The organism is Cryomorphaceae bacterium 1068, from assembly GCA_027214385.1.
Taxonomy (GTDB): Bacteria; Bacteroidota; Bacteroidia; order Flavobacteriales_D; family Cryomorphaceae; genus JAKVAV01.
Window position 1 is genome coordinate 1 of sequence record JAPVXR010000010.1, and the last position, 115,343, is coordinate 115,343.

Sequence of the window (115,343 nt, forward strand, 5' to 3'; positions counted from 1 at the left end):
ATTACTCAGCTATTTCTGTTGCTAATTCGTTTCTACTATCTTAGCAACATGCTGATATACAGTAAGTTAAATTAGTATCAAATATTTTGTATCGGGAAGTAGGTTCATTAGTTTTAGAAGCAGATTTGTAAACCCTACGGAAATAAACAGACTCTGTATCTTGTAGTCAGTCCATCAAGACATCAAACGCCTCTTCATGGCTCAACTAAATCTTCGAACCAAAAGCTGAACGGTTGTACCCGTACCCGCCGTGCTATCCACTGTCATCTCACCTTTCAATTGTTTAGTAAGTGATGCAACCAGTTTTTGCCCAAAAGCATTTTCCCGAACCGCAGACTTATCAAATCCTACCCCATCGTCAATTACTTTGAGGAGGAGTTCGCTATTCTCGTGAATGAGCGCCACTATTAGTTTTCCCGAACGGTCCTCAGGGAAGGCATACTTGAGAGAATTGGTAACTAATTCATTGATAATTAAACCAAGAGGCACCAAGGTGTCTACGTCTAACTCCTGAATCTCAATTTGATGAGTCAATTGTACACGGTCTTCTTCTACGTCGTAGGTGCGAAAGAGCTCGGAAGTAAGCTTCTCGACGTACTCCTTTACATTTACACCTGTAAGGTTTTCTCGCTGGTAGAGGCTCTGATGAATAAGCGCCATGGAACGAACACGGCTCTTACCTGCATTGATCGCTTCGAGGGCTGATTCATCATTGAGACTTCTACCCTGCAATGAAAGAAGGCTTGAAACGATTTGCAGATTATTTTTTACGCGGTGATGAATTTCTCGAAGCAGGAGCTCTTTTGCAGACAACGCTTTGGACAGTTCCTCTTTCTGCTCGCGGTAACTGCGGAATAAGAAGAAGAGAACAACAGCCAAAACGGTGATAAGTGTGAGTCCTATTCCACCAATGAGGATGGTGCGATCTTTTTGAGAAATCATGTCCTGAGAAGCTTTGTCTTTAAGGTCTAAAAGAGCAATTTGCTGTTCTCTTCGGTCTGTCTCGTACCTCACTTCTAGCTCATTGAGCTTTTCTCGACTATCAGCTCCGATTAGGCTGTCATTGAGGGATTTAAAAACCATATAATCATTTAGCGCAGACTCAAAGTCACCATTTAGCCGATGCGCCTCAGCGCGCATTTCGATTATCTCCATCTCGTCTTTTAGTCCCAGCTCATGGTTAAGCATTCCCGATAAGGAATCCATCATTTGTACAACTTGTGCATAATCCCCTTCTACCATCAAAATATCTCCAAAAAGTTGTCGACTTGCTACCCTAAGTGAAGGAATATTGATCCCATCGGCTAGCGACATGCATCCCGAAACGAGGGGCTTCGCTTCGGAGTATCGTTTCAATTTTATGAGCACTGTCGCCAAGTTGTAGCGATTGATCACTTTATTGTAGTCGCTGTTCATGCTTTCTCCCATATCATAAGCCTTTTTGTAGTACACATAGGCTGAATCCAACTGGTTCTGCTTTTCATAAGTCAGCCCCATATTGGTGTAGGTAATTTCCTCTTGCGGTAAGTCGGCAATAGCACGAGCCAGCAAATTGGAGCGATAATGATACTCCATCGCCTCCTCATACCGCTCTGCTTCGGTAAGCATATAACCGATTTTGCTACTCGCTATGATTACTAAGTGCGTATCACCTATAGCCTCAGCATAACTCATTGTTTCAGAAGCTGCTCCTGTGCTCTCTGCAAATTTCCCTTGGTCAGAATAGAGATTTGCTTTGGCCATTAACCCTGCAGAAATCCGAAACGTATCTTGTCTCTGCTTTTGAAAAGCTATATACGTATCAAACCATTTCTCACTTTCATCAAAATTGCTGAGATTTTTGTGAGCAATTCCTTGGTAATAGTAAAGCACTCCCACTTTATGTGCCTTGTCCTGCTTTGTGTGCAGTTCCTTTACATCTTCAAGGATTTCAAGCATTTTTTCGGGTTGTGTGCGCGATACAGCCCACGCTTCATTGTAAAGCGAATCTATTTGTGCATTAATTAGGTTACCAGAGCCTTGAGCGGAGACCTCATGGCTAACTAGGGCGTTGAGCAGTACTATGCAAAACATCGCAATTAGCTGTATTCGATTTAGATTAGGATTCATAGTGTAGTAATATTGATGAGAAGATATGTATTCCGCCGGTTTGGATAAGTGCAATCCGATGGGTTCAATTTACTTCCATTTTCTATTTCGAGTCGATGATAAAGCGGCATGGGTTTCAGAAGAAAGAAAATCTGTGACTTTGCCATCAAGGTGCCAAATGTGTGTAGCAGCATATCCATCAGCGCAAAAATGCGAAAGATGCTCAAAGTGAGGCTCACCTGTATGGATGATTTTTGGATGGATGTCCGAATGAAGGTTTCCTGATCAAGATGATATTTTGGAAGCATTCGACAGAATGGTTAACCATTGGCTGGCTGCTTATTAGCCCGATCAAATAAGCCGGTATCATCCAAAATAAATTCCAAAATAGGCCTACACTTATTCTTACAAGCCGTTTAAAATGATTTGTGTTCTCAATTTGCGGTTTTTTAGAGAATTACCTCATCAAAATTCGGCGAGGGCCAAAGGCTTGAGTCTCTTCTCAACCTATCTCTGATTGGAAAAAGGCGTCACAAGTGACTTTCTCGCGTTCGATATCCGCCGAGCTCTTCACCACCTCGGCGAGATCACGACAGATGATTTGCTGGGAATATCTTTTCGAAGTTTTGTATCGGGAAGTGATACAAAGAAAAAAGCCAAGGTTTGATAGTCATGGACTAACAAACCTTGGCAGTTATCAATGTCAGCTAGGAATCCTAACCAAAAGTATAATTGGTTTAAAGCTTAACAAGCTTCTTTGTAGCCTTTTGTAGGTTCCCTCTTGTTTGATCAGATTTCAACACTTCGATAATATAGGTTCCTGAATCTAAAAATCCCAGATTCATTGATATTTGATTATCGCCTATATTTCCCTGGTATCTTCTTTCTGCGATCATTTTTCCTTGCAAAGTGAATATTCTGACATTCAACTCACTCGGTTCTTCCAGCATGCAATTTAAGCTGATTATATCCGAAAATGGGTTAGGATAAACGGACAACTTATTGCTTAATTCCCCATAATCATCGATACCCAATGTGGAGGAATCTATTTGATCTAAATGGTTGTAAAATAGAGAATCAGGGCCATAAGGCTCTACTTGTGAAACTCTTGAAACACTCATAAATTCAAGATCCGTAGTTTGATTGCTGAACTGATCCCTTGTCGGTAATACTCCTGCAAATAAAGTGTTATCAGCATATATAGGTTCTCCCCAAGTAACACCGTAATCCTCACTCACATACAATAACGCGGTGTCAGAGTTTAAAGGGTTGACAATCAAATCCAAAAACCCATAGTCCAAATAATGAAGTTTGATAGACTGAATCGTATCTACTAAACTTAAATCTATATCCATTTCAATGGGATCTTCCAATCCAATGGAAAGTGAAATCTGAGGGGTAGGATCATTGCTGAAATATGCTAACCAAGACCCACCATCCGTATCAGTGGTCATACTCCATGACACATAGTGATGCAAATCTCCTGTGATAGAATTAGGTTCTGACCAATTCTCTCCATCGTAGTGAATGGACAATAATTCAGGGTTTTGAATATTGTAGCTGTACCTGCAAAAGATTATATCCCTGGTTCCATTGATATTCAATACACTGTACGAAAGAAATGTAAAATGATTGTCACTTGCTTCGCTGAATTCGTGAATAATGTTCAAATCAGACCATACTCCCTCGCTTCGTGTGAGCTCGTAAATGGCACCACCATATGTCCACCATCCAAAACGATTTCCAATCAACACCAAATCACCATTCTGATCCATGTAAAGTTCGCTGACTTCCATACCGTAGTTGCTCGCATTGCTTGTATAAACATTTTCAACTACCCAGTCTCCCTCATCCTTAAATAGGAAGTGCACATCAAATCTAAATTCCTCGCTGTAATCGATATTGGTAGGGTTTCCATAATTGAAATGCGGATTAACCGTCGCAGCGATATACGGATTCCCTTCAGCATCGGCATAAATCACAGCTAGTTTGTACGTACCATCTAAGTCAGTGCTGATTTCATCAGTGCTCCATGTGCTACCATAGTCAGATGAAAAACAATAAATCAATTTATAGTTTGATATAAACACCATGTGCAAACCGTCGTTTTCGTCCTTAAAAAAACTTCGATTCGTGTAGACCGAATAGTTTGTGTAGTAGTCGGTGTACCAACTTTCTCCCAGAGTTATGTAGGTACTGGTCAGGTTTAAAGAATCTATTCCCTGCGCTTCAATTTTGTGGAGCGTAAAGGAGAGTAAAACGAAAATTAGTAGTGCTATTCTTTTCATGATTTAGGTTAAGATTGAAAATTCAGAAATGATAAATAATTACTGACTTCGAAAAAAATCACATTAAAGTTCAGTGCTTCCACGACCATATATTTTTTCCACTACGAAATTATCGTTTCAACCATTGCTTTTCAGGTACCCCGGTCACTGCAAAATCCAAGTTTTGTGCGTACCTTAAGTGTCCTAAAAGCATCTGCTGATTTCAGCTCGGAACAAGGAGTTCCAAAACATTCAGATAAGAAAATAAGGGTGAAATTGAAATGACTCGAGCCTATCCCCAAACCACGTCAGAAATATCGGGTTTTGGGTAACTGTGAATATTCTAGTATCCTCTCGTTCAAGCGCACCCACAATACAGCCGCACTTCTCTCATTTAAAAACGATAATTAAGGTGTACTCAAACAGGAGTTCGCATTACGGGACACTCAAGAATAACCCCAATAAAAAAGCCCCTAAATCGGGGCTTTTCTGAATGAGTCAATGATCGTTCTATTGAATCGTAATCTTTTTGGTGCGTTTTCCTTCGGGAGATTGAATTTCCATAAGGTACATTCCGGGTGAAGCGCCTTCTATTTGAACCTCCATCAAAGTAGAAGTCCGAATCCGTTCTTGATGGATGATTCGGCCGCTGAGGTCATAGATGCCCATAAAAGCACCTGGATCAATGTCTGACACATCTATCTGGAAGCGACCATTGCTTGGGTTGGGATAAATCTTGAAATCAGGCAAGGTATTTTCTGCCAAACCGATTACATCAGTGAAGTAGGCATTTAGGAAAATACTTGACGGTATTGGTGCTTTCATGCATGTAAACCACACCTTGCGTTGTTCACTAAGAACTAAGATATCTTTCGTAATTTACCCTCACCAATCTTAAAACCATGATCAAACAAAAAAGAGCTTTTTTAGGTGTCATCCTCGTCTTTATAGGAGCCGTGATCCTTCTCAACAAAATGGATATCATTCCCGGCAACCTTTGGTGGCTGTTGAAGTGGTACAGCATTGTGATCGTTGTCGGCATCTACAATCTACTTACTGGTAGAGTCAATACGGGAATAATACTTTGTGCCATTGGAGGTGTCTTCCTGTTTGAGAACCTTGGATTCTACGAGTTGAATTGGTCCTACATTTGGCCAATAGCTCTGATTGGGCTTGGTTTGCTCTTTATATTCAGGAATTCATTAGGGAAATCTGGTGAAGAAATAACGGGAGATACCCATTTTGACTCTACTAATATCTTGGGTGGTGGAAAACTTCGAGTGACTAGCTCACCTCTAAAGGGTGGAAAAGTGACCAGCATTATGGGTGGTTCTGAAATCAACCTGTCGAAAACGGAAATTCAAGGCGAAGCCGTAATCGATGTTTTCAGCTTGATGGGTGGAGCCGAAATTCGGACACCTGAAAATTGGAACGTCATTAATGAAGTTACTTCCATTATGGGCGGCTTCGAAGACAGTCGGTCTATTCAGCCTACCGAAGGTGCCCCTACCCTTCGCATCAAAGGGTTGACGATTATGGGTGGAGTAGAACTAAAGAGCTAACTCTATGTCAAAGACTATCTCCGGCTCTTTCGAAGTCAAGCTACAACCATTGGAATCTTCAGCTCAAGACCCACTGATGGGGAGAATGAGCATTGACAAATCTTTCACCGGACCTCTTGAAGGATCGAGTAAAGGCGAAATGCTTACCGCCAGAACCGCTGTAGATTCTACGGCGGGCTATGTCGCGATCGAGAAGTTTTCAGGAATACTCGAGGGAAAGAAAGGTGGCTTTGTCCTCCAACACTTCGGGATTATGAGTGGTGGCAATAACCGCCTTATCTTAGAAGTATTGCCCGACTCGGGCACGGATGAGCTCATGGGAATATCAGGAAAGATGGAAATCAAACGTGATAGAGGTCACCATTACGATTTCCATTACGATTTGATTTAAGCGGTCTTCTTACATTCGTAGGAAATGCAGCATCTATGAAAATATTGGGCTTAATCGGGGGCACCTCTTGGCACGCCACTCAAGAATATTATCGATTGATCAATGAAGGATTTTGCGACGCCAACGGTAGCTTGGAAAGCCCAAAACTTATTTTGTACAGCATCAACATCGCGGTGATGCGCGCTCACGACAAGGACAAAATCATAGATACTTACACAGATGTTTCGAAAAAACTCGAGCAAGCGGGTGCGGAAGCCATCGTGATTTGCGCCAATACTCCACACTTGGTTTGCGATACTGTGCAAAAGGAAATAGGCATTCCCTTTCTCCATATCGCTGATGCGACAGGAAATGAAGCGAAGCGGCTGAGGCTGAACAAACTCGGATTACTGGGAACCAAACCCACTATGAAAGGTAGGTTCATCTCGGGGGTGCTTAAGGAAAATTTTGGCATGGAAGTCATCACACCCGAAGGCGATCGATTTGACACCACCCACGATTACATTTCCAACGAGCTCACTCAAGGCATCTTTTCCGACGAAGCAAAAAGCTTTTATTTGCAGGAAATAAAAAGGATGAAGGAAAGAGGAGCCGATGGAATTATTTTGGGCTGTACAGAATTACCGATTCTGTTGAAAGACACAAAGGCGGATTTGCCCCTGCTGGCCACCACCGATCTCCACGCGCAAATGGCGGTAGACTTCATTCTCAGTTAGTCATATGGAAGCAAGCAAACACAGTAAGCGCTGGCTGACCTTCGCCCCAATCGGGTTGATTTTGATCGGATCGGGATTGTCCATGGCCATTGATGCAGGTTTTTACCGAATGAACGGAGCGGCAACAATCAAGTGGGTTTTATACGGAACGTGCGCTCTGATCGTTTTTAATGCGGGCTTGTCCTTTTTTGGTCAGGCCATAATTGAAAAAATAAAACACGACCAATCAAAACCATAAAACCACCGCGATGAAACGGAACCTTACTCTCTTGCTGCTCAATTTTTTGTTTTTGACGGGCTACACCCAAAATGAAACACCACCGATTTATGTTGGTCTGCAGGTCAGCCCGAATTTTTCTTATCGGGTATTGTCTAACAATTCGGGAGAATCGAGCGTCGACGATGATATCGATTACCTCAACAACCGCGAAGAAGCAGCCTTGGGTTATCGGTTAGCTGCAGTGATGGGAATCAAAGTTACTGAGCACTGGACTTTAGAAGCAGGTATCGCTTATTTAAGAAACTGTACCCGATTGAACGTCACATTTGGAGATGATATTGAACCGAGAAGAGGTTTCGTTAACGATAATGAATATACCGAAGGAGAGCTGGAGACATGCTTGTCTTATGTGGGTATTCCATTGAGAATCATATGGAGCTTGGGCACTGAGAAAACGAAGGTATTGGCGTCTTTCGGCCTGTCACCTCAAATACTTTTGGCACAAAATACCACAGCAAAACTTTCGAATGGAGACAATACAGAAGAAATGGATATTGATTCCTTTGAAGATGCCACTGGTTTTAATCTCAGTCCATCTCTAGGATTAGGAGCAGAGTTCAAGTTGAGTGAAAACTTCTTCCTCAGAGCAGAAGGCATTGCACGATTTGGAGTGGTAAATATAAATGAAGACTCTCCGATTAACTCATACACCTATAGCTCGGAACTAAATGTGGGAATCCATTACCTCCTTGTCAAAACACCACAAGGAGATTCTTAAATTTTGAGGACTTCTTGCTCAGCTTCATATTTTGGTAATTTGTGGCATATGATTTGAAAAAGACGAAACCCTAAAAGAATTCGAGTCGTAATAAGCAAGTAAGTTTGTGGTCGTTTATACTTACTGTGAAGTTGTTAGCGCAATGGTTGAATTTTATTAAATATTTCAATTCTTGCTTTGTCTATTGAATTTCATGGTAAAACGTTTGAGATTTTAGCTTAACATTCGCTAAACTTTCAAAAAGAGTCGACCTGAACTAGTTTTGATCCGACAAAAAAAAGGTCTATTTTTGAGCTTGAAGTGCCAAAATGAAATTCAACCGCTCATTTGGCTTGAGTTGGAGGTAATTTGTGAATTCTAAAACAACCGAACTCGTGAATACAGTATTCAGCATCGACGTAGAAGAATGGTTCCATATTTTGGAAACAGATTCTGTGTCCAAAACTATCTCTGACTGGGATAGATACCCTAGTAGAATAAATGAGTCCATGAACATGCTTTTTGATGTTCTGGATAAGCACAACGTTAAAGCTACTCTATTCTTCTTGGGCTGGGTTGGTGAAAAATACCCCCACATCGTCAAGGAAGCTTGCAAGCGAGGACATGAAATTGCTTCTCACGGTTATTACCACGACTTGGTATATGAGTTGGGTTATAAGAAATTCAGAGAAGACATACGGCGTTCAAAAGCTCTTCTGGAAGATCTTTGCGGTCAGGAAGTAAGAGGATACAGAGCACCGGGATTCTCACTTACTCCAGAAGCCTCTTGGGCATACCCGGCCTTGATAGAAGAAGGATTTACTTACAGTTCCTCTATTTATCCCGCTAAGCGCGCTCACGGTTTTTTCACTGATTTTGGCGATGAGCCACGTGAAATCATTTATCAAGGAAACTCAATTGTTGAATTTCCAATGACCGTTTTGGAAGCTCCGTTTACTTCATTGTCCTGCTTTGGAGGTGGTTATTTCAGACTGTTCCCTGTTAGCTGGTACAAGGCTGCAGCCGAAATGTTGAAGAAAAAAGACAAGAATTTGATCTTTTATATCCACCCCAGAGATATTGATATCGAGCAACCTAAACTGGACCTACCGATGAAGAGAAAGATCAAATCATACATCAATGTAGGAACTACCTTATCGAAGATTGATAAGATTTTGGAAGGTGAAAACTATACCAACTTTGAAAAAGTAATCGAGAGAACTCAGATTAGCTCTTTGCCAAAGGCTATTGTCCACACAGAGAAAGGAATTGAACGGACCTTCTTAAATTTTGAAAAAAGAACAGGATCCGTCAAGGAAAAAAGAAACCCTCGTCGTGTGATTCCTATTGCCACTACTGAGTAAAAAATTGCATTCAATATATCAGACACTCTCTAAGCGCAAGCCCTTCGAAAAATCGTTGGGCTTTTTTTTTGGATTAATTAAAGCCTATATAATTGTAATGTCAGATAGAATATGCCTACCATAGCTACTCAGTGATACGTATTCTAAACACTCGGTGGTAGCTCTTTCTGAATCATATCCATTAACACAACCAGGTCTTCATCTTTAGCAAAGTTGCTTCCGTTTAGAAGCCTGAACTGTTTGAAAAACTCTTCTCCTGAAAGCTTTATTTCCCTGTACTCAGCCGCCAACATTAAGGCCCTGATGTGTGGGTTGAACTTGCCTGAGGTCTCGCGTTCCGCTAATTTCCAACTACGGTTGATCTTCACCATCTGCTCTGTGTTTCCAATTTTCAGCTGAGCGTAGAAGTAGTTCCGAAAAAAGTAGTGCCATTTAAATTGGAATATTTTGCTGCCGAGCTCGTTGAAAAATCGTGTCGCAAACCCCACGCACTTTGCGTATTGTTGTTTCCGGTTCAAACACCTGCAATAATTAGAGGCAAAAACAACTCGTCTGCTCTGATCCAATGTGGCCTTGTACATCGGGAAAGTTTCCTGCATCTTCTTCATGGCTTCATCCGGCCGGTCGAGATGCAATAAAACGCTCACGTAATTATTAAGGTAGTACAAGTAATCCTCTGTATGGTGCTTTACAGATTGAAATCCGAAATATGCAGCTCTTTCGTAATCGCCCTTAGAATTGCAAATAATGAGCTTATTTGCGTAAATATTAGCCAGAATACGTCGGGAATAAAAATCACCTTCAAACAATTCTTTCTCTAATTCTTCAAAAGGCTCAAAAAGTGAATCCCATTTTTTCTGACCGATGTGATACATGAAATAAGCCAATAAAGCATGAAACCGATTTTTCTTAGACAATTCCTTATCTCTGAAAGCGGATAGGAGCCACTCAATTTGAGTTTTTTCTAATTCTTTTTGTTCCGCGAAGGCGTTAATACGAGTGAGTTCGTTGACCTCTTCTTCTACGTTTCTATTCCTACTTACCGCAGCGCGAAAACGGTCTAAAAAAGCTTGAACCATGGCATAATCTGAGTGACGGAAACGCCTTAGAAGGTAGCCACCATAATTCTCTACTAAGCGATAGAAGCTGTCCATATGAAACCATCCGATTTCAAATACCTTCATCTCCTTCAAAATCCTGCTTTGTTCCTTTGGAGAGATAGAGTCTACCGTAATCTGATAATTGGTCATGCTAATCCACTCAAAATAGGCATCGACATCCCGTTCTTTGAGCTTCTTGGAAATGCTCGCCATGAGCTTCGAATACTTTCGTAAATCGATGGACGGATCAAACTCGATGCCTTTCCATGGTTCGCCTACCCTCAGCTCGATTCTCTCCAAGATTTGAATAATCTCCCTATCCTCGTACGAATTATTCTTTTGTACATACTCTATTTCAGATGGAAACAGAGTATCCACAAAAGCCGTGAATTTCTTGAGCTTAGGCATTGCCGTCTAAGGTAACTCTAGTTCAGGAAATTCACGATCAACTGATTCACTTCGTCAGCTTTCTCGAACATTACAAAATGGCCCGCCTTTTTGATGACCTCTACCTGTGAGTTCGGAATGAGCTCGCCTCCATGTTCGGCAATTTTTGCTGAGCTTCCTCCGTGCAAGTATCGATTGGGAATAAGCTGATCAGCAGCTCCCATGACAATTAAAGTAGGCTGTTTGATTTTTGATAAATCTCGGATGACGGGTTGATTGACCATTCCCTGAATGGACTTGGTAATGCCATAGCAATACCACAAAAAGTCCTCTCCTGCTCCTGTCATGGCATATCGATCTTCTACCATGAAAAAGGCGTCATCGGGCATCTTGTAAAAGTTGTGACCCAAGTTGGACTCTATGGCATCCAGAGGAGTAAGCATAACTCCCTTTGCGGTAATGGCATCCCTAAACCACTCTTTCTCTCCTTCGCTAAAGGTTTCAATTCCAGCCGGGGCTACAAGGACGAGTTTACTGACACGATCGGGATGACTCAATGCCGTTACGATGGAGATTTGTCCACCCATCGAATGCCCCGCCAAAACCACTTTGTTCAAACCGATCGAATCCATAAAGGCAATTACTGATTTGGAGAAAAAGGTCATCGAGCCTTCGTACTCTCCTTTGGAAGAGCGGCCATATCCGGGCAGATCAATAGCAATGCAACGGTAACTGTTTTTCAACTCTTCGATGTTCTTCTTCCAAGCGGGCGCATAACTCCCCAGTCCATGAATGAAGAGAATGGTCTCGCTTCCTGAGCCTTCGTCCATGTAGGCGATCTCCATCCCATTAAATATGGCCTGTTTGGAAACAGAATAGGGATATTCAATCTTATCAAAGCTATCAACTCGCTCTAGATCTTTGTAAAAAGTTTGAGCTGTGATAGAAGCCGTAAAAAACAGACTTACGAGTATAAAGAGGTAGTTTTTCATGATCAAAACATTAACCATTTAAAAGCCAAATATGCAGTCCATGGATCAACGGGCCTAGTGCCTAATCGATCCTCGGCATCTACAAATTGATCTCCATTAGCATAAGGAGCATCGTAAAAATCGCCAAGCCATACATGGGCAGCACGAACTTCAATTTCCATCAAGGTTTTGATTTTCCAACGTATGCCGAAGTTGGCTTCCAAACCTATTTGGGTTCCTCCACGACTGAGGGCTGCATTGGACATGGCGTAGGCTCCATTTGCTGATAATATCCACTTATTCGGCACAACTGCTTTGCTTACCTGTACATTGACAGCGTTGAGCCCGGCACCCAAATTAGAAATATCACTGATCAGCGGCATGTATCGGTTGACTACATTCCCGGAAGGGAAAAGCACACTCGTACCTATACCAATTGGTAAGTTACCCGGTGCACCCCATGTATTCCCTGTTATTACCCCTGTATACTCTCCATCACTTATTCCATCTTCATCACCGGTAGTGTAGAGATAATCAGCAGTGATCTGATCGTCGGGAGTATTCCCGAATCGGTAGCCGTAGCGAAGGTTTAAACCGAAACCATTGATATCAGCTACCCGACCATTTTCTCCTTCGATGTTTCCAAGGTTGTAGTTGAAGAACCCGGATAACTTGTGATTGTGGTAGGTATACTCTCTGTTGTAATCAAAAAAGGTTCCCAGCCAAGTCACGTTGGTTTCGTAATCTGTATCGGGAAAGACAAACCTATATGCACCTGTATATTCAGTAAGTAAGCTCTTGGGGCCTTGACCCAGAATAGAGGCTCCTCCCCTCCCATTTGATTTGTCATTAACATGATACACCGATCCGCCGATGTTGAAGGCAGACATGGCTTTGTAGACTCCCATTGCTTTGTAAAGCCAAACATCATCGCGCAACTCGATGCGATTTTCCCAAAGGTTAAAGATGCCCGCAGACACACTACCTCTCGCAAAATCGTGTCGGAAACTAATTCCGGCAGCATCTCCCGCCCAGTACATCAGCCTGTAACCGGTATCGAGGAGTTTATCCACAGTAGTACGATATGGATGATATGGAGTATCAAAGGTTCGCATCAAACCAAAATTGATGGCATAACCATAAGCAGGAATGATCTCGACCTCGATGTTTTGGGTTTGTAAATTGACGAAGTCAGCATTGAAACCTGCACCTTGATTTCCTCCCGAACCGTAAGCCGCATCACCCCATGTCCAGTCTATTTCGAATGATGCACGAAGAGTAACTTTTCCGTCCATCAATTTTGGCGTATACAGGAAAAAAGGTAAAAAACGCTGTTCCACAAAGGAAGTGTAGGTGGTATCTGATGATCGAGCGGTACTTCTGCCAAACATACGTCCTATGACCTGACCTTGAAAAAAATCGTTTCGTGGAAAGTAGTTTGCAGTTACACCTTGGGTAAAAAAATAGGCGACAAAAGTCAATTCCTTATTTGCCTTTATTGGAATTTCCCGATTGAAATAGTACTCAGTATTTGTAGCATTGGTGTCGGGCAATTCTGCATCCTGACCCAAAGCGAGAATTGTACACAGTATAAAGGCGAAGAAAAGTCTGATGTGCAGCATGATGCAGAAAATAAAAGGAGGAGCTTCTTTAAATTAAAGCTCCTCCGTTGGTGAATTATTCTACTCGTAGATATTTTTGTACTAGGTTATTTCCAAAAAACCCACCTGAAGTTGAACCAAATCCTCCTGATACTGTGGGAGGAGTAACCCCTGTCAGAGCAGGATCAGTCTGAACAACCTCGTACCACATTGAATCAGGAGACGCAGAATAAACTTGAACAATTCCCATAGCAGTGCGAGAATCCGGTGTGGTCTGAGACAAAGTTATTTCGTAAATACCCGCTACGTCATTGCCTGTGACCGTATAACTTCCGCTAAATTCAGTCACAGCTCCATCCTGCGTTGAAAAAACTTCATATTGTTGATTACTCATGAAAGTGGCGTTGATTTCCGTTACACCTGCACCCGATAGAGTACCACCTACATCATAAGCTTCCCATTCTCCAACAATGGGATTATCCGTAGCGGAACTCAACGGACCTGCATACGAACTGCTGCCATCAGCGCAATTATTACGAACATAGAAGTCATAATCGGTATCGCCCATCAATCCATCTACTGTAAACGGATTGCTGTCAGCCGTAACTTCTGTTCCGCTTCCCTGGGCAAATCCGGTTTCACCATATTCAATAGTCCAAGCTGAACCTGTTGAAGTCCAAGATAATGTCACAGAGTTTGCTTCGGTGTCATCGACTAATAAGTCTGTAGGAGTCGCACAAGCACCCGGTGTGTTATCGTCATCGTCGTCATCATCGTTACATCCTGTAAAAACTAGACCAAGGCTCAATAGCCCCAAGAAAAAATACTTACTCATTTTCATGATTTTGTTGGTTTTTGAAGTTTAATTGATTTTGAAAGTTTCTGCTTGTCAATTTTCCCTGTAGCGTTTACGGGAAGTTCATTTTCAAAGAAGAAATATTTTGGAATTTTAAATTTTGCCAGATTCTTCAGACAGTACGCTTTTAGCTCATCTTGAGTGAGGGATTCATTCTGTTTGAGTACGATAAAACTCGCTCCAGATTCACCCCATTTTTCGTCGGGAACGCCTACCACTGCAACATCTGCAACGGCAGAATGGGATTGCAGTACCTTCTCCACTTCACGAGGGTAAACGTTTTCTCCACCGCTGATGTACATTTCTTTTTTCCGCCCCGCTACGTAAATATAGCCTTCGCTATCTTTCCTGACCAAGTCGCCCGTTTTGAACCAGCCTTCAGAGAAAGACTTTTGATTGGCCTCTTCGTTGTTCCAATAGCCCGGGGTCACATTGGGGCCAGCCAGCCATAATTCACCCACCTCATTGGGGCCACATTCAGCGCCCGAATCGTTCACGATTTTTCCATTGACGTAGAAATTGTAAAACCCGATCGAGCCTCTCTTGCGAATGGTATCGCTCTGATGAAGGGAGGTAACATTTGGGCCGACTTCTGTCAAACCATAGCCCTGACGAATCGGAATATTCTTTTCAGACCAAAGTTCGATCATGGGGATGGGCAAGGCCTCACCACCAACGATGAAATAGCGGATGTTGGACAAGTCGGCTGTTTTGAACGCTTCGGTGTCCACCATCATTTTAAGCATCGTCGGCACAGCCATAAAGAGCGTAGAGCCGCTGCTTTCGAGCTTTTCCATAACTTCTTCGGCCACGAAATCGTTCTGCAACCAAATGGTTCCACCGCGATGCAGCAGCGGAGTGATCAGCACATTCCAGCCACCCGTATGGAAAGCAGGCATGCAGTTCAGTGTGACGTCATCAGAACTCAAATCCAGCCGAAGCGCCGTATTGACACTGTTCCAAAACAGCATCTTGTGGGTGTAAATCGCTCCTTTGGGAAAACCCGTTGTGCCCGAAGTGTAGAGGATGAAAATCGGATCATTTTCCTCGAGTGAGTTCAAATAAGGCTCAGCCTTTTTTCTCAGGTCGGCAAAACCGATCTGCGAGTTTTTGTTCTCGACCAACTTTTCTTGGAAGGCAGGTTCCGACAAAACCAGTTTCGCTTTTGAATCTTCAATTTGGTACTCCACCTCGCGTGGGGTCAATCGGGTATTGATGGGCACTAAAATGTATCCAGCCTTTTGGGCGGCACCGAAGAGGGCGATCAGTTCAATCGAAAAAGAGGAAAGTATCGCTATTCGATCTCCTTTCTCCAAGCCATAGTCGCGGTGCAATACCCCCGAAATATCAGATGCTTTATCATTTAGCTGCGCATATGTTATTTCTTTTTCGTCCTCTACCACAGCTACCTTTCCGGGAGAGAACTCAGACCATTTTACAAACCAATCAAACTCGTTCATAGTGGTTTTGTTTGAGGTTGAACAGAACTGACCTTTTGAGCAGAAAGTAAAATCAACAAGCCAATAGCCGAGGAAATCAGTATGGCATAAGTAGCGGCAATGGCAGGGTTGTTTATTGCGCCTTTCATGTAGGGGCCGATGTTTCCATAGTATACAGAAAAATGGACGAGAATGGCAGTGACGGAACTCACAATAGCGGCAATAGGAGAAGTCTTCTTGGAAAACATTCCCATGACCAGTGGGAAGAAAGCTGCACTGAAAAATGCATAGACTCCATTTTGGGCAAAAATGGCAACGCTTAAATCGGGATCAGCGATTTGCCGTGCCGATAAAATCACGGTAAGTACGGCCAGTCCAACGATGACGCCTCGGTTGAGTAATATTTTCGAGCGATTCGACCACTCCGATAATTTGGTGGAATTAGAAAGAAAAAGATCATTCGTGAACGTAACCGAAAGACTCTGAATTAACCCTTCCAGAGTAGATATTCCCGCGGCGATTAATCCCAGAGTCACCAAGAGTCCTGTGCCCACTCGGAAATTCTCAACGATATAAGCCGGCACGAGTTGATCGGGTGGCAAAGGATTGCCATTTAAAGTCATATCGGGAAAACTGATTCTCGCATAAAGCCCTACAATCACTACGGAAAAGAAAATGACCATGGTGAGAATCGCCGTCAACAAATATTGATTGACTTGGGATTCATCTTTGAGAATTAAAGATTTAGTAATGATGTGAGGTTGACAAACCACCGCCACGCCGATTACAATTTGACAAAAGACAATTTCGAAATAATCACGGAATAGAAAACTATCAGGGTTGGTGTATTCGGTTAAGCGTGGATCGATGGTTTCCAAGGTGCTCATAAAACCTGACCAGCCCTCGGCGAAGTATTCGTGGCCGGACAAAATCAAAATCACGGCAACAATGAGCATTAGCAGTGCTTGGATGGTATTGGTGTAAACCAAGCTATTAGCTCCTCCAAACATCATGTATCCAAAGACGAAAATGACGATACCGACCATCACTACCGTCGGGTCGGCGCCAAGCGGAGCTGCAAGCAGCTGGGCTAAGCCCACTACGATCAATACGATGAAGGTGACCAGTAAAATGGACAAAAGCGCGAAGCCCGTTCCATAGGCCTTGCTTCCGAATCGATTGGCCATCCATTGTGCCATGGTCAACGCCTTTACTTTAGTGCCGTGCGCTCTGAATCGTTTGGTCAGAAGGACCAATGATATAAATGCAGCCGCGGGCAGAACCAATACATAGGCGATCAATCCTGAAACGCCGTAGAGGCCGATCAAACCCGGATTAATAATAAAAGTAGCTGCGGAAGTCATGCTGGCCGCCAATGCCAGACCAACCGCTGCGGGCGAGAAGGCAACGCTTCCGAGCGCGTAGTCTTCAATATTGCCCGTGTTCTTGGCTCCCCGAAATACCACAACAAGAATGACGCCCATCAGAACGGCGAGCATCAAAAGAGTGGGCCATATTTCGGTAAGACTACCCACGCAAAAATGGATTTAGAATTTTCATAAAACCGTCCAAGTCTTCGATGTAAGGTGAATGGCCGCACTCCTCCATCACCTCTTCACGGTAATTGAAACCCGCTTTCTCAAGTGCGTTACGGGTTTGCGAAACCATCGGTTGAGGGGCGCATTGATCAGCTCCGGGATAGTTTGGAATCAAACCGAGCTTACCCAGCACTGCCGTGTCAAAAAGAGATTCATCAGAAACGATCTTATCCTTTCCTCCTCGAATCCAAAGCGTTTCGGGCTTCTGAGTCACCTCCGATAATTGGTTGAGTATTCCTGTTTTGGAAAGCGGCGATGCACAGTTGATCTGCCCTTTATCTCCGGGCTTCGAAAAAGGAAAGCTTTCGGAAGGTGAGTGATCTCCCGGATAGAACTCCTCTCCCACTCTCATTCGAAGCAAACCCTCGAGCAAATCATTCACCCTTTCGGGAACGAATGGTGGCTCCCAATAAAAGGAGTTCATCACATTAAGCGGAGCGGATGGATTTCCCGTTCCCCTCTCTTTCTTTTGTAAAAGCTCAACGAAATCGGGATTGATGACACCCGCGCCACTTCCAGCTCCATCGGGATAGGTAAGGCCTCCTTCCACGTTTGATGTTGCGCCAAATCCAAAAGGAGACGCGGGATTGACCAAGACCATTTTTTGGATTCTTTGGCTGTCGCGAAGCACCATTTCCCAAGAAATTCCCCCACCGAGGGAATGGCTGATGATGGTGTACTTTTCAATTTTTTCGCGATCAATCAAAGCGAGCAGATCATCTACAAAATCTCCGAAGCTTTTTTCCGCTTTGGCCGGCACTGCTTCCGTCAATCCGAAGCCCCTCAGATCAGGGGCAATGCAGGTATAGCGATCGGGCATGGCGTCCATCAGCTCTTCCCAGAATACGCTGTCGGATCCATTTCCATGGATAAACAGAATCACTTCATCTCCCCCATTTCGGCGGCGAAGATGCTGCTTGATTCCATTGGCTGATATGTAAACCTGCTCGATCATTTTCAATATTTGTATAAGGCTCCCGCAAAAGCCAATCCGCCTCCCGATCCGATAAACATGAGGTAATCTCCTCGCTTGATTCGTCCCGCTTTATTGGCTTGATCAAGCGCCATCGGGATACAAGCAGAACCGGTATAGCCATAGTGGTGCATCACGTACTCCGCTCGTTCGTGTTCGATATTCAAATTATCGAGCGTCTCGTGGATTGCGTTTATGTTAATCTGAGTAATGAAAAAGCGATTCACATCTTGTGGGCTGATGTGGGCTCGCTTGCACAATTCCTGAATCATGCTCGTCCACATTTGTGGATTGAGCTCTTTGGGGAATTTGTGAACGAATTGAAGTAGCTGGGTTTTCTCTTCCAGAACCTTTTCGCTGACGGGTGTTTTTGCGCCACCCGCATAAATCCCCATCCAATCGGCGTATTCGCCTTTGGTCTCCAACATGGAAGCCAACAAACCTTCTTCACCTTCATGGGACGATAAAATGACTGCACCGGCTCCGTCGGCAAAAAGCGTCACGGTTTTCTTGTCGTGAAGATTGAGGTATTTCGACATGTTGTAAGTGCCTACCACCAATACTTTTTGGTATTGATCATCGGCGGAGATGTACTTCGCAGCCATATCAAGGGCCGTAACGAAGCCCGCGCAAGCGGTGTTGATATCGAATGTACCTGCTTTGGTGGCCCCCAATCTGTGCTGCACCACTGAGGCAGTGGAGGGAGAAACATATTCCGGAGTATCCGTGCTGATGATGATCAAATCGAGTTCTTCAGCTTTCACACCTGCAGCAGATAATGCAGCCAAGGCGGCATTCTCGGCCAAATCAGCTGTAGATTCATCGGCCTCAGTCCAGCGACGCTCAAAAATCTGCACGTTCTGACGTAACCAAGTATCGACGTCTTGGCCCAAAATTTCATTGAAATAAGAGTTGGGCACTACCTTTTCGGGGACGTACATTCCCGTGCCCAAAATCTTTGCGTTTCTCATGCTCAAAGTTTTAATCCTCCATCAACATTAAGCACAGCACCAGTGATGAAAGAAGCTTTGTCAGATGCGAGAAAAACATAGGCATTCGCAATGTCTTCAGGCTGCCCGAGTCTTCCCAGCGGTGTTTGAACCCGCAACCCATCGAGTACTTTTTCAGGGACGGACTTGATCATATCGGTATTGATAAATCCCGGAGCTACCGCATTAGCCGTAATACCATATCGACCCAGCTCTTTTGCCCAAACTTTTGCCAAGCCAATCACACCTGTTTTGGTGGCAACGTAATTGCTTTGACCAAAATTTCCATTGTGAGCAACGACGGAAGAAGTATTGATTATTCGACCACCTCCCGTTTCCATCATGTGAATAGCCACTGCTTTACCACAATTGAATACACCAGTGAGGTTGACGTCAATTACTTTCTGCCATTGATCAGGCGTCATCTTTTTAAGCGTGCTATCGGCAGTTACACCGGCGTTATTAATTAGAATATCTACTTTACCGATGGTTTCAACCGTTTTGGCGACGGCTTCTTCGACAGCCTCGTAAGATCGAATGTCCACCGACATAAAACCGATCATCGAAGACTGATCGCCAGCTAATTTTATGGTTTCAGCTGCCTGCTCTGAATTGATGTCCCAAATCATTACACGACATCCTTCAGAAACAAATTTTAGGGTAGTTTCACGACCGATACCATTTGCGCCACCAGTGATTATTGCTGTTTTATTTTCGAGTTGCATTGTTTTTGTATTATGTGGGATGAAGGTAGTTTTGACGTGTAAAAATACCACATATCAAATTATTTATTAATATATGATTATTTACACAAATAGAACTTATTACTCTACTAATCACTTCTTTAATACTAATATTTTTGATGTGATATAATGGTGTATGATTGACAATTTTGAGAATGAATGAGATATGGTTTTTTTTTAATATTCAATGAGTTTTAAACCTGAGTTGCTCGTGGAATGTGTGAATATGAAAATGCCTTTCGGTAAGTACGAAGGGCGATATTTATGCGACCTACCGATTTCGTACCTGGAATGGTTCAAGCGAAAAGGTGGCTTCCCTAAAGGAAAAATCGGAGTTTTACTCGAAACGGTCTATGAAATAAAACTAAATGGATTAGACGAAATCCTTTTTGAACTTAAGCGAAGATTCAAATAAAACTTCAACAAATTTTATTTTGATTTCTGATCTCCTTTTTATCTACTTTCGCACAAAATTGAAACGGCTGAAATGATTGTTAGCAAGGTGCTTCCAACGTTTCAGTACAAAACAAATATTAGTACACCTCACCTCACTTAAAACGTACGAACACCCACTGGATTGAAAACGAAATACTTCGATCTTATTGATCAATCATTCTTCTTTCCCCAAGAAGAATTTACCCTAAACGGGGCAGAACTAAAGTTTCATGATATTGACCTGATGAAACTGGCTGAAGAATACGGCACCCCACTCAAGTTTACTTATCTACCCAAGATTAGCGATAATATCAATCGCGCGAAAGGCTGGTTTAAGGATGCGATGGTAAAAAGCAATTACAAGGGAACTTATAATTATTGCTATTGCACCAAAAGTTCTCACTTCAAACACGTCTTGGATGAAGCGCTGAAAAACGATATTCACATCGAGACGTCCTCGGCATTTGACATCAATATCGTTCAGAACCTAAAGAAATCAGGTGCTATTAAAAATGATACCTATGTAATTTGCAATGGTTTCAAGCGTGATCAATATGTGCACAACATAGCGGAATTGATAAACGGAGGACACAAAAAGTGTATCCCTATAATTGACAATTACGAGGAGCTCAACTTGCTCTCAGAACAGATCAATGAAAACTTTGAGGTTGGGATTCGCATTGCCTCAGAAGAAGAACCGAAGTTTGAGTTTTACACTTCAAGACTGGGTATCGGTTACAAAAACATCGTTCCGTTTTACAACCGAGAAATAAAAGATCGGCCTGATGTAAAACTGAAAATGCTGCACTTTTTCATCAATACTGGTATCAGAGATACAGCCTACTATTGGAATGAACTGCAAAAATGCTTGAAGGTTTATATAGACTTGAAGCGCGTTTGTCCTAACCTCACGGGGCTAAACATTGGGGGTGGCTTCCCCATTAAAAATTCACTGGCCTTTGATTACGATTACGCATACATCATCGATGAAATCGTAAATCAAATTAAGATGGCCTGTGATGAGGCCGGAGTGGATACCCCCGATATTTTTACCGAATTCGGAAGTTTCACTGTAGGCGAAAGTGGTGGGGCCATTTACAAAGTACTTTACCAAAAGCAGCAAAACGACAAGGAAAAGTGGAATATGATCAACTCATCTTTCATCACTACTCTACCCGACACTTGGGCGATCAACAAACGCTTTGTGATGCTTCCCATCAATCGCTGGAATGACGAATATGAGCGAGTGCTCCTCGGCGGCCTCACTTGCGATAGCGACGACTATTACAATTCAGAGCAGCACATCAACGCCATCTATCTTCCAAAGTATAGAAAGGACAAGCCACTTTACATCGGGTTTTTCAATACGGGTGCTTATCAAGATACTATTGGTGGTTACGGCGGATTGCAGCACTGCTTGATTCCTCAGCCAAAACAATTATTGATTAGCAAAGACGAAAGTGGAGAAATGAAGACAGAGGTCTTCGCACCACAACAATCTCAAGAAGCAATGCTCGATATTTTGGGTTACCAAAACGCCCTTGAGAAGGCTCCTGTGGTACCTACTAAAGTAGAACAAGTCAACTAAAATGGAATCAAAAAGAACTTACGCGGGAATCGATAAAGAATTCGCATCTCCTGAAAAGTCAAAAATCGTTTTAATTCCCGTTCCTTACGATGGGACGAGTACTTGGCTAAAAGGCGCTGACAAAGGACCCGAAGCCTTTCTGAAAGCTTCTGAAAACATGGAGCTCTATGACATCGAAACGGAGACTGAAGTCTACAAACAAGGTATTTACTTGCATGACCCCGTTACCGAAAAATCGAGTCCAAAAGCGATGGTCGAGGCAGTGCATGCTACGACGAAAAAAGAGATTACCAAAAACAAATTCGTAACCCTTTTCGGTGGTGAACACTCGGTTTCAATCGGAGCAATAAGAGCATTCAATGAGTGCTTTGACAAGCTAACGGTTTTGCAAATCGACGCACATGCCGACCTCCGAAAAGAGTATGAAGGCACCCCTTACAATCATGCTTGTGCGGTTTACGAAGCGAGTCAAAACACCAACTTGATTCAGGTCGGAATCCGTAGCATGGACATTTCGGAAACCAGAGTGATGGATAAAGAAAAAGTCTTCTTTGCGCATGACATGGCTACCGACGAATACTGGCCCGATAAGGTAATGGAATTGCTAACCGATAATGTCTACATCACTTTTGACCTAGACGCTTTCGACCCCGGTATTTTGGCTTCGACAGGCACCCCTGAACCGGGAGGACTTTTCTGGTATGAAACACTCGATTTCTTGCGCAATGTTTTTACGAGTAAGAATGTAGTCGGATTTGACATTATGGAGCTCTGCCCGAATGAAGTTGATAAATCTTCCGATTTCGTTGCAGCAAAACTGTACTACAAAATGCTCTCTTACAAATTCATGAATACGAATTTGGGAGATGATTTCGAGAGCGGTACTGAGACTGAAAAAAGTTCTTCAGACAAAAGAACAATGACAAAAAACTTTGACTACGATGAGTAAGCCAATTACCGATTTTATCGAAAAATACTACCTGCACTTCAATGCAGCCACGGTTATAGATGCCTCAAAAGCCTACACTGCCCAGCTGGACCGAGGGGCCAAAATGTTGGTAACACTTGCGGGTGCGATGAGCACAGCTGAGTTAGGGAAAATCTTTGCGGAGATGATTCGCCAAGACAAGGTTCAAATCATTTCCTGCACCGGTGCAAATCTTGAAGAGGACATCATGAACTTGGTGGCCCATAGCCATTACGAGCGCGTCCCCAACTACAGAGATCTCACTCCTCAGGAAGAATGGGCTTTACTCGAAAGAGGGCTGAACCGAGTAACGGACACCTGCATTCCTGAAGAGGAAGCTTTCAGACGACTCCAAAAACACGTCTTCAAAATTTGGAAAGATGCCGAGGAAAAAGGGGAACGCTACTTCCCTCATGAGTTTATGTACAAATTGCTCCTGTCAGGAGTTTTGGAAGAGTACTACGAAATCGACGTTGCAGACTCATGGATGTTTGCAGCGGCAGAAAAGAATCTGCCCATCGTTGTACCGGGCTGGGAAGACAGCACAATGGGAAACATCTTTGCCAGTTATGTCATGAAAGGTGAGTTAAAAGCCTCTACCATGAAATCGGGAATCGAGTACATGGGATTCTTAGCTGATTGGTACACGGCCAATTCTGAAAATGGAATCGGGTTTTTCCAAATCGGCGGAGGAATTGCAGGCGATTTTCCGATCTGCGTTGTTCCCATGCTCTATCAAGATATGGAGCGCACGGACACACCATTTTGGAGCTATTTCTGCCAAATTTCAGATTCTACTACGAGCTACGGTAGTTACTCAGGTGCAGTACCTAACGAGAAGATAACGTGGGGAAAGCTGGATTTGGATACACCAAAATTCATCATCGAATCTGATGCGACCATCGTGGCACCGCTTATGTTTGCGCACATACTGGGCATGTAAGGGTGAAAAAAAATCAAATAATTGAAAGGAAATTAAATACCTTCAATATCGCCATCAAATTGGATACTTAAATGAATACGCCATTTCACCTCTCCCTGCCGTGTCGTAGTGTGAGCACTACAAAGTCATTTTATGTAAAAAAAATAGGTGCTGAAGCGGGACGCGAAGCTTCTACTTGGGTAGATATTGATCTCTATGGAAATCAAATCACCTTTATAAAAGACGAAAGTTTTCACTTTGACTACCACAACTATCGTTTTGGTGATTCAATTATTCCTGCATTTCACTTCGGAGTATTATTGGAAAAAGATACTTGGGACGGCTTGTTTAAGCGATTGAATGAGGCGAAAATCACCCTCACCGAACAACGAAAGTATTTGGAAGGAGCCCCGGGAGAACATCAGTCCTACTTTTTGGAAGACCCCAACGGATACACCGTCGAGTTCAAATGCTTCTCTAAGGAAGGAGACACTTTTAATAAATAACACACATAAGATATGCCTTCAACGAAGGAAATCCAGAACGTAGAACTACAGCTTCTGGACTTGAACGATTACGCGGAGTTGAAAGATGCTATGATCGCGGCCTACAAATCAATGCCCGACAGCTATTGGAAGGAACATCACATAAAAACTCTTGTAGATAAATTTCCTGATGGTCAAGCTGTAATTAAAGTAGATGGAAAAATAGCGGGCTGCGCACTTAGTATAATAGTAGACTGGGACAAAACGCTCAATCACCACACTTACAAAGACATCACCAAAGATTATACATTCGATTCGCATACCGGAAAGGGCGATATGCTCTACGGTATCGATGTGTTTATAAAACCAGAATATCGCGGCCTTCGATTGGGGAGAAGACTCTACGATTATCGCAAGGAGCTTTGTGAAACCCTAAACTTAAAAGGTATAGCCTTTGGCGGTCGCATTCCAGGGTATCACAACTACGCTGACAAACTCTCTCCCAAAGAGTACATTGCAAAAGTACGTCTGAAAGAGATCATGGATCCCGTGTTGAACTTTCAAATTTCCAACGACTTTCACCCCGTTCGAATTCTGAAAAACTATTTGGAAGGTGACAAAGCCTCTAACGAGTTTGCAGTACTGATGGAATGGGACAACATCTACTACGAGAAGCCGAATAACGATGTTAGCGTAACGAAGACTGTCGTAAGACTGGGTTTGATTCAATGGCAGATGCGTCCATACAAAGACTTGGAAGAGTTGATCACTCAAGTGGAGTATTTCGTTGATGCTGTATCAGGATACCGCTGTGACTTTGCCCTTTTCCCTGAGTTTTTTAATGCGCCCTTAATGGCTAAGGACAATCACTTAAAAGAGTCTGACGCGATCAGAGAATTGGCTGGCTACACTGAAGCTATCATCAAAAAAATGCGGGAGTTTGCAGTCTCTTACAACATCAATATTATTACAGGAAGCATGCCGCTTCTGGAAAATGATCATCTCTACAACGTCGGTTACATATGTCATCGCGATAGTACTGTCGAGCGGTATGAAAAACTGCATGTAACTCCGGATGAAGCCAAAGTATGGGGTATGCAAGGTGGTTCAAAACTACAGACGTTTGATACGGATGCCGGTCGGGTTGGTGTTTTGATTTGTTACGACTCTGAATTCCCCGAACTAAGCCGCCTTTTGGCAGATGAAGGAATGGACATCCTCTTCGTCCCATTTTTAACCGATACCCAAAACGGGTACTCAAGAGTGCGTCATTGTGCCCAGGCCAGAGCCATCGAAAACGAATGCTATGTAGCCATAGCGGGAAGTGTCGGTAACTTGCCAAACGTTCACAACATGGACATACAATTCGCACAATCAATGGTATTTACTCCTTGCGATTTTGCATTCCCAACGAATGGTGTGAAAGCCGAAGCCACTCCAAATACCGAAATGATTCTCATCGCAGATGTAGACCTAAGTTTACTTCGAGAATTGCATCAAAAAGGAGCGGTGCGGAACCTGATCGATCGCAGGAAAGATATTTTTGAGTTGAAGAAGAAAGTCTGATCCTGTTTTTATTGAGCACAGAAATTTCATAATTTGCTCAAAATTATAGGCGATGCTGGGATTAATACTGATCTATTTTGTTGGAAAGGCATTTTATAATCTTGCCGAAAAACATGGTAAGCAAAAATGGCTTTTTGCCATATTAGGAGTTCTGTCCTACTACTTCGGTCTTTTTAGTACAGGTATGGCATTAGGTGCCGTAGAAGTTCTGAATCCCAATCTCATCCTACCCGACAATGAATTGGTTCTCTCTCTTATGACATTGCCTGTAGGAGTCCTTTTTTGTTGGGGATTCTACAGGATTTTAAAGTACAATTGGGAAAAATCAAAACACAATATTTCTGAAGATTTGCTCGACCTCTAATCTTCTTTTCTCAATTGACATCTTTCAATGTATCTTTGAGCCTTGATGGAATTTTTGTACCCGAGTTTTCTCTACGCGCTAGCCTTTTTGGCTATTCCGATCATCGTCCATCTTTTCAATTTTCGGCGTTTTAAAAAGGTTCCGTTTACCAATGTTCGCTTTTTACGCGAGATTAAGGTACAGACGCAGTCTCAAAACAAGCTCCGTCACCTTCTGGTACTACTCATGCGCTTGCTCGCTCTGGCATTTTTGGTCTTTGCCTTCGCTCAGCCTTATATTCCGGAGGACAATTCGGCCGATAAAGACCGTGGTCAGGCAGTCTCGATTTTTGTGGATAACTCCTTTAGCATGCAAGGCGAAAGTGAAGCAGGCCCTTTACTGGAAGTGGCTAAAAACCGCGCCATCGACATTGCCATGGCCTATGATGCTACAGATCGTTTTCAACTTCTATCTCAAGATTTTTTAGGCGAGAACCAGCGATTCGTAAGTCGCACGGAATTCATTCAGAACGTAGAAGACTTAAAACTCAGCTCTAAATCGCGGTCGCTCGAAAGTATCGCAGAGCGACAGCAAGACCTTATGAGCAGCGCTCCTGACGACTTAGCAAAAGAAGCATACCTCATCAGCGACTTCCAAAAAAGCCAGTTTCCGATGGGGTCATTCGCACCGGATACCTCTTTCAGTTATGGCCTTGTCCACTTGGAAAGAAGCTCTCCTTCGAACCTGTACATCGATTCGGTTTGGTTTCCAACTCCCGTCAGGCGAGCAGGCGAAAGTGAAAATCTGAGTGTGAGAATCGTGAATACGGGAAGCCAAGATTTGGAAAATATTCCGCTAAACCTCTCGATCAACGGAATTCAGAAGTCTATTGGAAGTTTCGCGGTAAATGCTCAGGCTTCCGTTGACACGGCCATCACCTTTGTGCACGACACACCCGGACTGAAATCGGTAGTTGTAGAAATAGAAGATTATCCCATCGACTACGACGATGCCTATTACCTCGGCTATCGTGTGCACGATAAGCTAAAGATATTGTCCATTTCACCTTCTAATGGTGCTCTGACAAAAGACTTTATTGGCTCAGTTTACCGAGTAGACAGTGCCTATGACTTTCGTTCGACCAGCCTGAGCAGTTTGAATTATGCTGATCTTCAAAGCAACGACTTACTGATCCTGAACGAAATGTCTTCCATTCCCGGTGGACTGCGTCAGGAAGTGGTCGCTTTTGCGGCGAATGGTGGCTCTGTTTGGGTCATTCCTTCTTCGGAAATCGATCTCGCATCGTACAATGAGCTTTTGACCGAATTAAAAGCGGGGGCCTACCTTCCCTTGAAAGAAGAGGATGTGAAAGTACGATCGCTCAATGCTGAGAGCCCCTTATACAGAGATATATTCGAGTCGGTTCCAAAAAACATTGATCTACCAAGTGCTAAGGCATTTTATCCGATCACCAGCTCATTGCGCTCCACGGAAGAATCACTTCTACAACTTCCCGGAGGGAATTCTTTTTTTAGCGCCTATCGCGAATCAGGTGGAAATATTTATGTCCAAGCCGTTCCTTTAAATTCAGAAAAGAACAATTTCTCCCGCCATGCTATTTTTGTGGCTACTGCCTTGAGGGTTGCAGAGTTGAGCCGCTCCACGGAAACTTATGCTGTAGAAATTGGTAATGAATCATCCTTCTCCATTCCTTTTATAAGGACTCAAAATGAAGATGTATTCCACTTAATTCAATCGGAAACCGAGCTGGATATTATACCCGCGTTCCAAGTATCAGAAGGAAGAATAGCTCTCTTCGCAGGTCAAGAGCTCAATCAGGCAGGAACGTATACTTTGGCCTTGGGCGATTCGGCTATAGCAGCCGTAGGATTTAATTTCGAAAGGATGGAGAGTGACTTAGCTTCCTATTCCGTGGAAGAATTGAAAGCAACCATCACTGCGATTACTGCAAGTAATATTACACTCTTTTCAGGCGAATCAGAAAATTTGGCTCGAGAAGTTCAACAGAAGGTTTCGGGCACAGAACTCTGGAAAATCTGTCTAATTTTGGCTTTAACTTTCCTTCTATTGGAAAGCCTACTATTGCGTTTCGGTAAAAGAAAAATGGCATGAAAACCCTGATTTCGCAGGCAAAAATCATCGACAAAAGACACGGCCAAAATGGCGAGATCGTAGATATTCTAATCGAAGATGGCGTCATTCAGAAAATAGGCGCTTCAATCAGTGAAGCTGCTGATGAGAAAATTGAAGGTGACGGTCTTTGTGTTTCCATCGGCTGGATGGACATGCGGGCAAACTTTCGGGATCCCGGCGAGGAGTACAAAGAGGGAATTTCAAACGGATTGAAGGTGGCCGCCAAAAGTGGTTTCACCGCCGTTTCATTATCTCCTGATACCACCCCAGCAGTTGATAACAAAGGTGCAGTGGAGTATATGAAAAATCGAGCCAAAAGCAGCGGAGTTGACATCCACCCTATTGGTGCCGTATCAGTAGGATTAAAAGGCGAGAGCATGTCTGAAATGTACGATATGCATCAGGCAGGTGCGGTAGGTTTTGGCGATGACAAACATCCGCTCAACGAATCAGGACTACTGCATAGAGCCCTGCTTTACACATCAAATTTTGATGCGCCCGTTCTCCATTTCCCCTACGATTCTAAGCTTATCCCAAACGGACAAATCAACGAAGGTACCCTTTCAACGAGCCTGGGACTGAAAGGCATTCCCGCCATCAGCGAAGAAATGATGGTGAGACGAGACCTGACCCTTTTGGAGTACACGGAAGGCCGATTGCACCTCGGTCCGATTTCATCGGCCATATCAGCCGAGCTTGCCGATGAATCCAGACAAAAAGGATTAAGAGTTACAACTGAGGTCACTGCAGCTCACTTGGCTTTTTCAGAAGAGAAGCTAAATGACTTTGACAGCAACTTTAAGTTGATGCCACCGCTTCGAACGGAAGAAAACAGAAAAGCACTTATCGCGGCTTTGAAGTCGGGAAAGATCGATGTGATCTCATCCGATCATTCTCCCGAAGACGAGGAGCACAAGAAGCTCGAATTCGACTTGGCCAATTTCGGTATGGCAGGTATGGAACTGTTTTTCCCAATGGTGCTTAGTGCCGTAGGCAATGAAATTCCATTGGATGAATTGGTGGAAAAATTTTCCATCTCGCCGAGAGAAATATTGGGAATTGATGTTCCCTTAATTGCTGAAGGCGAGAAAGCGAATTTGACTGTTTTTAGCATAGATGAGAGTGCAGATCCCATCAAGCTGCAGACAAAAGGCTACAACGTACCTCAAGCAGATCAAAATTTCAAAGGAAGAGTTATTCGAACCTTTCACTCCAATTAAACCCATTCAGTAAACGGTTTCTTCTCAGCAGAGATTTGTTGTACCGTTCGTATTCGAACTTATCCCTTTGATGAAATTGGAACTGGTTTTACGGTTTCTCTTTTCTAGATTCAATCATTCATCTAAAAATAAGAGCCATGAAAAAACTATCCGTTTGTTTCGTGCTCTGCTCAATCCTTTGGACTGCAACTTGCTCAGCAGCCCAAGCCGATACCATCGAAGTAGAATCAAGCATTTCAGCAGTTAACGTCTTTTTTCAAGGGGCGAGGATAACACGGGCGGTGTCCTTAAACCTCAGTACGGGTAGACATGTACTACTGGTCCGAGGACTTCCTTTGGATCTTGATCCAAATCTTATAAAAGTCAATACCCCAAGTCGATTGAAGATATTGGCCGTGAGTCATAAAGTCAGAATACCCTCTCAAAAATCAATGGGTACCGAGCTGGCCATCCTCGAAGAGAAAAAAACGACTCTCGAAGACGAGATTGAATGGTTAAAAGCGAAAAAGCAAATCTTTGACGAAGAGGAAGCCTTGCTCACACAGAACACCGAATTGAAAAAAGCCGATGGAGAAAAGCATACCCTAGGTGTAAGAGAGGCGGCAGACTTCTACCGAGAAAGACTGACCGAAATTGCCAAATTGAAGTTTGACAATACAATGGACATTCGCAAAGCCCAAAAACAAATCAAACAAATCAATGCGAAGGTCAATTCCTTGCTGGCAGGGACAAAGGTTCCTCAAACAGAGCTACTCCTTTTTGTGGAAGCATCTTCCATCGTTTCGGAAAAACTCGACGTAGAGTATTTCACCAAAGCAGCTGGCTGGGAGCCGCTTTACGACTTCAGATTTGACGCTGTAAACAAGCCACTTGAATTGGTTTACAATGCCAATGTTTATCAGTTCACCGGTGAGGACTGGAACGAAGTGGACCTTTCGCTCACCGAAGGTTTGCCCAAGCAGAAAGCCGAGCTCCCTGAATTTGATCGCTGGTACATCACGCGGAAACCCAGCCCTAAACCCAAGGCCTCAATTAGTAACGAAAATCAAACGGGAAGTGGAACATTAAAAGGAACCTTAACTGACGCTGAAACGGGAGAACCGCTGCCATTTGTGAACATCATACTTCAACAAGGAAACAAACAGGTGACCGGTTCTGCGACGGATTTCGATGGAAATTATACCATAAAACCTATCCCATCGGGAGTTTATGATGTGCTCGTTTCTTATGTGGGCTACAATGCCAAAAAAGTGGAGGGAGTGAGAATCAGCTCGAACAAAATCACGTTTACGAATATCGAGCTGTATTCAGGAGTTCAGCTTGAAACTTTTGAAGTGGTTGAGTATACTGTGCCATTGATCCAAAAAGACGGCGGATCATCAGGCGGATCGGTTAGCGTAAATGGTCTTCGTCGTATGCCGGGAAGAAACTTATCATCCTATGCTCAAATTGCTGGTGGAACAAAAAGTTCTAGTTACTTCAAACTCTTCATCGACGAGTCCCCGTCTATTTCTTCACCTAGAATATCTTACTCTGTCGACTACAAGTACAGCGTACCCTCGAGTGGAGAAGACCGCTTGCTGACTATCAAAACGGAAAAGGTTCCCGTTGCTTTTCTCTACAGAGCCATTCCAAAGGTAGATACCGATGTGTACCTCTTAGCGCGGATTACCGACTGGGGAAACTTGCAGCTCCTTTCTGGAAAATCAACCATCTATTTTCAGGGAGCCTATTCGGGCGAATCGACTCTGGATGCTGAAAGCGTGAAAGACACACTTGAGATTGCACTTGGCAGGGATGAGAATATCTTACTGGAAAGAAGATTGAATCAGGACCTTTCCAAAGAACAAAGCTTTGGAAGTAAAGTGAAAAGAGAACTTCATTGGGAAATTGAAGTCCGAAGCAATAAATCACACCCGGTCATGCTGGAACTCATTGACCAAGTGCCCCTTTCGGATAACCGAAATGTGAATGTCGAAATCATAGACATTGGTGATGCAAAGAGCGAAAATGACAGTGGCAAACTGACTTGGGAACTGAGGCTTGAACCGAACTCTTCACAACAACTCGATTTCAGCTACGAGCTGAAATACCCCGAATCGGCTTTGGTGTATAATTAGGTGGTTAGTTAAAAAAGGTCGAGTGCTGCCTAGAAGGCAGTGCTCGGCTTTTTTTCTTTTAAGGAATGAGTTTCCATTCAAAATTCTCGATCTCTTATATTGCGGGAAATTTAAACCGAACAATGTTCTCGCTATGGTCGACAGATTTCTAAAAGCCAAACACTGGCAAATTTTTCTTTTTGGAGTTGGGATACCTTTCGTGCTTCAAATGATTCTATTTGGACTTATTGTTGGTCAAATTGCTAATCTTCAAAACGCAGAAAATCCTGCCTCAGCGTTTCTTTCCAGCGGTATAATCGGCAGCTATCTAGGCATCTTTGCCATTTCATTTCTTTCCTTTTTTATTCTTTACGGATGGATGTACTCAATTGGTGTAGGCCTCAAGAAGTACCTTCCGGCAGACGTTCATTCCCGTACGAAATTTTTCGTGTTTTGCCTTGTATTTCCCATAGCTTACATTTTTCTCTTTTTATTTCTCTATTTCCAAGCTTTCACTTCCATGATTGGGTGGGAATCGAGTACTCCTGAGGCAGCTTTCGGAGGCATGATGGGTATGTTCTTTCTCATTATTCCACTGCATCTTTTCGCTATGTTCTGTGGAATCTATGTTCTGAGGTTTGTCGCCAAAATCATCAAGAGTGTAGAACTTCAACGGCGTGCCAGATTCAGCGACTACATAGGGTATTTCTTCTTGGTTTGGTTTTACCCCATTGGAATTTGGATACTCCAGCCTGAAATCAATAAAATCGTATCAGGCGAAAACGCTGATCCCGTGAGCGAAGACGGCGTCTTGGACGCTTAATCGAAGAGCACTAGATAGCGTCAACCGCAACTTTGTAAGTCGGATCTTCCATCACATTCACATCAATGATCGCTTCAGCATTTTGCAAAAGCTGACGGCAGTCAGGGCTAAGGTGACGCAAATGAACTTTTTTCCCCACTTTGCGGTAGCGCTCGGTGACTTTGTTGAGAGCTTCGATTGCCGACATGTCTACCACCCTGCACTCGGCAAAGTCAATGATCACCTCTTCTGGATCGTTGAGCACGTCGAACTTATCGTGAAAAGCAGCTACTGATCCGAAGAAAAGCGGGCCGTACATTTCGTAATGCTTGATTCCTTCTGCGTCAACACTTTTACGCGCTCGAATCCTTTTGGCATTGTCCCAAGCAAATACAAGTGCCGATATCACCACTCCAATCAAGACCGCCAAAGCTAAGTTGTGGAGGAAAATCGTTACCAGGGTCACGAGCACCATCACCAGAATATCCGATTTTGGCATTCGCCTGATGGTGCGCAAACTGGCCCATTCGAAAGTACCGATAGCCACCATGATCATTAGTCCGGTAAGCGCTGCCATAGGTACTCTTTCTATTAATGACGAGCCGAACATGATAAAAACCAAGAGCATTAAGGCGGCGACAATTCCTGAAAGTCGGGCTCTGGCTCCATTGGAAACGTTGATCAAGCTCTGACCGATCATGGCGCAACCACCCATTCCTGAAAAAAGCCCCGATAGCAAGTTGGCACCGCCTTGGGCAATGGCTTCCTTGTTTCCACGTCCGCGGGTTTCGGTTATTTCATCTACGATATTCAATGTAAGCAAGCTCTCGATAAGGCCCACTCCTGCGACTATAGCTGCGTATGGAAAAACAATGGTAAGTGTCTCCAATGTAAACGGTACTTCAGGAATGTGAAATGGAGGGAAGGATCCCTTGATCGATGCCATGTCTCCTACTGTTTTGGTATCAATATCCAAAAAGAAGACCAGAGCGAATACCGTCAGAATAGCGACCAAAGAAGCGGGAATGACTTTGCTCAACTTAGGTAGGCCCCAAATAATAAACATGGTAAGCAGTACCAATCCGAGCAGAATATAAAGAGAAGTTCCCGTCAACCAATCACCACTTGGATCTTTGAACTGATCGAGTTGTGACATAAAAATGATGATGGCTAAACCATTCACAAATCCAAAGATGGCGGGATGCGGAACGAGTCGCATCAGCTTCCCCAGCTTCAAGAATCCCGCTGCCATCTGAAGGATTCCGGCCAGGATAACCGCTGCGAAAACGTATTCAACACCGTGTGAAGCAGCCAACGTAACGATAACCACCGCTACAGCACCTGTCGCTCCGGAGATCATTCCGGGACGGCCACCGAAAACAGAAGTGACCAAGCCCATCACAAAAGCTGCGTAAAGCCCCGTTAATGGGGAAAGACCTGCAATAATGGCAAATGCCACTGCTTCGGGAACCAAGGCTAAAGCCACCGTAAGTCCAGAAAGCACCTCTGTTTTGTAGTTGACTTTTTGTGATAGATCGAAGAGGTTGAAAAACTTAGTCATAACCAAAAAAATAGGGTGAGCCTGAAGGGATCACCCGCAAATAAGTTTGTATACAATAAATTAAGGCGGCAAAGGTAAGTTCTTTTTAAAGAAGAGAACCTGATGTGAATGCTATTCTATCAGGTACATCAGGAGTTTGTCTTCAAGAGTCATGGCTACCATACCTTTGTTCTCTTGATAATAAGCGTAGGCTTTCGATCCTCCCGAAATAGACTCCACTACGATGCAATTTTCAAAAGTTCCCTCAGGAGTTTCAATGCTGCCCTTGGTAGATGTGATTCTAGACAAGCCCGAAAGGCCTGTCCAGCTGAAACCAACTTCGGGTTTTCCCGGGAAAAAGAGAAACTCTTCATCTGAAATGGCAAGGTTTATTCCGTAAAGGTTTCCTTTCTTTCCCTTGCGAAGTAGCACTGATGGAACTGACTCTTGTCCTGCACTATCCCCAACGGTCAGTGTACGCATTTGTCGGTATGACTCACCATTCCAATCTACCGGTTCCTGACCGATATACATCGTCATATTTGGAGTGGAAGGATGGGCATTTCCATAAGTCCATTCGGTACCGGGGTCGATCGGGAAATAGTCCTGACACATAAGGTTTCCGACTGTACTAAGCCAAAATAAAAGGACAACTAAAGCTGTTTTTTGATTCATTTCAAAATCTAATTGGTGCTTCCCTTTAGCGAATCTCGTGCCGTTCCTATAGAAACATCCACAGGGAGTGCATCCTTAAAAAATTCAACATCCGCTACCATCAGCGTATCTATACCTTCATCTGCTTGATCAAGTAGATAATACAGTTTTAGCTCATGCATTCCTCGAGAATATTCAGACAGATCGAGATAAGTCAACAATCCGCTTCTTTCTAAAATTCGATCTTCAGTGTAAAAATAATCGGGGTGAATATACTGTCCGTCCAATTCGAGCAAAATAAAACTCTTTAAACATGCCATCATCAGCGAATCGTAGGCTACCTCCTCCATCTCCATGGCCGCTTCATAATTGCATTGTTTAAGAATGTATTCTTCTTCATACTCGGAGCTATGGACAATCATGACTTTCGCGACATTTCTTTCAATGATATCTGATTCAAAGATGAGCCGTTTGGATGGCTTGCCCTCGGCAAGATTGGCATAGTTCAAAGCTGCAACATAATCTTCTCCATAGTTGATAGTAAGTTCTGTTGTGCTCAATAAATCAGCCTTCTCACGAATGGCCCAAACCATTACGAGGGTTCCGAAACAGAAAATCAGCATTGCTATGGTCACTTTCCACCACTTATGATTTGTAACAAATCCGTAGTAGATACTTCGGTACAACGGCGAAAGCGAGAGGAATGACATGACTCGATAGAACGGAAAGTAAATTTTATTGATCAGTGGTATTCTCTTGACGATGCCTAAACCTATAAAGTCGATCAAATAAACGATTCCCAAAACTTGTAGAAAGGGGTCAGCATACTTATCAATCATATTAAGTTCGCCTCCCAGCTCCAGGTATGCGAAGGCAGCGACACCAATCCAACCAATGAAGACAAACACCCCCACTACGCACATAAACACCAAAAAGCTAGCCGCGAAAACTGTGCTACAAAACTTCTCTAGCTTGATAATGAGATTTTTATAATTGGAAGATTTGGCTATGACACGCTTGAAGTTCTCGGGATATTTTAAACGATCTACACGAACTCCATCGATATATACATAACTGAGACCTACGAAGGCTGCCCAAATACTTCTGCCAATGAGGTGAATCGAAAAACCAATAATGAGCCAATAATTTGCAGCCAGTAAGATTGCCGCAAGCGTTTCATCCACATTTCCGCCACTAAATAGTTGTCCCGAGTTTACGTTGAGATAAGCATTGGCTTGTTCAATGTATGGCGGAATCTGAAACAGGGCAAAAAGCACAATACCCGAAATCAGGATCTCCGGCTCCCAGCTTTGCTCTTGTACGCGCTGAAGCCAATTCCTATGATTTTCCGCTTTTTTATCCTCAGACATGTTTCAAAGAAAGAAAAATCAATTGCAAGTCGAGAATTTCTTGCAGATTTGTGAGCAGTGAAGTACGCATTGTCCTGTTTTTATTTGGTGGTTTCTTTTTGTGCTTTCGCACAAGAACGCATTGATCTCTTGACCCTTTCCACGCGATGGGGCCAGCCTTCGGCATATGATGACTTCGATGGAGAAGCTCAGGAATCGGGACTTTTTATCAATGCAAAAATGCCCGTAGTCCTTTCGGGAAAAACGATTTGGTTCAACAATGTGACCTACACAAGGAGCACGGTTAAGAATGAATTTGATTCGCCTGAACTATCAGCGCCCGACCTTAACCTCCACGCCTTTATTCTTCAGACGGGCTTGGTTCAAAAACTGGATAATGACCGCGCCTTCCAGCTTCTGTTCGTTCCCAGATTCATGAGCGACCTAAAAAATCCCGGTAGTGGTGCATGGCAATTTGGTGCCATTGGTCTCTACGAAAAGCGTTACCACGAGAAGCTTCGCTTGCGCTACGGATTTCTTTTCAACCAAGAATTGGCAGGGCCACTACTCGTTCCACTGGTCGATGTTCTTTGGCAATTCCGACCCAAATGGAGTCTGTCGGGGCTCTTCCCGATTTACGGAAAGCTGAACTACTACGCAAACGAAAAGCTCACCGTTGGAATCTCGCACTTCGGGTTGATCACATCTTTTGATCTGGGTGAAGAAAACAGCGGAACCTACATGGAACGCACCAGCATTGATCTCAGCCTCTTTGCACGGTACAACTTATTCGGGAATTTTTTCGCCGAAGGGCGAATTGGCTATGCTCTCGATCGCAATTACGAGCAATATGAAGAAGACGAGAATATTGACTTTCGCATTAGCATCTTCCGGATCGGAGACAATCGAGGCGACCCGCTCAACGCGACTTTTGCAGACGGTTTGATTGCTTCTCTTAGAATGGTTTATAGTTTACCCATTCCTGAATAACCAATGGAGTGAGTCCGTTTTTCCTTTTAGAAAAGAGGGTTCTTGACATGTAATCTTTCAAAGAATTTAGCTTGGTCCCCTCCACCCCTCTGCTCTATTTTTATAACATGAAATGGATTTGCTCTATATTGATTCTATTGACTGTTTCGGTCTCTGCGCAGGAAATTACTGCCGGTAAGCAGTACTTCATTCTAGAGGGAGATACCATCGAAGGATTCTACTCAGATTTCGAAATTGAAAATGGAAAGTTTGTACAGTACAAGGTGATTGAATGCCCGAAAGATCGATATTTAGTTGGTTTCGCTACTGCTGCTCATGAAAGAGAACTGTCGTGGTCCCAAGTCTTACGAGGAGAATACAAAAACTTCAAGCCTTCAGGTGAATGGTTTCAATGGCTCAGCTCCTCTAATTGTGAGTGCGGCGGAGGGTTTGCCTGGAAAAAAACAACTTACTTGCAGTGCGATTCAATCCAACTGAATTACTGGAACTATCAGATTGTAATGACCTCAGACAGCTCCTACATCAAAGGTGAAACTTTTGAAGGCTACCATTCAAGTAAGGAATGGGAATGCATCCAAGACGACTGCAAGATTTGGCTCCAATCAGGAAGCGACACGCTTGAATATTCCTTTATTGAGATTCTGATGCGCCTGGATACTTACTGGCTTAACCCTATGCCTTTTCAGCAAAAAGAAGATTAAAATCCAACGAAGGCTACTCAAGTTATCACTATGTGACTTTCATCTCTTTCAAAACAGTTTCAACAGTTTATTTTTAGGGGTTCAAAAAGAAAATATGAATAAGAAGGCCATCATTATTCTATCAGCATTTGGAATGCTGACAATAGCGCATAGCTGTGGTACGAGCAACGAAAACCACCGGCAAACTGAAGCACCCGTCTCCATGATTCAAACGGACTTGAACAATGGATTCAACCTTTTGGACAAAAACTGCTTTTCCTGCCATTCTCCAAAAGGAGCGCACGACGCCAGAATAGCACCTCCCATGGTGGCGATAAAGAAGCATTACATTGATGATCAAACCACGCTGGATATCTTTTCAGATGATTTGATTGCCTTCGTTCAAAACCCAACAAAAGAAAACTCGAAGATGCCGGGAGCCATCGAAAAGTTTGGAGTAATGCCGAAAATGGAATTCTCTGAAAAAGACCTTCGCGACATTGCCGCTTACATTTTCGAAACGGATCTGGAAGAGCCCGCGTGGTTTGAAGAGCACTATCAGCAAGAGCGAAAGCGCTACCGTCAAGGGCAGCAAAAAGGAGAGGTAAACTATTTGGATAAAGGAAAGGAGATGGCCATGCAAACCAAGTCCCAACTTGGAAGTAATTTGATGGCGGCCGTAAAAGAAAAAGGCCCTGAAGGTGCCGTGGAGTTTTGCAATACCAGAGCTTATCCGCTCACTGATAGCATGGCAGTAGCGCTGGGAGCAAAAATCAAACGAGTAAGTGATCAACCTCGAAATCCGGCAAACAAGGCTAATGAAGCTGAGTTGAACTATATTCTGAATGCCAAAGCTCAATTGGCACAAGGAGAAACGGCAAGCCCGCAAATGACTGATATGGGAGAAACAATGGTGGGCTATTATCCGATCACTACAAATGCGATGTGCTTAAAATGCCACGGCGAACCGGATACACAAATCAATCAAGCAACTCATGATGTGTTGAATGCGCTCTATCCCGAAGACGAAGCTACCGGTTACGGTGAAAACGAATTACGCGGTATCTGGGTAGTTGAAATGAATAAAATTTCCCCTAAAAAGGGAAAAGGAAAAAAAGCTCAATAGTAAGTGGTGTTGTGTCTTTCAGGTCTTATTTCACCATCATCTCTGCCTGTAGAGGCTCGACGAATGCAATTTATTTACCGCGAAGCCAAAAGATAAATAGCTTGATGGTAGCCATGAATTTCCACTTATCAATTTTACCATCATAAATGGTGATGGCGGGTTTATCTGCAATCTCAATAGAAACACGCTGATCGAGATTCTTGGACAGTCCTAGTAATCGCTTCGGATTAGAAAACGATCCCTTCACACTTTCAAAAAAAGCGGATACAGTATTCCAATCTTCAAAATGAACGGTCAATACCTTATTCTTCGTAAGGATTTTGATGCTTCCCTGTTCAGATTGGAGCACTATATCGCTTTCAATGTGCAGTTTTTTCAAGGTGCCGATTAGTTTGCTTAAGCATTTCCTGCGCCTTCAGTGGTAGAGACGGTTACTTTGCCGTTTACCTTCCACTTGGCGTGTTGATTCTCTTTAGTTCCGCTGGGAACATCGATTTCCATGTGATCAAAATCATAGGAAATCTTCGCGTTTCTACCCGTTAACTTGTCGTAAAGGCCAATCGCTAAATCGGGCCATGTTTGTGTTTCGTTGCTTGCCATAATTATTATTTTTAGATTCAATAACCTAACAAGACAGAAATCAAATTGTTATAAATCCAGATAAAGGACAGGAGAGATCTTAAAAGCTCCCTAGTCAGATTCGACCACTAATCCATCAAAAGCCAAATGAATATGATCGGGCAGCTCTAGGCCCACATCAGCATGTTTTCCCAAAAGGTGTGAAATGTGCGTGAAGTATGCACGCTTGGGCTTAAGCTCGTTCACAATAGCAATAGCCTCTTCCAAGTTGAAGTGAGAAATATGCTCTTTCTTTCGAAGTGCATTCAATACCAAAACATCCAGATTTTTCAATTTCTCTTTCTCTTCGGGAGCGATATAGTTGGCATCGGTAATGTAAGCGACGTCTTTTATTCTAAAACCCAGGACGGACATTTTGTAGTGCAACAGTTGAATCGGAGTTACCTCTGTACCGTCAATCGCAAAATTCTCTTTTCCGGAAATGGTATGTAAGTTGACTTTGGGTACTCCAGGATATTTCTGAGCCGCAAAAACATAGTGATACTCTCGCTTCAACGCCTCTTGCACGGCATTGGTGGCATAGATTTCTATTGGCTTTCGGTATTTAAAATTGAATGCACGGATGTCGTCCAATCCCGCAATGTGGTCTTTGTGCTCATGGGTAAAAATCACCTTCGGCATGTCTGTCGGAGTATTTCTGAGCATCTGCTGCCTGAAATCGGGGCCTGTATCAATGACGAAGGTATTCCCATCTGCTTCAATCATTGCCGACGTTCGAAGTCGATTATCCTTTTCATCCGCAGACATGCAGACTTCACAATTGCAACCAATCACCGGTACCCCCTGTGAGGTACCTGTTCCTAAAAAGGTAATTCGCATTCTTGCGAAATTAGAATAATACACCGAACAATTCGTTGTGAAAATAAGGTGGAGATAGTTGGTTAAGTTCTATTAAAGACCTTAATTTTGAGCCACTCTATAAAAGAAGGAAAACACATTGGAAAGGGTAATTCTTACCTCCAAGCAAAAAGCACTTAGGATCAATCTTGATCCGGACATCTACGGAACCTTTTCGGAAATCGGAGCGGGACAGGAAGTGGTGAGACACTTTTTTCGTGCAGGTGGTGCTTCCGGTACAATTGCGAAGGCTATGTCGGCTTATGACAAAGACTTCAGCGATGCCATATACGGTACGGAAACGAACAATCGATATGTCTGTGAACCGCGACTGCGCAAGATGGTCGAGCATGAATATGGCTTGATTGAGGAGCGCTTGAGCCGCGAGAAACACCCTTCCAAAAAATTCTTCTCTTACGCGAATACAATTGCGACCATCGATTTTAAAAAGCGGTATCCGGGCCATGGTTGGATGGGAATAAAATTCCAAACCAGCCCTGAGAAAGAGCCAAACGAGGTAGTGTTGCACGTAAAGCTTCACGAAAATGAAGCTTCTTTTCAACAAGAAACCATCGGTGTTTTAGGTGTAAATATTCTCTACGGATGCTACTTCTATTACCAAAACCCAAGAGAATACCTAAAGTCGCTTTACGATAACTTGACGCGAGATCAGATTGAAATCGACATGATTTCGATGGAAGGTCCGGACTTTGAGGGTGTAGACAATCGACTACTCAGCTTGCAGCTAGTAAAGAATGGTTTTACAGATGCGGTAATTTTTAGCCCTGACGGAAAAAACCTTCAGCCTTCTGATCTACTCTACAAAAAGAATATCCTAACCATTCGTGGAAGTTTCCGCCCCGTAACGAAGGTGAACATTGATATGATCATCAATGGCTACAACGCCTTTGTGAAAGAAAAGCGTGTAGACTCTGATGATCTTCAGGTTTTGTTTGAGATTACCCTCAGCAATTTGAAATCAGGCGGTGATATCGATGAACAAGACTTTATCGACAGAGCCGATATTTTATGTTCCCTCGGTCAAACGGTACTGATATCGAATTACCAAGAGTATTATAAGTTGATTCGCTACTTCTCTACCATGACGAAGAAGCGCATGGGACTCATCATGGGTACCAACAACCTGGATGCTCTATTCGATGAAAAATACTACCGCGATTTAGATGGTGGAATTCTTGAAGCATTCGGAGTGTTGTTCACGCGTGATTTGAAAGTCTACGTTTACCCATCAAAACTAGAAGACAAAGACGAGATGATCACCTGTGGGAACATGGATGTTCATCCAAGGCTGCGACCACTTTACAACTACCTACTCAGCAACGGTAGAATTGTAGATTTGGAAGAGCACGACCCTGATGTGCTTTGGATTCAGAGCAGAAAAGCCCTGCAAATGATCAGAAATGGCGAGCCGGGTTGGGAAAAAATGGTTCCGAATTATGTCGATGTAATGATCAAAAAGAATCGCCTTTTCGGTTACGACCCCGAGCTTTTCGAAGAAGAAACCACGGAGTCGAAATAAGCTAAGAAGCTACTTCTGAGGTTATCGTTACCAAGTGCTTACTCAATTGGCTCACCACATAGTCCACCTCTTCTTTTGTGCTGTATCGGCTAAAGCTAAAGCGAATACTCGGCACAGATGTATCAGCATTGATAGCTCGCAGTACATGGCTTCCTTGGTTGCTACCGCTGGAACAAGCGCTACCTCCCGAGCAGGCTATTCCGTCAATATCCAACAAGAATAGAAGCATCTCAGCCTTATCCGTCTTAGGCAGCCTCACATTGAGAACAGTGTAAAGACTCCGCTCCAAACATCCGTTAAAATTCGATCCATGGATTTCTTCCCGCAACTTTTGACACATGTAATCCTTGATAGATTGAATATGCTCGCGGTGTTCATCCACATGCTCTAAAGCCATCTCCAAAGCTTTTGCCATCCCTACAATGCCGTAGATATTTTCCGTTCCGGCACGCATATTTCTCTCTTGTGAGCCACCTCGAATTAATGAGTTCACATGGACATCCTTATTAATGTAGAGAAAGCCTACGCCTTTTGGTCCGTGAAACTTATGTGCAGCACCGGTAATAAAATGAACTTTGGTTTTTGACAAGTCCATGGGGAAATGCCCCATTGTTTGAACGGTATCAGAATGAAAAAGGGCACCGTACTCCTCGCAAATCTGACCGATCTCATCAATATCGATCATGGTACCGATCTCATTATTGGCGTGCATTAAAGAGACTAAAGTCTTTTTATCACTACTTGCTAAAAGCTCTTTGAGATGGTCTACATCAACATGACCAAGATCAGTTAACCTGACCATTTCGAGCTCAACATTGCAATTGGATTGGCAATGCTCCACGGTATGGAGCACCGCGTGGTGTTCTGCCAGTGATGAAATAATTCGCGTAACTCCAAGCTCTTCAATCGCTCCGTGGATGGCCATATTGTCGGCCTCTGTTCCACCTGAAGTAAAGCAGATTTCCATAGGGGAACAGTGAAGCAACTTAGCAATGGTTTTTCTGGCCATTTCAATAGCTGACTTCGTCTTTCTTCCGAATTGATGTGTACTGGATGGATTCCCAAAATCGTCGCGAAGTAATGGCAACATTACGTCAAGCACCTCGGGTGCCAATGGAGTAGTTGCGGCATTGTCGAAATAAACTCTCATTTGCTTAAAAATTTTTCGCAGCTACTCATTCTGCAGAATACTTTCTGCGCAAATGGAACCGCTTCGCTCTGGCAAAATTACGAAATCATTGATTTGATTTCATCTATGATTCGCTCAGCCAATTGCTGCGCAGCTTCAGGGCTTTTACTTTCGGTGTAAACACGGATAATGGGTTCGGTATTTGACTTACGCAAATGGACCCATTCCTCCGCAAAATCAATCTTCACTCCGTCAATTGTATTTATATTCTCGTCCTTGTGATTTTCAGCCATTCTCTTGAGTATGTCGTCGACATCAATAGCAGGCGTGAGCTGAATCTTATTTTTAGACATATAATAAGACGGGTATGACGCACGAAGCTCGGTCATGCTCATTCCGCTTTTTGCTAAATGTGTCAAGAACAAGCCCACTCCAATCAGCGCATCTCGTCCATAGTGCAGTTCGGGATCGATAATCCCTCCATTCCCTTCACCGCCGATTACTGCCCCTACTTGACGCATCTTCTCCACTACATTCACCTCACCTACTGACGAAGCGTGGTAAGTACCTCCATGCCTTTCAGTAACATCACGCAGAGCTCGAGTAGAAGAGAGATTCGATACCGTATTGCCTTTTTTCTGTGAAAGGACATAATCAGCCACTGCCACTAAAGTGTACTCTTCACCGAATACATCACCGTTTTCACTGACAAAGGCCAGGCGGTCCACGTCGGGATCGACAGTAATTCCCAGGTCGCATTCTTTTTCTCGAACAATATTCGAAAGTTCAACCAAGTGCTCCGGAAGAGGCTCAGGATTGTGCGGAAATTCCCCATTTGGTGTACAAAAGAGCTGCTCAACTCGCTTCACACCAAGCTCTTCCAACAGAGCAGGAATAAAAATTCCTCCACTAGAATTCACGGCATCCACGGCCACGTGAAAATCGGCTGCAGCAATCGCCTCTTTATCTACTAAAGGATGATTGAGCACCAATTCTATATGTCTCAACAAGTATGACTCATCGACACGGTACGATCCCATTCCGTCGACCTCGGCGAAATCAATATCGAGAGTTTCAGCTAATTCGATAACCTGCTGACCGGCGTCAGCAGAGATGAACTCACCCGATGAGTTGAGCAATTTCAGCGCATTCCATTGTCCTGGGTTATGGCTGGCCGTAATGATAATGCCACCGTTGGCTTTCTCTTCGGGCACGGCAATCTCTACTGTGGGCGTTGTGCTTAAACCCAGGTCGATCACCTCTATTCCCATTCCCGTGAGAGTGGTTGAAACGAAGTTCCTCACCATCGGCCCACTCTTTCTGGCATCGCGGCCTATGACCACCTTTACAGAATCGCCTACCGCAGAATTCTTCAAAATCTGGCCATAAGCGGCAGTAAATTTCACAATGTCGATTGGTGTGAGGTTTTCTCCGGCTTTTCCGCCAATGGTACCTCGAATACCGGAAATAGATTTAATCAGTGTCAAAGCTTACTTTTTTCGCAAAGTTATTATTCACAGCGATTTTGACGGCCTCCCCGCGAATGAGTTTTCAACTCAAAGTACTTTTATTCCGACTGAGAAAGGCGTAACTTTGTAGGCTGTTTAAAAAAGGAGGAAAAGCGAATAAGGATTTTTCCATGGTAACGTTGTTAACAACAAAACAGCCCCTCCAAGATTAAACGGTGAGTGGTTTTCTAAATTTGAGAATACTCATTTACCAATAAAGGCTTATGACGGAATATTCGCACAACCTTTACCCGCAGTCTGACTCAGGTCTCGTCGAGAAATTTGAAAAGATGCTCAAGTTGAGGCAAGCTTATTTCTTCGATGTAGAGGAATTAGAGTCTTTAGCTGACTTCTATCTTGAAAAGAGTAATCACCGAAAGGCTAAGCTCGCTGTGAATCATGGATTGTCCATCTTTCCTAGCTCTTCCACTCTACTCTTGAAAAAGGCACAAATCTTTGCGGCTTCAAAAGAGTCGACAAAAGCCTTGGAGATTTTGGAATTTTTGGAAGCTGCAGAGCCTACTAATACGGATATGCTTTTGTTTAAGGCCGTGGTACATCGAAACCTCAGTGATCACGAGGGTACAAAGTCCTGCCTTCTAAAGGCATTGGAGATTGCCCCGGAAAACAGAGAAGAGATTTTCATGGATTTGGCTTACGAGCAACAGATTGCCAATGATTATACCGGGGCAATTGACAGTTTGAAAGAGTCCCTGAAAATAAATCCGAACCACGAAGCGAGTCTATTTGAATTGAGCTACTGCTACGAGATGGCCAATCAGATTGAAGTAGGAGTTGAGTTTTTCCAAAGATATTTGAACAAATTCCCTTACAATTTTGTGGGCTGGTATAACCTGGCTCTTTGTTTTGATAAGATTGGTCTGTACGAGAAAGGCATTGAGGCGGCAGATTTCTGCATAGCCATCAGAGAGGACTTTGTAGCGGCCTACATCTTAAAAGGCAATCTGCTCACCTCTATGGATATGGACTTAGCTGCCGCTGAGTCGTATAAAGATTCTTTGGAGTTCGATAACGAAAACCCATTGGTGTATACCGCCATTGGCGAGTGTCAAGAGAGAATGGAGCTCTGGAATGCAGCCGAACTGAATTACAAAAAAGCGTTGGCTATCGATCCTGAATATGTCGAGGCATTAATGGGTATAGGAGCCATCCGCGAGAACGAAGGAGATTTATTGAATGCCACCACTTACTACGAAGAGGCAGTGAGAAAAGATGACTTTCATCTCGATAACAGACATATCCTGGTAGAGACTTACATCAAGGCTGATAAACTAGCTGAGGCCAAACGTCATTTAGAGGAAATGATCAAAATATTTCCTGATGATGCGGAATCTTGGATTTCCTTAGCAGATTTATCTGCAGCTGAAGGATATAATATTTCATTGGAAATAATCAATCAGGCCATTGAGAGAATGCCCGACGTATACGACCTTAAATGGCATAAAATCAAGCATTTAATTAAGAATAAGAAACAACAACAAGCCACGGAGTTGTTCTTGACTTGTTCTTCCGATAATCCTGAGGGTTTAAAATACTTCCTAACAATTTTCCCTGAAGCATTACAATTTCCGAATATTGCAGGCTTAATCGAAATTCAAGATAAAGCGCAGAAGGAAAATGAACTTTAATTTACCCTTTATTCCCGAACGCACCGAAAGACCGCGTGACAATGGTCTTACTATGGTGATGGACAAAGGATTGAGCCTCAGAAGTGCGGCCAATTTTCTTGATGCAAACGGAACACTCACGGATATTATCAAATTGGGTTTCGGTACCTCATACCTAACCAAAGACCTGAAAGAGAAGATCAAGCTCTACCACGATGCTGATATGAAGGTTTACCTTGGAGGTACGCTTTTCGAAGCATTTATCGTGAGAGGCATGTTTGATGAGTATCGAAAGCTGCTCCTTGATCTGAAACTCGAAACGGTTGAAGTGTCCGACGGATCAATTGACCTTCCCCACGATGAAAAACTCGAGTTTATCTCGAAGCTGGCAAAAGACTTTACGGTTTTATCAGAAGTGGGCTCCAAAGAAGAAGGAATCCTCATAGCCCCTGGAAAGTGGGTGAAAATGATGGATACGGAACTCAGAGCAGGGTCGTGGAAAGTAATTGCAGAAGCTCGTGAAAGCGGAAACGTTGGTATTTATCGCCCCAATGGAACAGCACACGTCGTTTTGGTAAACAAGATATTGGCGAGAGTTAAATCAGAAGACATACTCTGGGAGGCTCCTCAAAAAGCTCAACAGGTCTGGTTTATCAAATTAATCGGGCACAATGTCAATTTGGGAAACATCGCTCCAAACGATGTGATTCCACTCGAAACTTTGAGAATAGGTTTGAGAGGTGACACTTTTTTCGAATTTTTGCCCGAAGAAATTGCCGCGAATATGCGGCCATAACTATTATCATGTCGCACATCAGCGTTCAAGAACTAAAAGCCCTCTTGGATAAAGGGGAAGACGTTCAAATCATTGATATCAGAGAAATTCACGAGGTAGACTCCGGATCAATCGGTGGTATCCATATCCCAATGGCCAACCTACTCGAGCGTTCTGCCGAACTCAGAAAAGACATACCAGTCGTTATTCACTGCAAGAGTGGATCGAGGGCATCTGCCATGGTTCATATGCTGCGCACTGAAAAGGCATTTGATAATGTTGTTTTACTCGAGGGTGGCATTGAGGCTTGGGCGCGTGAAATTGATCCTACCGTAATCGTTTACTGATGAGAACTCCAAAAGATTATGTTTACCTGGTCCTAAAAGGCATGGGAATGGGAGCGGCCGATGTGGTTCCGGGAGTATCAGGTGGTACAATAGCTTTTATCACAGGGATCTACGAAGAGCTGATTGACACCATCAATCGTGTCAACTTTGTTACTCTTCAGATACTTTTCAAAGAAGGTATTAAACCCTTTTGGAAGGCATTGAACGGAAACTTCTTGGTGGGATTATTCGCGGGAATCTTCATTAGTCTTATTTCTTTTGCCAAGCTTATCACTTATCTGCTCGATGCACATCCTATTGCGATTTGGTCGTTCTTTTTCGGTTTGGTATTGGCAAGTATCCCCTTGGTAGCAAAGTCGGTTCGCAATTGGTCGGGCTCGAGGTACTTTGGTTTTGCAGCAGGTACTATCATTGCTTATCTCATTACCGACTTGCCGCCAGTGGAAGATCCAGGCGCCACCTGGTACCTTTTTGTAAGCGGAATGATCGCCATTTGCGCGATGATCCTTCCGGGAATATCGGGAAGCTTTATTCTATTATTATTGGGCTCCTATTCCACCGTTCTTCAAGCGTTGAACGATCGTGATTTTCTCTCCATCGGAATTTTCGGAGGTGGATGCATTGTCGGGATTTTAGCATTCAGCCGATTCTTAAAATGGATGTTCACTCGGTATCATGATGTAACGATCGCTGTTCTAAGTGGATTTCTCTTAGGATCACTTAATAGGATTTGGCCCTGGAAAGAGACCGTTGAGGTTTTTGTAAAGCACAAAGGCGAAGAGAATGAGGAAATTGTTCCGCTTGTTCAAGAGAACATTCTTCCTTCGACTTATGAAACAATCACTGGACTCGACTCTGAGCTAATGTTAGGTATTACTCTAGCCGTTGTGGGGATACTTATCATTTTCGTGATGGATCGGTTTGCGCCAAAAAAGATCTAAAATGAGACGTTTTGGCTTGATTGGAGAGACACTCGCCTATTCTTTCTCCAAAGATTATTTCCAAAAAAAATTCACTGATCTTCAAATACGGGCGACATACGAAAACTTCGAACTCGCAGAGATAGAGGAAGTCGCAAAACTCCTTTCGATTGAGCAATTAAGTGGACTCAATGTCACCATTCCCTATAAGGAGGCAGTTATTCCTTTTTTGGATGAAATCGATCCGACCGCCAAAGAAGTAGGTTCGGTCAACACGATAAAATTTAAAAATGGTAAGACCATCGGTTACAATACTGATGTGATCGGATTTGAAAACAGCCTAAAACCTTTTCTGGAACATGGAATGGACAGAGCGCTCATTTTGGGTACAGGTGGTGCTTCAAAGGCAGTGGCTTATGTACTGAAGAAAATCGGACTGGACTTGCTATTCGTTAGCCGAAATCCGTCTGGCTCTAATGAAATTTCATACCAAGAGTGCAATTCAAATGCGGTAAAGTGGCATCGCCTTATCGTAAATACGACTCCTGTTGGTACCTCACCAAATATTACTGATGCACCACCCATTGCCTACAAAGGCATTACAAAGAGCCATCTCTTGTATGATTTGATTTATAATCCCCCAAAGACCCTATTCTTAAAAGAAGGAGAAGCACGAGGAGCTTCGATTCAAAATGGCTTGAGCATGCTCAAAATTCAAGCAGAGAAGAGTTGGGATATCTGGAATTCAGAGACCTAGTTCGGCCTTGATATCAATGGATCCTGCGTAATTCTCAGCGACTTTATCAATGTCGGCGACTTCAATCCAACAAACCTGATCCAAATCGGGCCTCATCCATACTTCGGTGTAGAATCCTTCCACCTCATAAAGGTGGACGCGGTAAGTACCAAAGAACCGCGAGTCGATGTATCGCCCGCATTCTCTCAGATGTCGAAATCGGCCACCGAGATTTAGCTTTTTAAATTGACGAAGTTTTTGCTCCACAATACATAAATACTTGAAAAGGGCGGATTGTTCTACTCCTCCAAAATTTCTATCCGAATGATATCGTTTTCACGAATACCCAGAAGATCTGTTGCTCCACCTCCACTTCCTTCCACGCCGCGATTGATGGCAATTTCTAGGTATCCCTCGGAAGTGAACAGTGCTACTTTCTCACCTTGAGGCACCTCGTTGTAGGTTCTGGAAATACGGTTCAGATCAGTATCGCCTCGGCGTATCACGATATTAAACTCTTTGGATCCAACTTCTTTTTCGAAAAGTTCTCTGGTGATGTTTGTAATCACATTGCCATAAGAATCGACGTAGATCGCCATACCGCGGATGTTGTCGTATTCAACTACAGGAATCGGTAGTGGTCGGCGGCGATAGCTTTCTACTTCAGTACTGAAATCATCTAATTCTTCAGCAGCGGCTATTTTCGCAGCAATGCTCACAAAAATCGACTTAGCAGGAAAACTTAGATCTTCATCACCCTGTAGCTTGATGGTGCGAATCCAGTCGGGTACTGCAGTTTCATCAAAGAGCAAGGAAAAGAAACCATTGTCGGTACCGATGAAATACTGCCCTTGCATTTTTACGATGGCATAAGGTGTTTTCTTAGTCCACTCTGAAGCTACTCCAACGATGTGAATAGTGCCTTCGGGAAATTCTTTCCAAACATTCTTGAGGACAAAAGCAGCCTTAGCCATGTCAAATGGCGGAATATGATTGGAAACATCGATCCACTTCACATCAGAAATCAGCCTGTAAGCTGTGGCTTTCACAGCCGCCAGGTAATAGTCTTTCGTACTTAAATCAGAAGTGAGGGTGATGATTGGCATGGGAAAAAAGCGCTGTAGTCTACGCCGAAATATTCTTTATTTTTGGAATTCAAAAGTAAGAAAAAACCCACGGGCGATTCTCTTCGAAACAAAGTAAAAACAGCATATCCAAAAGCTATTGAGCGAAAGAATAATTCCAATCGAAAACGTTGACCCAGTCGAGATCCTCGGGGTGAACAACTCCAAGTTTCAATTCATTACGCGTCACTTCCCCAAACTCAAAGTCATAGCTCGTGGAAACATGATCAAAGCTATAGGCGAGCCTGAAGAAATTGATCACTTCGAGCAAAAGATGAATTTGTTCATGCAGCACATGGATAAGTACAACCGGCTGACCGAAAGCAATATCGAGCGCTTGATGTCTGAAGATGCACCGAGTTTGATGATTAATGCAGGGGGCGACGGAATTTTAGTCCATGGAAATAATGGCTTAAAAGTTAAAGCCAAAACAGCCAATCAAAGGCGAATTGTTGAAGCAGTAGATGAGAGCGATCTCGTTTTTGCGATTGGTCCTGCAGGAACGGGAAAAACCTACACGGCTGTTGCCCTTGCGGTAAGAGCCTTGAAAGACAAACAAGTTCGTAAAATCATATTGACGCGTCCAGCGGTTGAAGCCGGTGAAAACCTGGGATTTCTTCCAGGCGATTTGAAGGATAAACTCGATCCCTATTTGCAACCGCTGTACGATGCGCTGCGAGACATGATACCACCTGAGCGCCTCCGCGACTACATGGAAATGGGAACCATCCAAATAGCCCCTCTCGCCTACATGCGCGGAAGAACTTTAGATAAGGCATTTGTCATTTTAGATGAAGCTCAAAACGCCACTATTTCCCAATTGAAGATGTTCTTAACCAGGATGGGAGAAACAGCCAAATTTGTGATCACGGGTGATATGACTCAGGTGGATTTGCCCAAGAAACAAACGAGCGGATTAAAATATAGTATCGAAAAACTATCAGACGTGGAAGGTGTGAAATTGATCTTTCTAAACGAAAAAGATGTCATGCGTCATCCCTTGGTTAAGCGAATCATCACCGCATTTGAAAGCAATAAAACTGATAAATAATGGAAGCTCCAGCTCAAATAGACTACTCCTTTCCCAACCAAAGCTCTGTTTATCATGGAAAGGTGAGAGACGTTTATGGAATCGGCAATGACTTGTTGGTGATGGTTGCCAGCGATCGCATCTCGGCATTCGACGTCATTTTACCGAAAGGCATACCCGGAAAAGGAGCGATGCTCAACCTCATCGCCGCGAAGTTCTTGAACGCCACGGCAGATATTTGCCCGAATTGGCTGATGGCTACTCCCGCGCCCAACGTTGCCGTAGGACACAAATGCGAGCCCTTCCGCGTGGAGATGGTCATTCGCGCTTACCTCACAGGGCACGCTTGGCGAGAGTACAAGTCGGGCAAAAGAGTACTCTGCGGTGTTTCGATGCCCGATGGCATGAAGGAACACGACCGCTTCCCCACTCCCATTATTACTCCCGCGACCAAGGCCGAAGAAGGACACGATGAAGACATTTCGAGAGAAGACATTCTCGCGAAAGGAATTGTGCCACAAGATCATTACCTGAAAATGGAGGAGTATACTCATGCTCTTTTCCAAAGAGGAACGGAGATGGCAGCCGAGAAAGGATTGATCCTGGTTGACACGAAATACGAATTCGGACTGAAAGACGGTGTGGTGATGCTGATGGACGAAATCCACACGCCTGACTCGTCGCGGTACTTTTACGCCGACGGTTACGAAGAAAGACAATCCAACGGCGAAGCACAGAAGCAGCTCTCGAAAGAGTTCGTGCGCGAATGGCTGATCGAAAACGGCTTTCAAGGCAAGGAAGGACAGTCTGTGCCCGAAATGACTCCCGACCGTGTGGAGATGATCGCTGCGCGTTACCGCGAACTGTACGAAAAGATCACCGGTGAGGCATTCAATAGAAATGCAGAAAAACTGACTAAAAAAGAGGTGGAGAACCGAACGACCGAATATTTAAAGACCCTTTAAGAGACGGATATGAGCAAAGCCAACTGGATTAAAGTCAAAGACTACGAAGATATAACCTATGCCAAGTCGGGTAGTGTAGCTCGAATAGCATTCAATCGCCCCGAGGTAAGGAATGCGTTCAGACCAAAAACTGTGAAGGAGCTTTACAGCGCCTTTTTAGACGCTCGTGAAGATACTTCCATTGGTGTAGTCCTGTTTTCAGGAGAAGGACCATCTGCGAAAGACGGCGGCTGGGCTTTCTGCAGCGGTGGAGATCAGAACGCTCGCGGTCAACAAGGCTATGTCGATGAGGACGGAATGCCTCGACTCAATATTTTGGAAGTGCAGCGACTGATTCGGTTTATGCCCAAAGTGGTGATTGCCGTGGTGCCCGGATGGGCCGTTGGTGGTGGACACAGCCTGCACGTGGTTTGCGATATGACCCTTGCCAGTAAGGAACACGCCATCTTCAAACAAACCGATGCCGATGTGAGCAGCTTCGACGGTGGATACGGTTCGGCCTATCTGGCAAAGATGGTAGGACAAAAACGCGCCAGAGAGATTTTCTTTCTCGGCAGAAACTACTCCGCACAGGAAGCTTACGAGATGGGTATGGTGAATGCGGTTATCCCTCACGCCGACTTGGAAGCCACCGCTTACGAATGGGCTCAAGAGATCTTGGAGAAATCGCCAACGAGTATCAAGATGCTCAAGTTTGCATTTAACCTCACCGACGATGGAATGGTAGGTCAGCAAGTCTTTGCAGGAGAAGCCACACGACTGGCCTACATGACTGACGAAGCCAAAGAAGGAAGAGATGCCTTTTTAGAAAAGCGAAAGCCGGATTTCAAGGATATTAAGTGGATACCTTAATTAGAGAGGTCAGAGATCAGATTAGAGAGTTCAGATTAGAGTTATCAGTTTTTCAGTGGGGAGTGTAGAATGAAGGACGAGAGTCAGATTACTTAAAAATCGGGGGATTAAAACCTAGATTGGGCTTAATTACCATGTCATCGACTTTTGATCTAAAATGAACACTTTAGGTCGTAAGTCACTTTTGAAGAACTACTGGTTACACTCGTTTTGATTTTGTAGATTTTGATTCTTAACAGACTCTTAACTCTCGATTACCTCTGGATTTCTATCTTGTGTAAACTCTAAAGCCATGAGACGGTTCAAATACATAGTTCTATTTCTCATCTTTCAGATCATTCTGTTTTCATGTAAAAAGGATGGTTGGAATCCTCCAAAAACCGGTGATTACTTTACTTGTTTGGTGAATGGGGAGCGTTTCGAAACGAAATACAGCTTTTACTGCAGCGGCAGATCATTTTATTATTACAGCGCAGGCACTGCTGGATTGGATGACAGCTACCTTCTTGCTAAAGGCGTTAATTGTGATACCGGGGAAGGAGTTACATTAAGAATGAAAGGCTTGGAACCTCAGGCAGGCTATTACAACGTTCTTGATACCCTTCTTGCTGATTCAGTTTTTCCAGCTTACAACCGAGGCACTATTTTTTACGATCAACTCCAATCGGGCTATATTCAAATTGATGAATTCTCTCCACGCGATGGTGGTCAGGGCGAATTTGGAAACTTCGCGGGCAGTTTTGAATTTGCTATTATGAATGATACCTTGGATACAGTTATTCACATTACTGAAGGACAATTTCGTTTTGCTGTCCCGAACATATGGTAAAAAAACCCCCACCTCGGAGAGCAGGAGTTTTTTTTATAAATGTTGCTTTGTGTCTCAATTAATGATGCGACTTCAATTTATCTTTCTCCTTAGCGAGAATGACTTTTAAACGGTCAAAGTTTTTCTGAGCTGCAGTTTTGAATGTATCCGCCTCATATTCTACGAAGACATCCTTGCCGGGAAGAAAAACCCGCACTTCAACCTTTTTTGCTCGCTCAGGAGTTTCACGTAGTGACTTTAAGTAAATATCTGCTTTAACGATCTGATCGTTGTAACGCACCAATTTGTCAAACATCTGTCCGACATTGTCAATTAATTCTTGGCTGGCGTTGAAGTTTACAGGTTCTATGGTTTTGTCCATGGTTATTGAGTTTACTTATTCGTTACTAATTTAGTCATTCAAGGTAGTTGCAAACATGATATGCGTCACCAACTTTTTAAAATCTGTTAATGCACATAAGGGATTACCTCTATAATCTAACATCAGAACAGGCAAGGATTGTTCAATGCTTGCATGAACTCATTATGGAAACACCGGCGATAGAAGTCAAGCGTCGGTGGAATCTTCCTTTCTATTACCGAAAGTCGTGGATCTGCTATTTCAATATCCTTAAGAACGGAAATATGGAATGGGCTTTCACGCGGGGGAATGAACTCAGCAATGAAGACAATTGGCTGGAGGCACGGGGTCGCAAGCAAATCTTCAGTGTCAATTTTGCCACCGTTGATGATATCGATATGCAGTTAGCTAAAGTAACCTTACAAGAGGCGTTACTGCTCGATGAGCATGTTCCCTATTCCGCAGGGAAAAAGCCATCTCACTGATTTTCAAATAGGTCTTTACTGCAAATCCCAGCGATTCACATGCAGAGAAACTAATTTCCTACAGGAATTGCATTGGGTCAATCGCAAAAATATTTCTTGAAATTGAATTTTTTCTTGAACTAAATGAAACCTTAATTCGAGCAAGGGCGTAAACGAGTGCAACAACTGCCTATAGAATTATGCTAAAAGTGAAAATCGGACTACGAGGATTAAATCCCTCGGAAAAAGTAGAAAAAGCCCAACGTGTGGTGTCCGGGATGAGCAAAAGCCAAATCTATAGCAAGAATAAAAAGTTGATAGAGGAATTGACATCGGCCCAAAACGCACTTAATAAGGCAATTGAAATGGCCGAATACGGAGACCGAAGAGCGATCGCAGCGAGAAATCTATGCGTGAAGAATTTGGATGCCAAATTGAGGCAAGCTGCCTCCTATGTCGAAGCCTTGAGCAACGGTGACAAAAAAGAGATTGAATTGACTGGTTTTGAATTGCGAAAGCGCAACAATCAAGCCGCCGAGTTAATCCATCCGGAGAACTTTCGCATTAAGCGAACGGACAATACGGGAGAACTTCAATTGATTTGGTCGCCCGTAAAGAATAGCAAAAATTACCTGGTTCAAAGTTGCCTTAAAAAGGAGGCAAAAAACACAGATTGGACAACCATTAGCTACAGCACGAAAAGTCGATGCTTAGTGGACAATCTGGAGCCCGGAAAAACATATTACTTCAGAGTCCTGGCCATAGGTGCCGGGGGAATCGGCCCCCCTAGCAACATTGAATCTATTATGGCCGCCTGACATTACTACCCCCTTAAGCTGTATGTCGGTAAGGACAAGACGCCCGAGTTAACGCTCGGGCGTTTTTTTATGAAAACAGAAAAGCCCCGATAAACGGGGCTTCTCAACGATATATTTGTTTAATCCAAACCCTCTAACGACTAATAACCAGCAAGATATCAATCGTAAGCAAGAAAAATTCGGAAAGGCAAATGTACGTAAACTTTACGGTTAAGAAGCTTCACTTCGTGCTTCTAAATCCGAAATAGGAATGATCAACTCAGTTGTTCCCGTTGAATACGGAGCCACTTCATATGGGTTGTAGATGAGAATCAGTCCTTTGGAAGAATAGCCGATATTATCCGGAAGGATAAACCCTTCTTCAGGAAAAATAAAGCCTGCATCATTAAGCGGTTCATTGATTGAGATACTGTGATGTGCTCTGAATTTTCGTTCGGCTACTTCCTTAAGATGGACTCCGTAACGCTCCACAAAATCAATTGGCATACCGTCTTTTAAACTGTAAGACTGAATAAGAGTTGCCGAGTTTCCATGAGCTCCTCCCATAAACTCGCTGTCATTCACCATTACCGTGAAGACAGTATCGCCAACAATTGAAGACTCCCTTCCTTCCAGATAGAGATACCAAGACGTCGGATCATCCGGAAATTCCATCTTGAACAACTCATATCCCTCGATAAAACTTGCTGCAAGTGATTCCCAAGATCCCGTGGATCGCGGCTCAGGCAATCTGGACCTGATCAGCTGCCGGTATTGGTCTTCAATATCTGTATTGACTTCAGCTGTAATCACTGTGTCACCGCCTTTCAAAAATGGTAAAACTATTTTTACCTCTGTACATTGTTCGCTGGCACAGTCAGCCTCACGTTCAGAAAATTCTTTAAAATCCACTGCATAAGTCGGTGCATTATCTGAGCTTTCTTCAGACGTATTTTCAACGGTGCTCCCACAAGAAGCAAGGAATAAAGTGAGAATAAGGGGAAGGAAATTTTTCATCTATAAATTGTATTGACCTTTTAAAACTGTTTTCAATTGCTCCAATACTGAAGCGTGGGGTGCATCGGGATACTCGTCCAGGAACTCATCAATATCGAGCATATACTGCTGAATCAAATCGGGATCTGTGAAGACATCCGAATTCTCCACGACAGTCACCACTTCCACGGCCACCATAAAATCTCCCTTGATGGCACTGGAAATGAGAACATCCAATTCATCCGTCGGATAAATACCCGCATGCCAAAACACGGAAATGATCATGGCCCGCAGTTCTTCAAACTCTTCATCTTGCAAAGCACTGATCAGTTCGGGAATCGCCTCTTGGGTTTTTAATTCTCCCAAGATCTTTTCAATCCTTGATCGAATATCTGTTTCGTCGGGCCAAGCCAAGTAAGCTCTGAGCAACGGCTTGATCAACGAAGCATTCCCCTGTTCGGGAATCTTTTGCAAGGCACCGATTACCTCAGTGGTTTTAGTCGAATGTAGAAGGCTCATTAAGGCCTCTACCCTTTTATTCTTTACTGTTGACATTTATTCTAACTTTTATGACATTCGTTTATGCCTGATCTAGAGGGTTCATTAGCAAGGCGCACGCAGTTTTAAAATTAAGGAGTTGACAAATGTCAATGACTGATTTTAAAACAAGTGGAACGAAGATAATGAGCCATATGGACAGGCACTAATTAAAGACCGCAGAACCGATTCTTACCATCGTCGAATCGCATTCCACCGCAATTTTATAATCATTACTCATCCCCATACTGAGGGTTTTCATCTCCACATTTGAGGGGGTTTCGGCTTCCGCCAAACGGTCAAAAATCGATTTCAAACTTTCAAATTCACTTCTGATTACGGCTTCTTTATCCGTATTGGTGGCCATTCCCATGAGTCCTTCTACTCGAACATTCTCCAGCTCAGCCAATTCGGCCGAGTGAATCAACTCCGTCAACTCGCTTTCGTCCAATCCGAACTTCGACTCTTCTTTTGCAATGTGCATTTGCAATAAAACGGGAATCACTCGATCGAACTTCTTTGCTTGTTTGTTGATTTCCTTTAAGAGCTTGAGGCTATCAACCGCATGAATAAGGTGAATGTAAGGGGCGATATACTTCACCTTATTTCTTTGAAGGTGGCCAATAAAATGCCAGCAAACGTCGTCGGGAAAACGCTCTTTTCGCGCCGTTACATCTTGGGCTTTGTTCTCGCCAAAATCGCGATGCCCCGCCTTATAGGCTTCGAGAACGGCCTCGTCAGGGCTGTATTTTGAAACAGCGATAAGTTCTGTATTCTCGCCCAATTCACTATTTATTCGCGCTATGTTTTCCGCTATTCCCATCCTTCCATTTTCACTAATGCACCGTCACGGTAAACAGGTATCACACGGGTTTGGTTTGGCGTCAAGCAGTATTTAATATCCTCATTCAAATTGAGGTTTCTCAGTCTTCTTCTATGAGAAGAAGCTTTTAAAAATGCGAAGTAGTTATTTTTGGCTTGGCGGTAAAGAAACAAGGAAGCAATGGTGGAGTCTTCGTCGCTGATATAATCTCCAGTTTCCAACAAAGACTCCGTGATAGCTCCTGCACAAATACTGTCCTCCAAGTTGAACTTCCCTTGCCAACCTGAGGCCAACAACAAGACATCTCTGGGAGATTGACTGAGGTAGTCAATCACAGACTGAAGGTTTACCAGTGCACCAACAAGAACTTCGTGTGTCTTCGCTGCCTTATTGATGGCTTTCGTTCCATTCGTAGTAGTAAGCACGAGCGTTTGACCTTTTACAAAATCCTTCATATAACTATACGGCGAGTTTCCGAAATCAAAGCCCTCAACGATTTTCCCATTGCGCTCCGCTCCTACCAAGTATCCTTCATCCTTAAAAGCTTGAGCCTCTTCTACGGAGCTAACCGGAATCATTTTGGCAGCCCCATTGTCAAAAGCTGCACAAATTGCAGTAGTAGCACGCAACACATCAATCGCCACCACCGTGGTGTACTCTTGTTTATACAAATCAAACTCCTCAGGGGAGAAACAAACTTCTACTCTACTCTTGCTAGGCATTCTTGAAAAAGGGGAGTTTGACCACTTTGGCCTTCAGGTTCTTATTTCTTACTTGAATGAAAATCTCCGAATCGGGCGATTTATAGTCATTGGCTACATATCCCAATCCGATGGCCGTTCCGAGCGATGGACTCATCGTTCCCGATGTCACCACGCCAATTTTCTCACCTTCGGAATTTACGATTTCGTAGTCCTTTCGGGGAATACCTCGGTCGATCATTTCGAAAGCGACTAATCTTCTAGAGGTACCATTCTCTTTGTGACCTTTCAACACGTCCGCATCGACAAAGTCTTTGGCGAATTTGGTGATCCATCCCAACCCCGCCTCAATCGGCGAGGTGGTATCGTCAATGTCATTGCCGTAAAGGCAAAAGCCCATTTCCAAACGAAGGGTATCGCGAGCAGCCAATCCGGCAGGCTTCATTCCGACCGCTTCTCCCGCTTTCAAAACTGCATCCCAGATTTCTTCGGCGTGCTCGTTCGGAACGTAAAGTTCGAAACCACCTGCACCGGTATACCCCGTTGCCGAAATGATAACGTCGTCCACTCCGCCGAGTTGATCAGCCGTGAAAGTATAGTAACCCATTTCAGACAAATCCACCTCAGTGAGCGTCTGCAGCGCCTCCGTTGCTTTAGGCCCTTGAACGGCCAGCAGCGAATAGTGATCGCTGGCATCTTCGAGTTCCGCTCCGAACTTATTTTGGCTTTGAATCCACTTCCAATCTTTCTCAATATTGGACGCATTTACCACCAGAAGGTATTCCGTTTCGGAAATGCAGTAAACAAGCAGGTCATCTACGATTCCACCTTTGCCGTTTGGGAGGCAGGTGTATTGCACCTTGCCGGGAAATAGCTTTGAAACGTCATTGCTGGTTACCCACTGCAAAAATTCGAGGGCATTCTCTCCGCTCACAAAGAACTCACCCATGTGGGAAACATCAAAGAGGCCCGCGGCTTCTCTAACGTTGCGGTGCTCGTCATTTACTCCCGTGTATTGCACGGGCATTTCGTAGCCAGCGAAAGGAACCATCTTGGCCCCGAGAGCAATGTGCTTATCGTATAATGCAGTTTTTTTCATGTGTTGATTTTACGCGGGCAAAGGTAACATTTCATCTTGTCACCCTAAGCGTTGAATTCTCTTATATTTGGCTGGTTTATCAGCCTAAAATCAATGCAGTTCCCCAGAAGAAACGTACCCAGATGGATCATTTTTTTGATCGACACCTTTCTGGTGATGGTTTCGCTGTGGCTGGCCTACATGCTGCGGTTTGAATTCAAACTACCCGCGGTTGAAGTGGGCCCTCTGATTTTTGCATTCCCGATTTACATGATCATCCGCATCCTTTCCTTTATGACCGGAAGGACTTATGCGGGAATCATCCGATACACGGGCACCGAAGACTCCGTTCGCATTCTCAAAGTCATCATTGGCGGAAGCCTGCTCATGACTCTCTTCAACCCGATCAAGTATTTCTTTTGGGATGCGGCTTACTTCCTCCCCTTTTCGATCATCATCATCGACGCCATTTTGAGCTCGATTTTGATGATTGTTTTTCGCATTGCGGTAAAAATGGCCTACGTGGAAATCAAGAATCCACGAAGTGAGCGAAAGCAGGTGATTATCTACGGTGCGGGCGAAGCGGGTATCATCACCAAGCGAACCCTCGACCGCGATGGGGAAACGCGGTACCGCGTGGTAGCCTTTGTGGATGACGATGCCAAGAAACAGGGAAAGCGGATGGACGGCGTTCCGATTTTTCACACCGATAAGCTGGACGAATTGCTCCGATCCAACAGAATTGAGAACCTGATCATTTCCATTCAAAATCCTCGTATCAGCAATCGGAGGCGAGTGATTGAAGCCGCCTTAAAACACCAGACACAAGTGCTCAATGTACCTCCCGTAAATCAATGGATCAACGGAGAGCTGAGTTTCAATCAGATCAAGGACGTCAAGATTGACGACCTTTTGGGAAGGGAAGTCATCAAGTTGGAAGACGGCAAAGTCGAAGCCGCGATTAAGGGTAAAACCGTTTTGGTGACCGGCGCTGCGGGTTCGATCGGCAGCGGGTTGGTTCGGCAAATTGCGACTTATAGCCCCAAGAAAGTAATCGCCTTCGACCAAGCGGAATCGCCGATTTACGATTTGGAAAATGAACTGAGGTCAAACTTTCCTGACCTAGAACTGGAAGTGGTGATTGGCGACATCTGCAGAACCAAACGCGTGCACAACGTTTTCAAGACCTTCCGACCGGAAATGGTCTTTCACGCCGCGGCATACAAGCATGTTCCGTTGATGGAACTCAACCCCAGTGAGGCCGTTTTGACCAATGTCTTTGGATCCAGACTTTTGGTGGATAAGGCCATCGAGTTTGAAACCGAAACTTTCGTTTTGATCAGCACCGACAAGGCGGTGAATCCAACGAATGTAATGGGCGGATCGAAGCGGATCGCAGAGATTTACGCGCAGAGTAGCAACAAGCGGGGAAAGACAAAATTTGTGACAACGCGATTTGGTAATGTTCTCGGTTCAAACGGTTCGGTCATTCCCCTATTCAAAAAACAGATCGAAGCCGGTGGACCGGTAACGGTGACTCATCCCGAGGTCACACGGTATTTCATGACCATTCCCGAAGCTTGTCAATTGGTATTGGAGGCGGGGGCGCTTGGGCATGGTGGAGAAATCTTCGTTTTCGACATGGGCGAAAGCGTCAAAATAATTGACTTGGCGAAGCAGATGATTCGCTTGAGCGGATTGGAGTTGGATCGAGATATAGCGATCAAGATTACAGGATTACGACCTGGTGAGAAGCTTTACGAAGAATTGCTCAACAACGAAGAGAATACCTTAGCCACGCATCACCCGCAAATTAAAATTGCGCAGGTAAGGGAGTATCCGTTTGAGGTGGTAAACGAGAAGATAACCCATTTGGTGGAGCTCTTTGACCAACAAAACAACGACCTACTCGTTCAAGAGATGAAGGAGATTGTTCCAGAATTTAAAAGCAACAACTCCGAATTCAGTAAATTTGACGCGTAATTCAGCACAATGACAGACAAGAACATCGAAATCGCTAATACCCAACGCGAAATCGAACAGTACATCGGATTAGGCCCGAACAGTTTAATTTTCAATTTTTCCGAGACCAACGGCAAGACTTTATTGCACTTGGTCACTTTGAACCCACGTCACAATCAGTCCTTTCTCTTTCACGACGAAGAAGGCTACGACAAGGTGGACGTGATGAAGAAGATGCTGAAATACGTCAAAAATTACAAGGACAAAGAAAGTTCGTACACCATTCAGTGGAGACGAACGGATGAGGACGTATTGAACACGTCTTACTTTAGTGCGAAGAATGTTCAATCGGCATTGGACAAGTTGTTTTATGATCGTGATCCGAATAGTATTATGGTATTCAGTGTCATCATGAACCCTACAACTTGATGCATAAAACATTTCCACTGCACATCCGATTCAATGATCTAGATGCGTTCGGACACGTGAATAACGCCGTGTACATCACCTATTTTGAGGAAGGACGATCTCGTTGGTTTCAAGATCAAATCGGGAAAAATTGGGATTGGGCAACAAGCGGTTACCTTCTAGCAACCAATGAAGTGGAATACAAGCTACCGCTTCTTTTCACTGATGAGGCGTTTATCGAATTATGGATTTCACAGATCGGAACGAAGAGCTTTGAAGTGTCTTACCGCATTTACAAGAAAGTAAAGGACGAAAATATACTTTGTACCACAGGAAAGTCCAAGGGTGTCTGTTTCAACAATCGGACGCAAAAATCCATCGAGATCCCCGAAGAGTGGAGAAGAGTATTTGAAGCAGATTTAGACAAGGCTACGGCCTAACCATGAATCGTTTCCTTCTTCCCGTACTTTTCCATTAAGGTACTTTCGAATTCCAAGTACTCATTCCAACGTGCATCCACGTCAATGCCTTCGCCATATTTGCGTGCGAAGCGAAGGAAAAGGGTGTAGTGGCGGGCTTCACTGGCCATTAAGCCTCGGTAGAATTTGCGCAGGTCTTCATCGTTGATTTGCTCGGAAAGCAATCGAAATCGCTCACAGCTGCGGGCCTCGATCATAGCAGATACCAAGAGTGCTTCTACCAACTGATTCTGACGGCTACCTCCTTTTTTACTATAGGCTCGCAGATCATTCACATAAGCATCCTTTTTTTCAAATTCCAATTTGAATCCTCTCTCCGTCAGCTTTTCATGTACCATGGCAAAATGCTCCATCTCCTCCTTTGCCAACGCCGTAAATTCCTTGACCATATCAGGGTATTCAGGAAATCGAGTAATCAGCGTGATGGCCATCGTTGCAGCCTTCTGCTCGCACCATGCATGATCTATAAGGATTTGGTCGATGTTCTTCTCCACGATATTCACCCACCTTGGATCAGTGGGAAGTTTTAAGCCTAGCATTCCTTGAGTTTTGTGGGTACAAAAATCTCCATTTCGCATCAATCGACCAAGCGGTGTTCATTCTTTGATTGCCAAATGGTGGGGAAACGACTTGCAAATCTGTATTTTGGTCAAGTGCAGTTCGACTGCAACGCTCAAATCCACCACCTATGAAAACGACCCTCGGAGGCATTTTTCTCTATTCTGAAAACCCGAAGTACCTGGCAGACTGGTATAACAAGAACTTTGAAATAGAGTACGAGTACGCCGAAGATTACAAAGCCTATTACGTTTCGTTTCCCTACACGACGAAAGACGGAAAAGAGGAAAGCTACACCGTGTTTTCGATCCTCTACAACAAACACCGCCCTTTCGTAGATGGAAAATTCTTCACGATAAACCTAAGGGTGCAAAACCTGGATGAGACCCTAGAAAAGCTGAAGGGAAACAAAGTCGAGGTCCGCGGCCCTGAAACCCACGACGAAGGAAAATTTGCCTGGACGAATGATCCTGAAGGGAACTTTATTGAGATTTGGGAAGACGCGAAAAGTTAGTGAGCAGTTAAGAAGTGTTCAGTGAAAAGCGCTGTCATTTCGAGTGTCACGCGGAGGAACGGAGCGGGATGTATCGAGAAAGCAGGGCTGTCATTTAGAGCAACCATTGTCAATACCCAATACTCCATACCCTATACCACTTCAAAAACCGATTGCCTTTTCGCGTGTTTCAATATCATGAAAAACACATTCCTTTTTTTCATCCTCTTTTTCGTCATTGGCTGTAGCCCGAGCTCGGGGCAAAATGAAACGGATACGGTTTACACCCTCAAATCAGGCGACCAATTCGGAACGGGGAAATGGTACATGGGTCGCGAGATCGCTTATGTGATGGGCTTTCACGGCATGGATTGGCTCGAAAGACCCGAGCGCGAGGAGGAAGAAAACGTCTCTAAACTTCTCAAAAACCTCGACCTCCAACCCACTGATGTGGTAGCCGATATCGGCGCGGGATCGGGATACCACGTTTTTAGAATTGCTCCCAAACTCACGGAGGGAAAAGTCTATGCGGTAGACATTCAGAAGGAAATGCTCGATGTGATGCAATCGAAAATCGAAGAAGATGGAGTCGAAAATGTGGAACTCATAAAAGGCGAAGAAAAAACCACCAACCTCCTTCCCAACTCAGTCGACAAAATTCTGATGGTCGACGTGTACCACGAGTTCTCCTTTCCACGGGAAATGATCGAGTCGATGAAGCGAGCATTGAAACCCGATGGAGCCATCTACCTCATCGAATACCGAAGAGAAGACGACTGGGTACCGATCAAAACGGTGCACAAGATGACGGAAGAACAAGCGGTCAAGGAGTTTGAGGCTTCGGGATTTTATCTCGACAAAAACATCGGAAATCTGCCTTGGCAGCATTGCATGATTTTTCGAATCGAGTAGCTTTGAGGTCATGGAATGGATCTCAATCAGCGAGCAGCTCCCCGAAGACAACCAACGCGTGTTGGCCTTTCTACCGAAGAATATAGTCTACCTGCCGGGAAAAACGGGTCAATCAAAACTGCTACCCGTTATCTTCTTGCGATTCGCTAAAGACTTTTTCGGACCAAAGAACCCGAAGCGAGAAAAATTTGGCCCTCACTTTTGGCTTGGCGAAGGCCAAAGCAATCAATACTTTGATGCAGTTTCTCATTGGATGCCCGCACCTGAAGGGCCTGGCGGAGAGGTAGAAAAAATGATTTAGCTGACCTTTTAGTAGCCGATTTTTATAAATGAAAAGGCCCTTTTCTGCCGAGAGAATTGCCCCCGACAGAAAAAGAAACACTTTTCAAACAACCATTACTTCCAACCTCCTCCGAGAGATCGATACATATTTATTCGAGCATTCAATTGACGCTTCTTGGTTTCGATCAAATCGAATGTAGACTCGAGTGCATCTCTTTGGGTCAGCAATACTTCCATGTAATCAGCCCTTGCCGACTTGAAGAGCGTATTCGAAATATCGATGGACTCATTCAGCGCATCCACTTGATCTGAAAGCAAAGCATACGATTGATCCAAATTTTCCAAATTGGAAAGCTGATTGACTACTTCGATGTAGGCTTTCAAAAGCGTTTGCTCGTAGTCGTATATGGACTGAACTTGACGGGCATTGGCACTTTGGAATGCCGCCTGTATGGCTTTTCGATTGATCAGCGGCGCGGCCAAATCTCCCGCCAGCGAAAACAGCATAGATTCGGGCGTCTTCAATAATAGATCAGGCTGATAGGCATTCAATCCAATCGCGGCAGTAATGTCCAACGTGGGATAAAACTGTGCTTTGGCCGACTTCACATCCAAATTTGCCGCCGTCATTCGCATTTCAGCTCCTCGGACGTCGGGACGATTTTCTAGCAATTGCACGGGAATACCCGCTTGAACATCGAAGAGATCTAAATCCAGAAATGGAGAGGAATTTCGTTCCACTCTCTGCGGAAATCTTCCAACGAGAAAGTTGATTTGATTCTCGGCTTCCACGATCTGCTGATTGAGTTCAAATTCAATGCTCTTGGTCTTGAGCAACTGAGCTTCAAACCTTTTTACGGCCAACTCTGTAGCTCGGGCAGAGGCTTTCTGAAGGCGCGCTGTGTTCAAAGCATTGGTTTGGATTTCAATGTTTCGTCGGACGAGTTCCAATTGGCTATCCAATGCCAGCAGCTCGTAGTAGGTATTGGCGATTTCTGAAACCAGATTGGTAACCATGAAATTCTGTCCTTCCACACTCGACAAGTAGCGACTGAATGCAGCCTTCTTTGCGTTGCGTAGTTTATTCCAAATATCCACCTCCCAAGAGGCAAAAGCTCCAACAAAGAGATCCGGAACCGGATCGGGCATTTCCGTTCCGGGTCTGATATCCGTGGTCGCTTCATTGGCACCTAGTGGCGTGTAGCGGGCGGTTTTATCCAAGCCCGCTCCTGCTCCGAGTCCAACCGACGGAAGAACCTCTCCCTGTCTTGCACCGACTTCGAAATTGGCAATCTGGATTTCCATCAGAGTGATTTGAAGTTCCTGATTGTTTTCGAGAGCCGTGTCTATCAGTGCCTGCAAGTATGGGTCGGCAAAGAAATCTGCTCGTAAAACATCCGCAGTATTGATAGTATCTCCGCTAGCTTGATAAACGTCGGGGACAGTTCTGTCCACCGTTTTCTGTAGCGATTCGGGTGTTTGGCAAGACGAAAAAATCAAAGCCAATACACCGAGTCTTATCAAATATTTGATCATCTTTTTCATCAGTTCTCTGTTTGTTTTTCTTCGCTCAAAGGCGATTCGTCTTCATCTTTTATCAAGTGCCTTCCATCCGCCAAAGAGGCAAAAATGAAGTAGAGCCCGGGGACAATGACCACCCCGAAAATGGTTCCGAAAAGCATTCCACCGAGAGCCGATGCTCCGATGGTTCGGTTTCCAATGGCTCCTGCACCTGTGGCAATGATAAGCGGAATCAAACCGGCGATAAAAGCGAATGAAGTCATTAAAATTGGTCGGAATCTAACCCTCGCTCCCTCAATGGCAGCCTCGAGAATCGACAAACCTTGCTGCCTTTTCTGAACGGCAAACTCGACAATCAACACGGCATTTTTACCCAAGAGTCCCACCAGCATGATGAGTCCGATCTGCGCGTAGATATCGTTATCAAGTCCCATCATTTTCAATAAGAAGAAGGAACCGAATACCCCAACCGGGAGAGAGAACACAACCGAAAGCGGAATGATAAAGCTCTCGTATTGTGCAGACAGAACGAAGTAGACGAAAATCAATACAATCGCAAAAACATACAGCGCTTCGTTTCCTCTGTTTGCTTCATCGTATGAGAGTCCCTCCCATGCGATGTCGTAGCCTTTCGGCAAAGTAGTTTCAGCTACTTCGGTGATGGCCGCAATGGCATCAGCCGTTGTGTAGTCCTTTGCCGGCAGTCCGCGAATCGCCGCTGAATTGTACATATTGAAACGAGTGATCTCGTTAGGGCCTTGCTTCTTCACCATTTTCATAAAGGCGGAATAAGGAACCATTTCTCCGTGGTCGTTTTTCACAAAGAGCTTCAACACGTCCGAGGGTAGCCTTCTGAATTGGGGATCGGACTGAACGTAAACTTTAAAGAAGCGCCCGAATCGGATAAACCCTTGTTCGTAGGTACTTCCGATCAAAATGTTCAGGTTTTCCATGGCTTTGCCAATGGATACCCCCTTCTGCATGGCAAGTTCATTGTCGATCTCCAACTCGTACTGCGGATAATTGGCAGCGAAGAAAGTGAACAGACCAGTGAGTTCGGGTCGCTCGCTGAGATCGGCCAAAAACTGTTGATTGATCTTGTCAAACTCTTCGTAGTCGGTGGTGGTTCCCTTGTCGAGGAGCCGCAGCGAGAAACCACCCGACGAACCAAATCCGGGTATGGCCGGTGGTTCGAAGAACTCGACGATGGCGCCGAGATCTTTTGACTCTTCCTCGAGTTCTTCCATGATCTCCTTTACGCCGTGCTTGCGTTCAGACCAAGGTTTGAGGTTGATGAGGCAAGTCCCGGCATTGGAACCACGACCTTCCGTCATGATTTCGTAACCCGCCAATGATGAGACAGACTCGACGTCTTCAAACTCTTCGCAGATCTCGAGGAGTTCCTGAGCTACCTGATTGGTTCTCTCCAGCGTGGCACCCGGAGGAGTTTGGATGATCGCGTAGATGGTTCCCTGATCCTCATTGGGAATAAACCCTGATGGCAGGATGCTGTTTTCGAAAACTATTCCTAACCCGAAAACGATGAGCACGGTAAACGTAACCCACCTTCTGCTGACGATGGAACGCAAGAGCCAAACATAGCGCCCGGTGAGTTTATCAAATCCGCTGTTGAAGGAATCCAGTCCTCTGCTGAGCAAGTTGGTTTTCTTCGGTTTTCCGTGGTTGTTCTTGAGTAACATGGCGCAGAGAACGGGCGTAAGTGTGAGGGCAATAATTGCCGAAATCACAATGGCACTGGCCATGGTAATGGAAAACTGACGGTAAAATGTACCGACAGGCCCACTCATAAAAGCAATCGGGATAAACACCGAAACCATTACCATGGTAATGGCAATGATGGCACCGGTAATTTCCCTGAGTACCTTTTGCACGGCTTTATAAGGTGTCAGGTTTTCTTCCTCCATCTTGGCGTGGACGGCCTCGACGACAACAATGGCATCATCGACCACAATACCAATGGCCAACACCAAAGCGAACAAGGTGACCAAGTTGATGGAAAGGCCAAAAAACTGAATGACGAAAAAGGCTCCGATGAGTGAAACGGGAACGGCCAGAATCGGGATCAGGGTCGAACGCCAGTCTCCCAAAAAGAGGAAAACTACCAAAGCCACCAGGAGAAAGGCATCGCGCAACGTGTGCAAGACCTGCTCCATCGAGGCATCCAAAAACTTTGAGACATCATAGCTGATTTTGTAGTCCACTCCGGGAGGAAAGATTTCTTTCATCTCTTCGAGCTTGGCTTTCACTTCTTCAATTACCTCACTGGCGTTACTTCCGTAGTTCTGCTTAAGCACTATTGCCGCAGAAGGATTTCCATCGAGATTCGAGTAGATATCAAAGAATTCGCTACCCAGTTCAACCGTCGCTATATCAGCCAAATGAATACTTTCTCCCTCGGCATTGGCTCGAATGATGATCCTTTCGTATTCTTCGGGTTTGTTGAACCTCCCTTTGTAAGTCAGAACGTATTCCAAAGATTGAGCTTCAATTCCCGAACTTTGACCGATTCTACCCGGACGTCCGATGATGCTCTGCTCTTGCAGGGCCTCCATGACCTCCTCTACGGAAATGTCGTAGGCTCGCATCCGATCAGGATTGAGCCAAACGCGCATAGCGTAGGTTCGACTTCCCAGGATATTGGCCCTTGCGACTCCTTTTATCCGATTGATTTCGGGAATCATGTGGACATTGGCATAGTTGTAAAGGAACTTCTCGTCGATGCTTTCATCCTCCGAATAGAGGTTGACGTACATCAACATACTCGGCTGAATGGGAGTAATGATTACCCCTTCTCGCTGCACCAGTTCAGGAAGTAAGGGCATTACTTGATCGACCCTCGTTTTGACTCGAATTACCGCCTGGTTTGGATCGGTGCCCGGTTCGAAAATGATGTTTAATGTGGCCTCTCCTGCACTCGTGGCATCGGTAGCCATGTACCGCATTCCTTGTACCCCATTGATGGAGTTTTCGAGGGTGATCAGTGTGGATTTCACCAATACATCAGCGCTCGAACCAGGATAGGCAATGAATATACTTACCGTGGTAGGTGCAATCTGAGGGAATTGTGAAATCGGCAATTGGCGGATAGCCAATGATCCGGCAAATACGATAATCACCGAAATGATGATGGCCAAAACAGGCCTGTGTATGAATCGCTGAAACATATCTTTTCTTTTTAGAACTGAATTACTCAGCGTATAGATTGAGATGATTGATCACCGAATCGGGGCTGGCAAAATGATAGGAGATTTCGTCATTCGCCTTGACGCGACGCAGTCCTTCAAGGAGAATTCGATCGTTTTCATCCAAGCCCTCCTGAACAATGAAGAGATGCTGCAGCTCAGCGGCAACGACTATTTCAGTCGGAACGACCACTCCCTCATCCGTAATGGTGTATACGAATTTCTTGTCGAGAACCTCGAAAGTTGCTTTCTGAGGTATGAGCAAGGCATTCTCGAATGGCACGTGCATCTGAACACTACCCGTTTCACCGTGGCGAAGCAATCGCTCGGGATTTGGGAAAGTGGCGCGGAAAGGAATGTTCCCCGTTTCGTTATTGAAGTCGGCTTCAATGGTTTCAACTCTTCCTTCGTGTGGAAACATTTTGTTGTTGGCGAGCTTCAGGCTTACTCGAATAAGACTATCACTCTTCACTTGCGCTTGATAGTCGAGGTATTCGGCTTCGGGCACATTGTAGTACACCCACATTTTGCTGTTGTCAGAAAGATTGGTGAGCAAGTCACCCTCTTCCAACAAGCTACCTTCTCTGACGTGAAAGCGATCGATAATTCCATCAAACGGCGCTCGTATTTTGGTAAAGTCCAAGTGAACTTGGGCTAAAGCCAATTCAGCCTTGGCATGGTCGAGCTTTGCTTGAGCCATAGCCAATTCATTTGGTGCTACCACGTTGCTGTCGGCGAGCTTTTTGGTGTTTTTGAATTCTATCTCGGCAAAGCTGACTTCTGCTTGAGCCTTTTGCTTTTCGGCCTCATAAAGGTTGGGCATGATTTGAAAAAGAAGTTGTCCCTTTTGGACGGTTTGCCCTTCGTCGACAAATATTTCAGTGAGGTAACCGCGTTCTTGAGCCATCAATTCTATGTGACGAATGGACTTGATTTGGCAGACATAGTCTACCACAAGAGAAGTGTCTTTTCGCAAGGGCGAGGACACCAAGAATTCACTTTTTCTTTCTTCGTGGTGTTCTTCGTGATCGCAACTTACTTGAAATAACACGGCGCAGAGGCCAATAAGCATGAGAATTTTATTCTTCATAACCAGTACTTGTAAAAGCAGTCTGAGCTGCTTGAGTTAATGAAATATGTATGTGTTTGGAAATGCTCTTTTAGCGAGAAATCGCCAAATAGCCGAATAGGATTCTTCTCTTCAACAGGGAGTTGAGAGGAACAGAATCACTAAATCAAAAAAGGATCAAATTCTAAATACCTCGAAGAGGATGCACTTGCTCGTAGTGACGGCAGAAGATGCATCGGTGAGGTGCAAAAGCGTAATGTAAGTAGCGTGTGAAGAGGCAATAAGGTAGCTACAAGCCTTAAAGAAGACGCTTATGTTCGTCAGAAAAAGAGGGCTCCGCTTTTCGTCTTCGGTCTCCTCTTCTTCGACATCAGCAACGTCTGCGTGATGAAAGTGAACTCCATTGCTTTTTGATGGATGGAGGTAAGCAGATGTAAGATTGGTCGAATGACTCGCGGAAACATCACCTAAAACTTCTTGAGCAGATGCCAAGTCTCTTCCTCCATTCTCATTGCTCTGAAATTGAGCAAAAGAAATAAAGCTGCTTATGAAAGCAACGCATAAAACGAAAAGAGGCCTGAGGCAAATTTTGGTCATTCTGAGTGCGAAATTAGAGCAAGTTTAGATGACGTCCAAGCTATTTCTTTGAATTACGCCAAGGAATATTTAAAGTTTCTTAAAATGATTTTAGATCATACTAAAGTGCTCCTTAGATTTACTCAAATGAAAAACGGAGCTTGTGGCTCCGTTTCAATTCTTTTTTCAGTAAGTAGGATAAAGTGACTAACTAGTCGTACTTCCCTTTTGCGTTTTTCTTGGCCTTTTTTTCAGCGCGTTTTTCCATCATAGACTTAACGGGGGCTTTCTTGGCGCTATTCTTTTGGATGTTTTTTTCTTTTGCCATCTCAGTAATCGTTAGAGATATTAAGGCATTCAATAGTTTGAAATACCTATATAAAGGTATGTAAAAGACCGGTTCAATAATCTATCTATCGAAAAATATTTAAGCGAAAAAAATCAGCCAAAAAAAAGGATGACCACCACTAATTTTAGTGTGGCAGTCGCTTTAAGAGAGCTCCGTAAGCGTATGTACCCAGAGCAGCGGCAGTAATAACTACGATGAAGACCATATATCCGTAACCAAAGTTGACAAACATGGGACCGGGACAAGCTCCTGTGAGGGCCCAGCCCATTCCGAAAATGGTTCCACCGATGATGTAACGTCTCCACGTTTTTGCCTTATCGTTGAATACAATGGGCCTTCCGGCAATGTCTTTCAGGCTCATCTTTTTGATTATCATATGGGCGATTACCCCTATGATGACAGCCGTACCGATAATGCCGTACATGTGGAATGCTTGAAATCGGAACATCTCCTGAATTCTGTACCACGATATGGCTTCAGATTTCGTCATAACGATTCCAAAAAGGATTCCTGCCAGTACGTATTTGATTGCTTTCATATTTAAAATGTAAAGTTCGTAATGATGTTAAAGTGATTGTAATTAGATTGATAGTAAACAATCTCAGATGGCACGTCTTCTTGAGCTTGCTTATGGACGTAAAGAAGACGAATATCCAAGCCTTCAAACCAGTTGTGAAAATGGTAGCACAGCTCCAAGTTCAGCTGATCGTAGTCGGCTATGCCGTATTTATTGTACTCGTAATTATCCCAACCGGGGCCATCATAGTGGACGTAATCTACTTTAGCCGAAAGGCGATCGCTAAAGTCTTTTTTCAAACGAATATCATAGAGCTGACCATTGCCCGTACCTTCTATCCTACCGCGAGATACGGTAGCAAAAAAGTTCTCTCTACCCCACTCCCTTGGAAAGAGAAAACGACCTTGATCATTTAAGGTTAAGGCATTAAAACTTAGATCAAAACCTTTGTACTTAATTCCTGCTTGCCCCCCAATTCCTTTGGAACGATCTCCTGAACTCACATAGGAATGATCCTCATCCTCATTCCCACCTTCGCCAATTTTATCTTGCAGCATTGCTTCAATACCTCCGTAAATGGAGACATTTTCACTCAAGGGAGTCTCGCCTTCAATCTTACCGTAAAAAGTACTTACAAGGTTGTGAGCGTGATAGTACCAACCTGAGGCTTTCAAATGTGAGTTAAACTTATGCTCGAATCCCAAGATGGCCAAGCCACTGCTGGAAATGTGCTCGTGATAGTGAGCAGTGTCTCCTTCAGGTGTAAATCCTTCAGCACTGATACCTACGGATTCTTCTAAAGAATACCATTCAACAGTGCTTCTCGGAGAGACATGGGTGATCCACATAGCGTTGATCCGAGTATTTTTAATCTCATTGAATTCCATCGTTAAGCCTTGAAAAGCGTACGGTTTCATTCTACCATCCGTTAGGTTAACAAAAGGTGTTTCAATTACTTGCCGCCCATAAGAAACAACCGATTTGCCAAAGTGATAGGCCAGGAAAAGCTCTTCCAATCGATCCAAGTCGTGCTTATTGGAAGGATTTTGCACATCAAAGAGTTGAAGCTCAAAAGCAGGGTATCTCCCTGCTATGGGGTCTTTCACGTCTAAATCACTGCTGAACAAGTCGAATGAAAAAATCCCACCGATTCCCAACTCAAAGCCTTTGAATCTGGCTGTTCGAAAATCGATTCGCATACCGATTGCATTGGCATATTGCGTATCAAAAGGCCCGGTATGGTCAGTCAGCATGAAATAATTGCGAACATGACCTCCCCAATGTCCATGGGTAAAGAATTCCCTCAAGCTATGGATCTGCTCGCGTACTCGAGAGCTATCCACTCTGGAGGGATGATCCTGATGGTGTTGAGCCATCATAGGAACCGCAGAGATGAGGATCAATATGGACAAAATGAGCCGCTTCATTATCCTAAGATCAATGGCAATAAAACAAAAGTTGAAAACAAGCCTCCGATGAAGAAACCGATCACGGCGACTAAAGACGGTAGCTGGAGATTGGAAAGTCCGCTAATTGCGTGCCCCGAAGTACAACCCCCGGCGTAGCGAGAACCAAAACCAACAAGAAATCCACCCAGCACCAATAGTATCCAGCCGGATGGATCAGCCAAGGAACTCCAAGAGAAAATCTCAGTTGGCTGCATTCCTTCAGGAGCACTCAATCCCAATTCTGCCAAATCGGCTTTTGTGGCCTCAGAGATCTTTACCCCTTCGCCGTTATTCATCCAAGTCGAAGCGATGAATCCACCGATAATCGAACCGACCAAAAAGAGGAGATTCCAACGCTGCGAGCGCCAATCAAATTTGAAGAACTCGCATTGTTTTCCTCCTCCTGTAAGGGCACAAATCGTTCTAAAATTGGAACTAAAACCAAATGATTTCCCGAAGTAAATCAGTATCAGCATTACCAAAGCAATCACAGCACCCGAAGTGTACCACGGCCAAGGATCTTTCAACATTTCCAGCATAAATCTTTGTGTTTGTTAGTTTAGTTCAAAGACCCAAGTACGAAAAGTTGTACTTGGGTCTTTGACGAATAAATAAATTCAAAAATGGGCTCTAATAAGGCCATGACATTACACCGCCTTTTAGATTGAAGGCTGTAAATCCCTCACCTTCCATAAAACGAACGGCCTGTCCGCTGCGATTTCCACTTCGGCAGTAAACATAGTAGTTCTTGTCTTTGGAAAGCTTCTTCACCTCATCACGAAAGTTGGGCGAGAAGAAGTCGATGTTTTTTGCATCGCCGATTTTTCCTTCGGCAACTTCTCCTGACGTTCTTACATCGAGAAGTTGAGCTTTAGGATCTTTATCCATATTGGACTTAAAATCCTCCGCACTCAAATCAGTGAGTGACTTTTTAGTAAATGAGAAAATAGACATCGTTGCTTATTTTAAGTTTAACTAAACGGGAGTCATTTTCTGACTCCCTCTTTTTATTTCAATGTAGAAGGGCAGACATATTCCGTCTTTGGAACGTCTGTTTCTGAAATTCCTTTAAAACCTTCTTGAACATTGATAACGTTTTCGAAACCTCTGGCTTTCAATATCGATGATGCAATCATAGACCGATATCCACCTGCGCAGTGAATGTACTGCGGCTCATCTTGTGTAAAGGATTGCATGTTATCATTTATGAAATCAAGCGGCAAGTTCTTGGCATCTTTAACATGTTCAGCTTCAAATTCGCTTGGCTTCCTTACATCAATAACCAACGGGTTCTTTGACTTGTATATCTCTTCGAATTTCTTCGGTGAAATGCTCTCGATCGAATCGACCGTTCTGCCGTCATTTTTCCATGCTTCAATACCCCCTTTCAAGTATCCAATCGCGTGATCGTATCCGACACGGGCCAGTCGCGTTACAGTTTCTTCCTCTCTCCCATTTTCGGTAATGAGTAAAATGGGTTGCTTGATATCGGGAATCAGGGCTCCTACCCACGGGGCGAAATTTCCGTCAATTCCGATGTTGATCGAATTGGGTATAAAAGCTTTGGCGAAAGTCTCAGGATCTCTTGTGTCAAGCATCAAAGCCGTTGTTTCATTGGCTGCTGCTTCAAAACCTCCAGGGCTGAGCGCCTGCAGTCCACGATCGAGAACTTCATTAATACTCTCGTATCCTTCCTTATTCATCAAGGCGTTTTTCGGGAAGTACGAAGGCGGTGGTGCTAATCCTTCCGTCACCTCTTTTATAAATTCCTCTTTGCCCATATCCTCGCGGAGAGCGTAATTCGTCTCCTTCTCTTCTCCGATCGATCCAACGGTTTCCTTACGCATATTCTTTCCACATGCTGAACCTGCTCCATGGCCAGGATAAACAATCACATCGTCGGGCAGCGTCATAATCTTATTGCGGAGAGAGTCGTAAAGCATTGCCGCAAGTTCGGCCTGCGTCAAGTCCGATTTTACAGCAAGGTCAGGACGACCAACATCCCCTAAAAAGAGGGTGTCTCCCGAAAAGATAGCAGACTCTTTTCCTTGCTCATCCAAGAGCAAATAAGTCGTGCTCTCTAATGTATGACCAGGTGTGTGTAATACTTTGATTCGAGCCTTTCCGATCGTAAATTCCTCACCGTCTTTGGCGACGTGCGTGTCGAATTTAGTAACAGCGTTCGGACCATATACTATAGTTGCCCCCGTTGCTTTAGCCAAGTCGACATGACCTGACACAAAGTCTGCATGAAAATGGGTTTCAAAAATGTATTTGATTTTTGCATCCTCTTTCTCAACCTTATCGATGTATTGCTGCACCTCTCGGAGCGGATCGATGATTGCTACTTCTCCTTCACTTTCAATATAGTAGGCTCCTTGTGCAAGGCAGCCTGTATAGATTTGTTCGACTTTCATTCTACAATTCTTAATTTTAATTTAACTACAAAGTTCGCTTTTCCACTCTCATAAAAACGTTGTCTACTTTACATTAGAAGAACAACTCCTTCACCATGATGTAGACCCCCATGACTAAAACAAAATATCCAAAACCTTTTTTCAATTTATCCCCATCAATTTTCTTAGATAAAGTGCTGCCGATAAATATGCCCACAACTGAAATACCCGTGAATATGAGGAGAAAGCTCCATTCGATATCGTAGTTTGAAATATCACCTAAAAATCCAAATAGGCTCTTGGCAGCAATGATGAGCAGCGATGTTCCGACTGCCATTTTCATATCTAACTTGGAGAAAATAACCAGTGCGGGGATGATGAGAAAACCACCTCCTGCGCCTACCAACCCCGTAAGAAAACCGACTACAACACCTTCGAGAATTATACCGGGATAATTGAACTTCTGTTTTACCGGCTCAGCTGTTTCATCAGTAGCAGGTGTTTTCCTTCCTCGGATCATACTAAATGAAGCAAAAACCATCAAGGCAGCAAAAAGTACCATAATAAGAATGCCTTTGGTCACTTCAAAATCACCAATTGTGATGAGCGAATCGGGAATAGCAGGAACGATAAACGCTCTGGTAGCGTAAACCATTGCCATGGAAGGAATTCCAAAAACGATTGCGGTTTTGAGACTAACCAAACCACGTCTGTAAAAAGAATAACTTCCCGCTAAAGAAGTGGTACCTACAACAAAAAGTGAGTAGGCCGTAGCCATCACAGGGCTAAAACCAAACAGATAAGCCAAAACGGGAACAGTAAGTATAGAACCTCCACCACCAATAAGACCAAGCGAAAGTCCAATGAATAATGCCCCGATGTATCCGAATATTTCTAACATACCTTTTTGTGCTCGTTGAAGGTGCAAAGGTCAGCAGAAAGAAAAGCTTCGGACGTGATTCGCGTCACACTGCAGAAACAAAGTCCAAATTGATCACTCGAATCTCGTTTCTGTGAAGTTCTACAACTCCTCTCTGCTCTAGCTTTTTGAGCAAACGGGAAATCACTTCTCGAGCTGAATTAAGATCTCGCGCTACCTCTTGATGAGAGATACGCAATACATTGGAACGTCCCTCAGTCATTCGTTTAAGATAAAACACGAGCCGTTCATCCATACTTCTGAAAGCGATATTATCCAATACCTGAAGCAACTCATCCATTTTAGAGCGATAGGTCCTCAAAATAAATTCATCCCAGGATGGGTAGCCATTGAGCCACTTACGGGTAGAATCAAATGGAATTGAAAGCAAAGTGACATCGGTTTCTGCGACAACAGTTATTTGACTTTTCTCATCCATTGCCGCACACATGATTGACATGGCACACGCGCTACCAGATTCTAGAAAATAGATGAGAAATTCATGCCCTTCGCTATCCTCCCGATAAACTTTCAACCTTCCATCAAGCACCAACATAGTGCTGTTTATGGTGCTACCGGCTTTAAGCAGAGTTGTTCCGGCTTCCACTTCTTTTTCAGTAGCGGTTGCAAGAATTTCCTCTTTCAGAGCAGGTTCTAATTGATCGAAACGAGCTGCGAATAAATTTTCTGTAGTGATCATATTTCTATAAGTGGTAAAGTGCAAATATAAAGGTTTGAATGAGGGTTTTCGAGTATGACAATGACACTGAAAAAAAACTAAATTTGTCATTAGAAATAACTACGACGATCCTCCCTTATGCTGAACAGCGTTATCATTATAGATGATGATTCCATCTCAATTTTGGTTACTGAAACTATGATGAGAAAGAACGACTTCGCGAAGCAAATAATCACCTTCGAGCAACCTCAAAAAGCCTTGGACTTCTTCAAAACAGAGTATTCGTGGGATCAAGGCGCCCCTGAATACATCTTTTTGGATGTGGAAATGCCTGAAATCGACGCTTGGGAGTTTATGGATAGCTACAAGCAGATCGATCCTAGTATTCAGAAAAGAAAACATATCATCCTGCTGTCAGCAACGTTTAACCCCGATGACGAGACCAAAGCGCGCACCCACCCAATGGTGATGGAGCTCATTACAAAACCTGTAAATGGTCACATCCTGGAACGATTGAAGTAAGGAATGTCGCAAACTCAAAGAAGAAGAAGAGAAGTCAAGAAAGCGCACAACTTATTAGAGTTGACTCAGAACATTAAGCTTCAAATCGAAAAAACTTACCAAACCGCTTATTGGATTAAGGCAGAAATCAATAAACTCAATTACTACCCTCAAAGCGGACATTGCTATCCGGAATTAGTCGAAAAGAAAAATGGAAGAATCGTCGCCGAAATTCGAGGGTTCTTGTTCCGAAATGCCTACGAAGAAATTGACCAAAATTTCCGCAATCAAACGGGCAAGCCTTTGTCGGATGGCATGGAAGTATTGTTGTTATGCCGAGTGAGTTATGACCCGAAATACGGTCTCTCGCTTTACATTTCAGATATCGACGCTTCCTTCACTTTAGGGGAAATGGCCAGATTGCGATCAGAAGCGATAAAACGTCTAAAAGCGGAAAGCATCTTCAGCCTCAACAAGGAAAAACCGCTATCAAAGTTGATCGGAAGATTGGCCGTTATATCTGTTGAGACGAGTAAGGGATGGAGAGATTTTTCACAAACCATCGAAGAAAGCAAGTACGCCTCTCAGATTGAGCGAAAGCTATTCCCCGCTAAATTACAAGGTGATGCTGCTGTACTTAGTATCTCAAAAGCACTACATAAAATTGCATTGCACCATGAACGGTTTGACGCTGTGGCGATAATACGAGGAGGTGGCGGAGATACGGGTATGGATTGCTATGACAGTTTTGAGCTTTCAAAACTGGTGGCAACTTTTCCCATCCCGGCTTTAACCGGTATTGGTCACAGCACCAATTTGACAGTCGTGGAAATGTGTGGTCACCAAAACTTGATCACCCCCACAGCATTGGCGCAGTTCATTATAGATGGATATACTGACTTCGAGCAGCGCCTTAATCGTGCTGTAAGTCAACTTAAGCGTGTCAACAAACAAGTTGTACCCCTTCTAAGTAGTCGACTAGATGGTATGACCGAAGAATTAGACAGAAAATCTAAGGGGCGCCTAAATGATGCCTATACCAATCTGAGACAAACGGGGAGAAAACTCGAGCAATCCGTCAAATCGGGGTTGACCGAGGAGAATAAAAAATTAGCATTTCGTCTTCCATTGAAACTCAATCAATCAGCAGAAAGCCTTCTCCGCATTGAAAAGGACAGAATTCAATCTGCCTCAAAACAGCTAAAAAACAATACTCCCACATATTGCGATAACCAGACCAATACATTGATTCATTTGGAAGATAAGCTGAGACTTCTCGATCCTCAAAACGTTTTGAAAAGAGGATACAGCATTACACTGAAGAATGGAAAAGCAGTAAATTCGAGTACTGATTTAGTCGAGGGAGATGAAGTGACCACCCGACTGGAAAAAGGTGAGTTCACGTCAACGGTAAAAAAGAAATCAAATGGCTAAAAAAGACTCTTACGAAGACCAATTATTGGAATTGGAAGAGATTATCAAGGATATAGAAGATGAAAGCATCTCTGTAGACGAACTGAGCACAAAGGTGAAAAGAGCGGCAGTTTTGATCAAGAGCTGTCGAGCAGTACTCAGCAGCACGGAAAAAGATGTCGAGAATATTCTGAAAGATTTGGAAAACTAGTAGCCAACTTTCCTAATCCCTAGAAAAGTCTGAAGACCATATCTGATTGATTGGCCGAAAGACTAGGCTATTCTGTTTTTTTATAAAGACTGATCTAGTCAAGTTTATCTCGAAGTTCATTTTCCATTCTTCGGAAGAGCATCAAAACTCCGATAATGAGAAGCCCTAAAGAAATGGCCGTGACTGCCCCAGGCGAAATCCCATCTATAACGAAATTGGTGAACGAGGTGCAAAAATATGCCATACCGAGGTAAACCAATTGCCTACCTGCCTTTGGTTGCGCATAGTCCCAACTCTCTTGATTTCTCATTGATCGCTTTGTCCGGTAACCGTAGAAATAGATGGCCTTCCTTGGTGGAGGAAAAACCAAAAAAAGTCCGGCTATTACAAAAATAGGAGAAACCACAATTGGGATAAGCGCTATCGGATTTAGAGTCTCCATGTGCCGAATGTAAATGATCCAATCCGAATAAAATTGAAGCAAGATGAATGGATCAACACCTTAACGGACTAGTTCATCTTTATGCGCCCCAAAACAATACAACTGATCGTATTCATTGATCATACAATTGATTTTAAAAATTTTATGCTGTATCTTGAGTTACACAAAACAAAAGACCTAACTTGTCGTTTGATTTAGTGAAGAAGTAACAATTCAATATGTTGAAAAACGCGATCAACCAATTAATGATTCCTTCTATTGAGAAAGCAATCCTGAATGGCAAGCACAAACTGCTCGTTAGCATAGCATTATCAATTTCTCCTTCACTGAAAAAGGAAATAATGGATCGACTTTCTAAAGATCGCGTAAGGCGATAATAACCCCTTTAAAGATATTTTTGAGCACATCAGTTGATGTGCTTTTTTTGTTTGATAAGGCTGCCTATTTTGCGAAAAAAAAGATGGAACTCAAAATAGAACAAGGAGTAACGAAAGGCTCAGCCTTTTTGGAAGACGATGGAAAAAGAGCAGCCGAAATGACTTTTTCGATAGCATCACCCCAGCTCATTATAATCGATCATACTGACGTTAACGAGCACTATCGAGGGCAGCAACTCGGGCGACAATTGCTAGATGCGATGGTACAAAAAGCAAGGGATGAAAACTTTAAAATTTTACCGCTCTGCCCCTACGCTCGAAGTGAATTTCAAAAAGATACTTCGATCCAAGATGTAATGAGATAAACTCGTTTACTTCATGTTCACATTCTTAAGATCGGTCAATCACGGTCGAATCATATAATTGATCTAGGATGATGAGCACCACGCATTGATTCGCGATTTCTCTATCTTAGCTGCGCCTCTTCGATTGTAGACATTCAGATGATTAAGCAACTTTATTCACAGAAAAACTTAGTAGGTTTCATTTTGATTCTTGCTCTGATTCCTTTGTTTGGCATCAATCTAGACGCCTACCACGACTGGGGTGGAGACTTTGCCCAGTATATTCAGCAAGCGATCAATCTGGTAAAAGGAATACCTCAAGGCGATACCCTCTACATTTTCAATCCCTATCACCTCTATCTATCTCCGCCTTCATATGGCGTCGGGTTTCCAATGCTTCTCGCACCTGTTTATATTTTCTTCGGAAATAACATTCTCGCCTTTTTATACCTCATCACAGCAGTCTTTGCGCTCTACCTGATCTCATCTTATTATTTCCTTTCATCTCGCTTCGGAGTCGTCGAGTCTCTGATCGCGGTGCTGATCTTTGCCTATACGCCGCAGATGCTGCGGTTCAAAGGCGAGGTTCTATCCGACCTACCTTTTGCCTTGATCATCTGTATCTGCCTGGTTCTGTATTCCAAACATGCCAAACTAAAAAGCTTCCTTCCTTATGGAATCATTGGCCTTCTCATAGGGTTTTCGATGCTCATGCGGCCCATCGGCATCCTACTTTTAGCGTCCATAATTTTGGATCAGGCTGTCGGCATTATGAGATCAGGCGATTTTACTAAAAAGCACATAATCCGTCATGGATTATTAATAGGTGTCACGATTTTAGGATGCATGGGTGTCTACTTTATTTTTGGCGTACTTCTTTATCCCGCCAAGCAAGAATCCATTTCGTTCTTTTCAGATCTGTTTGTAACTAATGAAATCGGTGATCAAATTCGGGAAGGACTGGAGTATTACTTTTTGGAGCTAGAAAAAGTGTTCAACCCCGATGCCGATAAATGGCAGTTCCTGAGCATTCTTCTTGAGGCCTTTGTAGTGGTAATGATGGTTATAGGGCTGATCAAGAGCTTACTGAATAAAGCCGACTTCACTGATTATTTCTTCATGATGTACATGGGAGTCGTTGTTGTATTTCCCGTTTACACCCAAGGGTTTAGGTATGTACTTCCTGTATTTCCCATCGCGATGAAATACATCTTGATGGGTTTCCAATCCATCAAGCTGGACATTCGAGTCAGAAAGCCCATTGTGTACCTAGTGGTGTGCTACTGCGTTTATCTCACCTACGAACGCGAAGTTGAAATTGTCATAGACCATTACCCCAATCAAACCTACGGACCACAGACAACCCAAGCTAAAGAGCTATTCCAATACATCAATCAGTCGACTGGTCCTGATGAAGTTGTGGTGTTCAATAAGCCTCGGGTTTTGGGACTTTACTCCCAAAGAGGGAGTTTTGCGTTGTATACTTTCGGAGAATTGGAAACAACGGAAAACCAGCTCCGAGACTTAAAATGGAATTACCTCCTTCAATGCACCGAGCTATCCGATCAACCGATGGAGGAGTTTTTAGCAGCACATCCCAGCGATGTCGTCAGTGTCTTTTCCAACGATAAGTTCCGACTGTACAAGAAAAAGTGAAGCCGATGCATTGCTGCGGTTTCGTGGATGACTTGAACAGCAGGGCTTACATAAACCGCTACAAATTGCTACCTTTGCGGCCCTTTTAAAATAGATCGGCTATGCTGGAAGTACAGAATGTAAGTCTTCAATACGGGAAAAGAATACTCTTCGATGATGTGAATATCTCATTCAATGGGGATAATTGCTATGGTGTCATTGGCGCTAACGGAGCAGGAAAGTCTACCTTCTTAAAAATTCTTTCGGGTGATATCGATGCCAACACAGGCACTGTTCACCTCGAATCAGGAAAACGTATGGCTGTCCTAAAGCAGGAGCACTCAGCGTTTGATGAAAATCTTGTTTTGCATACCGTTTTAATGGGCCACAAAGAGCTTTGGGACATCATTAACGCGAAGGAATTGATTTACGCCAAGCCTGATTTCTCTGAAGAAGACGGTATGAAAGCTTCTGAACTGGAAGCCGAATTTGCCGAAATGGACGGATGGAATGCTGAGAGCGATGCTGCTTCTCTTCTTTCAGGTCTTGGTATCGATGAGAATCTCCACTATATGGAGATGAAAAATCTTACGGGAAAACAAAAAGTACGTGTGCTTTTGGCACAAGCGCTTTTTGGAAATCCCGATGTACTTATTCTTGATGAGCCTACCAACGACTTGGATTCTCAAACCATTAACTGGTTGGAAGACTTCTTACTCGATTTCAAAAATACAGTGATCGTCGTATCTCACGACCGTCACTTCCTGGATACCGTTTGTACACACATCGCCGACATTGACTTTGGCAAAATCAGCATGTACACAGGTAATTATACCTTTTGGTACGAGAGTAGCCAATTGGCTTTGCGCCAAAGGTCAAACCAGAACAAGAAGGCCGAGGAGAAAAAGAAAGAACTTCAGGAATTCATTTCGCGCTTTAGCGCAAACGCATCCAAGTCGAAGCAGGCCACGAGCCGTAAAAAGCTTTTGGAAAAAATCGACGTAGATACCATCAAGCCCAGCAACAGGAAATACCCTGCCATCATTTTCAACCCGGAGCGCGAAGCGGGAGATCAGATTCTTCATGTTCGCGGTCTCACCAAATACTTGGATGGAAAACCCCTTTTCGAAAACTTCGACCTCAACATTCAAAAAGGTGAAAAGATTTCACTGGAAAGTGACAACAGTTTAGCTACAACGGCTTTTTACGAGATTATCAATGGCCGCATGAAGCCCGATGCCGGTGAATTTGAACTAGGATTGACAATCAGTCCTGGCTACGTGCCGGGTCACAATGACGACTATTTCAAAAGCAACGACAACCTGATCGACTGGTTGCGCGAATACTCAACTGAGAAAGACGAGCTATACATCCGAGGATTCTTAGGGAAAATGCTCTTCTCAGGACAGGAAACCCTGAAAAAGTGCAGCGTATTGAGTGGAGGTGAAAAGGTACGATGTATGCTCTCAAAAGCTATGCTTGCCGGGCCGAACCTATTGATGCTCGATGAACCGACCAATCACCTTGACTTGGAAAGTATCACAGCACTCAACAATGCGCTTATCGATTTTCCCGGGATGATCGTTATGACCACTTATGACCAAAAGTTGCGAGAGACCGTGACCAATCGAGTGGTAAAGATTTAATCAGTTTTTCTTTTCGATCTCAAATCCGAGCTTCTGCTGAGACAGATGCGTATCTTTCACGAAAATTTCTTTCGATGAAAATATTCGTATTTGCTATTGCTCTTGTTGTTTCAGCTTTTGGCTACAGCCAAACTACCCAGCTGGGTTTGGCGTACGACGTTTGGCCTCCTTTTACTAACATTCCTGATGAAACTGCCGTAGCAACGGAAATTGTCAAGACGGCATTGAATAGAAATTCGATCGCAGTAAAAGAGCGCGTGCTGGATTTCAATATGGTGATCAAAGGACTTGAAGCAGGAAGTTTCCAAGCGAGTCCGGCACTTTGGAAAACTGAAGAAAGAGAAACCTTCCTCCTATATTCAGAACCTATCTTACACAACCAACTCGTTCTGGTAGGCCTAAAGGGTGCTGACGTGAGCGCCACAAGTATGAGTGACTTGGACGGAAAAAGAGTGGCCCTAGTAGAAGGATATGCCTATGGTGAAGAAGTAGAAAACGCTGATGGAGTGATTCTCACCAAAGGAAAAAATGATCAAGCCAATCTTCTTCTTTTACTCGAAAAGAAAGTAGACTACATTCTAGTCGATGGACTACTGGTGGCCTATCTCAGGTCATATCAAGCCGCAGATGCCGAGAAACATTTAGAGCTGGGAGCTACTCCACTCGTCACAAAGGCGCTCCACTTTGCCATTCAGAAAAACATTGAGGATGCAGAAGGGTTGATGAAAAAATTCAACGAATCCATTTCAGAAATGCAAGTTGATGGCACCTATCACCGAATCCTTAAGCTCAACTGGATTCAAGCAGATGTAGATGGCGACGGAGTACTTGAAATGATTCCGGGAGCCAATGCAGGAAGAGTGATGAAAAACGCTTATTCACTGAACGGTGGCTCAAGTGATTCGTCCAATATTTACTACAACGGAAAGCTCCTTAATTGGGAAGATCTTCCCGACGATGTGAAGCGAACGGGAATCAATAGCCAAGATGTTCAGGATGTCACATTTTTGAGTTTCGGACTCTAAACTTCGGCTACGAAGTACGTATCGAAACGAGCAAGATGCTTCTTGATTTCTTCGAGGGTATCTTCTTTTTCTTCCAGTGTGAGCTTTCCGAATAGCTCCATCAGTGGAAGAAGATAATTGTGAAGCTGCTCATGTGCTTCGCCCTTCATCGTACAATTCTTAAAAATCAGTCCAAATTCATCTCGAAGGTTCGATTGCAAAGTGTCGTAGCTTTGGACAGACGGATCGAACTGACTCACCATCACGCTCAGGTTTTTGATTCCATCAACCGTAGCTTGATTGGCCACCCATCGTTCGCCATTGTTGAGTTGTACTTCAGGAGCTGCAGGCTTTTCGACTTCGGTTACTTCAATTTCTTGTTCTACCTCTTTTGAGGGCTCGGTGCACGAAGCGAGCAGTAGCAGCGCTGCGGAGATAAGTAGTATTCTTTTCATTTCTCTTTCTTTTTTTCAAAATCAGCATAGTAGAAATATCCGTAGATCAAACTAGCGGAAGTTACCAACCCCAATAGTACATCGAAGAAAGTATCACCTTGAATATAGTTATAAATAGAAGCTGTAATCCCTAAAAGTCCTATTATCAATAAAGTGTATTTCGTTGTTTTCATTGAAAAGCGTTTGTATTAATCGCGATATAAAGTCCAAGTGAAAGTCCAAGCAGGGCAGACCAGATGACTGAACTAACAATTAAAACGAAAGACATCTCAAAGAATGAACGCAACCAAGACTTCTTAAGGAATTCTTTGTAGCCATAGATATACAAGAAAAACATCAAAATGTAAATCACCAGAACTACCACCCACCCGGGTAAAATATGGTCGAGCGGAAAAAGAAAACTCAACATATTACTGAGACAAAACATGTAAGTCTGAAAGACGATATGTTCGGCATAGTTGAATTTCCGCTTTAGGTTCATCAGCCATGTAAATAGTGCCGTAAAGGGAATGAATGTCCAAAGAATGAGGTTAAAATAACCTTGAACTTCACCAAGCAACCGCAAGACTGAAACTTTAGCTTCTTCCGGATTGCCACCCTTATCAGCTACCGATTCCGAATACCCCTGTGTGAAGTCGGTGCTTGCCTGTTGTGTAAACTCTGCTAAACCGATAAGAAACAGAGCTAAAGCCGTGGTAACAATCAATATTCGAAACGGTGGAACGTAGTGATAACGATTGGCACCTAAGTAGTCAAGAACGGTAGCACCCGGATTTGTAAACAGCTGCTTAATCGTATAAATCCCACCACGCTCGATATTGAAGGCCTCAACTGCCGAGTGCAGTATTTGCTTCATGGTGATACGTTTTACCGTTCTTACTTCTGTAATATCTAGTGGTTCTTCTTCCGTAGGAAACTCGTTCATCACATTGGCTTTAAGCGCCTAAACTAAAAAATAAAATTCCAGAGACATCCATTTTGAAAACAAAAAACCCTCGAATAATTTCGAGGGTTCCTTTGATGTCTTATGATATAGGAATACTAGCTTCTACCTCTCTTTGGGTAGCCACTGCCCTTTTTAGGATAACCCCCACCCTTCTTCGGATAGCCGCTTCCTTTCTTTTTTCCTTTGAACTTTCCTCCACCTTTGGAACCAAAACTCTTCTTCTCTTTAAATGGTTTATCTTCATAGGATGATTGAACGTGTTGGTCAGTAACAATCACATCTACCTGTCGTCCGCTAAAGTTCATGCCGCTGAGAGACATAGCCACCTCAGTGGCATACTTCTGCTCGACATCCACTGTGCTGCGCTCAGCATCAATCGAAATTCGACCAAAATTCACTTTGTCATTACCCATCACCTCATTGATGACTCCCATCAATCGATTGGGCTTTAATTCTTGACTAGAACCAACATTAATTTCCAAGGTGGTAAATCCCGATTCGGTCTTTCCGCCACTATCTCTGCGCGAACTGCGTTCAGGACGGTCACGGTAGCTATCGCGACTGCCGCGATCACTCCTCTCGTAGCGATCACCTCGGTCTCTGCGGTCATCTCTATCTCTATCTCTGCGGCCACTGCGTTCTCTTCTTCCTCCACGGTCGTCTCTGTCATTTCCTCTTGAAGAAGGAGAGGCATTTATATCTCCACCTTTCTCCGTTTCCACTTCGATAGATTTCAATGCATAACGCGTAAGCTGAGAAATGAGCTGATCTCGGTCCATCTCTGCTAGCAATACATTCATTTCAGCAACGAGATTGTCAAAATCCTTGTGCTCCGTGTTGGCATAGTGAATATCTTCTCCCACTCCCAAAACTCTTCCTCTGACGATTTCGTCCATGGTTGGAACTTTCTTGAGCTCGAACTTCTTGCCCACCATTTTCTCAATCTCTCTCAGCCTGCGGTTCTCGCGACTGTGAAGGATAGAAAGACAAATACCGCTTTTTCCTGCTCGTCCCGTTCTACCACTTCGGTGAACGTACACTTCAGGATCATCCGGCAGTGTGTAGTTGATTACGTGAGTAAGGTCATCTACATCGATACCACGTGCAGCCACATCAGTAGCTACTAACATACGCAGACTCTTTGAGCGAAAGTTGCGCATCACAGAGTCCCGTTGAGCTTGAGAAAGGTCACCGTTTAGTGCTTGTGCCGGATATCCATGTCGGCTGAGCTTGCTAGCCAATTCGTTGGTCTCGCGTCGTGTTCGACAGAATACCACTCCGTAAAATTCGGGATGTGCATCGGCTAGTCGCTTCAAGGCCTCGTATCGATCCGAAGCTTTCACCATATAATACTCGTGAGTAACGTTCTTGGCGCCTTCATTTCGTTTTCCAATACTGATGCGCTTGGCTACACCCATGTATTTTCTGGCGATGCTTTCTACTTTCGGAGGCATTGTAGCCGAAAACAACCACGTTGATTTTTCTTTCGGCATTTCTTTGAAGATGCTCTCCAAGTCGTCCTTGAATCCCATGTTCAACATTTCATCCGCCTCATCGAGAACGAACCATTCGATATTTTCCAACTTGAGAATACCTCTCTTGATCATATCCACTACTCGACCCGGAGTTCCAACCACGACTTGCGACCCCTTGTTCAGAAATCTAGCTTGAGTGCTTATAGGTGCTCCGCCGTAGACAGGAGTGATAAACAGATTGTCAATGTACTTGGCGTAATCTTGTATGTCTTTAGTGATCTGCAAGCAGAGTTCTCGCGTAGGACAGAGAATTAATGCTTGAGTAAATTTCGAAGATGTATCAACGTGATGTACCAACGGCAACCCAAAACCAGCCGTTTTACCCGTTCCCGTTTGTGCGAGTGCCACCAAGTCGCTTGCATCTTCCTCTAGTAAAGCCAATGTTTCTACCTGAACGGGCGTAGGCTTAGTAAAGCCCATATCGTCAATAGCCCGCAATATTTCAGGCTTTAAGCCCGATTCCAAAAAATTTTCCATGAAATTGTTGTGATGTGTTCCTGCGGGACTGGCTGAGGAAAGATGAAGTAATTAAGTATGTATGCCCGCTATTAATCAGGCCGCAAAGATAACTCAATTTTTCGAGCCTTTGATTTTTAAGAGCGACTCTATTTTCGCCTTTGATTCAGCCAGTTTGTCGTCTGCTCATTCATGAACGCTTTGAAGAATATTATGAACTATATACATGAAGGTCAGCCAATCTGGAAATTCATCATTACTTTACAAAAGTATCCAATCCATAGATTCACGCTTTTCAAAGTTTTTGAAATCAAGTAATGGTATCAAACTATGAGAAGCAACGTCTGCATAATCCGCCTTATTCGGCATAGACAAATTCATAAAACGAAAAACCTTAAACAAAAAAACCCCGCTCGAAAACGAGCGGGGTTCTATAGTTTAATGGTTGCTATTTAACTCATCTGGCTATGATCAACTTCTTGACTTCCACCTGTGCTCCGCTGGTATAGCGATAGAGGTAGACCCCATTGGGTAATCCACTTCCATCAAACTCAGTGCGGTATTCTGCATCAGCATCCATCATTCCGTTGAAAAGCATAGCTACTCTCCTTCCGGTCATATCATATACTTCCAGCGTTGCAGCAGCTTCTTTCGAAGAACTGAACACTGCGTATGATGTTCCCTCGGTTGGATTGGGTGCAATTTCAAGATTCAAATGAGATTGCATCTCTGTGCTTGTGCCTGTCCAAATACCGGCTACATTAATCGGCATACAGCCCGAAGCCATATCGCCTTGATTCACAAAGAATGACTCTCCATCCAGTAAGAGCTGAACTCTCTGACCGGTGTCATTGGCATCAGCATCACCTACGATTAGCCTCTGACGACCATCAACCGATAGGAAGAAGTCTCCGTCGCTGCGTAGCGCTAGTCCTGAAGATCCCTCAGGCACAAAGCCCAAGTTGACATTCTGACCATCGATGATCACTTCGAAAGCTCGATTGGGCCCCGAAGAAACCAAGTAGAGCATGCCATTCTCACCGAAGGCTATGTCACCATCGCCGATATTGGCACCCGAAACCGCTACCCCTACTCCATCTTGTGGGTGGTACGTGTACACTCGATTCATCAATTCGCTTGAAGCGAAAAGTGAGCCATCGTTGAAACCAGCGCCCGTAAATCCTGAAACGGAATACTGCGTTTCAATAACTTCGCTTGGCACGACTTCAGTGGCATTCATGTCTAGCGTTTGGTAGGCTGCATCATTTCTGTGCACCATATAGAGCAATCCGCTTACCTCATCGTAAGCCAAGCTCACTTCCACTTCGAGAGAAGCAATGAGACTCAAGCTGGCTTCATCAGCATCGTCAGCAACCATAAAGCTGTAGATGTCCGATCCACCGCCTTCATTGGCAGAAGCCAAGAAGTACACATAGTCGCAGCTCACCACATCGGGTACGCAGTTGCAATTCTCGTCATACGTTCCCGCTTGTCCGTCTGCATCGCAGGAAGTTCCCGGCTCAGCAGGTCCATTCGGCACGCCTTCGCAGTCCGCACAAGTCTCATTGTCGTTATCGGGATTGTCGTCGCAGACTCCGCATTCATCCTCGGTTGAATTTCCGTTTGGAACTCCGGCACAATCCGCGCAAGTGCTATTGAAGTCAGGATCGTTGGGAAGACGGCAAACACCGCATTCGTCGAGAATGGATTCTCCATTCGGAACACCGGCACAATCGGTACAGGTGCTATTGAAATCGGGGTCATCCGCCTCACGGCAAACACCGCATTCATCAACTATACCTGTTCCACCCGGAACACCAAAACAATCCTCCGTACAAGCTTCTTCGCCCGTAGTACCACCAACACATTCGCCGCAATTGTCGAGGAATGCCTCTCCGTTAATCACACCCGCACAGTCGGTACACGTCTCGTTGTCGTTCGTTGGGTCATCATCACAAACGCCGCATTCATCCGTAGTAGCTGAACCACCGGGAACACCTGCGCAGTCAAGCACACATGGGCCTTCATCATCGAATACAGTCACGAAAATTGAGTTGGAAATGGCCTCGCATCCGTCTACGGTCGTTCCGGTTACGAAATAAGTTCCCGTTCCTTCTACTATCAGAGAAGGTCCCGTATCCCCCGTATTCCAGAGGTATGATTCGAATGCGTCATTCGCACTAAGCGTAACGGAGCTGCCCGCGCAGATTTCGGTTTCACCATCAGCCACAATCATCAAAGTTGGGACATCTTTCACATCTATGACCACTTCATTTGATTCTGCCGAGCATCCGTCCGCAGTGAGGGCGGTAACGAAAAAAGTCCCGTCTACTGTTACTTCAATCGATTGACCGATTTGTCCATTGGACCATAGGTAATTGGCAAAACCGGGACTTGCCTCAATGATGAGGGACTCACCTTCGCAAATCGTTGCATCACCGTTGGCAGAAGCAGTTAATTGAGGTACAATAAAATTGGAGAGATTTACACTTTCTGACACACCAATACAACCGTTGGCATCAAAGCCAAGAACGAAATAGTTGCCTGTTTCGGCAGTAGTAATCGTTGATTCAGTGCCAACCACAGCTCCATTCAAAATCCATTGATATTCGGCTAGTCCTGCGGTAGCTGAGAAAGTAACTTCCTCTCCGGGACAAACGGTTTGGTCTGCTTCGCTAATCTCAACAGTAGGTTCACTTCCGCAAAAATCACCAAGAGTGTATTGAGCGCAACCCGTCGAACGACTGAGCCTGACGTAGTAAGTTCCTGCTTCGGTAATCTCAAAATTCAATGTATTTTCTCCTTCGCCATATGCGGAATTTGTTAACTGAGATCCGCCGCCATTGTAGAGGTAGATAAAACCTGACATGGTTCCGACGACATTAAACTCAGCTTGAAAATCAAAAGGAACTTCAGCTACTTCCAGCTGATACCAGTCTTCAGTATCAACACCCGTATCTGCATCGATGTATCCTAAGTGGCCTTCATTAACAGTTCCGTTTGCCGATGGTATTGCAGAAGCGAGAGCTCCATTCGGTTCATCATCGTTGGCGTATATATTTGGTGCCACCGACACATTGCCCGTATACGAACCACATGAAGTAGACCTGAAGATGCGAGCAAAAATAGTGTCTGCCGCAAAACAAGTGGCTGAGATGGATTGACTTCCCTCGGCAAAACTGGAGTTAACCAATTGGGATCCATCCTTTTCGTATAAATAGAAAAAGCCCGTTCCTGTTCCGACGAAGTCCAGACTGAAAGTAACCGTTCCATCGTTGGGCAAGGCTATTGCAAACCAGTCTTCAGGATCTGTTCCGCTGGCAACGTTGATGTACCCGATTCGACCGGTAAAATCATCTCCATTGTTGTAGATCTCACCTTCGGGAACAGTCAGTTGCGTATTGTTAGGCTCCAGATCACCTGCGTAAACAGTCGTTTGATAACTTACCGAACCAATGTAAGAACCACATCCTGTTGATCGGAAGACGCGGACTGATACCGTGTCAGCCGCCCTACAATCGACGGTGAATTCGTGGATACCTTCACTCACCGAAACATTAGTTATTTGCGATCCATCAGACTCATACAGGTACATAAATCCGGTGAATGATCCTTCAAATTCCATGGTAAGCGTAAATGATCCGTCTTCGGGCATTACTACGTCGAACCAATCTTCGGGGTCGGTACCACTTGTAACATTGATGTATCCGATACGGCCGGTGAATTCTTCGTCGGCATTGAAGGTTTCCTGAACGTCTACCTGCACATTATTGGGCTCCAAATCACCATCATATACCGTAGTTTCGAAACTCATAGACCCGATATACGATCCACAACCCGTGGATCTGAAAATACGCACGCCATAGGTATCGGCAGCACGACAATCAACTGTGAACTCATTGACACCTTCGCTTACTGCAATATTTGTTATTAGCGATCCATCCGACTCGTAGAGGTACATGAAGCCAGTGAAGGAGCCATCAAAAGTCATGGTAAGTGTATATGATCCGTCTTCGGGCATTACCACGTTGAACCAATCTTCTCCATCGGTTCCATTTGTGGCATTAATGTAACCGATCCGACCGGTGAATTCTTCGTCAGTATCAAATGTTTCCTGAACGGTGACTTGTGTATTGTTTGGCTCTGCATCACCCGGATAAAACGTTGTTTCAAAACTCATCGATCCCGTATAGGATCCACATCCTGTGGACCGAAAAAGTCGGACGCTAAAGGTGTCCGCAGCTCTACAATCAATCGTGAGAACCTCGGTACCTTCACTTACACTGGTATTAGTAACCAATGATCCATCGGATTCATAGATGTACATAAAGCCGGTGAACGACCCTTCAAAATCCATGGTGAGTGTATACGAACCATCTTCAGGCATCACCACGTCGAACCAATCTTCTGAATCAGTCACCGGATTGGTATAGCCGATATGCCCTGTAAACTCTTCGTTAGCCGCAAAAGTCTCCAAGACAGTGGCCTGCGTATTATTTGGCTCCATATCACCGATCTGTAGGGGCGGTGTGAATTCTACCGAGAGGGTATAATCCCCTGTATTGGACGAACTCACGCGAACGTAAATTAGCCCTGACCCGACGCAATCTGCGTTTAGGACTGCAGTTCCATTGACGGATACATTTGTAATCTGAGACCCATTAGATCGGTAGAAATAAAGAAATCCCGTCATGCCTTCACTATAAGTTACATTGGCTTCGAGAGATCCGTTGTCAGGCAGATCAATTGCATAATAATCATCTGCGTCGACAGCCGGTTCCGTATTCAGGGTTCCCGTTACTTCTGTCGCCAAATCCAGAGGAGTGGCGGTGGCAGTTGAGTTGTTTGGTTCTACATCGGCAAATGCTGCCGTAGCTGTAAAGCACAGGAAAAGGAGGCCGATGAGCCTCAGTCCCTCTTTGGTTTTAAGTAAGCAATACTTCATTGAATTTTGGTTTAGTGCCCTCGGAGCTAAAGAGTTTAAGGTAGGTTTAGATTGATTATTTATACAACTCGTCGAGCGGGTTTGCATGTTCATCGATCTAAATTGAAAAGGTGAACACAATTTCAGAGATCAAATATTTAGAGGTCAGATATCAGAGAAAAATTGGGAAATAGACATGGTCGATTGGGAGTGACCAGTGGGCAGCTTTTCAGTGGGTAGTGATCAATTAGGAATGATCAATTAAAAATGGTCAGGCCTGAGTTGTCTTGATACTTGGTACTTAATACTTCGTACGAAATTAGCTGATTTAAACGCTGAGCCGCGGAGGTTGCAGAGAGAGTTTGATCGATCACCGTTAACTTAGGAATGATCAATCAAGAATGGTTGGGCCTATGGTATCAGGTCTTTTCTTGATACTTCGTACTTAATACTTTGACCAACTTTTATCATACTCATCGGTATTTTTCGATCTTCGTTGACTCGTTAGAATGAAAAGTCAATTCAATTTTTTTATAGCGTTCTTTTTGGTCGCCATTGCCCATCAAATTACTTTTGGTCAAGCCAGTGTTGACTCGCTTGATGGTGGCCTCAGCTTGAGTGTCAATGGACATTATGGATTTGTGATTCCCGAGTATTCGAGCTTCATTCTCCTCACGGATGAGCCCGTTAGAAGCGGTGAAATATCTCTTGAAAAAAGGCTTGGCGCCAAAAATTCTTGGAACGCGATATACAACTATCCTACGGTAGGGCTTACATTGTTTTACACAACACTCGGAAGCAGTGAGGTTCACGGTAGTGAAATTGCCCTCTTTCCATTCATTCGGCTGCCCGTTTTTCAATCACCCAAGTTCAATGCAGGAATTTCTTTGGGTTTAGGTTTGGGGTATGTCACCAAAACCTACGACGAAGAGACCAACCCTTACAACGTGGTGGTCGGTTCAAATCTGAACGCTCATTTTCAAACGAAAGTCGATCTGCGTTATCAGCTCTCTGATGCGCTGGGAATCCAAACGGGATTGGCTTTCGGCCACTTATCCAATGCCAATACGGCCGAGCCGAATATCGGGATCAACAATGGAACAATTTACTTGGGATTGAACTACGTGCTTAAAAGAGAAAGATTAGCCGGAAATACAGAAGAATTCTCGCCGTCTAAAAAGGTCTTTTACGAAGTAGCCCTTGCTCCGGGGTTCAAATCGACCAGAGCCCTGAAAGACTCTCGGCATTTCACCCTATCAGCCACGGGAGATCTATGGAAGCCCCTTTCAAGAATCATATCAGTCGGAATCGGGCCCGATATTTTTTACGACGGATCAGCAGAAACGGAGCTCACCATCGACGATAGTAAAACGTATGAACCCATCATGCAATGGAGCACGGGAATCCACGGTTCATTCTCTTTGCGTTACGATCGACTGCGCCTTATTCTTCAAGCCGGTGTCTACGTCGGCCTTGCCAATGAGGTAGAAGACGAGCCAATTTACAATCGAGCTATGGTACGTTACGATGTCTCGGAAAAATTCATTGCCTACTTTGCCATGAAGTCGCACTTGCACATTTTAGATCACCCCGAATTTGGATTCGGCTATCGCTGGGGAAAATGAGAAGACTCTACTATATCTTGCTATTGATTGTCTTTTGGGGTTGCTCAAAAGACGAGGAACTAATCAGGACATTCGATTTAGACGCATTCAATAAAATTGAGTTCAATGATAGTTTTAAGGTTCGTTTTCACACCTCTGATGAATTCAAAATTGTAGCCAATGGATCAGAGCGTTTTATAGAAGATCTTGAAGTAATCTCCACGGGAGACTCAGTAGTGATTGAAAACAAAGTAAAGGCGGCTTGGCTATGGCCTGAATCCAATAAAGTGATATTGGACGTTTATTGCGATTCTCTAGCACAAATCAAAGCGAGTGAGAGTTGTACGATTTCTTCGATCGACACCCTCCGCTCAGATAACCTTCTTCTCATAGTCAGTAGCAAACTAAATATAGCAGATCTTAAATTGAACTGTCGTGAGTTTTCATATTATAACAACTTCCCTTGCGGAGGAGTGATGACCTTTTCGGGAAAGGCGGATAAATTGGATATCTTTAATTACGCATTGATGCAAGTCGAGGCCTCAGATCTCAGCGCAACCAGAGTCTTTGTTGAAAATCATTCAGGAGCGTCTTGTGCGGTGAAAGCCTTGGATGAATTCTCCTACTCCATCTACAATCGAGGTGACATCTTTCTTTCCGGAGCTCCGGAGGTTATTACTCTTATCGAAAACTCAGGCGAAGGCGAGTTGATCGTTGTGCCATAGACACTTAAAAATTTCTTTTACTTTTAGTCCAAACCAAACTTATCAAGTATGAATCCTATTTTGCGGAATATTCTCGCCTTTGTACTCGGAGCAATAATCGGAGGAATTGTCAATATGGCTATAGTCACCATTTCACCATCCGTTTTTCCACTTCCCGAAGGATTCGACCCAAATGACGTAAACACCTATGCAGAGCATATAGATGATTTCAGTTATGGAAATTTCTTTATGACATTTTTGGCTCATGCACTAGGTACTTTGGTAGGAGCATTAATAGCGGTGAAAGTAGCAGCTACGCACAAAGTCAAACTCGCATATGCCATTGGTGTATTTACCATGTTGGGCGGAATAGCGGCGGTATTTATGATTCCTGCACCTACCTGGTTTATTGCTGTGGACTTACTTTTGGCATATATACCAATGGCATGGCTAGCTTCAAAAACCGCTTGATTCTTGATTGCAAGTAATTTCTTTCAAGACAGGCTGAATTCATAATTTCGAGCCATGAACGGAAAAAAACCCGTCAATTGGGTCGTACTCCTCGTGCACCTTCTGGTGATCGTGCTTTATCATAACTTGGTGTACATTGGTCACTACGGTTACGACGATATGGAATATGCCAGAGCTGCCGTAAATCTATTGAACGGCGAACCTGATTTTTCCAATCACTTCTCTCATCGTGTTTCCGTTACCGGCCCCACTGCTGTTGCTTTTGCAATATTTGGAGTAACCGATACTGGCGCTACTCTCCCCGCTTTAGTTTTCAGCTTTCTGCTTGCCTTTTTGGTCACTTCATTGCTTTGGAAAAAGGGACCCATCGCTTTGTCCATCGGTTTGTCGTTGGCACTGTTACCTCAGTGGTTTCTGTTTTATACCGATAAGCTCATGCCCGATATGACGGTGGCATTTTTTGTTTTCGCCACCGTTGTTTTCTACTGGCGCGGCATCAATAGTTTCGGCAGGCGAAAAGCAGCTTACGGAGCGGTCTTTTCACTCTCCCTACTTTTGGGTTTTTTAGCCAAAGGAACGATTGTACTAGCGCTTCCATGGGCGCTGTTCATTTTCGCCATAGATCTTTTTCGAAGAAGAGAAAAGTCTTTTTGGCTGGCTGCCGTTGGGTCAGGAGCCCTTTTCCTTGGAGTATATTTTCTTGCCACTTGGTGGCTCACCGGATCATTTTTCAGCCGATTTACAGCAATTGCCGGAAACGCTTATATGAACGCTTGCAGCTATGCGGAACTGCCAAGCAGCTTTCTTCTCGAAAGGGTCACCAAAGGATTTTGGGAGATGGGAATTCAATATGGGCTATTGCCCGGAATGATTTTTCTAATTGCCGGTTTGATTGGCAAAAAGTTCAGACTGATCGGCGAAAACTACTCCCTTTTGCGGTATTCATTATTGACCGGGATAGTCTTTTTGCTCTCAGCAAACTTCATGACCATATCTCCCACTGCCTACAACCCGATGTGCTTGGACGTGCGACATTATCTTTTTCTCACACCGATACTCGCTCTTGTGGCTGCTCTTGTTTTCTCCAAATACATCTCTGCAGGTCGGTACAATATTGTGCTTCCCATGTTGGCAATAGCTTTCGCACTCTTAGCTTACCAAATTGATAATAAAGAATTTGAAAAGCTTTGGCTTCCGATTGCAGGCGTTATTCTTCTTGGGTTCGTTCCAATCATTCGCCGAAAAGCAGGATTTCTATTTCCTATTTTGACTTTTGGCGTTATGCTCATTCTGCCGTGGGAAATGTTTTCTTTCTCTGATCAAGTGAAGTATCGCGAACAAAGAGAGTGGATAGTGGAACAATTGGAGAAGCTTGAAAACGGATCAACCATTTATACCAGCCCCGTTCAAGAGCGCCTCACGCGGTTTTACCTGCGATTTGATTCATCCGAAATTAAAGTTCGACGCTACTCAGATTTGGAAAAAGCCTATGAAGCCACCAATCAGAATTATCTTCTTTTCAATCCATATACCTTACAGCTTTCGGGAATGAACAATGACCAATTGCCCTACACTGCTCTATACCCTACCGAAACAAGTCGACTCCTGGAACGTGACGAAAAGACAGGGATGGAACTCTACCAAATAGAAGAGGTGATCTCCCCGAGAAGTCAAGGAACAGCTATCGTATCTATCCTTGAAGTTTTTGATAGCGCCTCACCGTCAGAATTGGAGTTCAAGACAGAAAATTTCGTAGAAAAAACAGGTAGGTCAGCTTACAAACTCGAAGAATATTCAGGCACTTTTCGGGTGCCCTTTGACTCCATTTCTGCTCTGGCCGAAAAGTACACCTTCGCATTGATTGATCTCGATGCTTATGCTGAAGCCAATTCCAATCTGCGTATTGTCATTTCCATTGAAAAAAACGGTATAGAATTATTCCGAGACGATGTATATCTGTTGAAACAAGGATTCATTTTCGGAACATGGAATACGGTGAATGCGGAAGTGAGACTACCTCTGATAGAAGAGAAGGGCTGCGAACTACTTACCTACATCTGGAATCCGGAAGGTGATACGATGTATATCGACAACCTACACCTTTCGATAATCTCCATGTAGGAAAGTATAAAAAAAGCCACCCTTGGAGAGAGGTGGCTTTAAAGTTGTATGTTAAACTTTTACAGTCTTATTTTGATTCCAGCATTGATAACGAAGGAATTGTGTTTGGTGTCACTAAATGAGTCCAGCGCTTCATCCACGTCATGGACATCAGTAAGACCTATTTCATATCCTAAGTCGACGAACAAGAAGGCAATATCAATACCCGCACCCACACGAGCTGCCCAAGCCATACTTTTCCAGTCTACCGCGTCATCAACGAAGCTTTCTGAATACTCGGTTTTTGTGTGAAAGGTCATAGAAGGACCCGCAAAAACTCGAAAATTTAAGAGATTCTCTGTCTCTGGATCGATAAATCTATATCCCACAAAAAGCGGAATCTCCACGCCTGCAATAGTTTGATCGATCGACACATCTCCTGCGTCGTCCACGTATTCAACCACTTGCTGTCCGTAGGTAATACCAGGATAGAAATGGAATTTCTCACCGATCAAAATGTGACCACCGAACTGATAACCTGCCTTAGCGGAAGTCGTCACTCCATCGGGCTCTTCTTGCACATTCCCAAAATTCAATCCAACCATTGGACGAATTTCGAATTGAGCGAACGCATCGGCTCCAATTAACAGCACCGCAAACGCCGCAAAAATTAACTTTTTCATAGGGATATTTATTGGTTTATGCAGAGCAATGTACTTTTTTTTTTTAAAAAGTCTCTCGTTCGCCTTCTTTAATGGCTTGACGCAATATATGAGCTGATTCCAACAAAAGCTCTTCTTCTTTTTGATCAGTATTCATTGTCAACACCTTATCAATTCCAGCGTCCGATATGACTACCGGTAACGAAAGCGCAATGAGTCCAAACGGACTTTCCATCTCTTGCACCATGCTCAACGTAACGACCCTTCTTTCTCCTCTCAAAATCCACTTGAGCAAGGTGGCCGTAACCAATCCGATGGCATGATTCGTGGCTCCTTTTCGCTGAATGATTTCTTGTGCGGCAGATCTTACCTCATCTTCAATTTCTTTTTCGTATTCCGTTTTCCAACCGTCCCATTCGCGAATAGCAATGCCGCCAATGGTGGCTCGGGACCAAAGCACAACTGAAGAATCTCCGTGTTCACCCACGACTTGGGCATGAATGGTTTTTGGTTCAAGGTTCAACTTATTCCCGATGATCTCTCGTAAGCGAGCCGAATCGAGAAATGTACCCGTTCCAATCACCCTTTGTTTTGGCAGGCCCGTATACTTCTGGTAGAAATAGGTCAATACATCTACCGGATTAGCCACGATAATCAAGATTCCATTGAATCCTTTTAGCTCATGAGAGATAGACCTGGCAATTTTCAGGTTGTCCTGAAGCAGCTCCAACCTTGATTGGCCTTCACTGCCACCTTTTCCAGCTGTAACAACAATCGCATCGCAGTCCTTCATTTCAGCAATGCTCGCCGCGTGAATATCAGCCGACGGAAAGAATGAAGTACCGTGGTTTAAGTCCATGGCTTCGCCCTCAGCGATGTCTTGATTTATGTCATTGAGCAAAAGCTCTCGACAAACTCCTTTTTGCAAAATGGAGATGGCCACACTGGCTCCTACCCAGCCCATGCCTATAATTCCAACGGAGTTCTTCATGATATACCAAAATAGGTCTGATCAAAGTTCGGAAAGAACATTGTCAAATCGGAGTGATCTACTTCTTTTTCTTCGGTGGAACACAAGTCTTGCAGAAATCAGCAAGTGCATCTATTTCTTCCTTGACCAATTGATGCTTATCAAGAAGCACATCAGCCTTGCGACCCATGTCGGATTGCTTCATAACTGAGGCATAAACATCGCTCATCTCTCTTTGTAAATCTTGCCAAATCACTTGAAAAAAATCACCACTTGAACCAAACTTTTTTCGGTCAAAAAGCTCTTTCCTGAATTTACGGGCATAGAGTTCATTCAAGTCAAAATTGAATTGAGCAACTCGTATAAGCTGATTAACCAAATCATCATTTGGAGCAATTATCGCAGCTGCCTTTCTATCAAATACACAAGTCGCGTATTGATTGAAGTTTTTCTTGAAGGCGAACTCAGCATTACTCATTTGGTAACTGAATTGGATACTCGCTCCCGGATAGACTGAGTATGATGTCAATTCAGGATTCACTTCTGATTCGGGAGAAAGAAAGTCTGCCAAGGTGAGTTCATAATCCTCAGACCATTCAAAAGTATCTTGCGCTGAAAGTGGAACTTTCAAAGCCAAAATCAGCAACATTAGTAGAAATTGTTTTTTCATCACTCAAGCTATTAATACAGCGCGAAAACAACCCGAAAGACAAGAGCCACAAAAAGTAAAAACAAAGTTCCTCCGAGTGTCTTTATTCACGCTGTTACTATTGACAATTGAAAGCCAATTCTGAAGCTTTGGATATAGGCAAAACAAAGATGGTTCCCTCTCAAATTAGTGACCGAAAGCTTAGAATTCTTAAAGTAGGAACCCTACCTTTATATCTACTCTAAGCCATGAAATACCTTGCTCTTGCATTGATTCCATTTTTGATTTCCTGCTCGGAAAAAAAGGAAGGGATGCATCCTGAATATGTTGTTTTAACTCAATCCGTTTACGCGTCGGTCATCGTTGAACCTGAAGATTTGTACAACGTCTACCCTACGGTAGCGGGCATCCTCGATTCTCTTTTGGTGGATGAAGGTAGTATTGTGAATGAAGGACAAGTTATCGCACATATCGTTTCTCAAAGTCCTGAAATAGCCAGCGAAAATGCTCGATTAAGTATGGAGCTGGCCGAATCAAAATACCAAGGCAGCGCCACATTGCTTGGTAACATTGAGCAAGAAATCTCACTGGCCAAAGCGCAATTGAGCTTGGACTCGGTGAATTTCATCCGTCAACAAAATCTTTGGAATCAGAATATTGGATCGCAGTCTGAATTCGAAAACAGAAAGCTCAAATACGAACAGAGTCGAAACAACCTTGACTTATTAAACCAGCGATACGAACAAACGCAAGTAGAATTGCGCAATGCTTATCGCAGGTCTAAAAACGCATTGGAGCAAGCCAATACCAATCTCCAAGACTACACCATCCGTTCGCGAATGGACGGAATGGTTTATGAAATCTTGAAAGAGGAAGGCGAATTTATCAGTTCGCAATCTGTCCTTGCCAAGCTCGGAAGAGCCGAAAGTTTCGTTCTAAAAATGCAGGTAGACGAAGTTGACATCGCTCAGGTGTCAATGGGCCAAGCTTGTATCATTTCTTTGGATGCTTATCCTGAGCAAACCTTCGATGCCCGCATCACGAAAATATTTCCCTTTAAAAATGAGCGCACCCAGACATTTGAAGTGGAAGCCAAGATGGATAACCCCCCGAAGGTGCTCTATGCAGGTTTGGCAGGTGAGGCAAACATCGTACTCGAAATCAGAGAAAATGTCTTGAGCATTCCCATCGAATACCTTTTGGAAAATGACAGAGTAAAAACCTCGGACGGCGAAATCGAAGTGAAAACGGGAATCCGCAATATGGAGCGTATCGAAATCATTTCGGGCATTGATACGACCACCACTCTTTACAAACCATAACTGTGAAGGTCAACGTCATTTTCGACATAACGCGAACGCACCTTCTATCTCGGTTAAAGCAGAGCAGCATCGCGGCACTCGGCGTTACTTTTGGAATCGGGACTTTCATCGTGCTGATGAGCTTTATGACGGGACTTAACGGATTGCTGGACGGGCTCATTCTCAACCGCACTCCACACGTGAGAATTTACAATGAAATTGAACCTTCGGAAGTGCAGCCCATCGAAGCTGACGAAGCTTTCTCCAGCGCCTGGAATATCATCAAATCGGTAAAACCGAAGGGTAGCGAAGAGCGGATTCACAATGCCTTACCGATCATCTCCACGCTTGAAAAGGATTCGAGGGTTCGCGGCATTTCGCCCCAAGTGAATGCTTCGGTATTTTACCTCGCGGGCTCCATTGAGTTAAACGGAGTGGTGACGGGAATTTTACCCCTCGAAGAAACAAGGCTTTTCAATTTCGATGAGTACATCGTGTCGGGAAGCCCGGAAGCATTGGCAAAAAACAGAAACGGAATACTACTCGGCGCGGGTGTTGCCAAAAAAATGTCGCTTTCCATCGGAGATAAAATTCAGGTATCAACGGCCAGAGGGGTTTTGGTGCCACTGAAAATCGTCGGAATATTTCAAAGCGGCCTGGCAGACGTGGACAACATTCAAAGCTACGTCAACCTCAGCATGGGTCAACAACTTTTGGGCGAAGGCAAAACTTACATTACCGACATCAATCTGAAGCTCCACAACATCGAAGATGCCGTGCCGATGACCAATGAAGTACGGCGTTCATTTGACGTTTCGGCGATTGACATCAAAACCGCCAACGCCCAATTTGAAACGGGTACATCCATTCGAAACCTCATTACCTATGCGGTTTCCATCACTCTTTTGATCGTAGCAGGATTCGGGATTTACAATATTCTAAACATGATGATCTACGAGAAGATGAATGATATCGCCATCCTTAAAGCCACTGGATTTTCGGGTGATGATGTTAAAAACATCTTCATCTCTCAAGCTATGTTGATTGGTTTAGTTGGTGGCTCATTGGGCCTACTCCTAGGGTACAGTTTATCCGTTGTCATCGATCATACTCCATTCGAAACGGAGGCACTTCCGACCATCGATACTTTCCCCGTGAATTTCGATCCAATGTTCTATTTGGGTGGAATAATCTTTGCTATGGTAAGCACATTTTTGGCGGGTTATCTACCTGCTAGAAAAGCGCGACGAATCGATCCGGTAGAAATAATCAGAGGACAATGAGTTTGGTTCTGGAAGCAAAATCGATCAATAAGCACTTCTACAATCCGGTAGATTTTCACGTATTGAAAGACGTTTCTTTCGGTATCGACAAAGGTGAATTTGTATCCATCATGGGCAAGTCGGGCTGTGGAAAGAGCACCTTGCTTTACATTCTTTCTACCATGGATACCGACTACTCAGGAGAGCTTTTTTTGGGTGGAGATAAAGTGACGGATCGCGACCACGACGAGCTGGCACGCATTCGAAATGCGGAAATTGGCTTTGTCTTTCAATTTCATTACCTACTGCCCGAATTCAGCGTGTTGGACAACGTAATGCTCCCCGCCAGAAAACTTGGGAAGAAATCTACTTCGGCAATTAGAGAAGCGGCCATGGCAAAGTTGGACTTACTAGGCATCGCATCCGAAGCATACAAAAAAGCCTCAATGATTTCGGGAGGACAAAAGCAGCGTGTGGCCATCGCTCGAGCTTTGATCAATGACCCCATTATAATCATGGGCGATGAACCAACGGGAAATCTGGACAGCAAGAATTCCGAAAACGTCTTTGACATTTTCAAGGACCTCAGTCACTCGCAAAACCTTTCACTCCTGGTAGTAACCCACGACCATGATTTTGCCGCCAAGACCGATCGAATCATCACGATGGAAGATGGCAGAATCATTTCTCACGGAAAATAAGCTATACACCCAATCGCCTCAAAACCTCCTCACGATAAGTCTTCCCGATAGGAATCAGCTTTTCGCCAATAAAAACCGAATGCCCTTCGAGGCGCTCGACCTTGTTTAAATTGACAATGAAAGAACGATGTATACGCAAGAAGTTGGAAGGCAGAACGGCTTCAGCTTCGGTGAGTGTGAGAAGCGAGACGATCCGATCAGACTGAAAATGAAATGAGGCGTAGTTTCTCATTCCTTCCACAAAGAGAATTCCAGCGGGATCGATGCGGTGAAAACTCCCTTTGCCGTCGCCCTTCAGCGTGATGAACGAAGCCTCCTCCGAGCTTTGACTCGACTTGCCTTTTTTTGAAGCTACCCGCTCTACCGCTTCTTCAAATCGCTCAAACGAAAAGGGCTTGAGCAAGTAGTCGCAGACGTTGTATTTGTATCCGTCGAGGGCGTATTTTGGATAGGCACTGGTGATGACCACATCGAGTGGCTTTGATGCCAAATCGAGCAATTGCAAACCCGTAAGCTCGGGCATCTGAATATCCAGAAAAACGATATCGTAAGATTCTGACTCCAGTAGTTTACGCGCATCGTGTGGATTATCAGCTTTCGCCGAAAGGTCGACCAACGCGGACTTTTCCGCGTAAAGCGAAATCAAATCCAAGGCATGGGCCTCATCATCTATCGCGATGGCTTTGAGCGTTTTCATGAAATGGGAATCTTTAGTTCCACCACGAATCTATTCGATTCATTTTGGATTTCCATCAAATGGCGACTCGGATAAACCAATTCCAATCTCTTTCGGGTATTTCCGAGACCAATACCTGACCCGTCGTGCGCATCACCCGGCATAATCTTGTTCTCAAATTTGATCAGTAATTGATCGTTCTGCGATCCGATAAAGATTTTGCCAGGGTTATCGGGCGATCGCAAGTCGCCATGTTTGAACATATTCTCAGCCAGCGGCATCAAGAGCAATGGTTCGATCCGTTTTTCGAGAATGGTTTCATCCACCTCAAAGTCCACATAGCACTTTCCGCTAAAACGCTTTTTCATGATTCCGTAGATATTCTCTACCATTTCCATCTCTTCGTGCACGGTCGTTTCATCCTCTTCGGAAGCTGAAAAGGCCTTGCGCAAAACGTTAGATAGTTCGGTAGTAATCTCGGCTGCTTCGGGATCGGCACTATACACGCGGCTGTGAATGAAGCCAAGCGTATTGAATAAAAAGTGTGGATTGATTTGTGACCGCAAAAAGGCCAATTCGGCAGTGATCTTTTCTTGTTCCAATACTGCCCGATTGGCTTTGAATTCACTTTGGCGCTTCAGAAGCCAAGCCACCAGACTGAGAAGAATGATAGAAATGGGCCTAAACGTGTTGTCAAGAATGTAATTGACCGTGTAGGGATCTCGGTAATTTCCAGTTCCTGTCAGCCACTTCAAGATTACTTCTTCCAGAAAAAAGCGAGAAAGAATGAATACGGTGACTCCCGCAGGCACCCAGAAAATCAATGACCATGGATTTTTGTCTTGAATCGCCTCCTTCCAAACCTTCGGATAGAAGAAGTAGAAGCAAGCTGCCATAGACAGCACATACGTGACTGAAAGATAGAAGCCGTGCGAATCGAGGGTGTCACTCACCACATCTTCCGAGACGTAGTAGAGTAAAAAGGCCAGCCAAGCGAGTGGATGTAAATAGCGATTCATAAGGTCAAATGTAAACCATCAGAATAGCTGAATACAGAATATGGGACGAAGTTGCTTTTTGAAAGGACGAATGGATCCACGAATCGCGTTCATTCCGTTGATCCCTTAATTCTGTAGTCTCATCCCAAAAAATGGATAAGCAGAAAAGGAACCCTGAGTTTTGGAAGAAATTCTACTCTCATGAAAAACTTCAAAACAATCATTTTCGCAGGGCTTGCTCCCCTTCTTATTCATCAAGCTGTTGCTCAAGACACTTTCACTTCCGAGCATTTCGCTAAGAACACTTACAGTTTTACCATTGAAAAGGGAAAGATGTCCGGCCAAGGCGCCGACCTCTTGAACGAAGCGATAGACGGAAGTCAGTTCTTCCTGCTGGGCGAGTATCATAACGATGCGGGCATCTCTGAAATCACCGCCGCTCTCCTACCCTTGCTGGCAAAAGAAGGCTACAAACACTTCGCGGTAGAAACGGGACCACTTGCCGCCAATAAAATAGAAGAACTCGGGAAATCCAAAGACGTAAAAACTACCCTCAATCAATTTTACACGAGTCATGTTCAGCTCACGGGGGATATTCCCGTTCCATTCTTTCAAGGCATTGAGGATGCTGAATTTCTCGAAATCGCGATGAAAAATGGATACGACCTCTGGGGATTGGATCAAGAGTATTTGGGCGGCTACCTCTTTTTGCTGGAAGAGGCTTGGAAAAATGCTGGCATGCCCGAAAACTTGAGAACCGAATACGAAGCGGGTAGAAAGAAATTGATGGAAGCCTACGCCGAAGTAGGTGATAAAGAAACGAGTGAGGTCTACAATGTCATACTAGCAGATGAACTCATCCAAGACTTGCTCGAAAAACTCAACAAAACAGCTTGCCGTTCTTGCTTCAGCGCCGCCGACGAGATGATTGCCAGCTGCGAGATTTACCGCGACTGGAAAGCTGATCTTCTGGAAAATCTGGAAGGACGCACCGACTTGATGAAAGATCATTTTCGCACCTACTACCAAAATTCGGCTGAGCAGATGCCAAAAGTATTTGTCAAAATGGGCGGTATGCACACCGCCAGAGGACTCACGGGAAATGCCGACTACGAAGTGGGAAATATGCTCTATGAATTGGCAGCTTTCAACGGAAGTCACGACGTAAACGTTGCTTTCGCTACCCGCTACTACCTCGATGAGGAAACGGGAGAGATAGGCGACAATCTAGACTTCGAAAGCACCTGGACGGAGAACATGACACCACTGCTCTCGGTTGGAGATAAAGAAGTCTGGAAGATCATCGACTTGAGACCACTCAAGAAGATGTGGATCAACGAACGGATAAAACCAAACAGACAAATCAGGCAGTACCTCGCTCAAAACGACTTTGTGATCATTATGCCGGCAAAGGGTGAGAATACGCCGAATTACGATGTGTCATTGGCAATAGAGTAACCCGATGAATAAGCAATCAAGGGTTTCCAAGAATATCGACTTTAACCAATTGCATTGTGCAATTGGTTTTTTACATTTAATGCTTAACCAAACTAAAACACGATGAAAAGCCTCATCTTAATTGCCCTAACCTTTTGTTTTGCCATTCAAGGAAAAGGACAGAATGATCCAGAGCTAGTCGGAACTTTTGAATCATCCACTAACCAGTATAGATTAATCTACATTGATCATGGCCTACCAAAATTGGCGGTTGAAACAACTTCTGCAATTGAACTATACAACACCGATTTGTCATTATTTGCAACATTGCCAATTTCAGTAGCAGACACAAATTCATACAATAGAACCCTGATCACAAGAGCTCTATTCGATTGTGACACAACCACCATTGAATACCTATCTGCGGGCCAATCCACTGACGGCGTGTATTCTCGTATCTACCGCGATGATGGTAGTATCTTCTGGGATTTTAATGACCTGGCACCTATATTAAACATATCGTTAGGGGAAAACGAATCATGGGTGGTATCCGACGAAAACGGTAGTTACATGCTGTTTGCAGAGAGTATTTTTTCATCTGAATACTCACTCTTCCATTTATGTGGTCAGCTCCCCCGTCCGCTTGCCCGTGAAAGCGACGGCACCATCCTCTCGGGAATAGTTCAACAAGGAAACAACAATGGCTTTGACGCCTACCCAAACCCGGCGCGAGAAACTATCATATTGGAATACGACCTCCAAGGCCACAAGAAGGCCAACCTGCAACTCTTCAATACTTCGGGGCAGCTGATGAAGGAGATGATGCTCGGACAAGCATTCGATTTTATTCGACTCAATATTTCCGATCTTGAGCAAGGCACTTACATCGCCAGAATCACCACCGACGATGGTTTTGAGCTTTCTGAGAAGTTTGTCAAGGTAGATTAATCCAATCGTTCTCCGTGCTGACTCAAGTCGAGTCCACGATCTTCTTGATCCTCACGAACGCGCATAGAGAGAAGTGAATCGACCAGCTTGAAAAGAAGGTAACTTCCGCCAAAAGCGAATACCGAGGTCATAACCAATGCCAGAAGATGGTAGAGAAAAGTCGTGGTTTCCCCATAGACCAAGCCAACGTCCTTGGCAAAAACGGCAGTGAGAATCATCCCAACTATTCCTCCTACCCCATGGCTCGGGAAAACGTCAAGCGTATCGTCGATGGACGATCGGTTCTTCCACTGGATGGCCCAATTAGAAATCAGAGCTGCTATAAAACCGATGAACATCGACTGACCGATATTGACAAAGCCTGCTGCGGGTGTGATAGCCACGAGCCCGACGACGGCACCGACACAGGCTCCGATTGCAGACATCTTGCGGCCTAGCATCCGCTCGTAAAACATCCAAGTGATCATGGCGGTGGCAGAGGCAATATTGGTATTGGCGAAAGCGATAACGGCATCGGCATTGGCCCCGAGAGCCGAACCAGCGTTGAACCCAAACCAACCGAACCATAGCAGCCCTGTACCCAGAATGACGAATGGTACATTGCCTGGCTCATGGGTTTGTTCTTTTCTCTTTCCGAGAATAACCGCACCCGCCAGGGCTGCCAATCCCGCCGACATGTGAACTACCGTTCCTCCGGCAAAGTCCAAGACTCCCCAATTGCGCAGCAATCCATCGGGATGCCATGTCATGTGCGCCAGCGGACTGTATATGAGTAAAGAGAAAAGCACCATAAAGAGGATGTAACTGCGAAAGCGAATTCGTCCCGCCATGCTCCCCGTAATCAAAGCGGGGGTAATGATGGCAAACTTGAGCTGAAATAGTGCAAAGAGCAGAAACGGAATGCTTCCGGCAAAGTCAGGGTTGGGCTCTGAGCCTACTCCTTGAAAGTTGAAGTAAGTCAGAGGGTTTCCGATTATTCCTCCGATACTTTCTCCAAAACAGAGGCTGAATCCCACGATTACCCACAAAACACTAATAACACCCAAAGCAACAAAGCTTTGCAACATAGTTGAGATAATGTGCTTTTTGCTAATCATCCCACCGTAGAAAAAAGAAAGTCCGGGAGTCATGAGCAGCACGAAGGCACTCGCCACAATCATCCAAGCTGTATCGCCCGAATCGATGGATGAGCTTAACTCTTCATAGTGACTAGCAGTAACTACACTGATCAAAACGATCAGCGACAATGCCAAAAAGTTGATTTTCTTTCCCATAATTCATTGGAAGTAGCGGCTCATTTGAACGAGCTAAATTATGGGGGCGAAACTTAGCTATGTGTCATTGAAACACTTACAAGATCCGTGAAATTGAATTGCCTTTTTAGCAATATTCCATTATTCTGACAATAAGGATGAAAGATTTCCAATTCAGCAGAAAGAAAATTGTTGGTTCCTCATCTCCTATTCTCATTTTCCAAAAAGTGAGTATCTCATCCGGTACAAATCAAATCCTTTGGCCCAATAATCTTTTTCTACGCTACCAAGACTAAAACCCATCTTGTAGTAAAATCCATGAGCAATTTGAGATGTCCGAACTTCCACGGTGTTTATATCGGCTCTCCTTTGAATGACGGCCAAGCGATGTTCCACCAGCAGACGACCTATTCCCTTGCCTTGAAAATCAGTATCAATTATATCCCATGAAATTCTGGCCTTAATCTCAGCAGGGAAATAGTTGACTCCACCTGAACCAATGATTTGTTCGCCACTCAACGCGACAAAATAGTCTTCTACCTCCTCGTTTAGGTACTGCACCAAGTCAGATTCTTCGGCTGGATGAAAATACATTGGAGTGCTTTTTCTCAATAAATCGAGCACCGCTGATTTATCTTTTTCTTGATACGGTCGTATGCGAATATTCATCTTCTCGAATAGGAGTGACTACAATAGCGAACTACAGCTTGCTTTCAAATTTGGCCAACATACCGTTCGTTTGTTGCTGTAGCTTATTTTTAAAAAAGGAGGTTCCACCGAGCAGTGCACCTTTGAGTCCCATAGCTTGACGAGCCCATTTCTTTAAATCAAAATCGTCAGTATGCTTTATGATCATACCGTCGGCAAACTCAAATCGAGCGTCTATCTTATTGTGGACTTTCCTACCTGTTTTTGAAAAAGTATACTTGGCTTCCCACTGCGCTGAACCGGTTTGATCGTTCGCCTTCACATTCGAAAATTCTACGATGAAGCCTTTTCCCTTTTGGCTTTTACAAAGCATACGCCACATATTTCCGGCCTTTTTTCCTTTGAGAATTCCAAAGGCAGGGTCTTCAAAAACCACTTCTTCATGGTAACAAGAAGCCATGGCTTCTGCATCTAAACGTGAAAAGGCCTCGTAGAACTTGGTGATTAAATCTTGATTTGAAGAAGACGTCATAAGTATATTTTTAAAGATCGACACTTCTAATTTATCCATTTCATTGATAGAGAAATCAAGCGCTAATTCTTGAAGAAGCGAGAAACTTTCCCATCCATATTGAGAAGGTAGTAACCCATTTCGATTTCATTCAAAGAAATTTGATTCGCATAAATTCCCTGCTTGATTGTGCGGCCCTGCAGATCGGTTATTCTGTAATTCATCCCCAAAGGATTAGCTCCCGAATCAAACTGGACTTGAAGATTTTCTTGTGCAGGATTTGGAAAAATTGTCAATCCCACAGGGACTACAAAGAAACTCACTTGAGAAGGCGCGGTAGGTTCAATAGGATTCAGCGAGCAAGCACATTGGACACGCCAGTTGTATCCGAGACCAGTTGTCAAGGCACTCACTGGAGCGCTGAAGCTTGAGGGCTCAACACCAAAAATGTTTTGTTGGATAATTTGAGCGTTTTGACTCTGCAAAGTAATTCTACAAGCCTCCGTTCCGGGAACGGGATCCCAAGAGAAATCTGCGGTAGCCGCAGTAAAGCTCACTTGCAAATTCTCGGGTCTTCGTGAAGCACATGATGTGGCCTCATTTGTATACAGGGCTAGGTAGTTTCTAAAGGCTGAGGTAAGGTCTGCGGCGCCATCTCCATTGAAGTCTTCTGCCAAAAGCGTTAAAGGGTTTTCGAATACATTGTCTACGGTTCTTCGCTCGGTGAACTCACCATCTTCAAGAAGTATCAGTCGAATTTGATTAGAAAAGAAGTCAGCATAGGCCAAATCATCATCGCCATCGAGATCCGCGTCAAGAACGGCAAAACTATAAACACCTACTACATTGAAAGGAACTTCCACGTCTGTGGCAAAATTTAAGTTGCCAAGATTCTCAGCATAGCGAATTCTATTGGTAAAGATTCCCGAAGAGAAAACGTCTAGATCTCCATCATGGTCATAATCCAGGAAAGCAATATCTCGGCAACCGTTTACAAGATCTACGATCAATTCTGCCGGACCAAAAGTCAAACCACCCAAGTTCTCGTAGATTTCCAAGTCTTGATTTTGACCTTTATAAACCAATACTTCAGGTAAACCGTCTTCGTTCAAATCTTCTGCGGCAATTGCAGTGGAAAAAAGACAGTCATCGCAAAGGACGATTCTCGATCCAAAAATACCACCTCCGAGATTGGGATAGATATACACTTCTTGATCCCAACCCGATGCCTGTAAAACATCCAAGTCACCGTCATTATCAAGGTCGGATAGATAAGGTGAATAAGGACCGTCCAGACCTTGGTCGAGGATGATTTCTGTAAAAGCTGATCCGGCACCTTGATTGAGGTAAATTGCTACTGTACTATCGGGAATATTGGATACTATCACATCCGTAGAGCCATCACCATCTATATCGCCCACATCGAGTCCTGCTAAACCTTCGTTGAGATCGAGTAAAACTTGTCGTCGACTCAAAGTACCTACTGCATCATTCTGATACCAAGTCACCTGACCTGTTGTGCGTTCGGTCGTAATTAAATCGTTAAGCCCATCACCATCTATATCACCCGATGCTTGATCATTTACCCGAGAGGCGGGTTGGTTAATCAATTGCTGCTCGAGGAATGGGTTTGTTCCAGGGGTAATAACTCCCGGGTCTTGCTTAAACCAAACCAATTTATTGTCATCTTGAGAGGCTGTTACCAAATCAATTCTTCCATCTCCATCTACATCGCCCGCAAGAAACTGTTCGGGATTATCAACGCTACCGGTATCATCAATAATCAACTCAGTGAATCCTCCTGATCCATTTCCGAAGAAAAGAATTGGGAAATTTCCGTTCTCAATACCTACACATAAGTCTACATCGCCGTCGTTGTTGAAATCACCAACGGCCAAATTTGTTGCTCCGTCTACGTCATCGGAAATAAGAGTTTGAGGGGCAAAAACTCCTGCACCCGAATTGAAGAATACCGAAAGATCATCAGAACCGAAGGCAACCACGGCGATATCGAGGTGTCCGTTTTCGTCGAAATCTTCCAATGCCAATTTGTACGATCCATTAAGAGCCGTCGTCAAAATTGTTTGAGGACCAAAAGTAAGCGAACCAAGGTTTTCGTGCCACGTCACATCACATCCGTTCAGGCAAGCTACGGCGATATCGTTCAACCCATCTCCCGAAAAATCGCCGATTACAGCATCGATGGCATCTTGAGAATTAGAGGAAACCGTAATGGCAGAGCCAAAATTTCCGTTACCGTCATTGGCATAAGCTAAGACGTCTTCAGCGTCAATTCGAGCGACCACCATTTCAGGACCTGCAACGAGGTCGAGCTGTCCGAAAGCAATGCTCCTGACATCGCCCATATCATTGTCAACAATGGTAGGATTTCCAAACTGACCGGATCCATCGTTGGCATACCATATTAAAGTTTCTTCAATCACTGCGGCGAAATCCTCATCACCATCCATGTCTATATCGGCGGCAGCTAAGATTCCAGATCCAAAATTTCCAAAGGGAATATTTCCGGTTACCAAGGTAAACTGGCCATTATTGTTCTCCCAAGTTTCAATACCCGATGCATTAAAGCCGACTCCGCCTGCAAGCGCGTCGAGATCACCATCACCCTCGAGGTCAATAAGCAAGGCACCTCTCAATTCGAAGGGAGTTGAACTTAAAAATTCAGGTGGAGAAAAAGATTGAGAAAAGAGGTTTGAAACGAAAAGAAATAATGCGAATAAAGATAAAGTGCTTTTCATTGTGGTTAGATTCGATTGGTAATGGTTTGAAAGTTACATCTTTTTCAACTTTTATTCACGTTTCGTCATTGCGTGGATGTATCCCAAAAATCCAGTTCATGCTTTTAGTTCAACACTTTTCTGCAAAATGTACCACGCTGGAATACTAAAAGTACCCTCCGTTTAAATCCTGAATCTCATTGGATTAGTAGATATTATTCTTAACTTTATTTTGGAATTAGAATTAGTGAAGTTGGACAGTTGAACCTACTGGTCAGACACGCTACCTGGCTTTAGCCGCGCATACTACTCATCACTCAACCTACTAAACTATGTTCAATTCAGCGTCCATTGTCCTTATAATAGACCGAGATAAGTTCTCAAGTGCCAATATTTCTAATGATATTCGAAAGTTAGGATTGGCGAAAACTACTGTATGCCTGAAATCCGCTTCAGACGCTTTGGCTTATTTGGAAAAGCAGCAAAATTGCGGTTATCCGTTTCCTGAGATCATTTTTTACAACCCGCATAAATCGGATTTGAATCAAGGGGAGTTTATGGATACTTATCGCGTAAAATTCTCAAAGCATTGCGACTCTAAAATCATTCTTCTGGAAGAAAAAAATGACGACAGCTATGGCCATCAATTACTTGAAGATTCATTGATTGAAGGCGAGTTGCGAAAACCGATATCAGCGGGTCAACTCTTGCGTATTTTCCAAAAAGAAATGAAAGAACACGTGCCTCGATAAAAAACACCTGACATTCGCTAATTAAATGCAAAAGTGTATTTTCGCACCCCCGAAAGGGAAACGATTTTACGGGGTGTAGCTTAGTCCGGTTAAAGTGCTGGTCTGGGGGACCAGAGATCGGAGGTTCGAATCCTCTCACCCCGACAAGCTTTTGAAATCCCCGCTCAAAGAGCGGGGATTTTTGATTTCAGGACTGATCCAAGCTTGTTTGAGATCAGGCACTGGAATCAAAAATCAGCTCGTCGAAGGAGGAGGCGAGCAGGATTTCAAAAAATTGTAGTTCCACACGGAAGTATCACCGAGACGACGAATGAGGCTAAGGTGCATCCTTATCAAGTAAATTTAGATGGAAAAGGCCACTGGCAAAGCTTGCTTGAAGATGTTTGAAAAAATGCAAAAATCAGCTCAGATCAGAAAATTGATAATTTCAATCAATGATTTTGTGTATGACTTCCAATAAATTTAGTTATCGGTTCTATCAATGTTCCCTCCATCGTGCAACTTTTCCCGACCTTAGTAGTTATTTGCCTAGGTGAAAACGACAGCACTTTTCTGTATCTTTTTCTTAGCATTCCTGATCGTTCAGGCTCAGAATACTGCCACTCTTTTCGGTACAGTCCGTGATAGTATCTCAGGCGAAACACTTCCGGGAGCGACAGTGTATATCCCCGCTGCAAGTCGTGGAATGTCGACCGATTTGGATGGGAAATTCGAAATGGAACTCAAACCGGGTAGCTACGAAGTTCGCTTCTCATATGCCGGATACACTCCTTCAGTAAAAAAGATCTCACTCGAATCGGGAGAACGAAAGAATTTCGACATAGAATTGGGCAACATCACCTTAAAACAGGTTGAAATCAAAGCTTATATTTCTGATTACACATCAGGAACTGCAATGAGTCGCACTAAGCTCGATATGGAAACCATCAAGCTCTTACCCGCATTTCTGGGAGAAGTCGATTTATTGAAAACCATACAGCTATTACCTGGTGTTCAGGCCGCGGGCGAAGGCAATGCCGGATTCTACGTGAGAGGCGGAGGTCCTGACCAAAATTTGATTCTTTTTGACGATGCCGTTGTCTACAATGCGTCCCATTTGCTTGGTTTCTTTTCGGTATTTAACTCCGATGCCATTGAAGGTGTTGAGCTCTACAAGGGTGGAATGCCAGCGGAATATGGTGAACGTTTGGCCTCAGTAATCGATGTTTCTCAGAGGAAAGGAAGCACTGAAAAATTTCAAGGCAGAGGTGGACTAGGAGTAATCTCAAGCCGTCTTACTCTTGAAGGACCATTGGTAAAAGATAAGGCTTCGTTCATAGTGTCGGGGCGCAGAACTTACGTAGATGCTCTAATAACTCCATTCATTAATGAAGAATCAGATTTCGGCGGAAGCCGCTATTTCTTTTATGATCTTAATGGAAGACTGGACTGGGATTTGGGCGATGGAAGTTCTGTATTTTTAAGCGGCTACTTCGGCGATGACGCTTTCGACTTTAACAGTCCTCAAACTGAATTTAAAACAAATGTCACTTGGGGAAACCGGATAGTCTCGGGTGGGTATCAAAAGATCTTTAACGATGATATCTTGTTTAAGGTAAATGGATCATTCACTAAATACAATTTCGGCTTTAAGGGTAGTCAAGACGAATTTCAGCTAGAAGTAAATAGCCAGATAACGGACTATCGGTTTAAGCCTGAACTCTCTTTCAAACTGGGAAATCACAATGTTAAAACGGGGTTTTCATATGTGTTCCACGACAT

Annotated in this window: 112 protein-coding genes and 1 tRNA gene (1 of these 113 running past the window's edge); 57 read left to right on the forward strand and 56 right to left on the reverse strand. The window is 44.0% G+C overall.

Annotated elements, in window-relative coordinates; all coding sequences use genetic code 11:
- Positions 1 to 201 precede the first annotated feature (201 nt).
- The 4 genes from O3Q51_12430 to O3Q51_12445 form a co-directional block, all read right to left on the reverse strand.
- Positions 202 to 2,109 (reverse strand): tetratricopeptide repeat protein, encoded by a 1,908-nt coding sequence (locus tag O3Q51_12430; protein ID MCZ4409620.1) that lies wholly within the window; start codon positions 2,107 to 2,109, stop codon positions 202 to 204.
- On the reverse strand, positions 2,106 to 2,396 hold the full coding sequence (locus O3Q51_12435; GenBank protein MCZ4409621.1) for a hypothetical protein: 291 nt from the start codon (positions 2,394 to 2,396) through the stop codon (positions 2,106 to 2,108). The genes O3Q51_12430 and O3Q51_12435 overlap by 4 nt, the downstream gene beginning before the upstream one ends.
- Positions 2,397 to 2,825: 429 nt before the next feature.
- Positions 2,826 to 4,376, reverse strand: coding sequence for a T9SS type A sorting domain-containing protein (locus O3Q51_12440; protein ID MCZ4409622.1), 1,551 nt, complete (start codon positions 4,374 to 4,376; stop codon positions 2,826 to 2,828).
- Between the two features lie 489 nt (positions 4,377 to 4,865).
- Positions 4,866 to 5,180: a T9SS type A sorting domain-containing protein gene (locus O3Q51_12445; protein MCZ4409623.1), complete on the reverse strand. Its 315-nt coding sequence runs from the start codon at positions 5,178 to 5,180 to the stop codon at positions 4,866 to 4,868.
- A 77-nt stretch (positions 5,181 to 5,257) separates the two neighbouring features.
- Here O3Q51_12445 and O3Q51_12450 point away from each other — a divergent pair, with 77 nt between their 5' ends.
- The 6 genes from O3Q51_12450 to O3Q51_12475 all read left to right on the forward strand — a co-directional run bounded on the left by O3Q51_12450 (position 5,258) and on the right by O3Q51_12475 (position 9,365).
- Positions 5,258 to 5,917, forward strand: a complete 660-nt coding sequence (locus O3Q51_12450) for a DUF5668 domain-containing protein (GenBank protein MCZ4409624.1) — start codon at positions 5,258 to 5,260, stop codon at positions 5,915 to 5,917.
- Between the two features lie 4 nt (positions 5,918 to 5,921).
- A complete protein-coding gene (locus O3Q51_12455; GenBank protein MCZ4409625.1) occupies positions 5,922 to 6,308 on the forward strand; it encodes a DUF3224 domain-containing protein in 387 nt (128 codons plus the stop codon).
- 35 nt (positions 6,309 to 6,343) lie between these two features.
- Complete coding sequence (locus O3Q51_12460; protein MCZ4409626.1) at positions 6,344 to 7,024, forward strand: amino acid racemase; 681 nt, start codon at positions 6,344 to 6,346, stop codon at positions 7,022 to 7,024.
- Positions 7,025 to 7,028: 4 nt separating this feature from the next.
- Positions 7,029 to 7,262, forward strand: coding sequence for a hypothetical protein (locus O3Q51_12465; GenBank protein ID MCZ4409627.1), 234 nt, complete (start codon positions 7,029 to 7,031; stop codon positions 7,260 to 7,262).
- A gap of 10 nt (positions 7,263 to 7,272) precedes the next feature.
- Positions 7,273 to 8,022: an outer membrane beta-barrel protein gene (locus O3Q51_12470; GenBank protein ID MCZ4409628.1), complete on the forward strand. Its 750-nt coding sequence runs from the start codon at positions 7,273 to 7,275 to the stop codon at positions 8,020 to 8,022.
- 374 nt (positions 8,023 to 8,396) lie between these two features.
- Positions 8,397 to 9,365 carry a polysaccharide deacetylase family protein gene (locus O3Q51_12475; GenBank protein ID MCZ4409629.1) on the forward strand — a complete coding sequence of 323 codons (969 nt, stop codon included), beginning with the start codon at positions 8,397 to 8,399 and terminating at the stop codon, positions 9,363 to 9,365.
- 143 nt (positions 9,366 to 9,508) lie between these two features.
- Here the strand turns inward: O3Q51_12475 and O3Q51_12480 are convergent, their stop codons facing one another.
- The 9 genes from O3Q51_12480 to O3Q51_12520 are packed head-to-tail and all read right to left on the reverse strand — an operon-like array spanning position 9,509 to position 20,004.
- Entirely contained in the window at positions 9,509 to 10,873 is a 1,365-nt protein-coding gene (locus O3Q51_12480; GenBank protein MCZ4409630.1) for a hypothetical protein, read from the reverse strand.
- Between the two features lie 17 nt (positions 10,874 to 10,890).
- Positions 10,891 to 11,844: an alpha/beta hydrolase gene (locus tag O3Q51_12485; GenBank protein ID MCZ4409631.1), complete on the reverse strand. Its 954-nt coding sequence runs from the start codon at positions 11,842 to 11,844 to the stop codon at positions 10,891 to 10,893.
- A gap of 2 nt (positions 11,845 to 11,846) precedes the next feature.
- Complete coding sequence (locus O3Q51_12490) at positions 11,847 to 13,445, reverse strand: hypothetical protein (protein MCZ4409632.1); 1,599 nt, start codon at positions 13,443 to 13,445, stop codon at positions 11,847 to 11,849.
- A 55-nt stretch (positions 13,446 to 13,500) separates the two neighbouring features.
- Positions 13,501 to 14,259 carry a fibronectin type III domain-containing protein gene (locus O3Q51_12495; GenBank protein MCZ4409633.1) on the reverse strand — a complete coding sequence of 253 codons (759 nt, stop codon included), beginning with the start codon at positions 14,257 to 14,259 and terminating at the stop codon, positions 13,501 to 13,503.
- Positions 14,260 to 14,261: 2 nt separating this feature from the next.
- Positions 14,262 to 15,740 carry an o-succinylbenzoate--CoA ligase gene (menE, locus tag O3Q51_12500; GenBank protein ID MCZ4409634.1) on the reverse strand — a complete coding sequence of 493 codons (1,479 nt, stop codon included), beginning with the start codon at positions 15,738 to 15,740 and terminating at the stop codon, positions 14,262 to 14,264.
- Positions 15,737 to 17,254, reverse strand: a complete 1,518-nt coding sequence (locus O3Q51_12505) for a sodium:solute symporter (protein MCZ4409635.1) — start codon at positions 17,252 to 17,254, stop codon at positions 15,737 to 15,739. The genes menE and O3Q51_12505 overlap by 4 nt, the downstream gene beginning before the upstream one ends.
- Positions 17,247 to 18,272 carry an alpha/beta hydrolase gene (locus O3Q51_12510; protein MCZ4409636.1) on the reverse strand — a complete coding sequence of 342 codons (1,026 nt, stop codon included), beginning with the start codon at positions 18,270 to 18,272 and terminating at the stop codon, positions 17,247 to 17,249. Before O3Q51_12510 ends, O3Q51_12505 begins: the two co-directional genes overlap by 8 nt.
- A gap of 2 nt (positions 18,273 to 18,274) precedes the next feature.
- Complete coding sequence (locus O3Q51_12515; protein ID MCZ4409637.1) at positions 18,275 to 19,261, reverse strand: ketoacyl-ACP synthase III; 987 nt, start codon at positions 19,259 to 19,261, stop codon at positions 18,275 to 18,277.
- A gap of 2 nt (positions 19,262 to 19,263) precedes the next feature.
- Positions 19,264 to 20,004 carry a beta-ketoacyl-ACP reductase gene (locus tag O3Q51_12520; protein MCZ4409638.1) on the reverse strand — a complete coding sequence of 247 codons (741 nt, stop codon included), beginning with the start codon at positions 20,002 to 20,004 and terminating at the stop codon, positions 19,264 to 19,266.
- A 205-nt stretch (positions 20,005 to 20,209) separates the two neighbouring features.
- On the opposite strand from O3Q51_12520, the gene O3Q51_12525 reads away from it, so the two are divergent.
- The 11 genes from O3Q51_12525 (at position 20,210) to O3Q51_12575 (ending at position 32,624) form a co-directional block, all read left to right on the forward strand.
- Positions 20,210 to 20,437, forward strand: coding sequence for a DUF3820 family protein (locus O3Q51_12525; protein ID MCZ4409639.1), 228 nt, complete (start codon positions 20,210 to 20,212; stop codon positions 20,435 to 20,437).
- 162 nt (positions 20,438 to 20,599) lie between these two features.
- Entirely contained in the window at positions 20,600 to 22,045 is a 1,446-nt protein-coding gene (locus O3Q51_12530) for an arginine decarboxylase (protein MCZ4409640.1), read from the forward strand.
- A 1-nt stretch (position 22,046) separates the two neighbouring features.
- Positions 22,047 to 22,994: an agmatinase gene (gene speB / locus O3Q51_12535; GenBank protein MCZ4409641.1), complete on the forward strand. Its 948-nt coding sequence runs from the start codon at positions 22,047 to 22,049 to the stop codon at positions 22,992 to 22,994.
- On the forward strand, positions 22,987 to 23,955 hold the full coding sequence (locus tag O3Q51_12540) for a deoxyhypusine synthase family protein (GenBank protein ID MCZ4409642.1): 969 nt from the start codon (positions 22,987 to 22,989) through the stop codon (positions 23,953 to 23,955). Before speB ends, O3Q51_12540 begins: the two co-directional genes overlap by 8 nt.
- 71 nt (positions 23,956 to 24,026) lie before the next feature.
- Positions 24,027 to 24,440 carry a bleomycin resistance protein gene (locus tag O3Q51_12545; GenBank protein ID MCZ4409643.1) on the forward strand — a complete coding sequence of 138 codons (414 nt, stop codon included), beginning with the start codon at positions 24,027 to 24,029 and terminating at the stop codon, positions 24,438 to 24,440.
- 12 nt (positions 24,441 to 24,452) lie between these two features.
- Positions 24,453 to 25,985: a bifunctional GNAT family N-acetyltransferase/carbon-nitrogen hydrolase family protein gene (locus O3Q51_12550; protein MCZ4409644.1), complete on the forward strand. Its 1,533-nt coding sequence runs from the start codon at positions 24,453 to 24,455 to the stop codon at positions 25,983 to 25,985.
- A 52-nt stretch (positions 25,986 to 26,037) separates the two neighbouring features.
- Positions 26,038 to 26,349 carry a hypothetical protein gene (locus tag O3Q51_12555; protein MCZ4409645.1) on the forward strand — a complete coding sequence of 104 codons (312 nt, stop codon included), beginning with the start codon at positions 26,038 to 26,040 and terminating at the stop codon, positions 26,347 to 26,349.
- Positions 26,350 to 26,394: 45 nt separating this feature from the next.
- Positions 26,395 to 28,461 carry a BatA domain-containing protein gene (locus tag O3Q51_12560; GenBank protein MCZ4409646.1) on the forward strand — a complete coding sequence of 689 codons (2,067 nt, stop codon included), beginning with the start codon at positions 26,395 to 26,397 and terminating at the stop codon, positions 28,459 to 28,461.
- Complete coding sequence (locus O3Q51_12565; protein MCZ4409647.1) at positions 28,458 to 29,702, forward strand: dihydroorotase; 1,245 nt, start codon at positions 28,458 to 28,460, stop codon at positions 29,700 to 29,702. The genes O3Q51_12560 and O3Q51_12565 overlap by 4 nt, the downstream gene beginning before the upstream one ends.
- A 137-nt stretch (positions 29,703 to 29,839) precedes the next feature.
- Positions 29,840 to 31,822 (forward strand): DUF4139 domain-containing protein, encoded by a 1,983-nt coding sequence (locus tag O3Q51_12570; GenBank protein MCZ4409648.1) that lies wholly within the window; start codon positions 29,840 to 29,842, stop codon positions 31,820 to 31,822.
- Between the two features lie 133 nt (positions 31,823 to 31,955).
- Entirely contained in the window at positions 31,956 to 32,624 is a 669-nt protein-coding gene (locus O3Q51_12575) for a hypothetical protein (GenBank protein MCZ4409649.1), read from the forward strand.
- A 10-nt stretch (positions 32,625 to 32,634) separates the two neighbouring features.
- Here the strand turns inward: O3Q51_12575 and O3Q51_12580 are convergent, their stop codons facing one another.
- From O3Q51_12580 to O3Q51_12590, 3 genes are all read right to left on the reverse strand, one after another.
- Positions 32,635 to 34,164, reverse strand: a complete 1,530-nt coding sequence (locus tag O3Q51_12580) for a SulP family inorganic anion transporter (protein MCZ4409650.1) — start codon at positions 34,162 to 34,164, stop codon at positions 32,635 to 32,637.
- Positions 34,165 to 34,275: 111 nt separating this feature from the next.
- Positions 34,276 to 34,818 (reverse strand): hypothetical protein, encoded by a 543-nt coding sequence (locus O3Q51_12585; GenBank protein MCZ4409651.1) that lies wholly within the window; start codon positions 34,816 to 34,818, stop codon positions 34,276 to 34,278.
- A gap of 8 nt (positions 34,819 to 34,826) precedes the next feature.
- Complete coding sequence (locus O3Q51_12590; GenBank protein ID MCZ4409652.1) at positions 34,827 to 36,167, reverse strand: hypothetical protein; 1,341 nt, start codon at positions 36,165 to 36,167, stop codon at positions 34,827 to 34,829.
- A gap of 57 nt (positions 36,168 to 36,224) precedes the next feature.
- Between O3Q51_12590 and O3Q51_12595 the strand changes: the two genes are divergently transcribed.
- The 3 genes from O3Q51_12595 to O3Q51_12605 all read left to right on the forward strand — a co-directional run bounded on the left by O3Q51_12595 (position 36,225) and on the right by O3Q51_12605 (position 38,942).
- Positions 36,225 to 37,136, forward strand: a complete 912-nt coding sequence (locus O3Q51_12595; protein ID MCZ4409653.1) for a hypothetical protein — start codon at positions 36,225 to 36,227, stop codon at positions 37,134 to 37,136.
- 107 nt (positions 37,137 to 37,243) lie between these two features.
- Positions 37,244 to 37,837: a hypothetical protein gene (locus O3Q51_12600; protein MCZ4409654.1), complete on the forward strand. Its 594-nt coding sequence runs from the start codon at positions 37,244 to 37,246 to the stop codon at positions 37,835 to 37,837.
- A 94-nt stretch (positions 37,838 to 37,931) separates the two neighbouring features.
- Positions 37,932 to 38,942, forward strand: coding sequence for a DUF3365 domain-containing protein (locus O3Q51_12605; protein MCZ4409655.1), 1,011 nt, complete (start codon positions 37,932 to 37,934; stop codon positions 38,940 to 38,942).
- 70 nt (positions 38,943 to 39,012) lie between these two features.
- On the opposite strand, the gene O3Q51_12610 is transcribed toward O3Q51_12605, so the two are convergent.
- The 3 genes from O3Q51_12610 to O3Q51_12620 form a co-directional block, all read right to left on the reverse strand.
- Positions 39,013 to 39,321 (reverse strand): hypothetical protein, encoded by a 309-nt coding sequence (locus tag O3Q51_12610; protein ID MCZ4409656.1) that lies wholly within the window; start codon positions 39,319 to 39,321, stop codon positions 39,013 to 39,015.
- 17 nt (positions 39,322 to 39,338) lie between these two features.
- Entirely contained in the window at positions 39,339 to 39,542 is a 204-nt protein-coding gene (locus tag O3Q51_12615) for a hypothetical protein (protein MCZ4409657.1), read from the reverse strand.
- Positions 39,543 to 39,632: 90 nt separating this feature from the next.
- Positions 39,633 to 40,400: an MBL fold metallo-hydrolase gene (locus O3Q51_12620; GenBank protein ID MCZ4409658.1), complete on the reverse strand. Its 768-nt coding sequence runs from the start codon at positions 40,398 to 40,400 to the stop codon at positions 39,633 to 39,635.
- Between the two features lie 118 nt (positions 40,401 to 40,518).
- On the opposite strand from O3Q51_12620, the gene O3Q51_12625 reads away from it, so the two are divergent.
- A complete protein-coding gene (locus tag O3Q51_12625) occupies positions 40,519 to 41,958 on the forward strand; it encodes a TonB-dependent receptor (protein ID MCZ4409659.1) in 1,440 nt (479 codons plus the stop codon).
- 1 nt (position 41,959) lies between these two features.
- Here O3Q51_12625 and O3Q51_12630 read toward each other — a convergent pair whose 3' ends face one another.
- Positions 41,960 to 43,108, reverse strand: a complete 1,149-nt coding sequence (locus tag O3Q51_12630; protein ID MCZ4409660.1) for a cysteine desulfurase family protein — start codon at positions 43,106 to 43,108, stop codon at positions 41,960 to 41,962.
- Between the two features lie 77 nt (positions 43,109 to 43,185).
- A complete protein-coding gene (glmM, locus tag O3Q51_12635) occupies positions 43,186 to 44,574 on the reverse strand; it encodes a phosphoglucosamine mutase (GenBank protein ID MCZ4409661.1) in 1,389 nt (462 codons plus the stop codon).
- A gap of 245 nt (positions 44,575 to 44,819) precedes the next feature.
- Here glmM and O3Q51_12640 point away from each other — a divergent pair, with 245 nt between their 5' ends.
- Genes O3Q51_12640 through O3Q51_12660 form a run of 5 tightly spaced genes read left to right on the forward strand, consistent with a single transcriptional unit; the run spans position 44,820 to position 49,022 of the window.
- Complete coding sequence (locus O3Q51_12640; protein ID MCZ4409662.1) at positions 44,820 to 46,244, forward strand: tetratricopeptide repeat protein; 1,425 nt, start codon at positions 44,820 to 44,822, stop codon at positions 46,242 to 46,244.
- Positions 46,234 to 47,019, forward strand: a complete 786-nt coding sequence (locus O3Q51_12645) for a phosphosulfolactate synthase (GenBank protein ID MCZ4409663.1) — start codon at positions 46,234 to 46,236, stop codon at positions 47,017 to 47,019. The genes O3Q51_12640 and O3Q51_12645 overlap by 11 nt, the downstream gene beginning before the upstream one ends.
- Before the next feature lie 8 nt (positions 47,020 to 47,027).
- Positions 47,028 to 47,345: a rhodanese-like domain-containing protein gene (locus O3Q51_12650; GenBank protein ID MCZ4409664.1), complete on the forward strand. Its 318-nt coding sequence runs from the start codon at positions 47,028 to 47,030 to the stop codon at positions 47,343 to 47,345.
- The gene (locus O3Q51_12655) at positions 47,345 to 48,286 is read left to right on the forward strand and encodes a DUF368 domain-containing protein (GenBank protein ID MCZ4409665.1); all 942 of its coding nucleotides are present in this window, start codon (positions 47,345 to 47,347) and stop codon (positions 48,284 to 48,286) included. The genes O3Q51_12650 and O3Q51_12655 overlap by 1 nt, the downstream gene beginning before the upstream one ends.
- A 1-nt stretch (position 48,287) precedes the next feature.
- Positions 48,288 to 49,022, forward strand: coding sequence for a shikimate dehydrogenase (locus tag O3Q51_12660; GenBank protein MCZ4409666.1), 735 nt, complete (start codon positions 48,288 to 48,290; stop codon positions 49,020 to 49,022).
- Here the strand turns inward: O3Q51_12660 and O3Q51_12665 are convergent.
- Together O3Q51_12665 and O3Q51_12670 are read right to left on the reverse strand one after the other, a co-directional pair.
- The gene (locus tag O3Q51_12665; GenBank protein ID MCZ4409667.1) at positions 49,011 to 49,268 is read right to left on the reverse strand and encodes a hypothetical protein; all 258 of its coding nucleotides are present in this window, start codon (positions 49,266 to 49,268) and stop codon (positions 49,011 to 49,013) included. The genes O3Q51_12660 and O3Q51_12665 overlap by 12 nt on opposite strands.
- A 32-nt stretch (positions 49,269 to 49,300) precedes the next feature.
- Entirely contained in the window at positions 49,301 to 50,107 is an 807-nt protein-coding gene (locus tag O3Q51_12670; GenBank protein MCZ4409668.1) for an SAM-dependent chlorinase/fluorinase, read from the reverse strand.
- 118 nt (positions 50,108 to 50,225) lie between these two features.
- On the opposite strand from O3Q51_12670, the gene O3Q51_12675 reads away from it, so the two are divergent.
- The 4 genes from O3Q51_12675 (at position 50,226) to O3Q51_12690 (ending at position 53,801) form a co-directional block, all read left to right on the forward strand.
- The gene (locus tag O3Q51_12675; GenBank protein MCZ4409669.1) at positions 50,226 to 51,176 is read left to right on the forward strand and encodes a PhoH family protein; all 951 of its coding nucleotides are present in this window, start codon (positions 50,226 to 50,228) and stop codon (positions 51,174 to 51,176) included.
- On the forward strand, positions 51,176 to 52,120 hold the full coding sequence (locus tag O3Q51_12680; GenBank protein MCZ4409670.1) for a phosphoribosylaminoimidazolesuccinocarboxamide synthase: 945 nt from the start codon (positions 51,176 to 51,178) through the stop codon (positions 52,118 to 52,120). The genes O3Q51_12675 and O3Q51_12680 overlap by 1 nt, the downstream gene beginning before the upstream one ends.
- A 9-nt stretch (positions 52,121 to 52,129) precedes the next feature.
- Complete coding sequence (locus O3Q51_12685) at positions 52,130 to 52,972, forward strand: 1,4-dihydroxy-2-naphthoyl-CoA synthase (protein MCZ4409671.1); 843 nt, start codon at positions 52,130 to 52,132, stop codon at positions 52,970 to 52,972.
- 292 nt (positions 52,973 to 53,264) lie between these two features.
- A complete protein-coding gene (locus O3Q51_12690; GenBank protein MCZ4409672.1) occupies positions 53,265 to 53,801 on the forward strand; it encodes a hypothetical protein in 537 nt (178 codons plus the stop codon).
- A 58-nt stretch (positions 53,802 to 53,859) separates the two neighbouring features.
- Here the strand turns inward: O3Q51_12690 and O3Q51_12695 are convergent, their stop codons facing one another.
- Positions 53,860 to 54,162 carry an HPF/RaiA family ribosome-associated protein gene (locus tag O3Q51_12695; GenBank protein MCZ4409673.1) on the reverse strand — a complete coding sequence of 101 codons (303 nt, stop codon included), beginning with the start codon at positions 54,160 to 54,162 and terminating at the stop codon, positions 53,860 to 53,862.
- A gap of 164 nt (positions 54,163 to 54,326) precedes the next feature.
- Between O3Q51_12695 and O3Q51_12700 the strand changes: the two genes are divergently transcribed.
- Both O3Q51_12700 and O3Q51_12705 read left to right on the forward strand, forming a co-directional pair.
- On the forward strand, positions 54,327 to 54,626 hold the full coding sequence (locus O3Q51_12700; protein ID MCZ4409674.1) for a hypothetical protein: 300 nt from the start codon (positions 54,327 to 54,329) through the stop codon (positions 54,624 to 54,626).
- Between the two features lie 188 nt (positions 54,627 to 54,814).
- Complete coding sequence (locus O3Q51_12705) at positions 54,815 to 55,423, forward strand: fibronectin type III domain-containing protein (protein MCZ4409675.1); 609 nt, start codon at positions 54,815 to 54,817, stop codon at positions 55,421 to 55,423.
- A gap of 210 nt (positions 55,424 to 55,633) precedes the next feature.
- On the opposite strand, the gene O3Q51_12710 is transcribed toward O3Q51_12705, so the two are convergent.
- The 5 genes from O3Q51_12710 to gcvT form a co-directional block, all read right to left on the reverse strand.
- A complete protein-coding gene (locus tag O3Q51_12710; GenBank protein MCZ4409676.1) occupies positions 55,634 to 56,419 on the reverse strand; it encodes a DUF3298 domain-containing protein in 786 nt (261 codons plus the stop codon).
- Positions 56,420 to 56,953, reverse strand: coding sequence for a HEAT repeat domain-containing protein (locus O3Q51_12715; protein ID MCZ4409677.1), 534 nt, complete (start codon positions 56,951 to 56,953; stop codon positions 56,420 to 56,422).
- A 148-nt stretch (positions 56,954 to 57,101) separates the two neighbouring features.
- Positions 57,102 to 57,758: a YggS family pyridoxal phosphate-dependent enzyme gene (locus tag O3Q51_12720; GenBank protein ID MCZ4409678.1), complete on the reverse strand. Its 657-nt coding sequence runs from the start codon at positions 57,756 to 57,758 to the stop codon at positions 57,102 to 57,104.
- Positions 57,749 to 58,480: a 2-phosphosulfolactate phosphatase gene (locus tag O3Q51_12725; protein MCZ4409679.1), complete on the reverse strand. Its 732-nt coding sequence runs from the start codon at positions 58,478 to 58,480 to the stop codon at positions 57,749 to 57,751. The genes O3Q51_12720 and O3Q51_12725 overlap by 10 nt, the downstream gene beginning before the upstream one ends.
- Positions 58,473 to 59,558, reverse strand: coding sequence for a glycine cleavage system aminomethyltransferase GcvT (gene gcvT, locus O3Q51_12730; protein ID MCZ4409680.1), 1,086 nt, complete (start codon positions 59,556 to 59,558; stop codon positions 58,473 to 58,475). Before gcvT ends, O3Q51_12725 begins: the two co-directional genes overlap by 8 nt.
- 93 nt (positions 59,559 to 59,651) lie before the next feature.
- On the opposite strand from gcvT, the gene O3Q51_12735 reads away from it, so the two are divergent.
- From O3Q51_12735 to O3Q51_12745, 3 genes are read left to right on the forward strand one after another with little or no spacing between them, the layout of a single operon-like run.
- Complete coding sequence (locus O3Q51_12735) at positions 59,652 to 61,520, forward strand: nucleoside-diphosphate sugar epimerase/dehydratase (protein ID MCZ4409681.1); 1,869 nt, start codon at positions 59,652 to 59,654, stop codon at positions 61,518 to 61,520.
- Between the two features lie 9 nt (positions 61,521 to 61,529).
- The gene (locus tag O3Q51_12740) at positions 61,530 to 61,928 is read left to right on the forward strand and encodes a hypothetical protein (protein ID MCZ4409682.1); all 399 of its coding nucleotides are present in this window, start codon (positions 61,530 to 61,532) and stop codon (positions 61,926 to 61,928) included.
- Positions 61,928 to 62,347, forward strand: a complete 420-nt coding sequence (locus tag O3Q51_12745) for a thioesterase family protein (protein MCZ4409683.1) — start codon at positions 61,928 to 61,930, stop codon at positions 62,345 to 62,347. The genes O3Q51_12740 and O3Q51_12745 overlap by 1 nt, the downstream gene beginning before the upstream one ends.
- On the opposite strand, the gene O3Q51_12750 is transcribed toward O3Q51_12745, so the two are convergent.
- Positions 62,344 to 62,925: a tRNA-(ms[2]io[6]A)-hydroxylase gene (locus O3Q51_12750; GenBank protein ID MCZ4409684.1), complete on the reverse strand. Its 582-nt coding sequence runs from the start codon at positions 62,923 to 62,925 to the stop codon at positions 62,344 to 62,346. The two genes, O3Q51_12745 and O3Q51_12750, sit on opposite strands and share 4 nt — an antisense overlap.
- A gap of 149 nt (positions 62,926 to 63,074) precedes the next feature.
- Between O3Q51_12750 and O3Q51_12755 the strand changes: the two genes are divergently transcribed.
- The 3 genes from O3Q51_12755 (at position 63,075) to O3Q51_12765 (ending at position 64,650) form a co-directional block, all read left to right on the forward strand.
- Positions 63,075 to 63,458 carry a VOC family protein gene (locus tag O3Q51_12755; GenBank protein MCZ4409685.1) on the forward strand — a complete coding sequence of 128 codons (384 nt, stop codon included), beginning with the start codon at positions 63,075 to 63,077 and terminating at the stop codon, positions 63,456 to 63,458.
- Between the two features lie 177 nt (positions 63,459 to 63,635).
- Positions 63,636 to 64,349 carry a class I SAM-dependent methyltransferase gene (locus O3Q51_12760; protein ID MCZ4409686.1) on the forward strand — a complete coding sequence of 238 codons (714 nt, stop codon included), beginning with the start codon at positions 63,636 to 63,638 and terminating at the stop codon, positions 64,347 to 64,349.
- Positions 64,350 to 64,359: 10 nt separating this feature from the next.
- On the forward strand, positions 64,360 to 64,650 hold the full coding sequence (locus tag O3Q51_12765) for a DUF551 domain-containing protein (protein MCZ4409687.1): 291 nt from the start codon (positions 64,360 to 64,362) through the stop codon (positions 64,648 to 64,650).
- Positions 64,651 to 64,745: 95 nt separating this feature from the next.
- On the opposite strand, the gene O3Q51_12770 is transcribed toward O3Q51_12765, so the two are convergent.
- The 11 genes from O3Q51_12770 to O3Q51_12820 form a co-directional block, all read right to left on the reverse strand.
- Positions 64,746 to 66,176, reverse strand: coding sequence for a TolC family protein (locus tag O3Q51_12770; protein ID MCZ4409688.1), 1,431 nt, complete (start codon positions 66,174 to 66,176; stop codon positions 64,746 to 64,748).
- On the reverse strand, positions 66,176 to 69,337 hold the full coding sequence (locus tag O3Q51_12775; protein ID MCZ4409689.1) for an efflux RND transporter permease subunit: 3,162 nt from the start codon (positions 69,335 to 69,337) through the stop codon (positions 66,176 to 66,178). Before O3Q51_12775 ends, O3Q51_12770 begins: the two co-directional genes overlap by 1 nt.
- A gap of 22 nt (positions 69,338 to 69,359) precedes the next feature.
- Positions 69,360 to 70,445 carry an efflux RND transporter periplasmic adaptor subunit gene (locus O3Q51_12780; protein ID MCZ4409690.1) on the reverse strand — a complete coding sequence of 362 codons (1,086 nt, stop codon included), beginning with the start codon at positions 70,443 to 70,445 and terminating at the stop codon, positions 69,360 to 69,362.
- 156 nt (positions 70,446 to 70,601) lie between these two features.
- A complete protein-coding gene (locus O3Q51_12785; protein ID MCZ4409691.1) occupies positions 70,602 to 71,021 on the reverse strand; it encodes a hypothetical protein in 420 nt (139 codons plus the stop codon).
- A 452-nt stretch (positions 71,022 to 71,473) separates the two neighbouring features.
- Entirely contained in the window at positions 71,474 to 71,887 is a 414-nt protein-coding gene (locus O3Q51_12790; GenBank protein MCZ4409692.1) for a YeeE/YedE thiosulfate transporter family protein, read from the reverse strand.
- A 2-nt stretch (positions 71,888 to 71,889) separates the two neighbouring features.
- Positions 71,890 to 73,293: an OprD family outer membrane porin gene (locus tag O3Q51_12795; GenBank protein ID MCZ4409693.1), complete on the reverse strand. Its 1,404-nt coding sequence runs from the start codon at positions 73,291 to 73,293 to the stop codon at positions 71,890 to 71,892.
- Entirely contained in the window at positions 73,293 to 73,850 is a 558-nt protein-coding gene (locus O3Q51_12800; GenBank protein MCZ4409694.1) for a YeeE/YedE thiosulfate transporter family protein, read from the reverse strand. The genes O3Q51_12795 and O3Q51_12800 overlap by 1 nt, the downstream gene beginning before the upstream one ends.
- Before the next feature lie 94 nt (positions 73,851 to 73,944).
- Entirely contained in the window at positions 73,945 to 74,268 is a 324-nt protein-coding gene (locus O3Q51_12805; GenBank protein MCZ4409695.1) for a rhodanese-like domain-containing protein, read from the reverse strand.
- Positions 74,269 to 74,321: 53 nt separating this feature from the next.
- Positions 74,322 to 75,731: an MBL fold metallo-hydrolase gene (locus O3Q51_12810; protein MCZ4409696.1), complete on the reverse strand. Its 1,410-nt coding sequence runs from the start codon at positions 75,729 to 75,731 to the stop codon at positions 74,322 to 74,324.
- 73 nt (positions 75,732 to 75,804) lie between these two features.
- Positions 75,805 to 76,611 (reverse strand): sulfite exporter TauE/SafE family protein, encoded by an 807-nt coding sequence (locus tag O3Q51_12815; protein ID MCZ4409697.1) that lies wholly within the window; start codon positions 76,609 to 76,611, stop codon positions 75,805 to 75,807.
- Between the two features lie 64 nt (positions 76,612 to 76,675).
- Entirely contained in the window at positions 76,676 to 77,329 is a 654-nt protein-coding gene (locus O3Q51_12820) for a Crp/Fnr family transcriptional regulator (protein ID MCZ4409698.1), read from the reverse strand.
- A gap of 117 nt (positions 77,330 to 77,446) precedes the next feature.
- Between O3Q51_12820 and O3Q51_12825 the strand changes: the two genes are divergently transcribed.
- From O3Q51_12825 to xseB, 3 genes are read left to right on the forward strand one after another with little or no spacing between them, the layout of a single operon-like run.
- Positions 77,447 to 77,830: a response regulator gene (locus tag O3Q51_12825; protein ID MCZ4409699.1), complete on the forward strand. Its 384-nt coding sequence runs from the start codon at positions 77,447 to 77,449 to the stop codon at positions 77,828 to 77,830.
- A 3-nt stretch (positions 77,831 to 77,833) separates the two neighbouring features.
- Positions 77,834 to 79,243, forward strand: coding sequence for an exodeoxyribonuclease VII large subunit (gene xseA, locus O3Q51_12830; GenBank protein MCZ4409700.1), 1,410 nt, complete (start codon positions 77,834 to 77,836; stop codon positions 79,241 to 79,243).
- The gene (gene xseB / locus O3Q51_12835) at positions 79,236 to 79,433 is read left to right on the forward strand and encodes an exodeoxyribonuclease VII small subunit (GenBank protein MCZ4409701.1); all 198 of its coding nucleotides are present in this window, start codon (positions 79,236 to 79,238) and stop codon (positions 79,431 to 79,433) included. The genes xseA and xseB overlap by 8 nt, the downstream gene beginning before the upstream one ends.
- A 94-nt stretch (positions 79,434 to 79,527) precedes the next feature.
- Here the strand turns inward: xseB and O3Q51_12840 are convergent, their stop codons facing one another.
- Positions 79,528 to 79,875, reverse strand: coding sequence for an SdpI family protein (locus tag O3Q51_12840; GenBank protein MCZ4409702.1), 348 nt, complete (start codon positions 79,873 to 79,875; stop codon positions 79,528 to 79,530).
- 460 nt (positions 79,876 to 80,335) lie between these two features.
- On the opposite strand from O3Q51_12840, the gene O3Q51_12845 reads away from it, so the two are divergent.
- The 4 genes from O3Q51_12845 (at position 80,336) to O3Q51_12860 (ending at position 84,902) form a co-directional block, all read left to right on the forward strand.
- Complete coding sequence (locus O3Q51_12845; GenBank protein ID MCZ4409703.1) at positions 80,336 to 80,617, forward strand: GNAT family N-acetyltransferase; 282 nt, start codon at positions 80,336 to 80,338, stop codon at positions 80,615 to 80,617.
- 138 nt (positions 80,618 to 80,755) lie between these two features.
- Positions 80,756 to 82,252, forward strand: coding sequence for a glycosyltransferase family 39 protein (locus tag O3Q51_12850; protein ID MCZ4409704.1), 1,497 nt, complete (start codon positions 80,756 to 80,758; stop codon positions 82,250 to 82,252).
- 101 nt (positions 82,253 to 82,353) lie between these two features.
- Complete coding sequence (locus O3Q51_12855; GenBank protein MCZ4409705.1) at positions 82,354 to 83,877, forward strand: ABC-F family ATP-binding cassette domain-containing protein; 1,524 nt, start codon at positions 82,354 to 82,356, stop codon at positions 83,875 to 83,877.
- Positions 83,878 to 83,951: 74 nt separating this feature from the next.
- The gene (locus O3Q51_12860; GenBank protein ID MCZ4409706.1) at positions 83,952 to 84,902 is read left to right on the forward strand and encodes a transporter substrate-binding domain-containing protein; all 951 of its coding nucleotides are present in this window, start codon (positions 83,952 to 83,954) and stop codon (positions 84,900 to 84,902) included.
- Here the strand turns inward: O3Q51_12860 and O3Q51_12865 are convergent.
- From O3Q51_12865 to O3Q51_12885, 5 genes are all read right to left on the reverse strand, one after another.
- Positions 84,899 to 85,336, reverse strand: a complete 438-nt coding sequence (locus tag O3Q51_12865; protein ID MCZ4409707.1) for a hypothetical protein — start codon at positions 85,334 to 85,336, stop codon at positions 84,899 to 84,901. The genes O3Q51_12860 and O3Q51_12865 overlap by 4 nt on opposite strands.
- Positions 85,333 to 85,509 (reverse strand): hypothetical protein, encoded by a 177-nt coding sequence (locus O3Q51_12870; protein MCZ4409708.1) that lies wholly within the window; start codon positions 85,507 to 85,509, stop codon positions 85,333 to 85,335. Before O3Q51_12870 ends, O3Q51_12865 begins: the two co-directional genes overlap by 4 nt.
- Positions 85,506 to 86,261 (reverse strand): DUF3667 domain-containing protein, encoded by a 756-nt coding sequence (locus O3Q51_12875; GenBank protein ID MCZ4409709.1) that lies wholly within the window; start codon positions 86,259 to 86,261, stop codon positions 85,506 to 85,508. The genes O3Q51_12870 and O3Q51_12875 overlap by 4 nt, the downstream gene beginning before the upstream one ends.
- A 116-nt stretch (positions 86,262 to 86,377) precedes the next feature.
- Positions 86,378 to 88,294, reverse strand: coding sequence for a DEAD/DEAH box helicase (locus O3Q51_12880; protein MCZ4409710.1), 1,917 nt, complete (start codon positions 88,292 to 88,294; stop codon positions 86,378 to 86,380).
- 436 nt (positions 88,295 to 88,730) lie between these two features.
- Positions 88,731 to 93,218 carry a T9SS type A sorting domain-containing protein gene (locus tag O3Q51_12885; protein ID MCZ4409711.1) on the reverse strand — a complete coding sequence of 1,496 codons (4,488 nt, stop codon included), beginning with the start codon at positions 93,216 to 93,218 and terminating at the stop codon, positions 88,731 to 88,733.
- 488 nt (positions 93,219 to 93,706) lie between these two features.
- Here O3Q51_12885 and O3Q51_12890 point away from each other — a divergent pair, with 488 nt between their 5' ends.
- From O3Q51_12890 to O3Q51_12905, 4 genes are read left to right on the forward strand one after another with little or no spacing between them, the layout of a single operon-like run.
- Positions 93,707 to 94,822 (forward strand): acyloxyacyl hydrolase, encoded by a 1,116-nt coding sequence (locus O3Q51_12890; GenBank protein ID MCZ4409712.1) that lies wholly within the window; start codon positions 93,707 to 93,709, stop codon positions 94,820 to 94,822.
- Positions 94,819 to 95,526 (forward strand): DUF2807 domain-containing protein, encoded by a 708-nt coding sequence (locus tag O3Q51_12895; protein ID MCZ4409713.1) that lies wholly within the window; start codon positions 94,819 to 94,821, stop codon positions 95,524 to 95,526. The genes O3Q51_12890 and O3Q51_12895 overlap by 4 nt, the downstream gene beginning before the upstream one ends.
- A gap of 48 nt (positions 95,527 to 95,574) precedes the next feature.
- Complete coding sequence (locus O3Q51_12900; GenBank protein ID MCZ4409714.1) at positions 95,575 to 95,976, forward strand: hypothetical protein; 402 nt, start codon at positions 95,575 to 95,577, stop codon at positions 95,974 to 95,976.
- Between the two features lie 54 nt (positions 95,977 to 96,030).
- On the forward strand, positions 96,031 to 98,097 hold the full coding sequence (locus O3Q51_12905) for a hypothetical protein (GenBank protein ID MCZ4409715.1): 2,067 nt from the start codon (positions 96,031 to 96,033) through the stop codon (positions 98,095 to 98,097).
- A gap of 59 nt (positions 98,098 to 98,156) precedes the next feature.
- Here O3Q51_12905 and O3Q51_12910 read toward each other — a convergent pair whose 3' ends face one another.
- Genes O3Q51_12910 through O3Q51_12920 form a run of 3 tightly spaced genes read right to left on the reverse strand, consistent with a single transcriptional unit; the run spans position 98,157 to position 100,378 of the window.
- Complete coding sequence (locus O3Q51_12910; GenBank protein ID MCZ4409716.1) at positions 98,157 to 98,759, reverse strand: porin family protein; 603 nt, start codon at positions 98,757 to 98,759, stop codon at positions 98,157 to 98,159.
- Between the two features lie 43 nt (positions 98,760 to 98,802).
- Positions 98,803 to 99,729, reverse strand: coding sequence for an L-lactate dehydrogenase (locus tag O3Q51_12915; protein MCZ4409717.1), 927 nt, complete (start codon positions 99,727 to 99,729; stop codon positions 98,803 to 98,805).
- Between the two features lie 58 nt (positions 99,730 to 99,787).
- On the reverse strand, positions 99,788 to 100,378 hold the full coding sequence (locus O3Q51_12920) for a hypothetical protein (protein ID MCZ4409718.1): 591 nt from the start codon (positions 100,376 to 100,378) through the stop codon (positions 99,788 to 99,790).
- Between the two features lie 227 nt (positions 100,379 to 100,605).
- Between O3Q51_12920 and O3Q51_12925 the strand changes: the two genes are divergently transcribed.
- The 3 genes from O3Q51_12925 to O3Q51_12935 are packed head-to-tail and all read left to right on the forward strand — an operon-like array spanning position 100,606 to position 103,621.
- Entirely contained in the window at positions 100,606 to 101,679 is a 1,074-nt protein-coding gene (locus O3Q51_12925) for an efflux RND transporter periplasmic adaptor subunit (protein MCZ4409719.1), read from the forward strand.
- Between the two features lie 2 nt (positions 101,680 to 101,681).
- The gene (locus O3Q51_12930; protein ID MCZ4409720.1) at positions 101,682 to 102,941 is read left to right on the forward strand and encodes an ABC transporter permease; all 1,260 of its coding nucleotides are present in this window, start codon (positions 101,682 to 101,684) and stop codon (positions 102,939 to 102,941) included.
- Positions 102,938 to 103,621 carry an ABC transporter ATP-binding protein gene (locus O3Q51_12935; GenBank protein MCZ4409721.1) on the forward strand — a complete coding sequence of 228 codons (684 nt, stop codon included), beginning with the start codon at positions 102,938 to 102,940 and terminating at the stop codon, positions 103,619 to 103,621. The genes O3Q51_12930 and O3Q51_12935 overlap by 4 nt, the downstream gene beginning before the upstream one ends.
- Before the next feature lies 1 nt (position 103,622).
- Here O3Q51_12935 and O3Q51_12940 read toward each other — a convergent pair whose 3' ends face one another.
- On the reverse strand, positions 103,623 to 104,318 hold the full coding sequence (locus tag O3Q51_12940) for a LytTR family DNA-binding domain-containing protein (protein ID MCZ4409722.1): 696 nt from the start codon (positions 104,316 to 104,318) through the stop codon (positions 103,623 to 103,625).
- Positions 104,315 to 105,316, reverse strand: coding sequence for a histidine kinase (locus tag O3Q51_12945; GenBank protein ID MCZ4409723.1), 1,002 nt, complete (start codon positions 105,314 to 105,316; stop codon positions 104,315 to 104,317). Before O3Q51_12945 ends, O3Q51_12940 begins: the two co-directional genes overlap by 4 nt.
- 180 nt (positions 105,317 to 105,496) lie before the next feature.
- Here O3Q51_12945 and O3Q51_12950 point away from each other — a divergent pair, with 180 nt between their 5' ends.
- Complete coding sequence (locus tag O3Q51_12950) at positions 105,497 to 106,753, forward strand: hypothetical protein (GenBank protein MCZ4409724.1); 1,257 nt, start codon at positions 105,497 to 105,499, stop codon at positions 106,751 to 106,753.
- A 102-nt stretch (positions 106,754 to 106,855) separates the two neighbouring features.
- Complete coding sequence (locus O3Q51_12955) at positions 106,856 to 107,680, forward strand: T9SS type A sorting domain-containing protein (GenBank protein ID MCZ4409725.1); 825 nt, start codon at positions 106,856 to 106,858, stop codon at positions 107,678 to 107,680.
- Here O3Q51_12955 and O3Q51_12960 read toward each other — a convergent pair.
- The 4 genes from O3Q51_12960 to O3Q51_12975 form a co-directional block, all read right to left on the reverse strand.
- Positions 107,677 to 108,954, reverse strand: a complete 1,278-nt coding sequence (locus O3Q51_12960) for an ammonium transporter (GenBank protein ID MCZ4409726.1) — start codon at positions 108,952 to 108,954, stop codon at positions 107,677 to 107,679. The two genes, O3Q51_12955 and O3Q51_12960, sit on opposite strands and share 4 nt — an antisense overlap.
- Before the next feature lie 192 nt (positions 108,955 to 109,146).
- Positions 109,147 to 109,602 (reverse strand): GNAT family N-acetyltransferase, encoded by a 456-nt coding sequence (locus tag O3Q51_12965; GenBank protein MCZ4409727.1) that lies wholly within the window; start codon positions 109,600 to 109,602, stop codon positions 109,147 to 109,149.
- Between the two features lie 31 nt (positions 109,603 to 109,633).
- Positions 109,634 to 110,113, reverse strand: coding sequence for a nuclear transport factor 2 family protein (locus O3Q51_12970; GenBank protein ID MCZ4409728.1), 480 nt, complete (start codon positions 110,111 to 110,113; stop codon positions 109,634 to 109,636).
- A 62-nt stretch (positions 110,114 to 110,175) separates the two neighbouring features.
- Positions 110,176 to 112,851, reverse strand: a complete 2,676-nt coding sequence (locus O3Q51_12975; protein MCZ4409729.1) for an FG-GAP-like repeat-containing protein — start codon at positions 112,849 to 112,851, stop codon at positions 110,176 to 110,178.
- Between the two features lie 311 nt (positions 112,852 to 113,162).
- Between O3Q51_12975 and O3Q51_12980 the strand changes: the two genes are divergently transcribed.
- The 3 genes from O3Q51_12980 to O3Q51_12990 form a co-directional block, all read left to right on the forward strand.
- Positions 113,163 to 113,582 (forward strand): hypothetical protein, encoded by a 420-nt coding sequence (locus O3Q51_12980; protein MCZ4409730.1) that lies wholly within the window; start codon positions 113,163 to 113,165, stop codon positions 113,580 to 113,582.
- A 69-nt stretch (positions 113,583 to 113,651) separates the two neighbouring features.
- A tRNA-Pro gene (locus O3Q51_12985) sits at positions 113,652 to 113,726 on the forward strand.
- 388 nt (positions 113,727 to 114,114) lie between these two features.
- Positions 114,115 to 115,343, forward strand: the 5' portion of a protein-coding gene (locus tag O3Q51_12990; protein MCZ4409731.1) for a TonB-dependent receptor. Its footprint extends 1,168 nt past the window's final position; 1,229 of the gene's 2,397 nt are visible here — the first part of the coding sequence; the start codon lies at positions 114,115 to 114,117; its stop codon lies off the right edge, out of view.

Excerpts from the sequence above, each read along its gene's own strand:
- O3Q51_12430 (MCZ4409620.1), bottom strand. The coding sequence starts at position 2,109 with ATGAATCCTAATCTAAATCGAATACAGCTAATTGCGATGTTTTGCATA.
- O3Q51_12435 (MCZ4409621.1), bottom strand. The coding sequence starts at position 2,396 with ATGCTTCCAAAATATCATCTTGATCAGGAAACCTTCATTCGGACATCC.
- O3Q51_12440 (MCZ4409622.1), bottom strand. The coding sequence starts at position 4,376 with ATGAAAAGAATAGCACTACTAATTTTCGTTTTACTCTCCTTTACGCTC.
- O3Q51_12445 (MCZ4409623.1), bottom strand. The coding sequence starts at position 5,180 with ATGAAAGCACCAATACCGTCAAGTATTTTCCTAAATGCCTACTTCACT.
- O3Q51_12450 (MCZ4409624.1), top strand. The coding sequence starts at position 5,258 with ATGATCAAACAAAAAAGAGCTTTTTTAGGTGTCATCCTCGTCTTTATA.
- O3Q51_12455 (MCZ4409625.1), top strand. The coding sequence starts at position 5,922 with ATGTCAAAGACTATCTCCGGCTCTTTCGAAGTCAAGCTACAACCATTG.
- O3Q51_12460 (MCZ4409626.1), top strand. The coding sequence starts at position 6,344 with ATGAAAATATTGGGCTTAATCGGGGGCACCTCTTGGCACGCCACTCAA.
- O3Q51_12465 (MCZ4409627.1), top strand. The coding sequence starts at position 7,029 with ATGGAAGCAAGCAAACACAGTAAGCGCTGGCTGACCTTCGCCCCAATC.
- O3Q51_12470 (MCZ4409628.1), top strand. The coding sequence starts at position 7,273 with ATGAAACGGAACCTTACTCTCTTGCTGCTCAATTTTTTGTTTTTGACG.
- O3Q51_12480 (MCZ4409630.1), bottom strand. The coding sequence starts at position 10,873 with ATGCCTAAGCTCAAGAAATTCACGGCTTTTGTGGATACTCTGTTTCCA.
- O3Q51_12485 (MCZ4409631.1), bottom strand. The coding sequence starts at position 11,844 with ATGAAAAACTACCTCTTTATACTCGTAAGTCTGTTTTTTACGGCTTCT.
- O3Q51_12490 (MCZ4409632.1), bottom strand. The coding sequence starts at position 13,445 with ATGCTGCACATCAGACTTTTCTTCGCCTTTATACTGTGTACAATTCTC.
- O3Q51_12495 (MCZ4409633.1), bottom strand. The coding sequence starts at position 14,259 with ATGAGTAAGTATTTTTTCTTGGGGCTATTGAGCCTTGGTCTAGTTTTT.
- menE (MCZ4409634.1), bottom strand. The coding sequence starts at position 15,740 with ATGAACGAGTTTGATTGGTTTGTAAAATGGTCTGAGTTCTCTCCCGGA.
- O3Q51_12510 (MCZ4409636.1), bottom strand. The coding sequence starts at position 18,272 with ATGATCGAGCAGGTTTACATATCAGCCAATGGAATCAAGCAGCATCTT.
- O3Q51_12515 (MCZ4409637.1), bottom strand. The coding sequence starts at position 19,261 with ATGAGAAACGCAAAGATTTTGGGCACGGGAATGTACGTCCCCGAAAAG.
- O3Q51_12520 (MCZ4409638.1), bottom strand. The coding sequence starts at position 20,004 with ATGCAACTCGAAAATAAAACAGCAATAATCACTGGTGGCGCAAATGGT.
- O3Q51_12525 (MCZ4409639.1), top strand. The coding sequence starts at position 20,210 with ATGAGTTTTAAACCTGAGTTGCTCGTGGAATGTGTGAATATGAAAATG.
- speB (MCZ4409641.1), top strand. The coding sequence starts at position 22,047 with ATGGAATCAAAAAGAACTTACGCGGGAATCGATAAAGAATTCGCATCT.
- O3Q51_12540 (MCZ4409642.1), top strand. The coding sequence starts at position 22,987 with ATGAGTAAGCCAATTACCGATTTTATCGAAAAATACTACCTGCACTTC.
- O3Q51_12545 (MCZ4409643.1), top strand. The coding sequence starts at position 24,027 with ATGAATACGCCATTTCACCTCTCCCTGCCGTGTCGTAGTGTGAGCACT.
- O3Q51_12550 (MCZ4409644.1), top strand. The coding sequence starts at position 24,453 with ATGCCTTCAACGAAGGAAATCCAGAACGTAGAACTACAGCTTCTGGAC.
- O3Q51_12555 (MCZ4409645.1), top strand. The coding sequence starts at position 26,038 with ATGCTGGGATTAATACTGATCTATTTTGTTGGAAAGGCATTTTATAAT.
- O3Q51_12560 (MCZ4409646.1), top strand. The coding sequence starts at position 26,395 with ATGGAATTTTTGTACCCGAGTTTTCTCTACGCGCTAGCCTTTTTGGCT.
- O3Q51_12565 (MCZ4409647.1), top strand. The coding sequence starts at position 28,458 with ATGAAAACCCTGATTTCGCAGGCAAAAATCATCGACAAAAGACACGGC.
- O3Q51_12570 (MCZ4409648.1), top strand. The coding sequence starts at position 29,840 with ATGAAAAAACTATCCGTTTGTTTCGTGCTCTGCTCAATCCTTTGGACT.
- O3Q51_12575 (MCZ4409649.1), top strand. The coding sequence starts at position 31,956 with ATGGTCGACAGATTTCTAAAAGCCAAACACTGGCAAATTTTTCTTTTT.
- O3Q51_12580 (MCZ4409650.1), bottom strand. The coding sequence starts at position 34,164 with ATGACTAAGTTTTTCAACCTCTTCGATCTATCACAAAAAGTCAACTAC.
- O3Q51_12585 (MCZ4409651.1), bottom strand. The coding sequence starts at position 34,818 with ATGAATCAAAAAACAGCTTTAGTTGTCCTTTTATTTTGGCTTAGTACA.
- O3Q51_12590 (MCZ4409652.1), bottom strand. The coding sequence starts at position 36,167 with ATGTCTGAGGATAAAAAAGCGGAAAATCATAGGAATTGGCTTCAGCGC.
- O3Q51_12600 (MCZ4409654.1), top strand. The coding sequence starts at position 37,244 with ATGAAATGGATTTGCTCTATATTGATTCTATTGACTGTTTCGGTCTCT.
- O3Q51_12605 (MCZ4409655.1), top strand. The coding sequence starts at position 37,932 with ATGAATAAGAAGGCCATCATTATTCTATCAGCATTTGGAATGCTGACA.
- O3Q51_12615 (MCZ4409657.1), bottom strand. The coding sequence starts at position 39,542 with ATGGCAAGCAACGAAACACAAACATGGCCCGATTTAGCGATTGGCCTT.
- O3Q51_12620 (MCZ4409658.1), bottom strand. The coding sequence starts at position 40,400 with ATGCGAATTACCTTTTTAGGAACAGGTACCTCACAGGGGGTACCGGTG.
- O3Q51_12630 (MCZ4409660.1), bottom strand. The coding sequence starts at position 43,108 with ATGAGAGTTTATTTCGACAATGCCGCAACTACTCCATTGGCACCCGAG.
- O3Q51_12640 (MCZ4409662.1), top strand. The coding sequence starts at position 44,820 with ATGACGGAATATTCGCACAACCTTTACCCGCAGTCTGACTCAGGTCTC.
- O3Q51_12645 (MCZ4409663.1), top strand. The coding sequence starts at position 46,234 with ATGAACTTTAATTTACCCTTTATTCCCGAACGCACCGAAAGACCGCGT.
- O3Q51_12650 (MCZ4409664.1), top strand. The coding sequence starts at position 47,028 with ATGTCGCACATCAGCGTTCAAGAACTAAAAGCCCTCTTGGATAAAGGG.
- O3Q51_12655 (MCZ4409665.1), top strand. The coding sequence starts at position 47,345 with ATGAGAACTCCAAAAGATTATGTTTACCTGGTCCTAAAAGGCATGGGA.
- O3Q51_12660 (MCZ4409666.1), top strand. The coding sequence starts at position 48,288 with ATGAGACGTTTTGGCTTGATTGGAGAGACACTCGCCTATTCTTTCTCC.
- O3Q51_12670 (MCZ4409668.1), bottom strand. The coding sequence starts at position 50,107 with ATGCCAATCATCACCCTCACTTCTGATTTAAGTACGAAAGACTATTAC.
- O3Q51_12680 (MCZ4409670.1), top strand. The coding sequence starts at position 51,176 with ATGGAAGCTCCAGCTCAAATAGACTACTCCTTTCCCAACCAAAGCTCT.
- O3Q51_12685 (MCZ4409671.1), top strand. The coding sequence starts at position 52,130 with ATGAGCAAAGCCAACTGGATTAAAGTCAAAGACTACGAAGATATAACC.
- O3Q51_12690 (MCZ4409672.1), top strand. The coding sequence starts at position 53,265 with ATGAGACGGTTCAAATACATAGTTCTATTTCTCATCTTTCAGATCATT.
- O3Q51_12695 (MCZ4409673.1), bottom strand. The coding sequence starts at position 54,162 with ATGGACAAAACCATAGAACCTGTAAACTTCAACGCCAGCCAAGAATTA.
- O3Q51_12700 (MCZ4409674.1), top strand. The coding sequence starts at position 54,327 with ATGGAAACACCGGCGATAGAAGTCAAGCGTCGGTGGAATCTTCCTTTC.
- O3Q51_12710 (MCZ4409676.1), bottom strand. The coding sequence starts at position 56,419 with ATGAAAAATTTCCTTCCCCTTATTCTCACTTTATTCCTTGCTTCTTGT.
- O3Q51_12715 (MCZ4409677.1), bottom strand. The coding sequence starts at position 56,953 with ATGTCAACAGTAAAGAATAAAAGGGTAGAGGCCTTAATGAGCCTTCTA.
- O3Q51_12720 (MCZ4409678.1), bottom strand. The coding sequence starts at position 57,758 with ATGGGAATAGCGGAAAACATAGCGCGAATAAATAGTGAATTGGGCGAG.
- O3Q51_12725 (MCZ4409679.1), bottom strand. The coding sequence starts at position 58,480 with ATGCCTAGCAAGAGTAGAGTAGAAGTTTGTTTCTCCCCTGAGGAGTTT.
- gcvT (MCZ4409680.1), bottom strand. The coding sequence starts at position 59,558 with ATGAAAAAAACTGCATTATACGATAAGCACATTGCTCTCGGGGCCAAG.
- O3Q51_12735 (MCZ4409681.1), top strand. The coding sequence starts at position 59,652 with ATGCAGTTCCCCAGAAGAAACGTACCCAGATGGATCATTTTTTTGATC.
- O3Q51_12740 (MCZ4409682.1), top strand. The coding sequence starts at position 61,530 with ATGACAGACAAGAACATCGAAATCGCTAATACCCAACGCGAAATCGAA.
- O3Q51_12745 (MCZ4409683.1), top strand. The coding sequence starts at position 61,928 with ATGCATAAAACATTTCCACTGCACATCCGATTCAATGATCTAGATGCG.
- O3Q51_12750 (MCZ4409684.1), bottom strand. The coding sequence starts at position 62,925 with ATGCTAGGCTTAAAACTTCCCACTGATCCAAGGTGGGTGAATATCGTG.
- O3Q51_12755 (MCZ4409685.1), top strand. The coding sequence starts at position 63,075 with ATGAAAACGACCCTCGGAGGCATTTTTCTCTATTCTGAAAACCCGAAG.
- O3Q51_12760 (MCZ4409686.1), top strand. The coding sequence starts at position 63,636 with ATGAAAAACACATTCCTTTTTTTCATCCTCTTTTTCGTCATTGGCTGT.
- O3Q51_12765 (MCZ4409687.1), top strand. The coding sequence starts at position 64,360 with ATGGAATGGATCTCAATCAGCGAGCAGCTCCCCGAAGACAACCAACGC.
- O3Q51_12770 (MCZ4409688.1), bottom strand. The coding sequence starts at position 66,176 with ATGAAAAAGATGATCAAATATTTGATAAGACTCGGTGTATTGGCTTTG.
- O3Q51_12775 (MCZ4409689.1), bottom strand. The coding sequence starts at position 69,337 with ATGTTTCAGCGATTCATACACAGGCCTGTTTTGGCCATCATCATTTCG.
- O3Q51_12780 (MCZ4409690.1), bottom strand. The coding sequence starts at position 70,445 with ATGAAGAATAAAATTCTCATGCTTATTGGCCTCTGCGCCGTGTTATTT.
- O3Q51_12785 (MCZ4409691.1), bottom strand. The coding sequence starts at position 71,021 with ATGACCAAAATTTGCCTCAGGCCTCTTTTCGTTTTATGCGTTGCTTTC.
- O3Q51_12790 (MCZ4409692.1), bottom strand. The coding sequence starts at position 71,887 with ATGAAAGCAATCAAATACGTACTGGCAGGAATCCTTTTTGGAATCGTT.
- O3Q51_12795 (MCZ4409693.1), bottom strand. The coding sequence starts at position 73,293 with ATGAAGCGGCTCATTTTGTCCATATTGATCCTCATCTCTGCGGTTCCT.
- O3Q51_12805 (MCZ4409695.1), bottom strand. The coding sequence starts at position 74,268 with ATGTCTATTTTCTCATTTACTAAAAAGTCACTCACTGATTTGAGTGCG.
- O3Q51_12810 (MCZ4409696.1), bottom strand. The coding sequence starts at position 75,731 with ATGAAAGTCGAACAAATCTATACAGGCTGCCTTGCACAAGGAGCCTAC.
- O3Q51_12815 (MCZ4409697.1), bottom strand. The coding sequence starts at position 76,611 with ATGTTAGAAATATTCGGATACATCGGGGCATTATTCATTGGACTTTCG.
- O3Q51_12820 (MCZ4409698.1), bottom strand. The coding sequence starts at position 77,329 with ATGATCACTACAGAAAATTTATTCGCAGCTCGTTTCGATCAATTAGAA.
- O3Q51_12825 (MCZ4409699.1), top strand. The coding sequence starts at position 77,447 with ATGCTGAACAGCGTTATCATTATAGATGATGATTCCATCTCAATTTTG.
- xseA (MCZ4409700.1), top strand. The coding sequence starts at position 77,834 with ATGTCGCAAACTCAAAGAAGAAGAAGAGAAGTCAAGAAAGCGCACAAC.
- xseB (MCZ4409701.1), top strand. The coding sequence starts at position 79,236 with ATGGCTAAAAAAGACTCTTACGAAGACCAATTATTGGAATTGGAAGAG.
- O3Q51_12840 (MCZ4409702.1), bottom strand. The coding sequence starts at position 79,875 with ATGGAGACTCTAAATCCGATAGCGCTTATCCCAATTGTGGTTTCTCCT.
- O3Q51_12845 (MCZ4409703.1), top strand. The coding sequence starts at position 80,336 with ATGGAACTCAAAATAGAACAAGGAGTAACGAAAGGCTCAGCCTTTTTG.
- O3Q51_12850 (MCZ4409704.1), top strand. The coding sequence starts at position 80,756 with ATGATTAAGCAACTTTATTCACAGAAAAACTTAGTAGGTTTCATTTTG.
- O3Q51_12855 (MCZ4409705.1), top strand. The coding sequence starts at position 82,354 with ATGCTGGAAGTACAGAATGTAAGTCTTCAATACGGGAAAAGAATACTC.
- O3Q51_12860 (MCZ4409706.1), top strand. The coding sequence starts at position 83,952 with ATGAAAATATTCGTATTTGCTATTGCTCTTGTTGTTTCAGCTTTTGGC.
- O3Q51_12865 (MCZ4409707.1), bottom strand. The coding sequence starts at position 85,336 with ATGAAAAGAATACTACTTATCTCCGCAGCGCTGCTACTGCTCGCTTCG.
- O3Q51_12870 (MCZ4409708.1), bottom strand. The coding sequence starts at position 85,509 with ATGAAAACAACGAAATACACTTTATTGATAATAGGACTTTTAGGGATT.
- O3Q51_12875 (MCZ4409709.1), bottom strand. The coding sequence starts at position 86,261 with ATGAACGAGTTTCCTACGGAAGAAGAACCACTAGATATTACAGAAGTA.
- O3Q51_12880 (MCZ4409710.1), bottom strand. The coding sequence starts at position 88,294 with ATGGAAAATTTTTTGGAATCGGGCTTAAAGCCTGAAATATTGCGGGCT.
- O3Q51_12885 (MCZ4409711.1), bottom strand. The coding sequence starts at position 93,218 with ATGAAGTATTGCTTACTTAAAACCAAAGAGGGACTGAGGCTCATCGGC.
- O3Q51_12890 (MCZ4409712.1), top strand. The coding sequence starts at position 93,707 with ATGAAAAGTCAATTCAATTTTTTTATAGCGTTCTTTTTGGTCGCCATT.
- O3Q51_12895 (MCZ4409713.1), top strand. The coding sequence starts at position 94,819 with ATGAGAAGACTCTACTATATCTTGCTATTGATTGTCTTTTGGGGTTGC.
- O3Q51_12900 (MCZ4409714.1), top strand. The coding sequence starts at position 95,575 with ATGAATCCTATTTTGCGGAATATTCTCGCCTTTGTACTCGGAGCAATA.
- O3Q51_12905 (MCZ4409715.1), top strand. The coding sequence starts at position 96,031 with ATGAACGGAAAAAAACCCGTCAATTGGGTCGTACTCCTCGTGCACCTT.
- O3Q51_12910 (MCZ4409716.1), bottom strand. The coding sequence starts at position 98,759 with ATGAAAAAGTTAATTTTTGCGGCGTTTGCGGTGCTGTTAATTGGAGCC.
- O3Q51_12915 (MCZ4409717.1), bottom strand. The coding sequence starts at position 99,729 with ATGAAGAACTCCGTTGGAATTATAGGCATGGGCTGGGTAGGAGCCAGT.
- O3Q51_12920 (MCZ4409718.1), bottom strand. The coding sequence starts at position 100,378 with ATGAAAAAACAATTTCTACTAATGTTGCTGATTTTGGCTTTGAAAGTT.
- O3Q51_12925 (MCZ4409719.1), top strand. The coding sequence starts at position 100,606 with ATGAAATACCTTGCTCTTGCATTGATTCCATTTTTGATTTCCTGCTCG.
- O3Q51_12935 (MCZ4409721.1), top strand. The coding sequence starts at position 102,938 with ATGAGTTTGGTTCTGGAAGCAAAATCGATCAATAAGCACTTCTACAAT.
- O3Q51_12940 (MCZ4409722.1), bottom strand. The coding sequence starts at position 104,318 with ATGAAAACGCTCAAAGCCATCGCGATAGATGATGAGGCCCATGCCTTG.
- O3Q51_12945 (MCZ4409723.1), bottom strand. The coding sequence starts at position 105,316 with ATGAATCGCTATTTACATCCACTCGCTTGGCTGGCCTTTTTACTCTAC.
- O3Q51_12950 (MCZ4409724.1), top strand. The coding sequence starts at position 105,497 with ATGAAAAACTTCAAAACAATCATTTTCGCAGGGCTTGCTCCCCTTCTT.
- O3Q51_12955 (MCZ4409725.1), top strand. The coding sequence starts at position 106,856 with ATGAAAAGCCTCATCTTAATTGCCCTAACCTTTTGTTTTGCCATTCAA.
- O3Q51_12960 (MCZ4409726.1), bottom strand. The coding sequence starts at position 108,954 with ATGGGAAAGAAAATCAACTTTTTGGCATTGTCGCTGATCGTTTTGATC.
- O3Q51_12965 (MCZ4409727.1), bottom strand. The coding sequence starts at position 109,602 with ATGAATATTCGCATACGACCGTATCAAGAAAAAGATAAATCAGCGGTG.
- O3Q51_12970 (MCZ4409728.1), bottom strand. The coding sequence starts at position 110,113 with ATGACGTCTTCTTCAAATCAAGATTTAATCACCAAGTTCTACGAGGCC.
- O3Q51_12975 (MCZ4409729.1), bottom strand. The coding sequence starts at position 112,851 with ATGAAAAGCACTTTATCTTTATTCGCATTATTTCTTTTCGTTTCAAAC.
- O3Q51_12980 (MCZ4409730.1), top strand. The coding sequence starts at position 113,163 with ATGTTCAATTCAGCGTCCATTGTCCTTATAATAGACCGAGATAAGTTC.